Source organism: Streptomyces sp. NPDC048604, from assembly GCF_043199435.1.
Lineage (GTDB): Bacteria > Actinomycetota > Actinomycetes > Streptomycetales > Streptomycetaceae > Streptomyces.
The window spans coordinates 406,006-491,635 of record NZ_JBICVX010000004.1 but is presented as its reverse complement, the minus strand read 5'-3'; the positions used below and the strand labels follow the sequence as shown (position 1 = coordinate 491,635).

Below are 85,630 nucleotides of genomic sequence, written 5' to 3'. Positions count from 1 at the left end.
GGGGGGGCGGGGGCGCCCCGGGCGGCTTGTTCCCCGGGGGGCGGGGGGGGCGCGCCCGACCCGCACCCCCCCCGCCGTCGTACCGGGTCGGCGTTCTCGTCAGCCGAGCTTGGAGACGTCCCGGACCGCGCCCTTGTCCGCGCTGGTGGCCATCGCGGCGTACGCGCGCAGGGCCGCGGAGACCTTGCGGTCGCGGTTCTTCGGGGCGTAGACGCCGCCGAGGGCCTCGCGGCGGGCGGCCAACGTGGCTTCGTCGACGAGGAGTTCGATCGCGCGGGTCGGGATGTCGATGCGGATCCGGTCGCCGTCCTCGACCAGGGCGATCGTGCCGCCGGACGCCGCCTCCGGGGAGGCGTGGCCGATGGACAGGCCCGAAGTGCCGCCGGAGAAGCGGCCGTCGGTGACCAGGGCGCACGCCTTGCCCAGGCCTCGGCCCTTCAGGTACGAGGTCGGGTAGAGCATCTCCTGCATGCCGGGGCCGCCCTTGGGGCCCTCGTAGCGGATGACGACGACGTCGCCCTCCTTGACCTGCTGCATCAGGATCTTCTCGACGGCCTCGTCCTGCGACTCGCAGACGACGGCCGGGCCCTCGAAGGTCCAGATCGACTCGTCGACGCCGGCGGTCTTCACGACGCAGCCGTCCACCGCCAGGTTGCCCCTGAGGACCGCCAGGCCGCCGTCCTTCGAGTATGCGTGGGCCACGTCGCGGATGCAGCCGCCGGCCGCGTCCGTGTCGAGGGAGTCCCAGCGCTCGGACTGCGAGAAGGCGGTGGCGGAGCGCTTGCAGCCGGGGGCCGCGTGCCACAGCTCGACGGCCTCCTCGGACGGCGAGCCGCCGCGGACGTCCCAGGTGTCCAGCCACTCCTTGATGTCGCGCGAGTGGACCGTGTGGACGTCCTCGTTCAGCAGGCCGCCGCGGTACAGCTCGCCGAGGATCGCGGGGATGCCGCCGGCGCGGTGCACGTCCTCCATGTAGTAGGTGCCGCCGGGGGCGACGTTCGGGGCGACCTTCGCAAGGCAGGGGACGCGGCGCGAGACGGCGTCCATGTCGGCGAGGCCGTAGTCCAGCTCGGCCTCCTGCGCGGCGGCGAGCAGGTGCAGGATCGTGTTGGTGGAGCCGCCCATCGCGATGTCGAGGGCCATGGCGTTCTCGAACGCGGCGCGGGTGGCGATGTTGCGGGGCAGGACGGAGGCGTCGTCCTCGTCGTAGTACCGCTTGGTCAGCTCGACGACGGTGCGGCCGGCGTTCTCGTACAGCGCCTTGCGGGCGGTGTGCGTGGCGAGGACGGAGCCGTTGCCCGGCAGGGACAGGCCGATGGCCTCGGTCAGGCAGTTCATCGAGTTGGCGGTGAACATGCCGGAACAGGAGCCGCAGGTCGGGCAGGCGTTCTCCTCGATGCGGAGCATGTCCTCGTCGGAGACCTTGTCGTTGACGGCCTCGGACATCGCGTCGACCAGGTCGAGCGTGCGGACCGTGCCGTCGACCAGGGTGGCCTTGCCGGCCTCCATCGGGCCGCCGGAGACGAAGACCGTCGGGATGTTCAGGCGCAGCGCGGCCATCAGCATGCCGGGGGTGATCTTGTCGCAGTTGGAGATGCAGATCAGGGCGTCCGCGCAGTGCGCCTCGACCATGTACTCGACGCTGTCCGCGATCAGGTCGCGGGAGGGCAGCGAGTAGAGCATGCCGCCGTGGCCCATGGCGATGCCGTCGTCGACGGCGATGGTGTTGAACTCGCGCGGGATGCCGCCCGCCTCCGTGATCGCGTCGGAGACGATCCGGCCGACCGGCGCCAGGTGGGTGTGGCCGGGCACGAACTCGGTGAACGAGTTGGCGACGGCGATGATCGGCTTGCGGCCGATGTCCGCGCCCGGTACACCGGAGGCCCGCATAAGGGCGCGGGCGCCCGCCATGTTGCGGCCGTGGGTGACAGTGCGGGACCTCAGCTCGGGCATCGTCGCTCGCTCCTCGTGATGGGTGTGCTTGCTGTCGAGCGTACGCTCCGGCTCCAAGATCTGGACATGGTGTCCGCGATGCGGACGCGCCGTCCAGCTTCCGGTCAGGCCTCGGTGAGGTAGCGCTGGAGGGTCGGGGCGACCATCGCGACGATCTCCTCCGTGTCCGCCGTGGCCAGCGGCTCGACCTGGATCACGTACCGCAGGATCGCGATCCCGATCATGTGGGAGGCCGCGAGCTCGGCGCGGAACTTCGGGTTCGGCACGTCCAGGTCACCGGCGATCCGCTCCAGGAGCCTGCGCAGCACGAAACCCCGGAGCACCTTCGCCGCGGCCTCGTGGGTGAGCGCGGAGCGGATGATCGCGAGCAGCGGGGCGCGGGTCGCGGGGTTCTCCCACACGCCGATGAAGAACCGCGCGAGCCGTTCGCCGATGGCCTCGCGCGGGCCCTGGACGATCGCCGGGACGACCGTCGTGGGCTCGAAGGACACCTCGATCGCCGCCGCGAAGACCTCGTCCTTGGTGCCGAAGTAGTGGTGCACAAGGGCCGCGTCGACGCCCGCCGCCTTCGCGATTCCGCGCATCGACGTCTTGTCGTACCCGCGCTCGGCGAACTGCGTCCGGGCCGCCTCCAGGATCCGCTCGCGCGCCCCGGGGCCGCTGTCCTCGGCGGTACGGGAGGGGCGGCCGCGACGGCGCGGGGCCTGCTCCGTCATGAGCCGGGCGTCCGGGTGGGCCGGGACGGCGCGGAGGCGAGGTGCAGCCGGGTGAAGGCGAGGGCCTCCGCGAGGTCGGCCTCGCGTTCGGCGGCGGACATCGCGCGCCGGGTGTTGACCTCGATGACGACATGGCCGTCGAAGCCGCTCACCGCGAGGCGCTCCAGGAGTTCGGCGCAGGGCTGGGTGCCGCGGCCCGGCACCAGGTGCTCGTCCTTGGCGGAGCCGCGGCCGTCGGCGAGGTGGACGTGGCCGAGCCGGTCGCCCATGCGGTCGACCATCGCCAGGGCGTCGGTGCGGGCGGTCGCGGTGTGCGAGAGGTCGACCGTGTAGTGGCGGTAGTCGTCCTTGGTGACGTCCCACTCCGGGGCGTACGCGAGCATCTCGCGATCGCGGTACCGCCACGGGTACATGTTCTCGACGGCGAACCGTACGTCCGTCTCGTCGGCCATCCGCCAGATGCCGGTGACGAAGTCGCGCGCGTACTGGCGCTGCCAGCGGAACGGCGGGTGGACGACGACCGTGGACGCGCCGAGCTTCTCGGCCGCCGCCTGCGCGCGCCGGAGCTTGACCCACGGGTCGGTGGACCAGACGCGCTGGGTGATCAGCAGACAGGGGGCGTGCACGGCCAGGATCGGGACCTGGTGGTAGTCGGAGAGCCGGCGCAGCGCCTCGATGTCCTGGCTGACCGGATCGGTCCACACCATGACCTCGACGCCGTCGTAGCCGAGGCGCGCCGCCACCTCGAAGGCCGTCGCCGTCGACTCCGGATAGACCGAGGCGGTCGACAGGGCGACCTTCGCATCCGGGACGCGCACCGCTGGTTCTGCCACGAGGGACAGGGTACGGGGCGGTCCGGCGGACCGGGATGTGGTTCCGGCCACCGGCCGACGCCCGTACGTACCCCCGCTCCCGCTTCCGCTACGCCTCCGTCGACTGCGGGCCCATGGCCGGCAGATGGTCCAGGCGGCGGAGGATGACGCCCTCGCGCAGGGCCCAGGGGCAGATCTCCAGGGCGTCGATGCCGAACAGGTCCATCGCGCCCTCCGCGACCAGCGCGCCGGCGAGGAGCTGCGGGGCGCGGCCCTCCGAGACGCCGGGCAGGGCGGCGCGCTCGGCCGCGGTCATCGCGGCGAGGCGGGGCACCCACTCCTCCAGGGCGGCACGGCCGAGGAAGCGCTGGACGTACAGGCCCTCGCCGGAGCCGGGCGCGCCGGCGATCCGGGCGAGCTGCTTGAAGGTCTTGGAGGTGGCCACCACGTGGTCGGGCTTGCCGAAGCGGGTGAACTCGCCGACCGTACGGGCGATCTGGGCGCGTACATGACGACGCAGCGTGCGGACGTCCTCGGCCTGCGCCGGGTCGCCCGGCAGCCAGCCCGCGGTCAGCCGGCCCGCGCCCAGCGGCAGCGAGACCGCCGCGTCGGGCTCCTCGTCGATCCCGTACGCGATCTCCAGCGAGCCGCCGCCGATGTCGAGCAGCAGCAGCTGGCCGGCTGACCAGCCGAACCAGCGGCGGGCGGCCAGGAAGGTGAGCCGGGCCTCCTCGTCGCCGGTGAGGACCTGGAGGTCGATCCCGGTCGCCTCCTTGACCTGGGCGAGCACCGCGTCTGCGTTGGACGCCTCGCGCACCGCGGACGTGGCGAACGGCAGCACTTCCTCGCAGCCCTTGTCCTCTGCGGCCTGCACCGCCTCGGCGACCGTGGCGATGAGCCGCTCGACTCCGGCCGGGGCGATCGCCCCGTGCCCGTCGAGCAGCTCGGCCAGCCGCAGCTCCGCCTTGTGGGAGTGGGCGGGCAGCGGGCGGGCGCCGGGGTGGGCGTCCACCACGAGCAGATGCACTGTGTTCGAACCGACGTCGAGGACTCCGAGTCTCATGGACGGAACGCTACTGCGCCGGGCGCATACGCTTGGGGTTGTGCCAAAGACGAAAAAGGCGAAGCAGGGCAAAGACAGTGCCAAGGCCGGCGGGTCCGCGAAGAACGCGGTGGACCTGCGCGTGACGAAGGCCCCCAAGGCCCCGAAGGCCCGCGGCTCGGCTGACGACGCCGGGTCCGAGCCTGACGAGAAGGGCCTGGACTTCCCCCGCGCCTGGGTCGAGTTCCCGGACCCGGCGGACGACGAGCAGGTCTTCCGCTGCGACCTGACCTGGCTGACGTCCCGCTGGACCTGCATCTTCGGCAGCGGCTGCCAGGGCATCCAGGCGGGCCGCGCCGACGACGGCTGCTGCACGCTGGGCGCGCACTTCTCCGACGAGGACGACGAGAAGCGGGTCGCCTCGTACGTGGACCGGCTGACGCCGGAGCTGTGGCAGTTCCACGACGTGGGCGCGGAGACCGGCTGGGTGCAGCTCGACGAGGACGGCGAGCGGCAGACCCGGCGCTGGGAGGGCTCCTGCATCTTCCAGAACCGGCCCGGCTTCGCCGGCGGCGCGGGCTGCTCGCTGCACATCCTGGCGCTCAAGGAGGGCCGGGAGCCGCTGGAGACCAAGCCCGACGTCTGCTGGCAGTTGCCGGTGCGGCGCACGTACGACTGGATCGAGCGGCCCGACGACACGAAGATCCTCCAGGTGTCGATCGGCGAGTACGACCGCCGGGGCTGGGGCCCGGGCGGCCACGACCTGCACTGGTGGTGCACCTCGGCGACCTCGGCGCACGGCGCGGGCGAGCCGGTGTACGTGACGTACCGCCCGGAGCTGACGGAGCTGATGGGCAAGGAGGGGTACGAGGTGCTCGCCGGCCTGTGCGAGGCGCGGCTCGCCTCGCAGCTGCCGCTGGTGGCGCCGCACCCGGCGGACCCGGCCCGCTAGACCGGGACGGCTGGACCCGGTCGGCTGGTCCGAAACGGCTGGTCGGGGACGGTCACGAGGCCGACGGGGAACCCGGGTCGCTCGGCGTGCCCGAGCCCCCGTCGGACGGCGGCGCGTCGTCGGACGGGCCGCCGTCGGACGGCGGGGTCGTCGGGCCGGGGCCGGAGTCCGTGGGCGACGGGTCGGTCGGCGTCGGATCGGTCGGCGAGGGGTCCGTGGGGCCCGGGTCGGTCGGCGTCGGATCCGTCGGGCCGGGGTCCGGGTCCGGGCCGGGAGAGGTGGGCGGCGGCGTGGACGGGCGGGGGCCCGGGTCGCTGGGGCCGGGGTCCGTCGGACCGGGATCGGCCGCCCCGTACCCGTGGATCCGCAGTACCGCCCCGGACGGCTGGACGCCCACCCGGCCGCTCCACGCGCCGGACGGCTCGCGCGAGTGGTCGATCTTGATGTACACGGTCGCCGACTCGCCCGGCCCCAGGGTGCCGGTGGGCCGGCTCACGTACAGCCAGGACGCGTCCGTCCACAGCGACCAGTCGACCGGCGAGCCGCCCGCGTTGGTGAGCGTGAGCACCGTCGTGTCGCCCGCGGAGTGCGCGGAGACGGCGATCCGGCCGGGCCCGGCCCGACCGGGCACGGCGGGCACGGGGGGCGCGCCCGGGTCGACGATCTCGACGGAGACGTCCGGCGAGCGGCTGCCGCGGGTGAACCGGGTATCGGGGCGGGTGCTGGCGTTGCCGGCGTTCTCGTAGCGGTCGTACCCGGGGTCGCCGGGGCCGCCGCCCTTCCCGTCGTCCTCGCGCGCGCTGACCGCGTCGCCGCCGCGGCCCTCCCCCGTCAGCGGCGCCCCTCGGTACGCCGCCCACAGCGCGAGCACCGGCGCGGCGACCACCGCGGCGACGACGGTCGTGGTCATGGCGCGGGCCCGCATCCGGTCGCGCCGCGCCGCGTGGTCCTTGGGGTCCAGCGGGAAGCCGCCGGGGCCGAACCGCGGGGCCCCGGCCCGGGCACGCGGCACGTGCAGCATCGCCACGTACGCGGCCGCGCGCGGCGCCTCGACCAGGGGCAGCCGGGCCGGGGTGACGTTGGCGCCCGGCCAGGGCGCGGCCGCGCCGGCCCGCTCGGCGGCCCGGCGGCAGCGCGGACAGTCGTCGACGTGCCGGACCAGCTCGGTGCGCAGGGCCGCGGAGAGCAGCACCTGGTGGTCGTCGGTGAGCCGGGCGACGGTCGGGCAGCTGCCGGCCTCGACGACGGCGAGGGCGGCCCGGGTGCGCTCGACCTCGCAGGCGGCGGAGGCCAGCAGCTCGCGGGCGGCCAGGGCGTCCAGGCCGAGGACGGCGGCGACCTGGTCGCGGCTCAGGCCGTGCCGGACGGCGAGCTCCAGGGCCTCGCGCTGCTCGGGGGTGGTGCCGGCCGCCTCCGGCCAGGCCAGCCGGGCCAGTTCCGCGCGGCGGCGCTCGGCCGTCTCCTCGGAGACGTGGGGCTCGCGGGCCGGGACGGTGGCTGGGCGGCCGGTGTGCGCGCCCTGCCGTTTGCCGCGCTGCTCGGCGAGGCTGCGCAGGCAGGCCCAGCGGGCCAGGGCGTACAGCCAGGCCCTGCGCCCGTCCTCGTCGTCGGGGCAGCGGGCGTGCCGGCGCTCGGCCACCGCGAGGACGTCGCCGAGGACGGCGGTGGCGGTGTCGTGGTCGTGGAGCACGGAGAGGCAGTACGTGAACAGGCCGTCGAGGTACGCCTCGTAACGGGCGGGCGGGCGCTGGCCGAGCGTGCGGGGGCCGTGGTCGTCACGGCGGCGCGCCCGGTGTGCGCCGGTGGTGTGGGCGGGGGGATCCAGCCTGCTGCTCGTCACCCGGCGACCGTAGGCAGTGGGCTGTGGGTGTTCGTACCTCTTGAACGCTTTTAATCCTTACGGGTGAACGTATCCCCCGAAAGGGGACACAAGTCCGTCAGGGAGCGCCCGGCCCCGCGTTGTCGGTGCCGCCCGTTACGGTGTCGCTCATGGCTGCCCGTACGAAAACCGCCAAGGACCGGCCGTCCTACCGTTGCACCGAGTGCGGCTGGACGACCGTCAAGTGGCTCGGCCGCTGCCCCGAGTGCCAGGCCTGGGGCACGATCGAGGAGTACGGCGCGCCCGCCGTCCGCACGACCGCCGCCGGCCGGGTGTCCTCGGCCGCGCTGCCGATCGGCCAGGTCGACGGCCGGCAGGCCACGGCCCGCTCGACCGGCGTCGACGAGCTCGACCGGGTGCTCGGCGGGGGCCTGGTGCCCGGCGCGGTGGTGCTGCTCGCCGGCGAGCCCGGCGTCGGCAAGTCCACGCTGCTGCTCGACGTGGCCGCGAAGGCGGCGAGCGAGGCGCACCGCACGCTGTACGTGACGGGCGAGGAGTCCGCGAGCCAGGTCCGGCTGCGCGCCGACCGCATCGACGCCCTGAGCGAGCACCTCTATCTCGCCGCCGAGACGGACCTGTCGGCGGTGCTCGGCCATCTCGACGAGGTCAAGCCCTCGCTGCTGATCCTGGACTCGGTGCAGACGGTCGCCTCCCCGGAGATCGACGGCGCGCCGGGCGGCATGGCGCAGGTCCGCGAGGTCGCCGGGGCGCTGATCCGGGCCTCCAAGGAGCGCGGCATGTCCACGCTGCTCGTCGGCCATGTGACGAAGGACGGCGCGATCGCCGGCCCGCGGCTCCTGGAGCACCTGGTCGACGTGGTGCTGCACTTCGAGGGCGACCGGCACGCCCGGCTCCGTCTGGTGCGGGGCGTGAAGAACCGGTACGGGGCGACGGACGAGGTCGGCTGCTTCGAACTGCACGACGAGGGGATCACCGGCCTCGCCGACCCGTCGGGCCTGTTCCTGACCCGGCGCGCCGAGGCGGTGCCGGGCACCTGTCTGACCGTCACCCTGGAGGGCCGCCGTCCGCTGGTGGCGGAGGTGCAGGCGCTGACGGTGGACTCGCAGATCCCGTCGCCGCGCCGGACGACCTCGGGCCTGGAGACCTCCCGGGTCTCGATGATGCTGGCGGTCCTTGAGCAGCGCGGCCGGATCACCGCGCTCGGCAAGCGGGACATCTACTCGGCGACGGTGGGCGGCGTGAAACTCTCCGAGCCGGCCGCCGACCTGGCGATCGCGCTGGCGCTGGCCTCGGCGGCCAGCGACACCCCGCTGCCGAAGAACCTGGTCGCGATCGGCGAGGTCGGTCTGGCCGGCGAGGTCCGCCGGGTCACCGGCGTGCAGCGCCGGCTGGCCGAGGCGCACCGGCTGGGCTTCACCCATGCGCTGGTGCCGGGCGACCCGGGGAAGGTGCCGGCGGGCATGAAGGTGATCGAGGTCGCGGACATGGGCGACGCGCTGCGGGTGCTGCCGCGCAGCCGCCGCCCCCCGAAGGCCGAGGCACCTGCCGGCTAGCCGGAACGGGGCCGCGCGGGGGCCCGGTCGCGGGGCCGCCCGGGGGCTCTTTCCCGGGTCGGCCGGGGCCCTTTCCCGGGGCGGGCGGGCGTTCGAGCGGGCGTCCGTACGGGAGGGCGGGGGCATGACCGGCGTACGGCCGGGGCATGACCGCCGTACGCCCGGGGCAGGGGTTCGCGGGGGCGAATCCGCGCACCGCGAACCGGTGCGGGGCGGGGTCGCTAGACTTTGCCCTGGTCTCGCCCATCCGTACGAGCCGGAGGAGTGCAGTGGCAGCCAAGGACAACGAAGCACTGATGCGTGCCTCGCTCAGCGCCGTCGCCCCCGGCACCGCCCTGCGTGACGGCCTGGAGCGCATTCTGCGCGGCAACACAGGCGGTCTCATCGTGCTCGGCATGGACAAGACCGTCGAGTCGATGTGCACCGGCGGCTTCGTCATCGACGTCGAGTTCACCGCCACCCGGCTGCGCGAGCTGTGCAAGCTGGACGGCGCGATCGTCCTCGACAAGGACCTCAGCAAGATCCTTCGGGCGGGCGTCCAGCTCGTCCCCGACGCGTCGATCCCGACCGAGGAGACCGGCACCCGGCACCGCACCGCCGACCGGGTCTCCAAGCAGTGCGGCTTCCCGGTCGTCTCCGTCTCCCAGTCCATGCGCCTGATCGCGCTGTACGTGGACGGCGAGCGCCGGGTCCTGGAGGAGTCGGCGGCGATCCTGTCCCGCGCCAACCAGGCCCTGGCGACCCTGGAGCGGTACAAGCTCCGGCTCGACGAGGTGGCCGGCACGCTCTCCGCCCTGGAGATCGAGGACCTGGTGACCGTCCGGGACGTCACCGCGGTCGCGCAGCGCCTGGAGATGGTCCGCCGGATCGCCACCGAGATCGCCGAGTACGTGGTCGAGCTCGGCACCGACGGCCGGCTGCTCTCGCTCCAGCTGGACGAGCTGATCGCCGGCGTGGAGCCGGAGCGCGAGCTGGTCGTCCGCGACTACGTGCCCGAGCCCACGGCCAAGCGGTCCCGCACGGTCGCCGAGGCGCTGACCGAACTCGACGCGCTGACCCACGCCGAGCTGCTCGAACTCTCCAACGTGGCGCGGGCGCTGGGCTACACCGGCTCCCCCGAGACGCTCGACTCGGCCGTCTCGCCGCGCGGTTACCGGCTCCTGGCGAAGGTGCCGCGGCTGCCCGGCGCGATCATCGAGCGTCTGGTGGAGCACTTCGGCGGGCTGCAGAAGCTGCTCGCCGCCAGCGTGGACGACCTGCAGACCGTGGACGGCGTCGGCGAGGCCCGGGCGCGCAGCGTCCGCGAGGGGCTGTCCCGGCTCGCCGAGTCGTCGATCCTGGAGCGGTACGTCTGACCGCCGCGGGCCGGCCCGGAAGGTCCGGCTCCGTTTCAGTCCTTCTCAGTCCTTCGCCAGTGTGAAGGACGCCGGAAGCACCTGCGCCCCCGGGAAGACCGCCTCGACCAGGTAGGTGCCCGGGCCCGCCGCGTCGCCCTGCGGGGTCGGGCACTGCGGGTCGCTCGGCCGGCGGTCCCACTCCACCGCGTACGTCACCGACGAGCCCGCCGGCACGCCCAGCAGCACGCTCCCGGCCGGACGCGGACAGTCCTTCGAGGTCCACACCTCGTCGTCCTGCGCGTCGCTGATCGTCAGCACCGCGCTGCGCGGCCCGAAGTCGGCCTTGCACGTGGCGGACGAGGTGTTACGGGCGATCAGCTCGAAACGGGGCTTCTCGCCCTGCTCGTACGAGACTTTGGTGCTGCGCAGCGACAACTTCAGCGCCCCGGCAGCGCAGTTGGGCAGCGGTGAATCGGCGGGAAGCCGCTGGGGCGCGCCCGCGCCGCCGGCGCCTCCCGTACCTCCCGTGCCCGAACCACCGGCCGGGTCGCCGTTCTTGCCGTCGCCGTCCCCGCCACCCGCGTCCGCGCCGGTCCCGGTGTCACCGCCCGCGTCGCCCGACTCGTCGCGCCCGCCCGGCTGTTCGGAGATCGCCGGCCCGGAGGAGGACGGTCCCGGAGTGATCGAGGGCACGGGACTCGCCCCGTTGGCACCGTCGTCCGTCTTCTTGCCGACGTCGCCGCCGGTGCCGACGGCCCAGAAGGCCAGGGCCGTCAGCAGCGCGATCAGACACAGGGCGACCGCCCTCCGTCGCCAGTAGATGGAGGAGGGCAGCGGACCGACCGGGTTGCGCAGAGATCCCACGCCACGAACCTTACGAGAGTTCGGGGCCAACTCCCGCCCCCCATGCCGCCCCAGAGGCAGTTTTTGCCGATGATCACATCCCGGGCGGCGACTTGAGCGGGATGTCCCGGGCGCAGGGCCGCGGTCCTCGCCGGCAGGGCGCGGACCGCCCGCGGCCCGGCCGCGCAGGGGTGCGCGGGGCGCGGACCCCGGCAGCACGCCCCCGTGCGCCCCGGGGGCGTGCGGGCCCGGTCCCGCCGGACGTGCCAGGATCGGAATGCCATGACTTCCACCGACGCCTCCGCCCCCGCGCCCCCGTCCGCGGCGGACACCACCGCCGCGGACCCGGCCGGGACCGCCCCCGCCGCCCTGCACCTGCCCGTCCTCGCCTGGTTCGACCGGCACGCCCGGGACCTGCCCTGGCGACGGCCCGAGGCAGGCCCGTGGGGCGTCATGGTCAGCGAGTTCATGCTCCAGCAGACCCCGGTCGTCCGGGTCCTGCCGGTGTACGAGCAGTGGCTGGCCCGCTGGCCGCGCCCCGCGGACCTGGCCGCCGAGGCCCCCGGCGAGGCCGTGCGGGCCTGGGGCCGGCTCGGCTACCCGCGCCGCGCGCTGCGGCTGCACGGGGCGGCCGTCGCGATAACGGAGCGGCACGGCGGCGACGTCCCCAGCGACCACGCGCAGCTGCTCGCGCTGCCGGGGATCGGCGAGTACACCGCGGCGGCGGTGGCCTCGTTCGCGTACGGGCAGCGGTATCCGGTCCTGGACACCAACGTCCGCCGGGTCTTCGCCCGGGCCGCGACCGGCGTCCAGTACCCGCCGAACGCCACCACCGCCGCCGAGCGCCGCCTCGCGCGGGCGCTGCTCCCGGACGACGAGGGGACCGCGGCGCGCTGGGCGGCGGCCTCGATGGAGCTGGGCGCGCTGGTGTGCACGGCGAAGAACGAGGACTGCGGGCGCTGCCCGATCGCCGGCTCCTGCGCCTGGCGGCTGGCCGGCAAGCCGGCCCACGACGGGCCGCCGCGCCGCGCGCAGACGTACGCGGGCACCGACCGACAGGTGCGGGGCAAGCTGCTGGCCGTGCTGCGGGAGGCGGTCGCGCCCGTACCGCAGGAGCGGCTGGACGCGGTGTGGGACGAGCCGGTGCAGCGCGCCCGGGCCCTGGACGGGCTGGTCGCGGACGGTCTGGTGGAGCCGCTGCCGGACGGGCTGTACCGGCTGCCACTGACCTGACGGGCGCCGAAACTTTCAGCCCTACCCCCGAATCGCTGTTACAAAACCGATGGGCAGCCGTGCGTCCTCCGACGGCTCGCTCGGACAACCCCGTGACAACCGCTCCGTAGCGTCCTCGGCGTACGGAAAACGGGTGGTCACGGGGATGATCCGGGGAATGGAGGCGGTTCAGATGGCGCACGGCGAGGTGCTCGACTTCGAGGATTACGTCCGCACACGGCAGGACGCCCTGCTGCGCAGTGCCCGTCGGCTCGTCCCCGACCCGGTGGACGCGCAGGACCTGCTGCAGACCGCGCTGGTGCGCACGTACGGTCGCTGGGACGGGATCGCGGACAAGTCGCTCGCGGACGCGTACCTTCGCCGGGTGATGATCAACACGCGCACCGAGTGGTGGCGCGCCCGGAAGCTGGAGGAGGTGCCCACCGAGGTGCTGCCCGACGACGCGTCGTTCGACGACGGGACCGACCAGCACGCGGACCGGGCCCTGCTCATGGACATCCTCAAGGTCCTCGCGCCCAAGCAGCGCAGCGTCGTGGTGCTGCGGCACTGGGAACAGATGAGCACCGAGGAGACGGCCGCGGCGCTCGGCATGTCGACCGGTACGGTGAAGAGCACGCTCCACCGCGCGCTCGCGCGGCTGCGCCAGGAGCTGGAGAGCCGGTCCGCCGAGAGCGAGGCCCGGATCCCGGCCCCGCGCGCGCCGGAGCGTTCCGTCCGACGCTACGAACGGGGGCAGGAGCGGTGCGCGGCCTAGGGCCCAAGCTCTCAGTGAACGACGCGGGCAGGCCGGCGACGCCGGCCGTGCTCGCGTCCGTCGGTGTACTCACGGCCGTCGGGGTCTTCCTGACCGGCTGTTCGACCGGCGGTACCGGCTCCCGCGACGAGGGCGCCGCGCGCGCCGACTCGAGCACCCCGAGCAGTTCCGTCGCCTCCCCCGCGCCGTCCGCCGGCGCCGGGTACAGCACGGAACGGCCGGACCCGATCGCGCTGCTCAAGGCCGACCCGAAGATCGGCGCGCGGGTGAAGGAGAGCCTGAAGCCCTGCGCCGCCGACGCGTACCCGGTGGACACCTCGTACGGGAACCTGACCGGGAGCACCGCGCCCGACGTCGTGGTGAACGTGATGACCTGCGGCGACGCGGTGGGCATCGGCACGTACGTGTACCGCATGGGCAACGCGGCCAAGGGCTACGAGAACGTCTTCATGGCCGAGGACGCGGCGGTCTACGCGACGATCGACCGGGGCGACCTGATCGTCACCAAGCAGATCTACGCCAAGGGCGACCCGGTCGCGTACCCCTCGGGCGAGGACGTGCTCACGTACCGCTGGGCGGGCAACAAGTTCAGCCAGCACGACTGGGTGCACAACGAGTACAGCAAGGCGGTCGGCGACGGGGGCATCGACGGCCCGGCGACGGCCGCCCCCAGCAACTGACCCGTGCCGGCGCAGTCCGGCGCGAACCACCGAGGACCGAGGGAACGCGCGATGGCCGAGACCCATGTGCTGTTCGTCGAGGACGACGACGTCATCCGCGAGGCCACCCAGCTCGCCCTGGAGCGGGACGGCTTCCGGGTGACCGCCATGCCCGACGGGCTGGCGGGCCTGGAGGCCTTCCGGGCGCAGCAGCCGGACATCGCGCTGCTCGACGTGATGCTGCCGGGGATGGACGGGGTCAGCCTGTGCCGGCGGATCCGCGACGAGTCGACCGTCCCGGTGATCATGCTGTCGGCGCGCGCCGACTCGATCGACGTGGTGCTCGGCCTGGAGGCCGGCGCCGACGACTACGTCACCAAGCCCTTCGACGGCGCGGTGCTGATGGCCCGGATCCGCGCGGTGCTGCGTCGCTTCGGCCACGCGGGCGGCGCGGGGGCCGGCGGCTCGGCCGAAGGGGCGGACGAGGACCCCGCGGGCGGGCTGCTGGTCTTCGGCGACCTGGAGGTGGACACGGACGGCATGGAGGTCCGGCGGGCCGGCGCCGCCGTGTCCCTGACCCCGACCGAGATGCGGCTGCTGCTCGAGTTCTCGTCCGCGCCGGGCACGGTACTCTCCCGCGACAAGCTGCTGGAGCGGGTCTGGGACTACGGCTGGGGCGGCGACACCCGCGTCGTGGACGTCCATGTGCAGCGGCTGCGCACGAAGATCGGCCAGGACCGGATCGAGACGGTCCGCGGCTTCGGCTACAAGCTCAAGGCATGAGGCGGAACATATGAGGCGGAACGCATGAGCCGGTTCGCCCTGCGCACCGGGGTCCGCTGGAAGATCTCGATCGCGATCGCGGCGGTCGGCGCGCTGGTCGCCGCCGCCCTGTCGATCGTGGTGCACAACGAGGCGCGGGTGTCGATGCTCGACAACACCCGCGAGGTCATGATGGACCGGCTGCTGCTCGCCCAGCTCCAGTACGAGTCGACGCCGAAGACGCGCGGGCCGCGGCTGCGGTTCGGCGCGAAGATCAACGATCCGATGCTGCCCCGCCAGCTCGACCGGCTGATGCGGAACGAGCGGCGCGGCACCTTCGTGCAGGAGCACGCCTCGGGCGGCACGCCGGACGTGTGGGCGGCGGTGCCGCTGGCCAACGGGGACGTGCTGTCGCTGCACATGCCGTTCGCCGACCGCAGCGCCACGATCATGAAGAACCTGGACCGGACCCTGATCATCGGCTCGGTGTCGGTGGTCTTCGGCGGCTGCGCGCTCGGTGTGCTGATCGGCGGCCAGCTCTCCCGGCGGCTGCGGAAGGCGGCGGCCGCGGCGGGCAAGGTGGCCCAGGGCAACACCGAGGTACGGGTCCGGGACGCCGTCGGCGGCGTCGTACGGGACGAGACCGACGAGCTGGCGCGGGCGATCGACGCGCTCACCGACGCCCTGAACGAGCGGATCGAGGCCGAGCGCCGGGTCACCGCGGACATCGCGCACGAGCTGCGCACCCCGGTGACCGGGCTGCTCACGGCCGCGGAGCTGCTGCCGCCGGGCCGGCCGTCGGAGCTGGTGCGGGACCGGGCGCAGGCGATGCGGACGCTGGTCGAGGACGTGCTGGAGGTCGCCCGGCTCGACGGGGCGTCGGAGCGGGCGGAGCTCCAGGAGATCGCGCTGGGCGAGTTCGTGGAGCGGCGGGTGCGGGTGCTCGACCCGGACGCGGTGGTGAACGTGGTGCACGAGTCGTATGTGAGCACCGACCCGCGCCGGCTGGAGCGGATCCTCGGCAATCTGCTGGCCAACGCGGCCAAGCACGGCGGCGGGCCGGTCGAGGTCACCGTCGAGGGCCGTGTCGTACGGGTCCGGGACAACGGCCCCGGTTTCCCCGAGGAGCTGCTGCGCGAGGGTCCGAGCCGCTTCCGCACCGGTTCGAGCGACCGGGCCGGCAAGGGCCACGGCCTGGGCCTGACGATCGCGACGGGCCAGGCGCGGGTGCTGGGGGCCCGGCTGACGTTCCGCAACGCGGCGCCGGACGGCGGGGCGATCGCGGTGCTGTGGCTGCCGGACCATGCGCCGACGAACACGGGGAGCTTCCCGATACTGCGGGACGTGTAGGGCCTGTCCCGCGGATACGGGAAGGGGCCGGGGTGCGCGCTGCGCCCCGGCCCCTTCCCGTATCCCATATGCCGTATGCCGTACGGGTCAGGCGGCGGACTTCTCCGCGACCGCGGCCGGTTCCGGCTCCGGCTTCTGCTTCTGCTCCGGCTCCGGCTCCGGCTCCGGCTTCTGCGGGCCGGTGCCTCGCAGCGCGACCTCCTTGACGAAGAACGCCGCGAGGAAGGCGATCACCGCGACCGCCGAGCCGACCAGGAACGCGCCGTGCGTGCCCGAGGCCACCGCGTGCTGGTACGCCTCGCGCACCGCCTCCGGCAGCTTGGCCAGGCTCGCCGCGTCCAGCTGGGCGGACTGCGCGGTGGCCGCGCCGCCGCCGCGGGCGGCCATCTCGTCCTGCACCCGGGAGGTGAAGAGGGCGCCCATGATCGCCACGCCGAAGGACGAGCCGAGGGTGCGGAACAGGGTGGTGGCGGAGGAGGCCACGCCCATGTCCTTCATCTCGACGCTGTTCTGCGCCACGAGCATCGTGATCTGCATCAGGAAGCCCATGCCGGCGCCGAGCACCGCCATGTAGAGGCCGGAGGTGAGCCGGGAGGTGCCGGTGTCCATCTGCGCGAGCAGGAACAGACCGAGGACCATCAGGCCGCCGCCCGCGATGGGGAAGACCTTGTACTTGCCGCTGTTGGTGGTGATCCGGCCGGAGACCAGCGAGACGACCATCATGGCGAGCATCATCGGCAGGAGCAGCAGGCCCGAGTTGGTGGCGGACGCGCCCTGCACCGACTGCTGGAACAGCGGCAGGAAGAGCACCGCGCCGAACATCACGAAGCCGGTCAGGAAGCCGATCACCGACATGAGGGTGAAGTTGCGGCTGCGGAAGATGTGCAGGGGCATGATCGGGTCGGCCGCGCGGGTCTCCACCCACAGGAAGGCCGCGAGCGAGAGCACGCCGACCGCGCTCAGGCCGAGGATGGCGGCGGAGTCCCAGTCGTACTCGGTGCCGCCCCAGGTGGTGACGAGCACGATCGAGGTGATGCCGACGGTCAGCAGCGCCGCGCCGAGGAAGTCGATCCGGCTCTGCGCCGGGCGCTCCTTCTTCGGCAGGTGCAGCACGGCGGTGATCATCACGAGGGCGACGACGCCGAGCGGCAGGTTGATGTAGAAGGACCAGCGCCAGCCCCAGTGGTCGGTGATGGTGCCGCCGACCAGCGGGCCGCCGATCATGGCGAGGGCCATGACGCCGGCCATCATGCCCTGGTACTTGCCGCGCTCGCGGGGCGGGATCAGGTCGCCGATGAGGGCCATGACGCCGACGATCAGACCGCCGGCGCCCAGGCCCTGTACGGCGCGGAAGCCGATGAGCTGGCCCATGTCCTGGGCCATGCCGCTGAGCGCCGAGCCGATCAGGAAGATCACGATCGAGGCGAGGAAGACGCCCTTGCGGCCGTACATGTCGCCGAGCTTGCCCCAGATGGGGGTGGAGGCGGCGGTGACCAGGGTGTAGGCCGTGACGACCCAGGACAGGTGCGCGAGACCGCCCAGTTCGCCGACGATCGTCGGCATCGCCGTGCCGATGATCATGTTGTCCAGCATCGCGAGCAACATCGCGATCATCAGGGCGAGCAGGACCACGCGGACGCTGCGCGCCGGCTTGTCTTCCTGTGCCTGTTCTGCGGGCGTCGCCCCGGAGGGTGCCTGTTTCACGGTCTCGGTCGTCATCGTCCCCTGCTCCCCACATGCACTTACTTGCCGCCCGGCTAGTTACTACACTGGGGACGGTAGACGCGGCACTTGCCGGTCGTCAAGTAAGTAACGGTCCGAGCCGGGAGCACACCGTGGCCAGAGGCAACACACGCCAGCGCATCCAGGACGTCGCCCTCGAGCTCTTCGCCGAGCAGGGCTACGAGAAGACCTCGCTGCGCGAGATCGCGGAGCGGCTCGACGTCACGAAAGCGGCGCTCTACTACCACTTCAAGACCAAGGAGGACATCCTCGTCGGGCTCTTCCACGACCTCACCCGGCCCATGGACGAGCTGATCGTCTGGGCCCGGGAGCAGCCGCGCACGCTGGAGACCAAGCAGGAGATCCTGCGCCGCTACCAGGCCGCCCTGGCCGACGCGGCCCCGCTGTTCCGCTTCATGCAGGAGAACCAGGCGACGGTGCGCGAGCTGAGCGTCGGCCTGACCTTCAAGGAGCGGATGCTGGAGCTGTCCGGGCTCATCACGGAGCCGGACTTCCCGGTCAAGGACAAGGTCCGCTGCATCAGCGCGATGTTCACCATGCACGCGGGGATGTTCTTCATGCAGAACGTCGAGGGCGACCCCGAGGAGAAGCACGAAGCCGTCCTCGAGGTCGCCCTCGATCTGATCGCCCAGGCCCACGGGGCCTGACGTCAGGCAGGTCAGATGCTGACGCCGTGGGTGCGGAGGAAGGCCGCCGGGTTCAGCGCCGAGCCGTAGTTCGGGGTGTTGCGGATCTCGAAGTGCAGGTGCGGGCCGGACGAGTTGCCGGTGTTGCCGGACAGCGCGATCTTCTGGCCGGCACCGACCTTCTGGCCGATGTGCACGTCGATCTTCGACAGGTGGGCGTACTGCGAGTACTTGCCGTTGGCGTGCTTGACGACGATGGCGTTGCCGTACGCCGGGCCGTCACCGCCGCCGTTCGGGCCGGCCTTGACGACGGTACCGGCGCCGGCGGCCTTGACCGGGGTGCCGACCGGGACGGCGAAGTCCTGGCCGGAGTGCTTGTGGGCCCACATGGCGCCGCCCTGGTTGTAGCTGGCGGTCAGCGTGTAGCGGCTGACCGGCTTGACCCAGGCGGCCTTCTTCTTCGCGGCCTTCTTCACGACGACCGGCTTGGCGGCCTTGGCCTTCGCGACGGCCTTCTTGACGGCGGCGGCCTTCTTGACGGCGGCGGCCGTCTTGGCGGCGGCCTGCGCCTGGGCGTCGGCCTGAGCGGCGACGGCGGCGGACGCGGGAACCGCGGCGAGGGCCCGGACCGGAGCCTTGCCCTCGGCGGCGAAGGCGGACCCTGCTCCGGCCACCACAGACGCTCCCAGACCCGCGGCGGCGAGGGCGACGACGGCGGTACGGGCGGGGTTCATGACGCGCTTCGACATACGGGGGAAAACCTCCGGGAAGAACGATCCCGGCGCGTTCGCTGCGCCGGGCTGGCCATCCCTTGGTAACCCGCACCCCAGCCCATCCCAAAACGCCCCATCTACGACATCGCGTCGTAGCGATCCCGTCCACGGATCGCCTCTTGACGCCGTCGCCGGAACCTTTGGAAAACGGACAAAACCTGCCGAAAGAATTCGTTTAACCGCATGTAGGGACCGGTCGGAACCGACGAAACCGCAGGGCGGGGGCCGATCCGGGGCACCCCGGGACCAAGGTCCCGCCCGACTTGCCCGCAATGCCCTGATGAGGGGCGAAACAACACCACTATTCCGGCTAGTACCCCCGAAACCGCCTGTGCGCCTTGTCACCAGCGCACCCCCCGCATTGCGACCTGGGTCACGCAACCGACGGGTTCCGAAACCCCTCCGCCGCTACTCACCTGACGGGGTACGTTCGCGATCATGACCACGAACGACATCGAACTCGCCGACGCCATCGAATCCGTCCGTGACCAGCTCATAGCGGCCGCCTCCCGGGCCACCGGGCAGGCCGTCGCCTTCGAGGTGGGCGACATCGAGATGGAGTTCACCATCGAGCTGCGCAAGGAGGTGAAGGGCGGGGCCAAGGTGAAGGCCTGGGTCGTCGAGGCCGGGGCCGACGCGAGCCGGACCAGAGGCGAGACCCACCGGGTCTCGTTCACGCTCAAGCCGCGGAACGCGGCCACCGGTGGGGCCTGGCTCGTCGGCAACGACGACGCCGCCGACGTGTCCGGCCTCGGCGGAGGGGACGAGTCGCGGTGACCCCCGGCCGCCAGGTCTTCGCCGTACTGGGCCGGCAGCAGGGCAGCGGCGTCCTGCTCACCCCGCACCTCATCCTGACCAGCGCCCATGTCGTCGGCGCGAAGGAGTACGCCGACGTCGCCGCCGTCGGCACCGGGCAGCCGTCCGCGTTACGGGTCATCCGCTGCGACGACCGCCTCGACTTCGCCCTCCTGCACAGCGAGCAGCCCCTCGGCCCCGCCCCGAGGCTCGGCTACCTCGCCACCGACCGACCCGTCCCCGGCTGCGAGATCCTCGGCTTCCCGAAGGTCCAGCGGTACGACGGGCAGAAGCTCGACCTCGACCAGTACACCGGCACCGCCCTGCCCATGGCCGGCCTCGCGCGCCGGGCGCTCACCGTGGAGCTCGACCGCCCGCCGGCCGAGACGGCCGACGACGGCCCCTCGCCCCTCGCCGGGCTCTCCGGCGCCCCCGTCTACGCCGACGGCGGGCTCATCGGCATCGTGCGCGCCGTCCCGCGCGGCCGCGGCCATCACCGCCTGGAGTGCGTCCCGCTCGCCGCCGTCCTGGACCAGCCGGACGTCCGCCGGCTCCTGCCCCGCGACGTCGCCGCACCCGCGCCGGTCGTCCGGACCCACCCCGAGGACCAGCCGTACGAGGAGGAGTACGCGCAGGCCCTCGGCGCCGCCTACCGCCGTACCAAGATCTTCGGGCTTGACGAGCTGGACCGCCGGGCCTCCGAGTGGGACCTCGACACCGCCTATCTGTCCCTGGAGGCCGCCGCCAAGGGACGCGGCGACACCGCGTCCGTACCCCAGCGGATCGACGATCTCCTCGCCTCCCGGCCCCGCGTCCTGATCCGCGGGGACGCGGGCGCGGGCAAGACCACGCTGGTGTGGTGGCTCGCCGCGCACGCCGCCACCGGCACGCTCGGGCCGAACCTCGCCGAGCTGAACGGCCTCGTCCCCTTCGTCGTCCCCCTGCGCACCCTGCGCGCCCGGGGCGAGGGCTTCCCCGACCTGAAGGCCCTCCCCGGCGTCGCCGGACTCGTGGTCGACCCCGCGCCCCAGGGCTGGGCCGGCCGGGTGCTCGCGGCGGGGCGGGGGCTGCTGCTCGTCGACGGTCTGGACGAGGTGCCGCAGGAGGAGCGGGACGCCGCCCACGCCTGGCTGTCCGGGCTCCTCGCCCGCTACCCCCGCACCCGCTGCGTGGCGACCGTACGCCCGCTCGCGGTGGACCCGGACTGGCTGGGCGCGGAGCGGTTCGAGGAGCTGACCCTGCTGCCGATGCGGGACGCCGACATCCAGGCGTTCGTCGCCGCCTGGCACGACGCGGCCCGGTTCGACGACGCCGACCGGGCCGGTCTCGACGTCCTCGAACGGGACCTGTCCCTCCAGTTCCGCCACAACCCCGTGCTCGCCGACCTCGCCCGCACCCCCCTGCTCTGCGCGGTGATCTGCGCCCTGCACCGGCTGCGCGAGGGCTTCCTGCCGGAGAGCCGCTGGGCGCTGTACCGGTCCGCGCTGCAACTGCTGCTCGGCGACCGGGACAAGCGTCGCCGGATCGACGCCCCGGACGGCATCCGCATGTCCGTGGAGGAGCACCAGCAGCTGCTGCAGCGGATCGCGGCCTGGCTGGTACGCGGCGGGCAGACCGAGTTCACCCGGCAGCAGGCCCTGAACCAGCTCACCCGCGCCCTGCCGGGCATGCCGCGGGTCATGGAGCAGGGCTCGCCGGCGGAGATACTGACCCATCTGCTCAACCGCAGCGGGCTCCTGCAGGAACGCGCCGACGACGTCTTCCAGTTCGCCCACCGCACCTTCCAGGACTTCCTGGCCGCCAAGGAACTCGTCGAGGACGACCTGGTCTCCGAACTGCTGCGGCACGTGCGCGAACACCAGTGGCACGACGTCCTGCTGCTCGCCGCCGGACACTGCTCCCGGCGCGAACTGCCGGTCCTGGTCGAGGGAGTGCTCGAGGCCGGCTCGTCCGTCCGCGACCGGGGAAAGAAGACGACGCTGTACGTCCTCGCGGCACGGTGCGCCCAGCACGCGGCGTGGCTGTCGGAGCAGCTGCACGCCCGGGTCCGCAAGGCGGTGAAGTCCGTACTGCCGCCGCGCGACGCGACCCAGCTGTCCCAGCTCGCCGCCCTCGGCTCGTACGTGCTGCCGCTGCTGCCGTCCCCGGAGCGGACGTCCAAGGAGGCGCTGACGATGGTCGTCTCGCTGATCTGCGAGGTCGGCGGCTCGGAGGCGGTCCCGTACGCCCGGGCCTTCGCCCACGCTGACCGGTCTGTGGCGCTGACGCAGAGCTGGGCCAGGTTCCCCACCGAGGTGTACGCCCGCGAGGTGCTGTCGCAGGCGGATCTGGCGAACCAGGTGCTCAACGTGACCGAGCCCGGGCAGCTGCCGCTGCTGCGGACGCTGCCGCACGCCCGTCATCTCGCCTTCCGAGGCGACTTCGACGCGCCGGAGCTGGCCACCGTGCTCTCCGGACTCTCCGTGAACTCGGTGGTGATCGCGGAGAACGACGTCGTCACCGACCTCGGGTTCCTGCGCGCCTGCGGGGTGGAGCTGCGCCAGGTGCAGATCAATCACTGTCCGCGCGTCCGTGTCGGCACGCTCGCCGGGCTCGGCACGCTGGAGGACCTGATTCTGCTGGCACCGCAGTTGGGTGCCGGAGATCTCGAGGGCGTCGCCGAACTGCCCTTGCTCACCCGGCTCATCCTGGCGGTGCCGAAGCTGCCCGACTGCGGGCTCGACCTGACACCGCTGCACCAGGCGCCGCGCCGGCTGGAGGTGACCGTCACCGGCGTCCCCGAGCGGCGGATCACCGGCCGCGCGGCCCTCGGCTCCCGCCTGACCGTGCACAAGTAGCAGAAAAGGGGGCGGCCCCCGGAACCGGTCGGTTCCGGGGGCCGCCCCACAGGCGCTACGAGAACGCCTCACGCCTCCTTCGAGAGGTTCGGGCCGGCAGAGCCGCCCGTCGCCTGCTCGATCGGCGGGACGTCGGGCAGCGCCGACTTCTCCTCGCCTCGGAAGGTGAACGTCTTCTGCTCGCCCTCGCCCTCGGTGTCCACGACCACGATGTGACCGGGACGCAGCTCGCCGAAGAGGATCTTCTCGGAGAGCGTGTCCTCGACCTCGCGCTGGATCGTCCGGCGCAGCGGCCGGGCGCCCATGACCGGGTCGTAGCCCTTCTTCGCGAGGAGCTCCTTGGCGGACTGGGAGAGCTCGATGCCCATGTCCCGGTCCTTCAGGCGCTCGTCCACACGGCCGATCATCAGGTCGACGATCTTGAGGATGTCGTCCTGGGTCAGCTGCGGGAAGACGATGATGTCGTCCACACGGTTGAGGAACTCCGGGCGGAAGTGCTGCTTCAGCTCGTCGCTGACCTTCGCCTTCATCCGCTCGTAGTTGGACTTCGTGTCGCCCTGTGCCGCGAAGCCCAGGTTGAAGCCCTTCGAGATGTCCCTGGTCCCGAGGTTGGTCGTCATGATGATGACCGTGTTCTTGAAGTCCACGACCCGGCCCTGGGAGTCGGTCAGGCGACCGTCCTCAAGGATCTGGAGAAGGGAATTGAAGATATCGGGGTGGGCCTTCTCGACCTCGTCGAAGAGGACCACGGAGAACGGCTTGCGGCGCACCTTCTCGGTGAGCTGGCCGCCCTCTTCGTAGCCGACGTATCCCGGCGGGGAGCCGAAGAGCCGCGAGACGGTGTGCTTCTCGCTGAACTCCGACATGTCGAGGGAGATCATCGCGTCCTCGTCGCCGAAGAGGAATTCGGCGAGCGCCTTGGACAGCTCGGTCTTACCGACGCCGGACGGGCCGGCGAAGATGAACGAGCCACCGGGGCGCTTCGGGTCCTTCAGACCGGCACGGGTACGGCGGATCGCACGGGAGAGACCGATGACCGCGTCGTTCTGCCCGATGACGCGCTTGTGGAGCTCCTCCTCCATGCGGAGCAGGCGGCTCGACTCCTCCTCGGTCAGCTTGAAGACCGGAATGCCGGTGGCGGTCGCGAGGACCTCGGCGATCAGCTCGCCGTCGACCTCGGCGACGACATCCATGTCGCCGGCCTTCCACTCCTTCTCGCGCTTGGTCTTGGCGGCGAGGAGCTGCTTCTCCTTGTCACGCAGGGAGGCGGCCTTCTCGAAGTCCTGCGAGTCGATCGCGGACTCCTTGTCCCGGCGGACGGCGGCGATCTTCTCGTCGAACTCGCGGAGGTCCGGCGGCGCGGTCATCCGGCGGATGCGCATCCGGGAGCCGGCCTCGTCGATCAGGTCGATCGCCTTGTCCGGCAGGAAGCGGTCCGAGATGTACCGGTCGGCCAGGGTCGCGGCCTGGACGAGGGCCTCGTCGGTGATGGAGACCCGGTGGTGGGCCTCGTACCGGTCGCGCAGACCCTTGAGGATCTCGATCGTGTGCGGCAGCGACGGCTCGGCGACCTGGATGGGCTGGAAGCGGCGCTCGAGGGCCGCGTCCTTCTCCAGGTACTTGCGGTACTCGTCGAGCGTGGTGGCGCCGATGGTCTGCAGCTCGCCACGGGCCAGCATCGGCTTGAGGATGCTGGCGGCGTCGATGGCGCCCTCGGCGGCGCCCGCACCCACCAGGGTGTGGAGCTCGTCGATGAACAGGATGATGTCGCCGCGGGTGCGGATCTCCTTGAGGACCTTCTTCAGGCGCTCCTCGAAGTCACCGCGGTAGCGGGAGCCGGCGACCAGCGCGCCGAGGTCCAGGGTGTAGAGGTGCTTGTCCTTGAGGGTCTCGGGCACCTCGCCCTTGACGATGGCCTGCGCCAGGCCCTCGACGACGGCGGTCTTGCCGACGCCGGGCTCGCCGATGAGCACCGGGTTGTTCTTGGTGCGGCGGGACAGCACCTGCATGACCCGCTCGATCTCCTTCTCGCGCCCGATGACCGGGTCGAGCTTGGACTCGCGGGCCGCCTGGGTGAGGTTCCGGCCGAACTGGTCGAGGACCAGGGACGTCGAGGGCGTGCCCTCGGCAGGCCCGCCGGCGGTGGCGGCTTCCTTGCCCTGGTAACCGGAGAGCAGCTGGATGACCTGCTGCCGGACCCGGTTCAGATCGGCGCCCAGCTTCACGAGGACCTGGGCGGCGACGCCCTCGCCCTCGCGGATCAGGCCGAGCAGGATGTGCTCGGTGCCGATGTAGTTGTGGCCGAGCTGGAGCGCCTCGCGGAGCGAGAGCTCCAGTACCTTCTTGGCACGAGGGGTGAAGGGAATGTGACCGGACGGGGCCTGCTGGCCCTGACCGATGATCTCCTCCACCTGCTGGCGGACCGCCTCGAGCGAAATCCCGAGGCTCTCCAGGGCCTTAGCGGCGACACCCTCACCCTCATGGATAAGGCCCAGAAGGATGTGCTCGGTGCCGATGTAGTTGTGGTTGAGCATCCGGGCTTCTTCCTGAGCCAGGACGACAACCCGCCGCGCGCGGTCGGTGAACCTCTCGAACATCGTTAATCGCTCCTCAGAGCGGTCAGTCAGTTAGGGGTCGATCCCCTCCCTGTCCTTCCGCAGCTTAGTCCCGCAAGCGGGGACCGCTCATTCCAACTGCCGACACCCGTACTTGGCCTCCTGACCCCGAACGCCGACAACCGTCCTAACCCGATGGTGCGAGACGATGTTCCCGCAGGCCAGGCAGTTACCCGTGCCATCAGTACGCCGATGGCGAACGTGAGACCGCCGAAGCCCGCGTGTCGTCCCTCCCCACGTGGAATGTCTTACCCGTAAGCACTGACACTCCATGCGGCACACCCGGGTTCCCTCCGCTAAGGGCGAACATCCTTGCGCAGCCGAATGCACAGGTGCATCCCGGGTCGCATACGGTGCGTGATCGTGCGGGGACCGGGTGTCACCGGCGGCGTAACCATTCGGCAGCCGCGGGAGTTCCCCGGGCATGGCGCCGACCGTTCCGCTTCCCCGCTCGCCGTCCGAGGACGGCCTCACGCGCTGGTACGAGCACGGGCTCGGCTGGGCCACGGCCCCCGGGCCGCCGGTGCTGCTGCCGACCGGGCTCCGGTTCGACGTGCTCGAGCTGCCCGCGGCGGCGGGACACGCGGTGCTGCGACGGGTGGGCGGCACCGGCCCGGTGGCCCTCATGGGGCGCCGGATGCGGCTGCTCGTGGCCGCGGGGAGCGCGGAGGAGCTGCCGGGGCTGCTCGACTGGCTGGAGTGGGGCGGAATCGCCCTGGACCTCGCCGGACTCGGCCCCGGCGGCCGGATCACCGCTCCCGTTCCCCCAGGATGGTGCGGATCCGACCGGCCGGGCGCCGCCGTGTGGCTGCGGCCCCCCGTGCCCGGCCGCGAGGTCGAGTCGTCGCTGCCGGCACTGCCGGCGCTCGGAGGCCGCGGGGACGCCCCCGGCCTCGTACGACTGGTGGAGGCGGCGGCCACGGAGTGCCACCGGCTCCGGCTGACGCGCAGTCGTCAGCCGTTGGCCTTCTCGTAGGCCTCGCGCACCGTGGCCGGGACGCGGCCGCGGTCGTTGACCTCATAACCGTTGGCCTTGGCCCACGCGCGAATCTCCGCCGTGTCCTTGCTGCCGGCCGCGGCGACGCGGCCCTTTCCGCGTCCGGAAGCGGCACGGCCGCCCGTACGCCGCCCGCTCTTCGTGTACGGCTCGAGCAGGCCGCGGAGCTTGTCCGCATTGGCGGTGGTGAGGTCGATCTCGTAGGACTTGCCGTCCAGCGCGAACGTCACGGTCTCGTCCGCCTCGCCGCCGTCGAGGTCGTCGACAAGAAGGACCTGAACCTTCTGTGCCACCGGATTTCCTTTCATCGAAAATGCAGTACGCGGAAAGGAAACCGCTTTTCCCGGAAAAACACAAACCCCTGGCAGAGGTTCAGAAGCCCGGCAGCGCGGGAAACGTGCGCGATTCGGACATAGGGATCCGCGGACTGCTTACGATCACAGGTGCAGAAGCATCCGGCTGTTGCCCAAGGTGTTCGGCTTCACTCGTTCGAGACCGAGGAACTCGGCGACGCCCTCGTCATAGGAACGCAGGAGCTCGCTGTAGACATCTCCGTCGACCGGCGTCTCACCGATCTCGACGAAGCCGTGCTTCGCGAAGAAGTCCACTTCGAAGGTGAGACAGAAAACACGACGGATGCCGAGCCAGCGCGCCGTGTGGAGCAACTTGTCCAGTACGTGGTGACCCACGCCGGCGCCCTTGAAGTCGGGGTCGACGGCCAGAGTGCGCACTTCCGCGAGGTCTTCCCACATCACGTGCAGCGCGCCGACGCCGACGACCACTCCGTCGCTGTCGCGTTCCGCGACCCAGAACTCCTGGATGTCCTCGTAAAGCGTCACCGTCGCTTTGTCGAGCAGGATGCCGCGGCGCGCGTACGGGTCGAGGAGGCGGCGGACCGCGGCGACATCGGAGGTGCGGGCGCGGCGTACGGTGACGGCTTTCGCCGCGGTCGCGGAGGCGGAAGAGGAGGACGACGACATGGAGGGACGTTATCGCTCCGGACCTGCGGTGTCCGCGCCGCCCTGCGCGGAGCGGGCGGGGAGTCCTTCCGGGGGATTCGGGGTGTCCCGCTGGACGATCCGGACGGCGTCGTCGAGGGCTTCGCGCTGCTCGGCGGACATCATCCCGAAGAAGGCGACGAGCGCGGCGGCGGGGTTGTCGCTCTGTGCCCAGGCCTCGTTCATGAGCGCGGCGGAGTACGCGGCCCTCGTGGAGACCGCCGTATATCGATAGGCGCGGCCCTCGACTTCCCGGCGCACCCAGCCCTTCTGATGGAGATTGTCCATTACCGTCATGACGGTGGTGTAGGCGATGGACCGTTCCTGCTGGAGATCCTCCAGGACTTCCCGGACGGTCACCGGGCGGTTCCATTGCCAGACGCGGGTCATGACGGCGTCTTCGAGCTCTCCCAATTGACGGGGCACAATGCCACCTTAGTCCGCGATGCCGGAATGGCCGGTTATTGACGTAGCAAAAAGGGCGTACGCCCACGAACGTGGTCGTACGCCCTCGGTGGCGCGGTGCGGGCTGCGGCTAGCGGGCGCCGCCCTCGGCCCGGGCCTGGCGGGTCGACTCCGCGCGGGCCAGCGCGGCGTCCACGGCCGCGTCCTCCTTGGCCTTGTTCTGACCGCCCTGGCTCTTCACGATCGTCACGACGAGACACGTGAAGAAGACGGCCATCACGATGGGGGGCAGGAGCGCGGATACGTATTCCATGGCGTCCAGACTAGCTATCCGGCGACGCGTTCCTCGGGCGGGGGCGGCGGGACGGGCCGACGGCGTGGCGGGAACACCTCGGACGGCTTGGGGACCGGGCGCTCCACGGGCTTCGGCGCCGGCTTCGGCCGGGGCTTGGGCTCGTCGGCGGCGCGCCCGCCGGGCAGTGCGAGCAGCCGCGTACGGGGGGCGGGGGCGGCGACCCTCGCGAGGCGGGACAGCACCGAGCGCTCGGCGAGCTCGGCGCACCGCGCGAGGAGCGCGGCGGCGACCGGCCGGGCGCGCAGCGAGCGCAGCGCGGCGAGGTCCTCGGGGCGGGGGTCGTAGCCGGCGGCCAGGGCGTCCTGGAGCAGCTCCAGGTAGCCGGGGGCGGAGCCGGGGAGGGCGGCGCGGTAGCGGTCGAGGTCGGCGAGCAGGAAGGCGCGCAGCCGCCCGGCCTCGCGGGCGGCCTCGTCGAGTGCGTCCGCGAGCCGCAGACAGTCCTGCACGTCCTCGTCGTCGAGGGGCGCCGGGCACAGGGCGCCGGCGAGCGCGCGGCGCAGTACGCGCAGCTCGTCGGCGCCGAAGGCCAGGCCGCCGCGGGATCCGTATGGCGTGGGCATGCGGCGACGATACGCGCTAATCAGACAAACTTCGCTTATCCCACGAAACGTGGCGCGCCGACTGAATCGCCGCGCGCCGACGGACCCGCCCCCGCCCCCGCCCGCTCAGTGGCGGCTGATGTTGCGCTCGTAGACGAGGCGGAGGCCGATCAGCGTGAGCCACGGCTCGTGGACGTCTATCTCGGCCGACTCCCCGAGGACCATCGGCGCCAGACCACCGGTCGCGATCACCGTGACGTCCGACGGATCGCCCGAGCCGGCCAGCTCGCGCTTCATCCGGGTCACCACCCCGTCGACCTGGCCGGCGTAGCCGAAGACGATGCCGGACTGCATCGCCTCGACCGTGTTCTTGCCGATCACGCTGCGCGGCCGGGCCAGCTCGATCTTGCGGAGCATGGCCCCTTTCATGCCCAGCGCCTCGACGGAGATCTCGATGCCCGGCGCGATCGCCCCGCCCGCGTACTCGCCGCGCGCGGTGATCGCGTCGTACGTCGTCGCCGTGCCGAAGTCGACGACGATCGCCGGCCCCCCGTACAGCTCGACCGCCCCGACCGCGTTGATGATGCGGTCCGCGCCGACCTCCTTCGGGTTGTCCGTGAGGATCGGCACGCCCGTCTTGACGCCCGGCTCCACCAGGACCGCCGGGACGTCCCCGTAGTACCGCCGGGTCACCTCGCGCAGCTCGTGCAGCACCGACGGCACCGTCGAGCAGATCGCGATGCCCTCGATGCCCTCGCCCAGCTCCACGCCGAGCAGGGGATGCATGCCCATCAGTCCGTGCAGCAGGACCGCCAGCTCGTCGGCCGTACGCCGCGGGTCCGTGGAGATCCGCCAGTGCTCCACGATCTCCTCGCCGTCGAAGAGACCGAGGGTCGTCTGGGTGTTGCCGACGTCGATGGTGAGGAGCATCAGACAGCCGCCTCGCGCAGGTCGAGGCCGATGTCCAGGATCGGGGACGAGTGGGTGAGGCCGCCGACCGCCAGGTAGTCCACGCCGGTCGCCGCGTACGCCTTCGCGTTCTCCAGCGTCAGCCGGCCGGAGGACTCCAGAATCGCCCGGCCGGCGACCAGCGCGACCGCCTCCTCCGTCTCGGCCGGGGTGAAGTTGTCCAGCAGGATCAGGTCCACACCCGCGTCCAGGACCTCGCGGACCTGGTGCAGGGTGTCGACCTCGACCTCCACGGGCACGCCCGGGAACTGCTCGCGCACGGCCTTGAACGCCTGCGCCACGCCGCCGGCGGCGACCACGTGGTTGTCCTTGACCAGCGCCGCGTCCGACAGGGACATGCGGTGGTTGACGCCGCCGCCGCAGCGCACCGCGTACTTCTCCAGGGCGCGCATGCCCGGCGTGGTCTTGCGGGTGTCGCGGACCTCGGCCCTGGTGCCCTCCAGCGCGTCCGCCCAGCGGCGGGTGGCGGTGGCGATGCCGGAGAGGCGGCACAGGATGTTCAGCGCGCTGCGCTCGCCGGTCAGCAGGTCGCGGGTGCGGCTGGTGACGGACAGCAGCTTCTGCCCGGCCTCGACCCGCGCGCCGTCCTCGACGTGCCGCTCGACCTCGAACTCGTCGGTGCAGACGATCGACAGCACGGCCTCGGCCACCCGCAGACCGGCCACCACGCCCGCCTCGCGGGCGGTGAAGTCCGCCGTCGCCACCGCGTCCTCGGGGACGGTCGCCACGGTCGTGACGTCCACCCCGCCGTCCAGGTCCTCGGCGATCGCGAGGTGGGCGATGTCCTCCACCTGGATCGGGTCCAGGCCCGCCTCGGCCAGCAGCTGCGCGAGCGCCGGGTCGAGCCCGCACTCGTACACCTCGTCGCCGTCGGCGCAGCCGCAGCCGTCGCCGCAGCCGCCCGCGGCCTCCGCCTGGGCGTTGATGTGGATCAGGGGCACGTCGACGGGCTCCGGACGTGCTTCTTCGGGCGTGCTCACGACTGCGGCTCCCTGGTTGCTTCGGGGGTTACGGGCGGAAAGTCTGCGGTGGCGGTGGGGGTGACGGCCAGTCCCCCGGCGGTCTGCCGCACGATCAGGTGGCGTTGCCAGGTTTCGTCCTCGCGCTCGGGGAAGTCCTCGCGCCAGTGGCAGCCGCGGGTCTCCTCGCGCTCCAGGGCGACGGCGACCAGGGCCCGGGACACTTCGAGGAGGTTGGCGGTCTCCCAGGACTCGGTGCCGGGCACGGCCGGCTTCTCCCCCAGGAACGCCATGGTCGCGTCGATGCCGAGCGTCTCCAGCTCGCCGGCCGCCGTACGCAGGCTCTCCGCGGAGCGCAGCACCCCGGCGTACGTGCTCATGATCCGCTGGATCTCCGCGCGCCGGGCCGGGTCGACCGCCGGCATCACGTGCGGGCAATGCGGGGCCACGACCGGCGCGCCCTCCCCGTACGGGGCGTGCGCCGCGATGTCGTCGGCGATCCGCTCGGCGAAGACCAGGCCCTCCAGGAGCGAGTTCGACGCCAGCCGGTTCGCGCCGTGCACGCCCGTGCAGGCCACCTCGCCGCAGGCGTACAGGCCCGGCACGGTCGTCCGGCCGCGCAGGTCGGTGCGGACGCCGCCGGAGGCGTAGTGCGCGGCCGGGGCGACCGGGATCGGCTCGGTCACCGGGTCGATGCCGTGCGCCCGGCAGGCGGCCAGGATCGTCGGGAAGCGCCGCGCCCACATCTCCGCGCCGAAGTGCCGGCCGTCGAGGTACATGTGCAGCGCGCCCTGCTCCTGCATCCGGCGCATGATCGCCTTGGCGACGATGTCCCGGGGCGCGAGCTCGGCCAGCTCGTGCTGCCCCAGCATGAAGCGGACACCGTCCGCGTCGACCAGGTGGGCGCCCTCGCCGCGCACCGCCTCGGAGACCAGCGGCTGCTGGCCCTGCGAGTCCGCGCCGAGGAACAGCACGGTCGGGTGGAACTGGACGAACTCCAGGTCGGACAGCTCGGCCCCGGCGCGCAGCGCGAGGGCGACGCCGTCGCCGGTGGAGACGGCCGGGTTGGTGGTGGCGGAGAAGACCTGGCCCATGCCGCCGGTGGCGAGGACCACGGCCGGGGCGTGGACGGCGCCGACGCCGTCGTGCTGCCCCTCGCCCATGACGTGCAGGGTGACGCCGGCCGTCCGGCCCTCGGCGTCGGTGAGCAGGTCCAGGACCAGGGCGTGCTCGACGGTGCGCACGCCCCGCTCGCGTATCGCCTCGACCAGCGCCCGGGAGATCTCCGCGCCGGTGGCGTCGCCGCCGGCGTGCGCGATCCGGCGGCGGTGGTGGCCGCCCTCGCGGGTCAGCGCGATCGTGCCGTCGGCGGCCCGGTCGAAGTCCGCGCCGGTGGCCATGAGCCGGCGGACGGCGTCCGGGCCCTCGGTGACGAGGGCGCGCACGGCCTGCTCGTCGCAGAGACCGGCGCCGGCGACCAGGGTGTCGTCGAGGTGCTGCTCGGGGGTGTCGCCCTCGCCGAGCGCGGCGGCGATGCCGCCCTGCGCCCAGCGGGTGGAGCCGTCGTCCAGGTTGGCCTTGGTGACGACGACCGTACGCAAACCGGCGGCGGTGCAGCGCAGCGCGGCGGTCAGGCCGGCGACGCCGGAGCCGACGACCACGACGTCGGCCTCGACGGCCCAGCCGGGGGCCGGGGCGTCGAGGCGTATGCCGGACACGTGCTCCGCGGACGGGTGACTTCCGGTCACTGGGTGGCTCCGAAGTTCAGGGGGACGTTGTCGATCAGCCGCGTCGTCCCCACACGCGCGGCGACGGCGAGGATCGCCTCGCCGTCGTGGTCGTCGGCCACCTCGGTGAAGTCGGCCGGGTCGACGAGGGCCAGGTAGTCCAGGGTCAGCGGCGGGTGCGCGCCGGCCGCCTCGTCCAGGACGGCGCGGGCCGCGGCCCGTACGGCGTCGGCGCCGCCGCCCTCGCCGGCCTGCGCGACGGCGTGCGCGTCGGCGGCGGCGCGGGCCTCGCCGATCTGCGACAGCGCCTCGGCACGGGTCTCGGAGGCGGGCAGGGACGCGGCGCGGGCGCGCAGCGCGTGCTGGGCGCCGAGCCGGTCGCGGGCGGCGAACAGGGCGCGGGACAGGGCGAGCGCGGTGCGCCGCTCGGCGGGCGAGAGGTAGCGGTTGCGGCTGGACAGGGCCAGGCCGTCGGGCTCGCGGACGGTCGGCACGCCGACGATCTCGACCGGGAAGTTCAGGTCGCGGGCCATCCGGCGGATCACGGCCAGCTGCTGGGCGTCCTTCTGGCCGAAGAACGCCACGTCCGGGCGGGTGAGGTGGAGCAGCTTGGCGACGACGGTGAGCACGCCGTCGAAGTGCCCGGGCCGGGACGCGCCCTCCAAGAGCTCGCCCATGGGACCGGCGGTGATCCGCACCTGCGGCTCCCCGCCGGGGTAGACCTCGTCGACGGACGGGGCGAACACGGCGTCCGCGCCGGCCTCCTCGGCGATCTTCAGATCGGCGTCGAGGGTCCGCGGGTAGCGGTCGAGGTCCTCGCCCGCGCCGAACTGGAGCGGGTTGACGAAGACGGTGACGGTGACATGGCCCTCGGGGCCGACGTGGGCGCGGGCGTCGCGGACCAGCCTCGCGTGGCCCTCGTGCAGCGCGCCCATGGTCATGACGACGGCCCGGGGACCGGCGGCCCCCCGCGTGCTCAGCTCGGCGGCCGTGCGGACCGGGACGAGGCTCATCGGTCGTCTCCCTGGGACGTCGTGGGGCGCTCGGCGAGGACGCCCAGCAGGTCCTCGGCCAGTTCGGGCTTGAGCAGGCCGTGGGCGAGGGCCCGGTCGGCGGTGGCGCGGGCCATGGCCAGATAGCCGGCGACCGCGCCGGGGGCGTGCCGGCGCAGCTCCGTGATGTGCGCGGCGACCGTGCCGGCGTCGCCGCGCGCGACCGGGCCGGTCAGGGCGGCGTCGCCGGAGCGCAGCGCGTTGTCGAGCGCGGCGCCGAGGAGGGGCCCGAGCATCCGGTCGGGGGCGGCGACGCCGGCGGTGCGGAGCAGGTCCATCGACTGGGCGACCAGGGTGACCAGGTGGTTCGCGCCGAGAGCGAGGGCCGCGTGGTACAGCGCGCGGTTCTCCTCGGCGATCCACTCGGGCTCGCCGCCCATCTCGATCACCAGGGCCTCGGCGGCCAGCCGCAGCTCCTCGGGCGCGGTCACCCCGAAGGAGCAGCCGGCCAGCCGCTGGACGTCGACCGGGGTGCCGGTGAACGTCATGGCGGGGTGCAGGGCGAGCGGCAGCGCGCCGGCCCTGCGCGCGGGGTCGAGGACCTGGACCCCGTACCGCCCGGAGGTGTGCGCGAGCAGCTGCCCGGGCCGTACGGCGCCGGTCTCGGCGAGGCCCTGGACCAGGCCCGGCAGGGCGTCGTCGGGCACGGTCAGCAGGACCAGTTCGGCGCGGGCCAGCACCTCGGCGGGCGGCACCAGCGGCACGTCGGGCAGGAGCGCGGCGGCCCGCCGGCGGGAGGCGTCGGAGACGCCGGAGGCGGCGACCGGGCGGTGTCCGGCGAGCTGGAGGGACGCCGCGAGCGCGGGTCCGACGCGGCCGGCGCCGACGACGCCGACGGTGAGCCGGGCGGGGCGGTCCTCGGCTCGGGTCTCGGGTGGTGCGTTCACGCTGACGGCGGCCTTCCGTTCCAGTCCTCGGCGGGTACCGGACGATTTCTGGCCATGCTACGCCAGCGTTTCACCCCGTCTCGCGACCCTCCACAGACCGTGAGCGGCAGTGTGATGATCAGCTCATGGGAGATGTGGAAGACGTGGAAGACGCGGAGCAGGAAGCACGGCGCCGGCGGGCCACGGCCTGGCACGACGCCGAACGGGCGCTGTGGCGCAGCCCGGCGGAGGCCTCGGTCGGCGAACGGCTGACCGAGCTGCGAGAGCTGCTGGACGTCGCTCACCGGCTCATGGACCCGTACGAGCTGATCGACACGTACGGCGGCGGCCCGGTCGCCGAGGTGGAGCAGCGGGTGGCGGAGCTGCTGGGCTTCCCGGCGGCCGTGTACTTCCCGACCGGGACGATGGCCCAGCAGGTGGCGCTGCGCTGCTGGGCGGGGCGGACCGGCAGCGACGTCGTCGCGCTGCATCCGCTCGCCCATCCGGAGGTCCACGAGGACGGGGCGCTGGGCGCGGTGAGCGGCCTGCGCACGGTCCATCCGACGACCGAGCCCCGGCTGCCGACGGCCGAGGAGGTCCGCGACTGCCCGGAGCCGTTCGGCACGCTGATGCTGGAGCTGCCGCTGCGGGACGCCGGCTTCGTGCTGCCGACGTGGGACGAGCTGGTCGACACGGTCGACGCGGCCCGGGAGCGGGACGCGGTGGTCCACTTCGACGGGGCGCGGCTGTGGGAGTGCGGCCCGCACTTCGACGGCCGGGACCTGCGGGAGATCGCGGGGCTCGCGGACAGCGTGTACGTGTCGTTCTACAAGTCGCTCGGCGGGATGTCGGGGGCCGCGCTGGCGGGGCCCGAGGACGTGATGGCGGAGGCACGGGTGTGGCTCCACCGGTACGGCGGGCTGCTCTTCCAGCAGTACCCGGCCGCCCTGTCGGCGCTGCGCGGCCTGAAGGAGGAGCTGCCGCGCCTGCCGTCGTACGTCGCGCATGCGCGCATGGTGGCAGCGGCGCTGCGGGAGGCGTTCGCGGAGGCGGGGGTCCCTTGGTTCCGCGTCCACCCCGAAACCCCGCACACCCACCAGTTCCAGGTCTGGCTCCCGTACGACCCGGAGGACCTGACGGCCGCCTCGCTCCGGCTCACCGAGGAGACGGGCACCGTTCTGTTCCGCCGCTGGTTCCGGGCCCCGGCCGGCGGCCCCCCGGGCGTCGCGGCGACGGAGGTGACGGTCTCGGCCCCGGGCCTGGAGTGGAATGCCGAGGACGTCCGGGAGGCGGCTCGGGGGTTCCTGGAGGTACTGGACTGACCGGGGCGGACCGCGGCCGCCGGACCGATCCGGCGGCCGGGCGGTCAGGCCGCGCCGCCGCCCGCCCGGACCAGGCCCGTCTCGTAGGCGAGGACCACGACCTGGACGCGGTCGCGCAGGGCCAGCTTGGTCAGGATGCGGCCGACGTGGGTCTTGACCGTGGCCTCCGAGAGCACCAGGCGGGCGGCGATCTCGCCGTTCGACAGGCCCTGGGCGACCAGCATCATCACCTCGCGCTCGCGCTCGGTCAGCTTCTCCAGCTCCTTGTGCTGCGGCTCCCTGCCGGAGGACGGGAGCATCGGCGAGAAGCGGTCCAGGAGGCGGCGGGTGGTCGACGGGGCGACCACCGCGTCGCCGCTGTGCACGGCGCGGATGGCGCCGAGCAGCTCGGCCGGCGGCACGTCCTTGAGCATGAAGCCGCTCGCGCCCGCCTTCAGGCCGGAGAACGCGTACTCGTCCAGGTCGAAGGTGGTCAGGATGATCACCTTGGGAGGGTTCTCGCCGCCGCAGATCCGCCGGGTCGCCTCCACCCCGTCGAGCTTCGGCATGCGGACGTCCATCAGCACCACGTCCACCTCCGCCGTGCCGAGGATCTGGATCGCCTCCACGCCGTCGCCCGCCTCGGCGACCACGTCCATGTCCGGCTGGGCGGCCAGGACCATGCGGAAGCCGGTGCGCAGCAGCACCTGGTCGTCGACGAGCATCACGCGGATGGACATGGGGTTCCTTCGGGTTTCTGGTGGGCGGGTACGTGTCACGCGGGTTTCAGCGGGAGCAGGGCACTGATCCTGAAGCCGCCTCCCGGCCGCGGCCCCGCGTCCAGGGTGCCGCCGACCATGCCGACCCGCTCGCGCATGCCGATCAGGCCGTGGCCGCGGCCGTCGGCGCCCCCGTCCTCGTACATCTCCTGCGTCGCGCCCCGGCCGTCGTCCTCGACGAGCAGGCCGAGGCCGTCGTCGAAGTAGACCAGCCGGACGCTGGCCCCGGCCTCGGGGCCGCCGTGCTTGCGGGTGTTGGTGAGCGCTTCCTGCACGATCCGGTAGGCGGTGAGCTCCACACCGCTCGGCAGCGGCCGCGGCGAGCCCTCGATCCGGAAGTCGACGGTCAGTCCGGCCTGCCGGACCTGCTCCACCAGGTCCTCGATCTGCTCGACGTCCGGCTGCGGCACGTACTCGCCGGCCTCCTGGTGCTCCCCGGTGCGCAGCACGCCCAGCAGCCGCCGCATCTCGGCGAGCGCCTGCCGCCCGGTGCCGGCGATGGTCTCCAGGGCTTGGCGGGCCTGGTCCGGCGAGCTGTCCAGGACGTACGCGGCGCCGTCCGCCTGGACGACCATCACGGACACGTTGTGCGCCACCACGTCGTGCAGCTCGCGTGCGATCCGGGCCCGCTCCGCCGCGACGGCCACCTTCGCCTGCGCCTCGCGCTCCGTCTCCAGCCGGGACGCCCGCTCCTCCAGCTGCGCGAAGTACGCGCGCCGGGTGCGCAGCGAGTCGCCGAGCACCCACGCGAGCGCGAACGGCACCGTCATGATCACCGTGAAGAAGACATGCGCCCCCGTCGAACCGGGGCCCTCCGCCGGCCACCTGAGCTGGGCCAGCGTCGCCGCGCTCAGGCCGCCGGCCAGCGCCAGCCGGGACGCCCAGCGCGGCCCGTCGTGCGCGGCGACCGTGTAGATGATCACCAGCATCGCGAAGTCGGCGAAGAACGGCATCAGGCCGAACACGAGCTGCACCACGCCCAGCGCGATGGAGAGCAGCAGCATCCGCTCCGGCATCCGCCGCCGCAGCGCCACGACGGCCGAGAACAGCGCACCGACCACCCCGTACGCGAGGGGTGTCTCCACCGACGGGTAGCTGGTGGCCACCCACAGCACGGAGAACCCGAAGAGGACGACGGCCCAGAAGCCGTCGACGCCCGTCGGGTGTCTGCGGAGGAAGTCGTAGACGCGCTGCACGTGCCCCAGCGTAGGGAAGGGGGACAGGTGCAGGGGTCAACCGGAGGGCCGATCCTTGCCGTGAGCACCGTACTCCGCAAGGTGGAGACTGGGCGCGTGACGGATGAGACGTGTCAGTGGTGCGGTTGGCGGGACGCCACCGAGCGGGCGCTGTACGGGCCCGGCGGCTTCTACCTGCGGCCGGAGGGGCCGGCCGGGCACTTCCGTACGTCGGTGCACGCCTCGCCGCTGTTCGCGGGCGCGGTGGCCCGGCTGCTGGCCGAGGTCGCGGACCGGCTCGGGACGGACGAGGTCGACTTCGTCGACGTCGGCGCGGGGCGGGGCGAGCTGCTGACCGGCGTGCTCGCGGCGGTCCCGGAGGGGCTCGCGGTACGCGCGTACGGCGTGGAGCGCGCGGCCCGGCCGGCCGGGCTCGACGCGCGCATCACGTGGACGGACCGGGTGCCGGAGGGCGTGCGCGGGCTGCTGTTCGCGAACGAGTGGCTGGACAACGTGCCGGTGGACGTGGCCCGGGCGGACGGGACGGGGACCGTCCGCTACGTGGAGGTGCGGACGGCGGACGGCGAGGAGCGGCCCGGCGGGGAGGTGTCGGGCGCGGACGCGGAGTGGCTGGCGCGGTGGTGGCCGACGGGGTCGCCGGAGGAGCGGGCGGAGATCGGGCGGCCGCGGGACGAGGCGTGGGCGGCGGCGGTCGCGTGCGTCGCCGCCGGGACGGCGGTGGCGGTGGACTACGGGCATGTACGCGACACCCGGCCGCCCTTCGGGACGCTGACCGGGTTCCGGGACGGGCGGGAGGTGACGGCGGTGCCGGACGGGTCGTGCGATGTGACGGCGCATGTGGCGATGGACGCGTGTGGCGCCGCCGCCGGGGAGGGCGGTGCGCTGCTGACGCAGCGGGAGGCGCTGCGGGGGCTGGGGGTGTCCGGGGAGCGGCCGCCGTTGTCGCTGGCGTCGGCGGATCCGGGGGCGTATGTGCGGGCGCTGGCCTCCGCGGGGGAGGCGGCGGAGCTCACCGCGCGGGGCGGTCTCGGGGACTTTCTGTGGTTGCGGCACGACGTGTGACGTCCCTGGGGTGAACGGCCCTGACAAGGCACCGCGCTCCCGTGCCGGACCATTGCCCACAACGCGGAACACGTGCCCACAACAGGTCACCCGGCGGGGATACTGGTCCCATGACGGAGACGACCATCGGTATCGGCGGGGCGGCGGAGAGCACCGACATGGTGCTGAACATCGGGCCGCAGCACCCCTCCACGCACGGTGTGCTCCGTCTTCGGCTGGTCCTCGACGGCGAGGTCGTGCGGCACGCCGAGCCGGTCGTCGGGTACATGCACCGCGGCGCGGAGAAGCTGTTCGAGGCGCGCGACTACCGGCAGATCGTGATGCTGGCCAACCGCCACGACTGGCTCTCCGCGTTCTCCAACGAGCTGGGCGTCGTCATGGCCGTCGAGCGGATGCTCGGCATGGAGGTGCCCGAGCGCGCGGTGTGGATGCGCACGCTGCTCGCCGAGCTGAACCGGGTGCTCAACCATCTGATGTTCCTCGGCTCGTACCCGCTCGAACTCGGCGGGATCACGCCGATCTTCCACGCCTTCCGAGAGCGGGAGGAGCTGCAGGCCGTCATGGAGGAGATCTCCGGCGGCCGGATGCACTACATGTTCAACCGGGTCGGCGGCCTCAAGGAGGACCTGCCGGCCGGCTGGCTCGGCCGGGCCCGCACCGCGATCGCCGACGCGCAGGCACGGATGGACGTCTACGACCGCCTCGTGCTCGGCAACGAGATCTTCCGCGGCCGGACCCGCGGCGTCGGGACGCTGTCGGCGCAGGCCGTGCACTCCTTCGGCGTGACGGGGCCGATCGCCCGCGCCTCCGGGGTCGACTTCGATCTGCGGCGCGACGAGCCGTACCTCGCGTACGGGGAGCTGCAGGACACGCTGCGGGTCGTCACCCGCGGGGAGGGCGACTGCCTGGCCCGCTTCGAGTGCCTCCTGGAGCAGACGCACAACTCGCTGGAGCTGGCCGACGCCTGTCTGGACCGGCTGGACGAGCTGCCGGCGGGGCCGATCAACCAGCGGCTGCCGAAGGTCCTGAAGGCCCCCGAGGGCCACACGTACGCCTGGACCGAGAACCCGCTCGGCGTGAACGGCTACTACCTGGTCTCCAAGGGCGAGAAGACCCCGTACCGGCTCAAGCTCCGCTCGGCCTCGTACAACAACATCCAGGCCCTGACGGTGCTGCTGCCGGGGACGCTGGTCGCCGACATGGTGGCGATCCTCGGCTCGCTGTTCTTCGTCGTCGGCGACATCGACAAGTAGCGGCAGCCCCGCACAGCAGAAAGCCGCCGGTCCGCTGCTTGCGGATCCGGCGGCTTTTCCGTCGGTCAGGAGTTGACGGCGCCGCGGAGCTCGGCCACGTCGAGCTGCTCGGTCTCGTCGTGTGCGGTCAGGTCGATGACCTGGCCGATGGCCCGCGGGACCGGACGCGGGGCGGTCGCGGTCGCGGTCGCCGTCGCCTCGGCGAGGGCCTCCTCGCCCACCACGTCGGCGAGGTCCTCGTGCTGCACGGCCTCGATCGCGGCGACGGCCTTCTTCTGACCGCTCTGCAGGGCCTTGGCGCTCTGGCCGGGCGGCAGCGGCTTCGCGGCCGCCGGCAGGGCCGCGGCGGCGGCCTGCGTGCCGAAGAAGTCGAAGCTGCCCTCGGGCCGCGGGGCGGGCCGGCGGGCGTGGTACGGAACGACGGCGGCCGCGGCCGGGACGGTACGGACGGCCGGGGCGGCCGGCGCCGCGGGCAGCGCGGCGGCCGTACGAGCATGCTGCTCGGTCCCGGCGGCGGCCGCGTGCTTCCCCTGCGGCTCCTCCTCCCGGGACCGCTCGGCCAGGTCGCGGCTGCGGGCGGCCTCGACGGTGCGCCGGGCCTCCTGGGCGGCGGCGTTGCGGGCGAGGTTCCGCAGGGCCTCGGCGGCCTGCCGGTACGTCTCCGGGGTCGGCGTGGACCCGGCGGCGGGCAGCTCCTTGGCGGGGACGGACGCTTCGAGGGCGAGCCGGCGGCGGCCCTCCAGGGCGCTGGCGCGGGCGGTCTCGGCGGTGGCGTACCGGCGCAGCAGCTCCGCGTGCTCGTTGCGCAGGCCCGCCAGTTCGACGCGCTTGGCGCGCAGCTTGGTCTCCAGGCGGGCCCGCAGCTCGCGGGACTCCTCCAGGTCGGACTCCAGCTCGGCGATCCGCTCCTCGGACTTCCACTGGTCGGCGGTGCGGGCGCGGCCCAGCTCGGCGACCCTGCGACCGGCGCTCCGGTCCCAGCTGCGCATGATGACGGAGCCGGTGACCGCGGCGGCGGCCGCGGCCGCCACGAGCAGCCGCAGGACCAGCGGATCCGCGAACAGCCAGGCGCCTACCGCACAGACAGCGGAAGCGCCGGCGACCGCGGAGGGCGGCAGGAGCTTGTGCAACGGCGGGGAATGGCGGTGGCGTCCACGTGGCATGGCCTGAAATTTACCGTGCGTAGGCGGCCCGTGGGGGGCCGCCCCCGCAATCTCTTCGGCCATCTCGTGCAGGCCTGTCGGAATGACCGATTCCCTTTGCTCCGCCGTTACTTCCCGAGCAGGCCCTTCGACTCCAGATAGGCCTTCGCGACGTCCTCCGGCTTGGCCCGCTCGGCGTCCACCTTGCGGTTCAGCTCGGCGAGATCGGCGGTGGTCAGCACCCTGGTGATCTTGTCGAGCGCGGCCGCGATCTCCGGCGCCCCGGCATCCTGCGCATTGAGCACCGGCAGCACATTGTCGGCGTTCTGCAGCTTCTTGTCGTCGGCGAGGAAGACCAGCCCGAACGACTCGATCGTGGCGTCCGTGGTGGTCGTCAGGACCACCTGGTCCACCCCGTCCTTCACGGCCTGCTTGGCCTGCGGGGTGCCCACGCCCTTGGGGTCGATCCCGGCGACGTCGATGCCGTACGCGGCCTTCAGCCCCGGTGCGCAGAACGGCCGTACCGCGCATTCGTCGCCCGCCGCGATCTTCACCTTCAGCTTCGCCCGGCCCAGATCGGAAAGGCTGGTCAGCTTGTTCTTCTCGGCGAATTCCCGGCTCACCGCGAAGGCGTTCTGGTCGACCGCGTCGCCATGCGCCCCGACCTTCAGTCCGCGCGGCTCGGCGAGCTTCCGCAGCGCCGCCACCGTCGCCGCCGCGTCGCTCGACGCGACCGGCTTCTCCTCCGGCGCCTTCGGGCCGTTCACCTTGGCGTTCAGGAATTCCGCAAGCGTCGCCGCGTATTCCGGCACGATGTCGATCTCGCCCTTCTCCAGGGCGGGTTCGTACAGTTCGCGGTTCTTCACGGTGGTGACGGAGGCGTCGTAGCCGGCGTCGTCCAGGAGCTGCGCGTACAGCTCCGCCAGCACCTTCGACTCGGTGAAGGCGGCGGCGCCGACGACCAGCGTGCCCTTCTTCCCGCCGCCGGCCGCTCCGGCACCGCCCGCCTTCTCCAGGCTGTCGCCGCCGCAGGCGGTCAGCCCGCCGGTCAGCGCCGCGACGGCGAGCACCGCTCCTGCGACGCGCGAGGTCCTGCTCACGAGTTCACCCTTCTCCGTTGTCATGCTTTCCGTTCGGGCCGGCCCAGCAGCCGGTCCGTGCCCACCAGGGCCGCCTCCGCCAGCAGGGCGAGCAGCGCGACCAGCAGCGCGCCCGCCACCACCTGAGCGGTGTCGTACGTGGCGAAGCCGGCCGTGATGATCCGGCCCAGGCCGCCCTGGCCGACCATCGCGGCGATCGTCGCCGTGGCGATCACCTGCACGGTCGCCGAGCGCAGGCCCGTCATCAGCTGCGGCCGTGCCAGCGGGAGTTCGACCCGCCGGAACAGCTGCCCGCCCGACATCCCCATCCCGCGCGCCGCCTCCACCACGGCCCGGTCCACCTCCCGCACCCCCACATAGGCGTGGGTGAGCAGCGGCGGCACCGCGAACAGCACCAGCGCCGTCACGGTCGGCACATAGCCGGCGTTGCGCAGCGGCGACACCATGAACAGGGCGAGCACCGCGAACACCGGCACCGCCCGGCCCACGTTGGACACGTTGATCGCGACCGTGCCGCCCCGGCCCAGATGCCCCAGCCACAGCCCGAGGGGCAGCGCCAGTGCGCAGGCGACGAGCAGCGCGAGCCCGCTCACGTACAGATGCTCGGCGAGCCGCTGCCGGACGCCGTCCGCCCCGGCCCAGTTGGCGCCGTCGGCGAGCCAGGCCCAGGCGCCGGACACCGCGTTCACGCGACCGCCCCCCGGGCCGTGCGTATCCGCGTCCACGGCGTCAGCAGCCGCTGGACGCCGAGCAGCGCCAGGTCCGCCGTCACGGCGAGCAGCACGCACAGCACCGACGCGGCCAGCACCTGCGCCTTGAAGAACGTGGGCAGCGCGTCCTCGATCAGATTGCCCAGACCGCCCCGGCCCACGATCGAGCCGACCGTCGTCAGGGCGATCGTCGAGACCGTCGCCATCCGCACCCCGGCCATCACCGCCGGGAGCGCCAGCGGCAGTTCGACCTCCCACAGCAGCCGGCCCGCGCCGTACCCCATGCCGCGCGCGGCCTCCCGCGTATCGGCGGGCACCGCATCCAGGCCTGCCAGGATGTTCCGCACCAGGATCGTCAGCGAGTACAGCACCAGGCCGGTGACGACCAGCGACGCGGACAGCCCGAAGACCGGCAGCAGCAGCGAGAACATCGCGAGCGACGGGACCGTGTACAGCAGCGTGGTCAGCCCCAGGACCGGCGCGGCCAGCCGCGGCCGGGCCCGTACGAGCAGGGCGAGCGGGAAGGCGACGAGGAGGCCGAGCAGCACGGAGGCGGTGGTGATGCCGATGTGCTGCAGCGTCGCCTCGGTCAACTCGCCGCTGCGGGTGCGCAGATACTCGCCGCAGATCCAGTCGTTGGTCACCAGGCAGTTCGCCGTGCTCATGCGCCTCCCCCCGGTCGCGTCGGCCTTCCGAACGTCTGTGCAAAGTCCGGTGCTGCGACCCTAACCCCCGCCGCCGACAATCGCCGAGGACCGCCACGATGCGGCAACACGCCCTTCACACGCGCCCGACGGCGACCGGCCACAATGGGGCGCATGATCCGGTTCGAGCACGTGACCAAGCGGTACGCGGACGGCACCACGGCCGTCGACGATCTCTCCTTCGAGGTCACCGAGGGCGAACTGGTCACCCTGGTGGGCCCGTCCGGCTGCGGCAAGACGACCACCATGAAGATGGTGAACCGGCTGATCGAGCCCACCGAGGGCCGGATCCTGCTGGACGGCGCGGACGTCGCCGGCATCGACCCGGTCAAGCTCCGTCGCCGCATCGGCTACGTCATCCAGCAGGTCGGCCTCTTCCCGCACCGCACCGTCCTGGACAACACGGCGACCGTCCCCGCCCTGCTCGGCTGGAAGAAGAACCACGCCCGGGAACGCGCCGCCGAACTCCTCGACCTGGTCGGCCTCGACCCCGGGACCTTCGGCCACCGCTACCCCGAGCAGCTCTCCGGCGGCCAGCGCCAGCGCGTCGGCGTGGCCCGCGCGCTCGCCGCCGACCCGCCGGTGCTGCTGATGGACGAGCCGTTCGGCGCGGTCGACCCGGTGGTCCGCGAGCGGCTGCAGAACGAGTTCCTGAACCTCCAGGCCACCGTCCGCAAGACGGTCCTGCTCGTCACGCACGACCTGGAGGAGGCGGTCCGCCTCGGCGACCGCATCGCCGTCTACGGGCAGGGCCGCATCGAGCAGTTCGACACCCCCGCCGCCGTGCTCGCCGCGCCCGCCACCGCGTACGTCGCCGACTTCGTCGGCCAGGACCGCGGCCTCAAGCGGCTCGCGGTCACCCCGATCACCCGTCAGGACCTCGAAGAACGCCCGGGGCTCACCAAGGACGCCCCGCCCGCCGCCGTCCCTCTCGGCGCCCCGCTCAAGGACGCCCTGTCCGCGCTGCTGCTGCACGACGCGGACCACGTCCCGGTCACCGACCCGCAGCAGGACGGCCGTACCGTCGGGGTGCTCACGGCGGCCGCGCTGCACCGGGCCCTGCGAAGGTCCGTCAGCTCGCGCTGAGCCGGCCGCTCATCCAGACCAGGGCCGGCGGGATCTCCCGGTTCCACGTGTTGAAGTTGTGGCCGCCGCTGTCCAGCATGATCGAGGAGACGCGGGCCGGGGCCTTCACCTTCTTGATGAACTCCAGCGTCCCCTTCAGGTTCCCCTCGCCCTCCCTCGACGAGGTGACCAGGAACGACGACCGGCCCTGCGGCCGGTGGTCCAGGCTCCACAGCAGGTTGGCCCGCTTGCGCGCCCGGTTGTCGCCGCGGAACAGATCGCCCGTCGTGACGTCCTCGGCCGCCTTGTAGTACGCCGACAGGCCGGCGCCGGCCGCGTACCGCTCCGGGTGGTGCAGGGCGATCTTCAGCGCGCAGTAGCCGCCGGTCGAGTTGCCGATGAAGCCCCAGTTCCGCGCCTTGGAGCCGACCCGGTAGGTCTCCGAGACCGCGGCCGGCAGGTCCTGCGCGAAGAAGGTCTCGGTCTTCGGGCCGCCCTTGACGTCCACGCACTCGGTGTCCCGCGGCGGGGCGACGGTGGGCCGCAGCATCACCAGGATCATCGGCCGCATCTTCCCGTCCTTCACCTGCTGGAAGGCGGTCCGCGGGTACTTCAGGCCCTTCAGCAGGTTCTCCGCCGTGCCCGGGTACCCGGTCAGCACCACCGAGGCCGGAAACGTGGACTTCGCGTACGCCGGCTGGAAGTACTCCGGAGGCAGGTACACGTACGCCGGGCTGGTGATGCCCGACCGGACGCCCGCGACCACGATCTTCTGGATCTGCCCGCCGACCGACGGCCGCTGACCGCCCGGCACGTCCAGACGCTGCGTGCCGACCACCTTCACGCCGCTCTTCCCGGCCGAGTGGTCGACGACGACCCCGAGCTCCTGCTCCTGGCCGAACAGGTCCGCCCAGGACCCGTAGAACAGGAACGACTTGTTGGCCGCGAGCCCGACCGAGGCGAACAGCACGAGCTGGGTCGCCAGCATCAGGCCGATCCGGCCGGACACGGCGCGCCAGTTCCGGCCCGACAGGCGCGGCCACAGCCAGACCGTGGCGACGAAACACACCACGGCCAGCGTGACGGCCAGCGCCAGAACCTTGTTACTGGTGAGACCCATGAGGCGATTGAACTTTCTTCGTGGAGAATTTCCTGTGAGCGAGTGAACCCGCCCCCCGGAAGCGCCGTCCTAGAGGGCGCAACTCCTCCGGCAGGGCCCGCTGGCCGCCGGAGCCAGAATCTCTCGCGGAGCCACGGGAAGCGATGTCTGTCACGGTAGATGGGGACAAATCACGATCGGTTCCGCTTTGGGTGCGACGGATCCTCAGCGGACCGCGCCCCGAAGCGGTACCGGCCCTCGTCGGCACGGCCTGCACGGTCATCGGCCTGATCGACGTCGCCGCGGGAATCTTCCCGCGCTTCCGGGCCAGCCGCATGCACGCCCTCGCCGAGGTCCTCCCCGGCACCCTGGGCCCGCTGTCCGCCGCCCTCTCCCTCAGCGCCGGCGTCCTGCTGCTGCTCCTCGCCCACGGCCTCAAGCGCCACAAGCGCCGCGCCTGGCGCGCCGCCGTGGTCCTGCTACCGCTCGGCGCCGCCGCCCAGTTCACCTGGCGGCACTCCGTCCTCGGCGCACTGCTCTCCCTCGTGCTGCTCACCCTGCTGCTGCGCCACCGCGACCAGTTCGCCGCCCTGCCCGACCCGCGCAGCCGCTGGCGAGCACTCGCCAACTTCGTCCTCATGGGCGCCGGCTCCATCGCCCTCGGCCTCGTCGTCGTCAGCGCCCACCCGCGCCGCATCATCGGCAGCCCCGGCCTCACCGACCGCCTCGAACACGTCCTGTACGGACTCGTCGGCGTCGAAGGCCCCATCGGCTACACCGGCAACGCCGACTGGGTCGTCGGCTACTCGCTCGGCGCGCTCGGCATGCTCACCGCCCTCACCACCATCTACTTCGCCTTCCGGCCCGAACACCCGGCCGCCCGGCTCACCGAGGACGACGAGACCCGGCTGCGCGCCCTGCTCGCCAAGCACGGCGGCCGCGACTCCCTCGGCCACTTCGCGCTCCGCCGCGACAAGGGCGTCGTCTTCTCCCCCAGCGGCAAGGCCGCCGTCTGCTACCGCGTCGTCTCCGGCGTGATGCTCGCCAGCGGCGACCCCATCGGCGACGTCGAAGCCTGGCCCGGCGCCATCGAACGCTTCATGGACGAGGCCAAGGCCCACTCCTGGACCCCCGCCGTCATGGGCTGCTCCGAGACCGGCGGCGAGGTCTGGACCCGCGAGACCGGCCTCGACGCGCTCGAACTCGGCGACGAGGCGGTGGTGGACGTCAAGGATTTCTCCCTGTCCGGACGGGCCATGCGCAACGTCCGGCAGATGGTGAAGCGCATCGAGCGGAACGGTTACACCACCCGCGTCCGCCGCGCCCGTGACCTCGACCAGGACGAACTGGACCGCATCCGCCTCGCCGCCGCCGACTGGCGCGGCACCGACAACGAGCGCGGCTTCTCCATGGCCCTCGGCCGCATCGGCGACCCCGCCGACGGCGACGCCGTGATCGCCACCGCCCACAGGGCGGACGCCGCCACGGAAACGGACTCCCCGTACGGAGACCTCAAGGCGATCATCCACTTCGTGCCCTGGGGCGAGGACGGCATGTCCCTCGAACTCATGCGCCGCGACCGCTCCGCCGACCCCGGCATGAACGAACTCCTCATCGTCGCCGCCCTCCAGGACTCCCCCCGCCTCGGCATCGAACGGGTCTCCCTCAACTTCGCCATGTTCCGCGCCGCCCTCGCCCGCGGCGAGAAGATCGGCGCCGGCCCCGTGCTCCGCATCTGGCGCGGCCTGCTCGTCTTCCTCTCCCGCTGGTTCCAGATCGAGTCGCTGTACAAGTTCAACGCCAAGTTCCAGCCCCGCTGGGAACCCCGCTTCGTCGTCTACCGCAAGAGCCGCGACCTGCCCCGCATCGGCTTCGCCGCCATGCAGGCCGAAGGCTTCGTCGACCTCGCCCTGCCCCGCCCCTTCGCCCGCCGCCGCCCCGCCCGCGCGCCCCGGCCCTGCGCCCACATCGACCGCGTCGGCGGCGAGCACGGCCCGGCCATGGCCGAGCACGAGGTCCGCGCCGCGTGACCGTACGCCCGGTCGGGGGGCCGGGCGTACCCCCCGCCCGGAGGAGCGCCACAGCCGCCGGGCCCTACGCTGGACGTATGAGTACGTTGCACGGACGGGGCACGGCCTGGGGCCTGCCGGAGTGGGACCGCTGTGCGGTCATGGGCGTCGTCAACGTGACGCCGGACTCCTTCTCCGACGGCGGCCGCTGGTTCGACACCACGGCGGCCGTCAAGCGGGGCCTGGACCTCGTCGCCGAAGGCGCCGACCTGATCGACGTCGGCGGCGAGTCCACCCGCCCCGGCGCCACCCGCGTCGACGAGGAGGAGGAACTCCGCCGCGTCGTCCCCGTCGTCCGCGGACTCGCCGCGGAAGGAGTCACGGTCTCCGTCGACACCATGCGCGCCACCGTCGCCGCCCGCGCCGTCGCGGCGGGCGCCGCACTCGTCAACGACGTCAGCGGCGGCCTCGCCGACCCGCAGATGATCCCCGCCGTCGCCGCCGCCGAAGTCCCCTTCGTCGTCATGCACTGGCGTGGCTTCAGCGCCGACATGAACAGCCTCGCCGTGTACGACGACGTCGTCGGCGAAGTCCTCGCCGAACTGCGCACCCGCATGGACGCCGTCGTCGACGGCGGCATCGCCCCCGAACGCCTCGTCCTCGACCCCGGCCTCGGCTTCGCGAAGCTCGCCCCGCACGACCTGGCCCTCGTCGCCCACCTCGCCGAGTTCCGAGCCCTCGGCCGGCCCCTGCTCGTCGCCGCCTCCCGCAAGCGGTTCCTCGGCGCCGTCCTCGCCGGCACCGACGGCGCCCCGCCGCCGGCCCGCGAACGCGACGCGGCCACCGCCGCCGTGTCCGCCATAGCCGCCCACGAAGGCGCCTGGGCCGTCCGCGTCCACGAGGTCCGCGCCACCGCCGACGCCGTACGGGTCGCCAGAGCCGTCGAAGGAGCCCGGTGACCCACGAGAGCGACACCCAGGCGGTCGCGGCCGCCAACACCGCCTTCTACGAGGCGATGGAACGGGGCGACTTCGACACGGTCTCCACCCTCTGGATCTCCGACGCCGACGGACCCCCCTACTCCGGGATCTCCTGCGTCCACCCCGGCTGGCCCCTGCTCTTCGGCCGCGGCCAGGTGCTCCGCTCCTACGCCGTGATCATGGCCAACACCGAGTACATCCAGTTCTTCCTCACCGACGTCCGCGTCTCCCTCGCCGGCGACGTCGCCGTGGTCACCTGCACCGAGAACATCCTCAGCGGCGGCCCCGCAGAGGACGAGGGCGAGCTCGGCCCCCTCGTGGGACAGCTCGTCGTCGCCACCAATGTGTTCCGCCGCACATCCGACGGCTGGAAACTCTGGTCCCACCACGCCTCCCCGGTACTCACCGAGGACGAGGAGGAAACTCCCGCCGAAGGCGGCTCCTGACCAGGTCGGCGAGCCATCCGGCGCAATCCGGAGGGTTGGAATCCCAGGCACGGGGTAGGCGCGACCACCAACCCCTGCGGCCGCCTCCGCCACGCCCCCATGGAACAACGCTGTCGGACCCCGCAGGTAGATTCGAAGAGGACACCCGGCCGTCCGCACCCGGCTGGCGTGTGCACCGAACTACGACAGCAGGAGTGATTCGCGTGGATCGTGTCGCGCTGCGCGGCCTCAAGGCCCGAGGGCACCACGGCGTCTTCCCCAAGGAACGCGAGGAAGGCCAGACCTTCATCGTGGACCTCGTCCTCGGCCTGGACACCCGCCCCGCCGCCGCCGACGACGACCTCACCAAGACGGTGCACTACGGCGTCGTCGCCGAAGAGGTCGTCGACGTGGTGGAGGGCGAGCCGGTCGACCTGATCGAGACGCTCGCCGAACGAATCGCCCAGAAGTGCCTCAAGCACGACCTCGTCCAGGAGGTGGAGGTCGTCGTGCACAAGCCGGACGCACCGATCACCGTCCCCTTCGACGACGTCACCGTCACCATCACCCGGAGCCGCGTATGAACGCCACGCACAGCGACCCGACCGTGCAGCCCGTGCCGGCCTCCGTCGTCGAGACGGTAGACGCCGCGGACGTCACCCTGTCCAACCCGAAACGGGCGGTCATCGCCCTCGGCGCCAACCTCGGCAACCGCCTGGAGACCCTCCAGGGCGCCGTGGACGCGCTGGAGGACACCCCCGGCGTCCGGGTCAAGGCCGTCTCCCCCGTGTACGAGACCGAGCCGTGGGGCGTCGAGCCCGGCAGCCAGCCCTCGTACCTCAACGCCGTCGTCGTCGTGAAGACGACGCTGCCACCCTCCTCCCTCCTGGAGCGCGCCCACGCCGTCGAGGAGGCCTTCCACCGCGTCCGCGAGGAGCGCTGGGGCTCCCGCACCATCGACGTCGACATCGTGGCGTACGCGGACGTCGTCTCCGACGACCCCGTCCTGACCCTGCCGCACCCCCGCGCCCACCAGCGCGCCTTCGTCCTCGCCCCCTGGCACGACGTCGAACCCGAGGCCCGGCTCACCGGCCACGGCCCCGTCGCCGAGCTGCTCGCCACCGTCGGCCGCACCGGTGTCGAAGCCCGCCCCGACCTGGAACTCCGACTGCCCGAGTAGCCGTTACTCTCAGCGAGAGCTGAGCGACGACCGATCACGAAGGGCACCCGGTGAAACAACTACGGCTGAAGGTCCTCGCCGGGCTGTTCCTCGGGGCCGGAGTCCTCTCCTGGGGCGCGGCCCGCCTGTGGGACGCCGTCGGCACCCTGCCGAGCGTCCCGCTCGCGGCCCCCATCGTCCTGGCCGCCATCGCCGTGGTCCTGGCGGCCACGGCCCTGTCCCTCCGCGCCCGCCTGAAGGCCCAGCGCGACCGCCGCCCCGGCGCGAAGGGCGTCGAGCCGCTGATGGCCGCCCGCGCGGTGGTCTTCGGTCAGGCCAGCGCCCTGGTGGCCGCCGTCGTCTCCGGCATGTACGGCGGCGCCGGCGTCTTCCTGCTCGGCTCCCTGGACATGCCGGCCCGCCGCGAGCAGGCCGTCTACGCCGCCTTCTCGGTGGTCGCCGGCATCGCGGTCATCGCCGCCGCCCTCTTCCTGGAACGCGTCTGCCGCCTCCCGGATGACGAGAACGGGACGGGGGCGGCCGGCACGGCCAAATGAGCCGTACCGACCGCCCCCGTACTCCCGGACGGCTCAGTGCGCCATGATCAGGCTCATCGCCTCGGCGCGGGTCGCGGAGTCGCGCAGCTGGCCGCGGACGGCCGAGGTGATGGTCTTCGCACCCGGCTTGCGGATGCCGCGCATCGACATGCACATGTGCTCGCACTCGACGACCACGATCACCCCGCGCGGCTCCAGGATCTCCATGAGGGAGTCCGCCACCTGCGTGGTGAGTCGTTCCTGCACCTGCGGCCGGCGGGCATAGACGTCGACCAGGCGGGCCAGCTTCGACAGCCCGGTGATCTTGCCGGACGTCGACGGGATGTAGCCGACGTGCGCCACGCCCCGGAACGGGACGAGGTGATGCTCACAGGTCGAGTACACCTCGATGTCCTTGACCAGCACCATCTCGTCGTGGCCGAGGTCGAACGTCGTCGTCAGCACGTCCTCGGGCTGCTGCCAGAGGCCCGCGAATATCTCCTGGTACGCCCGCGCCACCCGCGCCGGCGTCTCCCGCAGCCCCTCCCGGTCGGGGTCCTCGCCGACCGCGATGAGGAGCTCTCGTACGGCGTTCTCGGCGCGCTTCTCGTCGAACTCGCCGATCGTGCCCTCGCCGTCCAGCGTCACCGGGTCGGTCATGTGTGCCTCGTTCCGTCTGACTGATGGGCGCGGAAACAACCCGCGCCCCCACAGGCTAGAACCTGTGAGGGCGCGGCTTCCATTCCGGGTCCGGGGGCTAGGCCTCCGGGGTTTCCTCCGGGGCGACCTCGATCGCCTTGGTGGTGTCCACCGTCGACGCGGGGGTCGCGCCGTTGGTCAGGGCCAGCTCCTTGGGGGAGAGGACCGGCGGCCGGGTGGACGGGGTGCGGCGGGCCGAGCCGGTCCACGCCGGGCGGGCCGGGCGCTTCACGATCGGGGCGAAGATCTCGGCGATCTCCTCCTTGCCGAGGGTCTCCTTCTCGAGGAGCGCGAGGACGAGGTTGTCGAGCAGGTCGCGGTTCTCGACCAGGATCTCCCAGGCCTCGTTGTGCGCGGTCTCGATGAGCTTCTTGACCTCTTCGTCGACGAGCGCGGCGACCTCTTCCGAGTAGTCGCGCTGGTGCGCCATCTCCCGGCCGAGGAACGGCTCGGTGTTGTCGCCGCCGAACTTGATCGCGCCGAGACGCTCGGTCATGCCGTACTGGGTGACCATCGCGCGGGCCGTGGTGGTGGCCTTCTCGATGTCGTTCGCGGCGCCCGTGGTCGGGTCGTGGAAGACCAGTTCCTCGGCCGCCCGGCCGCCCAGCATGTAGGCCAGCTGGTCGAGCATCTCGTTGCGGGTGGTCGAGTACTTGTCCTCGTCCGGGAGCACCATCGTGTAGCCGAGGGCCCGGCCGCGGGACAGGATGGTGATCTTGTGGACCGGGTCGGAGTTCGGCGAGGCCGCCGCGACCAGGGCGTGACCGCCCTCGTGGTACGCGGTGATCTTCTTCTCCTTGTCCGACATGATCCGGGTCCGCTTCTGCGGGCCCGCGACCACGCGGTCGATCGCCTCGTCCAGCGCCTTGTTGTCGATCAGCTTCTGATCGCCGCGGGCGGTGAGCAGCGCCGCCTCGTTGAGCACGTTGGACAGGTCCGCACCGGTGAAGCCGGGGGTGCGGCGGGCGACCGCGCCCAGGTCGACGTCCGGGGCGACGGGCTTGCCCTTCTGGTGGACCTTGAGGATCTCCAGACGGCCCTGCATGTCCGGGCGGTCGACGGCGATCTGCCGGTCGAAGCGGCCGGGGCGCAGGAGCGCGGGGTCGAGGATGTCGGGCCGGTTGGTGGCGGCGATCAGGATGACGCCGCCCTTCACGTCGAAGCCGTCCATCTCGACGAGCAGCTGGTTGAGGGTCTGCTCGCGCTCGTCGTGGCCGCCGCCGAGGCCGGCGCCGCGGTGCCGGCCGACGGCGTCGATCTCGTCGACGAAGACGATGGCGGGGGCGTTGGCCTTGGCCTGCTCGAACAGGTCGCGGACCCGGGACGCGCCGACGCCGACGAACATCTCGACGAAGTCGGAGCCGGAGATCGAGTAGAAGGGCACGCCGGCCTCGCCGGCGACGGCGCGCGCGAGGAGCGTCTTGCCGGTGCCGGGCGGGCCGTACAGCAGCACGCCCTTGGGGATCTTGGCGCCGACGGCCTGGAACTTGGCCGGCTCCTGGAGGAACTCCTTGATCTCCTGGAGTTCCTCGACGGCCTCGTCGGAGCCCGCCACGTCGGCGAAGGTGGTCTTCGGGGTGTCCTTGGTGATGAGCTTGGCCTTGGACTTGCCGAAGTTCATGACCCGGGAGCCGCCGCCCTGCATCTGATTCATCAGGAACAGGAAGACGACCACGATGAGGACGAAGGGCAGCAGCGAGAGCAGCACCGAGACGAACGGCGACTGCTTGGAGGGCGAGACGGTGTAGCCGTTCTCGATCTCACCGGCCGCGTACTTCTTCTGCAGGGTGGAGGCGAGGTCGGCGCCCTGGGTGCCGATGTAGCTCGCCTGGATCTTGTCGCTGCCGCCGTACTTGTTCTTGTCGGCGCCGTTCTTGAGCTCGACCTTGATGATCTGATCGTCGCCGGTGGTCAGCTTGACCTGGTCGACCTGGTTGTCGTCGATCGCCTGGACGACCTTGGCGGTGTCCACCGTCTTGTAGCCGCCGGACGAGCCGACGACCTGCATCAACACGACCACGGCGAGGACGGCCAGCACGATCCACATGACCGGCCCACGGAAGTATCGCTTCACGTCCATCCATACGGAGCGAGAACGCCCCGTCCCTCCTGCCCGTAGGTAAATGCTGCTATGAGAAAAAGCTGTTCTTCGGACGGTACCTCAGCATCGGGGGCCCCGACCGCCTTCCCATGGTTCAACGGCGGGAGGGCGGTGCGGGTTCCCGGGCGGTGTCCGGTTGGGGGCAGTGTGCCTCAGCCGCCGTAGACGTGCGGGGCGAGCGTGCCGACAAAGGGGAGATTGCGGTACTTCTCGGCGTAGTCGAGGCCGTATCCCACGACGAATTCGTTGGGGATGTCGAAACCGATCCACTTGACGTCGATCGCGACCTTCGCGGCGTCCGGCTTGCGCAGCAGGGTGCAGACCTCGAGGGAGGCCGGCTCGCGCGAGCCGAGGTTCGACAGCAGCCACGACAGGGTCAGGCCGGAGTCGATGATGTCCTCGACGATCAGGACGTGCCTGCCCTTGATGTCGGTGTCGAGGTCCTTGAGGATGCGGACCACGCCGGAGGACTGGGTGCCCGCGCCGTACGACGAGACGGCCATCCAGTCCATGGTGACGGGGGTGGACAGCGCGCGCGCCAGGTCCGCCATCACCATCACGGCGCCCTTGAGGACACCGACGATGAGCAGGTCCTTGCCCGCGTACTCCGCGTCGATCTTCGCGGCCAGCTCGGCCAGCTTCGCGTCGATCTCTTCCTTGGTGATGAGCACCGACTGGAGGTCGGTGCTCATGTCCTTCTCGTTCACCCGGGTCACTTTCGTTGCAGCTTGCGTCAGCCTTGCCGGATGACCAGTCTGCCACCCTGACGCCGTGCCTCGACGCGTCCGGGCAGATTGATGGCGCCCTGGCCGCGCCATCCGGTGATCAGCCGGTCGACTTCTTCGATGTGCCGGGCGAACAGCGAGCCGGCGGGAGCGCCCTCGGCGATGACGGCGCGGCGCAGGACGCGGCGGCGTACCGCGGGGGGCAGGCCGAAGAGTTTCGCGCACTCGAGCACCCCGGTCTCGTCCCGTACGGCGGCCTCGGCGTCGGCGGCCCAGGTGTCGAGGGCGTCGGCGTCGTCGCGGGAGAGTTGGGCCGTCCGGGCGAGGGCTTCGACGACGCCTTTGCCCAGGGCCTTCTCCAGGGCGGGGAGGCCCTCGTGGCGGAGCCGGGAGCGGGTGTAGGCGGGGTCGGCGTTGTGGGGGTCGTCCCAGACCGCGAGTTCCTGGGCGACGCAGGCCTTGCGGACGGTCTGCCGGTCGAGCTGCAGGAAGGGGCGGCGGTAGCGGCGGGTGGCTCCGCTGACGGCGGCCATGCCGGACAGGGAGCGGATGCCGGAGCCGCGGGCGAGGCCGAGGAGGACGGTCTCGGCCTGGTCGTCGCGGGTGTGGCCGAGGAGGACGGCGGCGGCGCCGTGCTTTTCGGCGGTGGCGTCGAGGGCGGCGTAGCGGGCGTCGCGGGCGGCGGCCTCGGGACCTCCCTCGCGGCCGACGGTGACGGCGACGGTCTCGACGGGGTCGAGGCCCAGCGCGGTCATGCGGACGCAGACCTCGGCCGCGCGCAGCGCGGAGCCGTCCTGGAGGCCGTGGTCGACGGTGATGCCGCCGGCGCGGACGGCCAGCTTGCGGGACTCGAACGCGAGCGCGGAGGCGAGCGCCATGGAGTCGGCGCCTCCGGAGCAGGCGACGAGCACGAGCGGGGTGTGCGGGGCGTCGGCGGCCCGGTGTTCGTTGATGACGTCGTGGAGTACGCGGCGGACCGCCAGGCGTATCGCCGCGACCGCAGGATGGGGACCCATGTCCGGTGCCCTTCGTGGAGAGGGAGGGAGTGGCTCGGTTCGGAGTCTTAACGGTCGGAAGAGGGGGTTCGGTCACTCAGAGTGCGTCGATGGTGACAGAACTCGGCCGTTACCCGAGCATTGCACGCCTACCCCTCGCCTACGGTCCCTCGGATGGGTGATGGGCGGGGCTTTCTTCCGTCATCGGCACCACCAGACTCAGGAGTCTGCTTTACGGTGCACCCTCGCCACCCAGTCCGCGGGTTCGGCGATCTCCGCCTTGGTGGGCAGGGTGTTGGGGGAGGTCCAGATCCGGTTGAAGCCGTCCATGCCGACCTGGTCGACGACGGCGCGGACGAAGCGCTCGCCGTCGCGGTACTGGCGGAGCTTGGCGTCGAGGCCGAGCAGTTTGCGCAGGGCGAGGTCGAGGCGGGACGCGCCGCGGGCCCGGCGCTGCTGGAACTTCTCGCGGATCTCCTGGACGGACGGCACGACCTGGGGTCCGACGCCGTCCATCACGTAGTCGGCGTGGCCTTCGAGCAGGGACATCACGGCGGTGAGCCGGCCGAGGATCTCGCGCTGCTCGGGGGTCTGGACCAGTTCGACGAGCGACTGGCTCGGCTCGCCCTCCTCGCCCTCGGGCCGGCCGCCGACGAAGGCCTGGGTGGCCTGGCGGAGCCGTTCGAGGACGGTGGCGGGGTCGACGTCGGTGGCGGCGAGGAAGGACTGGATCTCGCCCTGGAGGTGGTCGCGCAGCCAGGGCACGGCGGTGAACTGGGTGCGGTGGGTCTCCTCGTGGAGGCAGACCCAGAGCCGGAAGTCGTGCGGGGCGACGGCCAGTTCGCGTTCGACGTGGACGATGTTGGGGGCGACCAGGAGCAGTCGGCCGCCGCCGTCGGAGGCGGGCAGTTCGCGGGAGGCGGGGGCGAAGGTCTCGTACTGGCCGAGGACGCGGGAGGCGAGGAAGGACAGGAGCATTCCGAGCTCCACGCCGGTGACCTTGCCGCCGACCGCGCCGAGCACGGTGCCGCCGGGGGTGCCGGCGCGGCGTTCCTGCATCTTGCCGAGGAGCGGGGAGAGCAGTTCGCGGAAGCCGGCGACGTTGGCGCGGATCCAGCCGGCCCGGTCGACGACGAGGACGGGCGTGTCCTCCGGCTCGTGGCCCTCGGGGATCATGCGCGTGAAGGCGCGCACGTGTTCCTCGGACGCCTTGGCGTGCCGGCGGAGTTCGGCGACGACCTCGCGGGCCTCGTCGCGGCTCACCTCCGGCCCGGGGCGCACCAGTCGGGTCGCGGTCGCGACCGCGAGGTTCCAGTCGACCATCTCGGCACCACTGATGCTCGTCATGCGTCAACCGTACGTTCTCGAGGCGCGATCGGTGAGGGTTCCGGCCGGTCAGCCGTTCGGGGCGAGTGCGGCGGAGAGCCGGTCGAGGGCGGGCTGTGCGGTGTACGGGGAGGGGGTGCGGCCGGCGAGGAACGCGAAGGCGAGCAGCCGGCCGTCGGCGGTGACGACGGTGCCGGCGAGGGTGTTCACGCCGGTGAGGGTGCCGGTCTTCGCGCGCACCGCTCCGGCGCCTGGGGTGGTGGCGGGGTCGGTGTACCGGCCGGCGAGGGTGCCGGTGAAGCCGCCGACGGGCAGTCCGGTGAGGACGGGCCGCAGTTCGGGGCGGTCCGGGTCGGCCGCGCGGGTGAGGATCGCGGTGAGGGCGGCGGCGGAGAGCCGGTCGGTGCGGTCGAGGCCGCTGCCGTCGGCGAGGCGGGCCCCGGCGAGGGGGACGCCGAGGGTCTTGAGGCGGTCGCGGACGGCCTGCTCGGCGCCGGCGAAGCTCGCGGGCTTCTTGGCCTTCAGCGCGGTCTGGCGGGCGAGTGCCTCGGCGAGGTCGTTGTCGCTGTTCGTGAGCATGCGCTCGACGAGGGCGGCGAGCGGCCGGGAGTACGTGCGGGCGACGACGGCCGAACCGGCGGGCGCGCGGCCGGCGACGGGGGCGCCCTGCACGGTGATCCCGGCCTGGCCGAGCAGTTCGGCGAACGCGGCGGCGGCGTCGCGGGCGGGGTCGGCGCTGCGGGGTGCGGGGCCGCTGGTGGAGCCGTCGGTGCGGCCCTCGTCGAGCATGAGGGCACTGACCGGGGCGATGTTGTCGTTGGGGCCGATGCGGTGGACGGCGGGGCCGGTGTAGCGGGAGGCGTCGTACGTGAGGGTCGCCTTGGTCGCGCCGCGGTCGCGCAGGGCGCGGGCGGCGCCGGCGGCGAGGGCGCGCAGTCCGGCGCGGTCGAGGGTGGGGTCGCCGCCGCCGGCGAGGGTGACGCGGCGGCCGTCGGGGGTCGCGGCGACGGCGGTGGGGATGCGGTGGCCGGGGCCGAGCGCGGTGAGCGCGGCGGCCGCGGTGGCGATCTTGATGGTGGAGGCGGGTGTCATCGGGGTGGCGGCGCCCTGCCCGTACAGCTGCTTTCCGGTGGCGACGTCGACGACGGAGGCGGTGCGCAGCGGGCCGAGGCCGGGGTCGCCGAGGAGCGGGACGAGCGCGGCGGCGAGGTCCTTGGGGCGGCCCGCGGAGCGTCCGGCGGCCGCCGGGGCGGGGTCGCCGGGGCCGAGCGGGCCGAGGACGGCCGGGGCGCTGGGGGCGGGCTCCGGAGCCGGCGGCAGGCCCTCGGCGGCGCGGGCGGCGGCGTGATGTGCGCCACCTGTCCGTTCCGCGGCGACCGCCCTGCTCCGCTCGGCTTTACGCTGACCGTTGTCCCAGGGACCGGCCGCGGCCACCGCTGACGCGGCCAGGACGAGCCCGAGGACGGCCGAGCCGGCCGTGAGCTGCCACAGTCTCGGCTCCGGCATGGCTGACCAGCCCCTTTCGCGATCACACACCTGCGTGAGGGACACTTAATCACCGCGCGCCGTCGCGAGCATTGACATGTGTTGATTCAGGAGGAGCCACCCGTGGAGTTCGACGTTCTCATCGAGATCCCCAAGGGGTCGCGCAACAAGTACGAGGTCGACCACGAGACGGGTCGCATCCGCCTGGACCGCCGCCTCTTCACGTCGACCGCCTACCCGGCGGACTACGGGTACATCGAGAACACCCTCGGCGAGGACGGCGACCCGCTGGACGCGCTGGTCATCCTCGACGAGCCGACGTTCCCGGGCTGTCTGATCAAGTGCCGCGCGATCGGCATGTTCCGCATGACGGACGAGGCCGGCGGCGACGACAAGCTGCTGTGCGTCCCGGCGACGGACCCGCGCGTGGAGCACCTGCGTGACATCCACCACGTGTCGGAGTTCGACCGCCTGGAGATCCAGCACTTCTTCGAGGTCTACAAGGACCTGGAGCCGGGCAAGTCGGTCGAGGGCGCCGACTGGGTCGGCCGCACCGAGGCCGAGGCCGAGGTCGAGAAGTCGTACAAGCGCTTCCAGGAGCAGGGCGGCCACTGAGCCCTCTCCCTTCCGCTGTCCGTGACGGGCGGCGCACCCGCGTCGGGTGCGCCGCCCGTCGCGCGTTCATACTGGGACCGACCGAGGGCCGGGCGGTGACGGGCGCCGGGCAGGGAGCGAAGGCGGAGCGAGTGGTGGCGAGCCCGGAGGGCCCGGAAGGCCCGGACGAGGCTGCGGAGGACCGCAAGCCGCGGTCGGACGAGGCGCACAGCGCGTTCACGCCGCCCGCCGGGGTCGAGCAGCCGGCCGCGCCGGAGGAGGATCATCCGACCTCCGAGTTCGCGATTCCGGAGGGCGTGGCGGGCCCGGAGCCGTCGGCGGAGCAGGAGGGTTCGGCGTTCACGACGCCGTCGGCGTACTCGGCGGCGACCTCGCCGCCGGCGTTCACGCCCGCGTTCGGCGTGCCGATGGTGCGGTTGTCGAAGGACGCGCCGTGGCAGGACCGGATGCGGACGATGCTGCGGCTGCCGGCCGCGGAGCGCCCCGTGCCGGAGCAGCCCGTGCCGGAGGGCGCGGCCGGGCCGAACGTGCCGCGGGTGCTCGACCTGACGCTGCGCATCGGCGAGCTGCTGCTGGCCGGCGGCGAGGGCGCGGAGGACGTCGAGGCGGCGATGCTGGCGATCTGCCGCGGCTATGGCCTGGACCGCTGCGAGCCGGGCGTGACGTTCACGCTGCTGTCGATCACGTACCAGCCGTCGCTGGTGGACGCGCCGGTCACGGCGAACCGCACGGTGCGCCGGCGCGGCACGGACTACACCCGCCTGGAGGCGGTGTACCAGCTGCTCGCCGACATCAACGCGGAGGACCACGACGTCTCGCCGGAGGAGGCGTATCGGCGGCTCGCGTTGATCCGCCGCAACCGGCACCCGTACCCGGGCTGGGTGCTGACCCTGGCGGCGGGCGTGCTGGCGGGGGCGGCGTCGGTGCTGCTGGGCGGCGATCTGACGGTGTTCTTCGTGGCGGCGCTCGGCGCGGTGCTCGGCGACCGGCTGGCGTGGCTGTGCGCGGGGCGCGGGCTGCCGGAGTTCTACCAGTTCCTGGTGGCGGCGATGCCGCCGGCGACGCTGGGGGCGCTGCTGACGCTGCTGCACGCGGATCTGCGGCCGTCGGCGGTGATCACCGGCGGTCTGTTCGCGCTGATCCCGGGGCGGGCGCTGGTCTCGGCGGTGCAGGACGGCCTGACCGGCTTCTACATCACGGCCTCGGCCCGGCTCCTGGAGGTCGGGTACTTCTTCGTGGCGATCGTGGTCGGCGTGCTGTCCGTGCTGTACGTGGCGGTGCAGTTCGACGCCAATCTGAACCCGGACGGGACGCTGCAGCCGGTCGAGCGGCCGGTGGTGCAGATCGTGGCGGCGATGGTGCTGTGCCTGACGTTCGCGGTGCTGCTGCAGCAGAGCCGGGCGACGGTGTGGATCGCGACCCTGAACGGGGGCGTGGCCTGGGTGGTGTACGCGTCGATCGCCGTGACGGCGGACGGCTCGTCGGTGATGGCGACGGCGGTGGCGGCCGGTCTGGTGGGTCTGTTCGGCCAGCTGATCGCCCGGTACGAGCACACGTCGTCGCTGCCGTACGTGACGGCGGCGATCGGGCCGCTGCTGCCGGGTTCCGCGACGTACTTCGGGGTCCTGGCGATCGCCCAGAACAACCTCGACGAGGGGTTCGCCTCGCTGGCGAAGGCGGCGGCGCTGGCCCTGGCGATCGCGATCGGGGTGAACCTGGGAGGCGAGCTGGCCCGCATGTTCATGCGGGCCCCCGGCGTCGGGGCGCTGCGCCGCGCGGCCAAGCGCACGCGGGGCTTCTAGGCGGCTTCCCGGCTCGTACCTGCTACCGCTTGGCGTGGCGGCCGCGGCCCTGGCCCTGGGCGGGCGGGTTGGTCTCGTCGGCGGCCTGGGCCTTCTCCTTCTTGGCGTGCGAGCGGGCCCTCAGGAACTCGATGACGATCGGCAGCACGGAGATCAGCACGATGAGGATGAGGATCGCCTCGATGTGCTTGTGCACGAAGTCGATCTTGCCGAGGGAGGCGCCGAGCAGCGTCACGCCGGCGCCCCACAGGACGCCGCCGATGATGTTGAACGTGATGAACGAGCGGTAGTTCATCCGGCTCACACCGGCGATGATCGGCGTGAACGTGCGCACGATCGGCACGAAGCGGGCCAGGATCAGCGACTTCGGGCCGTGCTTCTCGAAGAAGACGTGGGCCTTCTCCACGTTCTCCTGCTTGAACAGCTTGGAGTCCGGGCGCTTGAACAGCGCGGGGCCGACCTTGCGGCCGAAGAGGTACCCCACCTGGTCGCCGATGATGGCGGCGGCGACCACCAACGTGCAGACCAGCCACAGCGGGGAGTCCAGCTTGCCGGTGGTGACCAGCAGGCCGGTGGTGAACAGCAGCGAGTCGCCGGGCAGGAAGAAGCCGATGAGGAGTCCGGACTCGGCGAAGACGATGACCAGGACACCGATCAGACCGAAGGTCTGGATCAGATAGTCCGGGTCCAGCCAGCTCGGGCCGAGGGCAAGCGTGTTCACGGGTTGCGGGCTCCAGGGTCGCGTGCGGGGGCAGGGCGGCCGCGGGGCGGCCGCCCAAAGGTACCAACGCTTCCTGAACAGCCCGGGTTCCACGGGTGCACCCCCGGTGCCCGCACCATCGCGCACAGGATGCGGCGGCCACGCTCCGGGGTGAGCCTGTCGCCATGAGTATCGACGAGTACGGCGGCGGACAGGGCCCGCACCCCGACGTCCTGGTGGTCACGACCAACGACCTGCCCGGGTACGAGGTCCAGCAGGTGATCGGCGAGGTCTTCGGCCTGACGGTGCGCTCCCGGCACCTCGGCAGCCAGATCGGCGCGGGCCTGAAGTCCATGGTCGGCGGCGAGCTGAAGGGTCTGACGAAGACCCTGGTGGAGACCCGCAACCAGGCGATGGACCGCCTCGTGGAGCAGGCCCGGGCGCGCGGCGCCAACGCGGTCCTGATGTTCCGCTTCGACGTGACGGCCGCGGCGGACGTGGGCACGGAGGTGTGCGCGTACGGCACGGCGGTGGTGGTCGCGCCGAAGGTCTGAGCCGAGGCCTGAGCGGAGCCGGCAGCCGTACGGGGGACGGGGCCCCACCCCCCGTACGGTCTAGGCGGCGTCCGGGGTGTGGCCGTGGCGCCGCGCGTTCGCGTGGATCGCGTCGCGCAGGTGCGCGGCCATGCCGGGGCGGATGGCGTCGTAGAACGCCGTGAAGCGCTCGTCCGCGACGTACATGTCGCCCAGGCAGGTGTGCATCTTGTAGCCGCAGTCGTAGAACCAGCCGTTGATGTGCTGCCGGTGCTCCTCGGCCAGGTCCATGGCGCGCTCGCCGTCCGCGGGCTCGCCCTCGGCCATCACGGCGTCGTAGCGGCGGCCCCAGTCGGCGTTCTCGTCCTGCATGCGCTGCCAGTCCGCCTTGGTGTAGCGGGCCGTGCGGCGCTGCGACTCCTTGTACGCCTCGGTGTCGCCCCAGCGGTTCTCGGTCTCGTCGGCGTACTGCTCCGGGTCGTTGTCCCCGAAGACCTCGAACCGCTCCTCGGGTGTGAGGTTGATGCCCATCTTCTTCGCCTCCATGGCGTGTTCGACGGCCTCGGCCATCTTCTGGAGCTCGGCGATCCGGGCGGTGAGCAGCTCGTGCTGGCGCCGCAGGTGTGCCTGCGGGTCCGCCTCGGGGTCGTCGAGCAGGGACGCGACCTGTTCCAGCGGGAAACCGAGTTCCCGGTAGAACAGGATCTGCTGCAGCCGGTCGAGGTCACCGTCGTCGTAGCGCCGGTGTCCCGCGTGGCTGCGAGCGCTCGGGGAGAGCAGTCCGATCTCGTCGTAGTGGTGCAGGGTGCGCACCGTGACGCCGGCGAAACCGGCGACCTGCCCCACGGAATAGCTCACCGTCTCCGCTCCCTTCGTGCGTTCGAGGACCAGCGTGCCGCCTCACGCGGCGTGAGGTTCAAGCGGCTTCGGCCCGGATTCTCGGGATGTTGTGTCGCTTTTGCCCCTTTATGGTGGGGCGGTGGCCCCTGACAGCCCCTCAGCAGACCCGGCCGGCGCACCCGCGCCGGCCGAACCGTCCGCCCCGGCCCCGCCGGTGGCGACGCCCGCGCGCCAGTTGCTGAAGCTGGTCGTGCCCGCGGTCGTGGTCGGGGCGCTGGCGAGCCTGCTCTTCCTGACGATCAGCGGTCTCGCCGAGAACCTCCAGGACGTGCTGTGGGAGACCGTGCCCGACGCGCTCGGCATCGGCCGGTACTCCTCTCTGTGGATCATCGTGATGCTCACGGCGACCGGGATCGCCGTCGGCCTGGTCGTCTGGCTGGTGTACGGGCACGCCGGCAACGACCCGGCCGCCGCCGGCCTCGGCGGGGCCCCCGTACCCCCGAGCACCGTCCCCGGCCTGCTCGTCGCGACCGTGCTGGCGCTGGCCGGCGGGGTCAGCCTGGGCCCCGAGTACCCGATCATCGCCGCCAACATCGCGCTCGCGTACTGGCTGGGCCGCCGCGTCGCCCCCTCCGCTCCCGGGGCGCTGTGGGTGTCGCTGGCCTCGGCCGCCACCATCGGCGCCCTGTTCGGCACCCCGGTCGCGGCCGCCCTGGTGATCTCCGAGGCGCTCACCCGGCAGCCGGGGACGGCCTCCCTGTGGGACCGGCTCTTCGCGCCGCTGGCCGCCGCCGGGGTCGGCGCGATGACCACCACGCTCGTCGCGCACCCCACCTTCGACATGGACCTGCCCGTGCTCACCCACCCGGGCTGGGGCGACGTGCTGGCCGCCATGATCGTCGCCACGCTCGCCGCGCTCGTCGGCCTGATCGCCTGCTACGCCTTCCCGCCGCTCCACACGGCCTTCCACCGGCTGCGGCACCCGATGGTGATGCTTCCCGTCGGCGGGCTGCTGCTGGGCCTGCTGGGGGCCCTGGGCGGCCCGCTGACGCTCTTCAAGGGTCTGGAGGAGGTCAAGGAGCTCACCTCGGACATCGGCGGCTGGTCGTCCGGGGAGCTCGCGAAGTTCACCGTGATCAAGATCGTCGCCCTGCTCGTCGCCGCCGCCTCCGGCTTCCGGGGCGGCCGGATCTTCCCCGCCGTCTTCATCGGCGCCGCGTTCGGCCTGCTCGTCCATGCCCTCGTTCCCGAGGTGGACCCCTCGGTCGCGGTGGCGTCCAGTGTCCTCGGCGTGCTCCTCGCGACCACCCGGCAGGGCTGGGTGAGCCTGTTCACCGCCGCCGTGCTCGCCGCCTCCCCCGCCATGCTCGCGCTGCTCTGCCTGGCCTCCCTGCCGGCCTGGCTGGTCGTCACCGGACGGCCGCAGCTCGAACTCGACGACGCGGGGCACAGCCTGCACTGATCCCGATCGTTCGCCCCACCAGGAAATACAGAGGAGTTCCCATGCCGCTGCACAAGGGCTCGCCCGAGCCGGACCGCCGCCTGGCCGCCGTCAACCCGTTCTTCGGCGAGGCCAACCCCGTCGGCGGCATGACCGAGGCGCCGCCCCAGCACCGCCTGCCCGACGGCCCGCTGCCGCCCATGAGCGCGTACCAGCTCGTCCACGACGAGCTGATGCTGGACGGCAACGCGCGGCTCAACCTCGCCACTTTCGTCACCACCTGGATGGAGCCCCAGGCCGGGGTGCTGATGGCCGAGTGCCGCGACAAGAACATGATCGACAAGGACGAGTACCCGCGCACCGCCGAACTGGAGCGCCGCTGCGTCGCCATGCTGGCCGACCTCTGGCACGCCCCCGACCCGTCCGCCGGCGTCGGCTGCTCCACCACCGGCTCCAGCGAGGCCTGCATGCTCGCCGGCATGGCCCTCAAGCGCCGCTGGGCCGTCCGCAACAAGGACCGCTATCCCGGCAGCGCCCGGCCCAACATGGTCATGGGCGTCAACGTGCAGGTCTGCTGGGAGAAGTTCTGCAACTTCTGGGAGGTCGAGGCCCGCCTGGTGCCGATGGAGGGCGAGCGCTTCCACCTGGACCCGCAGGCCGCGGCCGACCTCTGCGACGAGAACACCATCGGCGTCGTCGCCGTGCTCGGCTCCACCTTCGACGGCTCGTACGAGCCCGTCGCCGAGCTCTGCGCCGCCCTGGACGCCCTCCAGGAGCGGACCGGGCTCGACATCCCCGTCCACGTCGACGGGGCCTCCGGCGCCATGGTCGCCCCGTTCCTCGACGAGGACCTGGTCTGGGACTTCCGGCTCCCCCGGGTCTCCTCGATCAACACCTCCGGCCACAAGTACGGCCTGGTCTACCCGGGCGTCGGCTGGGCGCTGTGGCGCTCGGCCGCGGAGCTGCCGGAGGACCTGGTGTTCCGGGTGAACTACCTCGGCGGCGACATGCCGACCTTCGCGCTGAACTTCTCCCGGCCCGGCGCCCAGGTCGTCGCGCAGTACTACACGTTCCTCCGGCTCGGCCGGGCCGGCTACCGCGTGGTCCAGCAGACCTCCAGAGACGTCGCCATGGGCCTCGCCGAACAGTTCGAGGCCCTGGGCGACTTCCGGCTGCTGACCCGCGGCAACGAACTGCCGGTGTTCGCCGTCACCACGGCGGACCACGTCACTGCGTACGACGTCTTCGACGTCTCGCGCCGGCTGCGCGAGAACGGCTGGCTGGTGCCCGCGTACACCTTCCCCGCCAACCGGGAGGACCTCTCCGTGCTCCGGGTGGTCTGCCGCAGCGGCTTCTCGGAAGACCTGGCGGGGCTGCTGATGGACGACCTGAACCGGCTGCTGCCGGAACTGCGCCGCCAGCCGCATCCGTTCACCGCGGACCGGCAGGCGGCGACGTCGTTCCACCATTAGCTGTAAGGCAGTTCGGCGGTACGGCGGGGCTACCGGCTCAAGTTGGCGAACCGCCGTACCGCCAGCGGGAAGAACACCGCGAGCAGCGCCAGCGGCCACAGCACCGCCGCGACCGTCCAGCCCGGCTCCCCGCCGGGGTTGCCGAACAGCTCCCGCACCGCGGTGGCCGTCGCCGACATCGGGTTCCACTCCACGACCGCGCCCAGCCAGTCCGGCATCGTCTCGGGCAGGGCGATCGCGTTGGACAGGAACCCGACCGGCCAGACCAGGATCTGCACGGTCTGCACCAGCTCCGGCCGCCCCGCGACCAGTCCCAGCCAGATCCCGATCCACAGCATCGCGAACCGCAGCAGGAGCAGCAGGCCCACCGCGCCCAGGAAGGCGGCGGGGCCGCCGGTCGCCCGCCAGCCCATCGCCGCCCCGACTCCGATCATCAGCAGCAGCCCCACCGCGGACTGCAGCATGTCGGCGGCCGACCGCCCGACCAGGACCGCCCCGTCCGCCATCGGCATCGCGCGGAAGCGGTCCACCACGCCCTTGTTGAGGTCCTGCGTGACCGCCGTCAGCGTGCCCTCCAGGCCGAACACCATGGTCAGCGTGAACATCCCGGGCACCAGGAAGTCCACGTACGCGCCGTCGACGCCCCGGCCGCCGCCGATCAGATAGCCGAACATCAGCAGCGTCATCACCGGGAACACCAGCCCGACCACGACCTGCACCGGCTGCCGCGCCCAGCGCGCGAGCTCGCGCCGGGTCATCGTCCAGCAGTCGCTCACCACGTACGCCGTGCTCATGCGGCCACCCCGCTCTCCTCGTCCGCGCGCTTCTCCCCGGTCAGCCTCAGAAAGACCTCGTCGAGCGTCGGCCGCCGCAGGGCGAGGTCCTCCGCCTCGATCCCGGCCGTCTCCAGGGCCCGTACGGTCTCGGCGAGCGAGGCCATCCGGTCGGTCACGGGCGCGCTGACGCGCCGCCGGTCCGGGTCCACGGCCACGTCCTCGGGCCGGGCCGGCAGCAGCCCGGCCGCCTCGGCGAGCCGGCCCGCGTCCCGTACGACCACGTCGATCCGGTCCTGTCCGGCCCGCGACTTCAGCTCGTCCGGGGTGCCGTCGGCGACCACCCGGCCGCGGTCCACGACCGCGATCCGGTCGGCCAGCTGATCCGCCTCCTCCAGGTACTGCGTGGTCAGCAGCACCGTCGTGCCCCCGCCGACCAGGGAGCGCACCGACTCCCACACCTCCGCCCGGCCGCGCGGGTCGAGCCCGGTGGTCGGCTCGTCCAGGAACAGCACCTCGGGTTCCGTGATCAGCGAGGCCGCCAGGTCGAGCCGACGCCGCATGCCGCCGCTGTACTGCCCGACGGCCTTGCGCCCGGTGTCCGCGAGCCCGAAGTGCTCCAGGAGCTCGTCGGCCCGCTGCCCGGCGCGCCGGGAGCCCAGGTGGTACAGCCGGCCGAACATCTCCAGGTTCTGCCGGCCGCCCAGCTCCTCGTCGAGGGCCGCGTGCTGGCCGAGCAGCCCGATCCGCCGCCGTACCTCGTCGGCCTGCGTCCGCACGTCGAGGCCCGCCACCCGCACCACACCCTCGTCGTGGCGCAGCAGCGTGGCCAGGATCCGCACCATGGTGGTCTTGCCCGCGCCGTTGGGGCCGAGCACCCCGTGGACCGTGCCGCGCCGCACGGCCAGGTCGAGTCCGTCGAGTGCCTGCTTGTCCCCGTACCGCTTCCGCGCGCCCTCGACGAGGATCGCGTCCGTTGTCATCCCGCACACCTCCACACCTGGTAGTCAAATTTGACCACCGAGGGAAGGTAATGCCCCGGATCGGATTGGTCAAACTTGATTAGCTAGTCTTCCTCGCCGGTTCCGTCGTCGCCGGTTCCGTCGTCGTCGGCTCCGCCGCCCGTCGCGTACGGGTTCTCCTGGCCCTCGGCGAGCACCCCGATGAACGGCTCACCCTCGTCGGCGAAGACGTACGACCCGCCCTCGACCCGCTCGATCAGGCCCAGCGTCCACGCCTTGCCCGCGTCGGCCGTGGCGACCCAGTAATGCATGATCTCGCCGATGTGCCCGAGCTGCTCCGGGCCGCCCTCCGGGGTGTAGTACTCGGTCACCGCGGCGCGCCAGTCGTCGAGCGCCCGCAACCGCCGGCGCAGCAGCTCCACGACCTCGGCCCGCGGCAGGTCGACGATGAAGCCGATGCCGGCCGACAGGACGTCCATCTTCTGGTCGTAGGTGGTCAGCGCCTCGCGCAGCAGCGCGAAGTACTCCTCCCTGCCCTGCTCGGTGAGCTCGTACTCGACGCGCGGCGGGCCGCCCGCCGTGCTCGGCGCGATCTCGTACGCGTGCAACAGTCCCTGCTTGGCCATCTGCTTGAGCGCGTGATAGATCGAGCCGGGCTTGGCGTTGGACCACTCGTGCGCGCCCCAGTACTCCAGGTCGTTGCGGACCTGGTAGCCGTGCGCCCGTCCGTGCTGCTTGACCGCGCCCAGGACGAGGAGCCGGATCGCCGACATACCTGCCACCTCCTAATCAACTTTGACTAGGGTAGAGGCACGGGCTCGGGCCGGCACGACTCAGGCCGGCACGACTCAGGCCTGCTGCTCCCTGGCGACCAGCTCGAACGAGGTGGCGCCGTCGAGCGACTCCCGCACGATGTCCGCGTGCCCGGCGTGCCGGCCCAGCTCCTGGACCAGGTGCAGCAGCATCCAGCGGACGGTGACCCGGCCGTCCTTCGGGAACCAGGGCGCGGGCGGCAGCGGAAAGGTCTCGTCCAGGCTCGGCACGGCCCGCACGAACTCCTCGGTCTGCTTGGCCACGTCGTCCCAGAACGCCAGCACCTCGGGCATCGTCTCTCCGTCGACCAGCCGGAACCCCTCGCCCCAGGTCTCCTGGGTGCGCTGCTTCTCGTTCCGCTTCTGCTGCGCGAGCCGCAGCCAGTTCAGCTCAACCTCGGCGACATGTTTGATCAGCCCGGACAGACTGAGTTCGGAGGCGCTGGGGCGGCTCGCCGCCTGCTCCTCGGTGAGGCCGAGGGCGGCGCGGCGCAGGGCCGCACGCTGGGCCTCCACGAAGTTCAGGAACGCGCCGCGCTCGTCGCCGGGGGTCTCTGCGGGAACAAGGGCAACCATGGGATCCGCCTTCCGTACTGCGTGTGGGGGAGGGCCTGCGCGCCCTCCCTCTCGACACCCCTCACAGTAGGAACCCTTGCGGACAGCCACGGTCCGCAAGTCCGCAAAGGTCCCAGGGCTCTTGGCGAACGGGATCAGAACGGGAAGCGGCTGCGGCCGTACTGCACCGAGATCCACTTCTGCGTGGTGAACGCCTCCACCATCGCCTCGCCGTTCAGCCGGCCGACGCCCGAGTGCTTCTCGCCGCCGAACGGCACGATCGGCTCGTCGTGCACGGTGCCGTCGTTGATGTGGATCATGCCGGTGTGGATGCGCTTGGCGATCCGTACGCCCCGCTCCACGTCGCCGGTGTGCACCGCGCCGCTGAGCCCGTACGGGGTGTCGTTGGCGATCCGTACGGCCTCGTCCTCGCCGTCGAACGGCAGGATCAGCGCGACCGGGCCGAAGATCTCCTGGCCCAGGATCGGCGCGTCGGCGGGGATGGCGGTCAGCACGGACGGGGAGACCACGTTGCCGTCGGCCGAGCCGTGCACCAGCGCCGTCGCGCCGGCCGCCACGGCCTGCTCGACGGCCGCGGAGACCGCCGCCGCCTGCTGGGAGTTGATCAGCGGGCCGATGTGCGTCGCGGGGTCGTCCGGGTCGCCGACCCGCAGCGCGCCCACCCGGGCCACGAACTTCTCGGTGAACTCCGCCTCCAGCGTGCGGTCCACGAGTATCCGGTTGGCCGCCATGCAGACCTGGCCCTGGTGCACGAAGCGGCTGAAGACCGCCGCGTCCACGGCGTAGTCCACGTCGGCGTCGTCCAGCACGATCAGGGCGTTGTTGCCGCCGAGTTCGAGGATCGCGTGCTTGAAGTTCGCCGCGCAGACCGTGGCCACGTGCTTGCCGACGCGGTCGGAACCGGTGAAGGAGATGACCTTCGGGACCGGGTGCTCGATCAGCGCGTCGCCGATCTCGGCGATGTCGGTCACGACCACGTTGAGCAGACCGGCCGGCAGACCCGCGTCCTCGAAGATCTTCGCCACCAGCGTGCCGCCGGTGATCGGCGTGTTCTGGTGCGGCTTGAGGACGACGGCATTGCCGAGCGCGAGCGCCGGCGCGACGGACTTCAGCGACAGCAGGAAGGGCACGTTGAACGGGCTGATCACACCCACGACGCCGACCGGCACCCGGTAGACCCGGTTCTCCTTGCCGTCCACCGGCGACGGAAGGATCCGCCCCTCGGGACGCAGCGCCAGCTGGATCGCCTCGCGCAGGAACTCCTTCGCCAGGTGCAGCTCGAAGGCGGCCTTCAGACGCGTGCCGCCCTGCTCCGCCACCATCGTCGCGGCGATCTGCTCCTCGCGCTCCTCGACGATCCGCAGCGCCCGCTCGAACACCGCCCGGCGCGCGTACGGGTTGGTCTCGGCCCACGCGACCTGGGCGCGCTCGGCCGCCCGGTACGCCCGGTCGACCTCCTCGACGGTGGCGATGGTGATCGAGGCGAGCTTCTCCCCGTCGTACGGGTTGAAGTCGATGATGTCCCAGGAGCCGCTGCCGGGCTTCCACTCCCCGTCGATGTACTGGAGCGCCAGATCGGTGAAGTAGGACATACGGCGGGACCCCCTGACCGCGGTGGCGGACATCGGAAACACGACTGCACTGATGTCACGTCATCGTACTTACGTATCAGGAGAGTTGAAGGAGACCTCGGAGAAGATCGCGCGAACCCTCGGGGTCCGGACTGTCCTTCTGCAGCCGCTCCATCACCCGCTGGTACTGGGCGACCTCCTCGCGTTTGTCCAGGTAGAGCGCGCCGGTCAGCTGCTCCAGATAGACCACGTCCGGCAGGTCCGACTCGGGGAAGCTCAGCATCGTGAACGCGCCGCTCTCGCCGGAATGCCCGCCGAAGCTGAACGGCATCACCTGGAGCGTCACGTTGGGGTGCTCGGAGATCTCGATCAGATGCCGCAACTGGCCCTGCATGACGGTCCGGTCGCCGTACGGGCGGCGCAGCGACGCCTCGTCGAGCACCGCGTGGAAGTGCGGGGTGTTCTCCGAGACCAGCACCTTCTGCCGCTCCAGGCGGAGCGCGACCCGGCGCTCGATCTCGGCGCGCGGGGCGTCGGGCATGCCGCGGGCCACGACGGCGTGCGCGTACGCCTCGGTCTGCAACAGGCCGTGGACGAACTGGACTTCGTAGATCCGGATGAGCGAGGCGGCGCCCTCCAGACCGATGTACGTCTGGAACCAGCCGGGCAGCACGTCGCCGAAGCTGTGCCACCAGCCGGCCACGTTGGCCTCGCGGGCGAGCCCGAGCAGCGCGCCCCGTTCGAGCTCGTCGCTGACTCCGTACAGGGTGAGGAGGTCCTCGATGTCCCTGGCCTTGAAGCTCACCCTTCCCAACTCCATACGACTGATCTTCGATTCGGATGCGCGGATCGTGTAGCCGGCCGCCTCACGTGTGATGCCGCGCGACTCGCGCAGCCTCCTGAGCTGTGATCCCAGCAGGATGCGTCGCACGACGCTCCCGCTCGTCCCGCCGGTTTCGCCTGCGGTCACGGCTCCGGCCTCCCCTTCACGTCGGTTGGTGTTCTCTGGCGGGAGCACCCCCGAGCTCTCCGAGTCCCGGATTCTGCCACCAAAACGCTTCAGCCCGTACACATTCGATTACGGAAAGAGGGCGTCTTCGGCCGACGCACGAAAGTGGACGGCAGAAGATATGCACAACAAACGGCACGGGGACGGACAGGTCCGGCGCGTGCACGTGCATCTGCCCTTGCATCCGTAGGTCGCATTCGGAACCATGGTCCTCGCGCACCTGCGTGCTCGTTCGTGTTGTAGCACCACAGCCGCGATTCCCGGGAGTGCCTCGCATGGGGACGAATGGATCGACCATGCTCGAGCCGTTACGGCAGGGGCTTCCGCCGATCGATCCCGCGGCCGTCTCCAGCTCCGCCTCCTGCGCCCTCCCGCCCCGCTACGAAGCGGTCCGCGGGGCCCGGAGGTTCACGCAGTCGACGCTCACCCAATGGGATCTCCACGACCGCTTCGACGACGTCTCCCTGGTCGTCTCCGAACTCGTCACCAACGCGCTGCGGCACGCACTCCCGGCCGACGCCCCGCACGAGGACGGCCAGGCCACGGCGGTCCGGCTGCATCTGATGCACTGGACGAGCAGGCTGGTCTGCGCGGTGCGCGACCCCAGCCGGCAGAGCCCGGAAGCCCGTACCGGGGGCGAGGACTTCGCCGCCGAGTCGGGCCGCGGACTGTTCCTGGTGGACTCGTTCAGCGACAGCTGGGGCTGGCACCCGCTGGCGGGGACACTGCACGGCAAGGTGGTCTGGGCGCTGTTCCGGCTCGGCCCGGAGTAGGCCGGTACTCGCCGTCGGCGTGCGGCGCATATGTCAGGTACGGCAGGAAGGGCCTCGGTGACCACGGTCACCGGGGCCTGTTTCGTACGCGCGGAGGGGCAGGCGGAGGGGCGGGCGTGCACGTGCATCTGGCATGTGCACGAGCCGAGTCGCCCAGGGAGCCTTGTCCGGCAGTCACCCCCGGATTCACACCAGGTGGTCGAACTCCCCGTCCTTGACGCCGAGCAGCATCGCCTCGATCTCCGCCCGCGTGTACACGAGCGCGGGCCCGTCGGGGTGTCGCGAGTTGCGCACGGCGACGTTTCCGCCCGGCAGCTTGGCGAACTCCACGCAGGAGCCCTGGGAGTTGCTGTGCCGGCTCTTCTGCCAGACGACGCCCTGCAGCTCGGTGGCCGCCATGCCGTTGTACGCGTGGTGCGCGTGATGCACTGGAAGCTCCCCGAGACGTTTGATGCAGGTGTCAACTGTCTCGGATCATAGCCCCGTTCACAGGGCCGTGCATGAGCAGACGCACGGGCAGATGCACGTGCACGAGGGGTGGTGTGTCGACTACACCACCCTCCGCTCGTATAGGGACGCGGCCGGAGTCCGGCAGGTTCCTGCAGGTCGCGGCTCCGCGTACCCAGAGGTGCGTTTGCGGGGTGTGTGAACGTCCTCGGAAGGTCCCCCTGCACGCGGCTACTCCTTGGTAGCTTGGCGCGATGTCGACGACGTACCGGAGCACGGTCGCGGTGGGCGTGGCCGCCGCGGCGCTCGTCCTGACGGGTTGCAGCGGGGAGGGGAAGCCCGCGGCCGAGGGGACGAAGGCCCCCACCGCGCCGACGTCCCCCGTCCCCCTCTCCCCCACCCCCACGCCCTCGGCCCCGCCCGGGCTGGAGGGCTCCTGGGCCGGGATCACCGACGGCAAGCCCGTCGGCCTGTCGATCGGGAAGCGGCACGCGGTGGTCATCGCGGGCGCGCAGATCTGCCAGGGCAAGCTGGCCGATCCGGTCACCCTCCGCCTGAGCTGCACCGACGCCACGACCAAGCGGACCGAGGGGACCATCGAGTCGAACGACGGGAAGACGCTCGTCGTGGCCTGGAAAGGCGGCCCGAAGGACACCCTGAAGGAGGCCGACCCGGGCCCCGGGCCGTCGGCGAGCGGGGCGGTCCGGCTGCCGTAGCGGTCCGGCTGCCGTAGCGGTCAGCCCCGGCGCGGCGGCACCTCGGGGCGGCGCGGGTGCAGCGCGGCGGCGTCCGCGGCGGAGGTGCCGTGCGACCAGCCCGCCTCGTCCCAGGCGGCGCGCACCCGGGTCGCACGGGTCTCCGGGAACATCGCGTCGGCCCGCTCGGTCACCGCGACCTCGCGCGAGGCGAGGGCCGGCAGCAGAGTGGGCTCGGCGGCGGCGACCCGGCGCGAGGTCGCGGCGAGCCGGGCGCCGAGGCGGTTCGCGTACGCCAGCAGGAACGACTGGCGGAACGACTTGGTGCGCTTGCGCCCGCCGGCCCGCTGCTCGGCCTCGGCGCGGGTCATGGCCGCGGTGCCCTGCACGAGCAGGGAGGTGTAGAGGAGTTCGACCGGTTCGAGGTCGGCCTCGAAGCCGACGACCGTGGAGAAGCCGTACGCCTCGTTCCACACGGCCCGGCAGCGGTTGGCGCCGGACACCGCGTCCAGCAAGATCGCCTTGGCGGTCTCGTACGGGGCGTCCACCCCGATCCGCACCGCGCCCGGCGCCTCGCGCGCGGCCTCCGGACTGCGGGCGGCGAGCGCCGCCCCGTCCAGGCTGTGCCGGGCCATCAGCTCCTGGGCCTTGGCGGTCAACGCCTCGGCCTCCTCCGGGAAGTTCGTCGCCTCGGCCTTGGCGAGCAGCGCGCGCACCCGGGTGAGCGTGCGGGACTCGCCGGCGGCGGGCGGCGGAAGGAGCGAGTCCCCGGGAACGGGCCCGACGGGCTCCAGGGCGGGCAGCCGCACGAGGAGCCGGTACAGCTCCAGGACGGCCGTCGCGTACGAGAACCGGTCGGCCCGCCAGGGCGAGGCGGCGAGCTCGGCCGGCTCGGCGAGCTGCGCGTCCCAGCGGGGCGGCAGCACGGAGTACCGGCGCGTCTCGGCGACGACGAGCCCGGCGAGCAGCCGCAGGTGGTGCGGCTCGGCCGCCTCGCGCCGTACGAACCGCGCGAGATCGGCGGGCTGCCACCCCCGCTCCCACGCCTTGCGCACGAACTCCTCGCCGCGCCGCGCGAGTTCCGCGTCGGCGCCGGGGTCGGCGGCGAGCAGCGAGGCCGCCGCGTCGAGGGCGGCGTCACCCTCGGCGTACAGGGCCTCAAAGGCCTTCTGAACCGTGCTGCTCACGTCACCCCTCGGTAGTGGAAACCCCTTTCATGGTCTCGCAGCGCGGCTGTTACTGTCGCGCGCACCTGTAGGAGGGGGAGGAACATCTCTTTGAAGCACAACAGAAGAATCGTCACAGCGGCCCTGATCCCGACGCTGGCCCTGGGGGGAATCAGCCTCGGAACCGCCGCGACGACCGTCCTGGCGACGGCGAGTGTGGCGACGGCGGCCCAGCCGGGACCGTGGAGCACGCCGACGGCGCTGACCGGGACGACCGACGGCAAGACCGTCGTCGACGTGGCGACCACGACGGACGGCACTGCCGTAGCCGCCTGGTACCGCTGGCCCGAGGGAACGCTCGACGCCGAACTGAGCATCGCGGTCCGCCCCGCGACCAGCACGGCCTGGGCCCCGGCCAAGGTGCTGGGCATCACGAAGGACGGAGCGGAGAGCGTGGTGCTGACGCCGGCCTCCGACGGCTCCATGGTCGTGACCTGGGTCGCGGACCTCGGCAGCACCGAAGTGCTGCGGACGTCCACCCTGGCCAAGGGATCGACCGCCTGGTCCGCGCCGACCACGATCGCCACGCGCGCCTCCATCGGCGAGATGGCGTTCGCGCACGACGCCGCCACCGGCAAGAGCATGGCGGTCTGGCACGAGAGCGGGTCCGGTCAGACCAGCGTTCTGTACGTGTCGGAGCGCACGGGCGCCGGCGCGTGGTCGGCGCCCAAGGTCCTGGGCGGCACGTCGGCCTACCGGCCCCAGGTCGCGTTCGCGCCGGACGGCGCCGTCATGGTCGTGTGGGACGAGCAGGCCGAGCTCGGTCAGACCGTGACGAGCATCGAGCGGCCCGCGGGTGCCACCGAGTGGACCGCCCCGAAGCCGGTCTCGGCCCTCTACGGCGGCGGCGCCGCGCACCTGAGCACGGGCCCGGACGGCACGGCCGCCCTGGCCTGGGTGAAGTACACCGAGGGCACGGACACGATGTCCGCGGCCATCGTCACCGCGGTCCGGTCCGCCGGCAGCGGGGGCTGGACGGCCGACGAACCGCGCCCGGTGTCCGAGTTCAGCGCGATCCAGGCTCCGCTCGTCGGTCCGACGGGTGAGGTCACCCTCGTCTGGACCGAGGGAGTCGGCACCGGCGAGGACAACGTCATCGGCGTCCGTACCGCCTCGCGGAACCCGGACGGCGCCTGGACGGAGGCGAAGACCCTCTCCACCGGGTATGTGCCCGAGCAGTTCGACGCGGCCGTCGGCACCGACGGGACCGTGCAGGTCGGCTGGGCCCAGAACGGCACCGGCGACGCCGACCGGCGCTTCTACACCTCGGCCCGCATCAGCGGGGTGTGGACGGCGCCCAAGCAGCTCAGCAGCGCCGGCTCCATGTACGCCGAGGGCCACGTCGCCGTGGCGCCCGACGGTGACGCGACCGCCGTCTGGGCCCACGAGAATCAGCTCTGGGCCGCCGGCACCGGTCTCACCGCTCCGCCTCTGCCCCCGGCACCCGCCAAGCACCGCGACTACGTCGGCAAGGACGGGTTCCCGGACCTGTACGCGCAGACGGCGTCCGGGGCGCTGTACGTGTACCGGGGCAACGCCGGCGGGACCGTGTCCGCGCGGGTCGACGGGGGAACCTGGCCGACCACCTCCACGTTGGTCCCCTTCGGGGACCTCGACGGGGACGGCTGCAACGACACCCTCGTCCGTACGTCCGTCGGCGAGCTGTACCGCTACACCCCGGCCTGCGGAACGGCGGTCACCCCGACCGCGCCCCGCACCCGGATCGGCGCCAGCGGCTGGAACGCGTTCGACGCGTTCACGTACTCCGGCGACTTTAACGGGGACAAGCTGCCGGACCTGATCGCCCGGCAGATCTCCACCGGGGACCTGTACCTGTTCGCCGGGACGAAGTCCGGCGGCATCGTCCGCGTCGGCAAGGTCGGCAGCGGCTGGAAGTCGCTCACCATCATCGGCACCGGCGACCTCAACGGCGACCGGCACGGCGATCTCGTCGCGCGCACGTCGACCGGCTACCTGTACCGCTACCTCGGTACCGGCCGCGGCACCATCGGCTCCGGCGTGAAGATCGGCTCCGGCTGGGGCGGCATGGTCAACATGATCGGCATCGGCGACCTCACCGGCGACGGGAAGAACGACATCGTCGGCCGCACCACCGCCGGCGACCTCTACCGCTACGCGGGCACCGGCACCGGAACCATCGGCTCCGGCGCGAAGATCGGCACCGGCTGGAAGTCCTTCACCAGCATCAAGTAGCGCGGCGGGGAGCCTGGGAGTAGGGCCCGCCCTACCCCCAGGACACCCTCCAGCGGTCGTGATCGGGGGCGCCGGAAACGGTTGCCTTGAGGCATGACCTCAGCAGCCGCAGACGCAGACGCCAACGCAGCCACAGGCGCAGCCAGAGACGCCGTCGGAGCCACAGACACAGACGGAGCCGTACCCGCGGCCGCCGTACGTCTCACCGGACTCCGCCGCTACTACGGCGACGTACGCGCCCTCGACGGCGTCGATCTCGCGCTCCCCGCCGGGTCCTTCACCGCCGTCATGGGGCCGTCCGGCTCCGGCAAGTCCACGCTGCTCCAGTGCGCCGCCGGGCTCGACCGGCCCACCGCCGGGCGGGTCGAGGTGGGCGGGACCGCCCTGGAGGGGCTGAGCGAGCGGCGGCTGACGCTGCTGCGCCGGGACCGGATCGGCTTCGTCTTCCAGTCCTTCAACCTGCTGCCGTCGCTGACGGCCGCCCAGAACGTCGCGCTCCCGCTGCGGCTCGCGGGCCGGCGGCCCTCGCGCGCCGAGGTGCGGGGTGCGCTGGAGCGGGTCGGCCTGGGCGCGCGGGCAGGGCACCGGCCCGGGGAGCTGTCCGGCGGCCAGCAGCAGCGGGTGGCGATCGCGCGGGCGCTGATCACCGGCCCCGCCGTCCTGTTCGGCGACGAGCCGACGGGCGCGCTGGACACGGCGACCAGCAGGGACGTCCTGGCGATGCTGCGCGAACTGGTCGACCGCGACGGCCAGACGATCGTCATGGTCACCCACGACCCGGTCGCCGCTTCGTACGCGGACCGCGTCGTCTTCCTCGTCGACGGCCGCGTCCACGGCGCCTTGACGTCGCCGACGGCACAACAGGTCGCCACGCGGATGGCGACGCTGGAGACGGAGGCCGTCGGTGCTGAGGCAGGGGGCCTCGCATGCTGATCGTCGCGCTCGCCGGACTCCGGACCCGCTGGGCCGGGTTCGTCGGAAGCTTCGTCGCGCTGGCGCTGGGCGTAGGGCTGCTCGCCACGATGGGGCTCGGGCTCGCGTCCACGCTCCATGCGCCCGAGCGGCAGCCGGAACGGTTCGCCGCCGCGCCCGTCGTCGTCCGGGGGCAGGACGCCGTCGTGGTCGACGTACGCCGGGGGCCGGACACCGTACAGGTCGGCAAGCGGCTCGACCGTCCACACCCTGTGGACACCGCACTCCTGAACGAACTGCGCACCCGCTGGCGGGTGACGGTCACCGGCGGCCCGGACGCCGTCGGCGTCCACGGGCCCGCCGACGAGGTCGGCGCCCTGGTCGGCGACCGCGCCACCGTCCTCACCGGCGGCGACCGGCGGCTCGCCGACCCCGACCCCGAGCGCGACGCCCAGGCGCTGGTCGCGCTCAACGCGCTGCTCGGAACGACCGGCGGCGTCACGTCCTTCGTGTCCGTCTTCGTCGTCGCCTCGACCTTCGCCTTCGCGGTCGCGCTGCGGCGCCGCGAGTTCGGGCTGCTGCGCACCGCCGGCGCGACCCCCGGCCAGGTCCGCCGACTGCTGCTGGCGGAAGCCGCGGGCGTCGGCGTCCTCGCGTCCGCCGCGGGCTGCGCGCTGGGCGCGTGGGCCGCCCCGCACCTCGCCCGGCTGCTCGTCGAGCAGGGTCTCGCACCCGGGTGGTTCGCGATCGGCGACGCCCGCTGGCCGTTCCACGCCGCGTTCTGGACGGGCGTGACGGTCGCCGTCGCCGGCGCGGTCGCCGCGTCCCGCCGGGCCGGCCGTATCGGGCCGGCCGCGGCGCTGCGCGAGGCCGACGTCGACAGCGGCGTCCTGCCGCTCGGCCGCCGCCTGCTCGGCGCGGCGCTGCTGCTGGCGGGGGCCGCGCTGCTCGTGCGGACGTACGTGGACGACCCGTACGCGCTGCTGAAGCGCAAGACGTACACGACGCAGCCGATGCTCCTGATCACCGGCGTCGCGCTGCTCGCCCCGCTCCTCGTGCGGCCGGTCGCGCGGCTGCTGCCGCTGCCCGGCGTCACGGGGCTGCTGGTGCGCGCGAACACCGCCGCCGCCCTGCGCCGTACGTCGGCCGTGGCCGCGCCGGTCCTGGTGACGGTCGCGCTGGCCGGCTCGCTGTTCGGCTCCGCCGTCACCGTGGCGACGGCGAAGGGCGCGGAGGCGCGGCAGCAGACGGTGGCGCGGTACGTGATCACGGGTGACGGGGGCGGGGGTAAGGGCGGGGGCGGGGGCGAGGGCGGGCTGGACGCGGGCCCGTTGCGCTCGTTGGGCTCGACGAGGGGCGCGACCGTGTCGGCGACCGCCGCGACCTCGGTGTTCGTACGTGACGGCGACTCCGCGCTGGTGAAGTACGGGGCCCGGGCCGTCGCCGATCCGGCCGCCTTCGCGGACCTCGCCCGGCTGCCGGTGCTGGCCGGGGACGTCCGGGACCTCGACGACCGCTCGATCGTCGTGAACGAGGAGTGGGAGCGGCGGCGGATCGGGGACCGGGTGCAGGTGTGGCTGGCGGACGGGCGGACGACGACGCTCCGGGTCGTGGCCGTCCTGGCGCCCGGGACCGGGGACAACGGGCCGTACGTGACCATGGCGAACGCACCGGGCGCGGGCCGGCCGGACCGCATCGACGTCGGGACCGGGGGCGGGGCCGGGGGCGAGGGCCGGGAGCCGGGCGCGGGGCTCGACAGGGCCATGGCGGCCACGGGCGGCACCGTGCGGACCGCCGACGCGTGGGCAGCCGAGACGCATCCGCCGGTCAGCCGTACGACGCGCCTCGGACTGCTGCTCGTGCTCGGCATCGCCGTGGTCTACACGGTGATCGCGCTGGCGAACACGCTGGTCATGGCGACGTCCGTGCGCGGTGCGGAGCTGGGCTCGCTGCGCCTGGCGGGGGCGACGCGGGCGCAGGTCCTGCGGGTGGTGGCGGGCGAGGCGCTGCTCTCGGTGGGGATCGGCTCGCTGCTGGGGGCGGCGGTGACGGCCGTGTGCCTGGGCGGGCTCGCGGCGGCGCTGGCGGCGCTGTCCGCGCCGGTGGTGGTGGCGGTGCCGTGGGGCGCGGTCGGGGCGGCGGCGGGGACGTGCGCGGTCGTCGCGGTGGTGGCGTCGGTGCTTCCCGCGTGGCGGCTGACGCGCTGAGCGGGGATGGTGGACGGAACGGGGCGGGGGCCGGGGTCGGAGCCGGGCCCCCGCCCCGCCTGGATCCGGTCCATCGATCCGATCCCTGGATCCGATCCCTGGATCCGACGCCTGGATCCGACGCCTCGATTATTCGTACAAATGTCCACTACTCGCCACGGGTGCGTACGGCTGTGCGGGCCCCGGGTAGATCCCGGACGACGAACCGCACAGGCTGGTCGTCGAGGGACCCGGGGAGGGGTTGAACGATGGGCGAGAACAAGCGGCGGATGCTGGCCGGCGAGTGGTACGTGCCGGACGATCCCGAGCTGGCCGCGGAGTCGGCGCGCGCGGTCACGCTCTGCGCGGCGTACAACGCGACGGGGGACGCGGTCCCGGATGCCGCGGGGCGGGCCAAGCTCCTGGCGGAGCTGCTGGGTTCGGTGGGCGAGGGAGTGAGGATCCGGGCACCGTTCCACTGCGACTTCGGGAGCTACATCAGCATCGGCGACGGCACGTTCGTGAACTTCAACGCGGTGTTCCTCGACATCGCGCCCATCACGATCGGCATGGACGTCCAGATCGGGCCCAACGTCCAACTCCTCACTCCGACGCATGAGCTGGACGCGGCACGGCGCAGGGAAGGCTGGGAGAAGGGCATACCGATCACGATCGGGGACAACGTGTGGCTGGGCGGCGGTGTGATCGTCTGCCCCGGCGTGACCATCGGCGCGAACACGGTGGTCGGCGCGGGCTCGGTCGTCGTCAAGGACCTGCCGGAGGGCGTCCTGGCGGTCGGCAACCCGGCCCGGGTGGTACGCGAACTGGAGTGAGGGGGCAGGGGCTCCGGCGGGCCGCCGCCGCGCCCGGGGCCCGCCCCCTCCTCTCCAGGGCCGGAGCAGGCGGCGTCACAGCCGGATGACGAGCTTGCCCTTGGCGTGGCCCGCCTGGCTCAGTTCCTGGGCCTTGGCGGCGAGGGCCAGGGGCAGGACCTGGTCGACGCGGACGTCGAGGCGGCCTTCGGCGGCGAGGCGGGCGTGTTCGGTGAGGCCCGCGCGGACGGTCTCCGGCGGGGTGCCGCCGGAGGAGAAGTGCACGCCGTACTGCTCCGCGTCATTGGCCGCGATGGTGACGATCCGCTCGGTCGAGCCGCCCGTCAGCTCGAGCGAGACCGGCAGGGTGTCGTGTCCGGCAGCGTCGAAGACCGCGTCGACGCCCTGCGGTGCAGCGGCCCGTACGCGGGCGGCGAGCCCGTCGCCGTACGTCACCGGGATCGCGCCGAGCGAGCGCAGGTAGTCGTGGTTGCGCTCGGACGCGGTGCCGACGACGGTGACGCCGGCGGCCACGGCGAGCTGCACCGCGATCGCCCCGACCGCGCCCGCCGCGCCGTGCAGCAGCAGGGTCTCGCCCCGCCGCACGCCGAGGCGGTCGAGGACGCGCTGCGCGGTCTCCCCGGCGACGGGGAGGCTCGCCGCCCGCTCCCAGGACAGCTCGGCGGGCTTGCGGACGATGTCCCCGGCCAGCGCGTACTCGGCGTAGGCGCCGGTCTTCGTCCAGCCCAGCACCTCGTCGCCGGGCGCGACCTCGGTGACGCCCTCGCCGACCGCGTCCACGGTGCCGGCGAACTCCAGGCCGGGGACGGCCGGGAAGGTCGTCGGGTAGAACTGCTCGACCCAGCCCTCGCGGCGCTTGTAGTCGAGCGGGTTGACCCCGACCGCGGCCACCCTGACCCGTACCTCGCCGGGGCCGGGCTCGGGCACGGGCGCCCCGGTCGTGTGGCGCAGTACCTCGGGGCCGCCGAACTCCTCGTACACGATCGCTTCCATGACGGACCGTCTCCATTCATCACAGTTCCGGCCGTTGGGACCCGGCCGGTCGGTTGGCATGACTCAACCTTCGGCGGGAGGCGACCCCGACCCGGCCCGTCCATCGACCAGTTCGACCTACCCGAAAGGCCAGCCCGTGTTCCTGTCCGATTGCCTAGGCTTGCGGCATGGACCTGATCCGAGTCGTGCCGCCCGCCGCCGAAGACCCCGGTCCCGACCCGGCACCGTCACCGGCGCCGACGTCCGCGCCCGTGCTCTCCGCGCACGACCCGGCAGCCGCGACGGCCGCGCTGGCGGCGGCGCACGACATCGTGCGGCGGCCGCTCGGGACGGTGCTGCCGCGGGTCTCCGAGGTCCTCGCCCCGCTGATCCCGCACCGGGCGGCCGCGGAGCTCTCCACACACTGCGCCCATTCGCCGTTCAAGTCCCACGGGGAGGAGGGGGCGCCGGCCGGGCTGCCGACCGCCGCCGACCTGGCCCCGTACCTGACGTCCGGCGCGGCAGGCCGGCCGTGGCAGGGCGTCGCCACCGTGGGCGGCGCGGCGCGCGAGGTCGTGGTCGTACGGAGCGACGCCACACCGCGCGGCGCGGTGCTCGTCCTCGTACGGGAGGACGGCGCGGCCCCCGTCGGCGCGGAGGCGCTCGCGGTCGCCCAGGCGCTGTGGGACCTGGTGACGGCGCACTTCGACCGCTTCGCGGCCGAGGCGCTGCCCGGCGCGCTGGCCCGCTCGCGGGCGGCCGCCGACACCCGGGCCCGGGTGATCGCCGAGCTGACCGGCGCGCACACGGCGACGCTGTCCGCGCTGCTCGGGGTGCTCCGCAGCCGGGCCCTGGACGACGCGGCGGCGCGGGCGACGGCGACCGAGCTGTCGGTGTCCGCGCTGGTGGAGCTGCGCGCGGCCTCGGAGATGGACCGCTCGCTGGCCGAGGAACGCGCCGACGAGGCGTTCGCCCGGCTTGCGGACGGGCTGCGCCCGCTGCTGCGGCACAGCACGGTCCGCCTCGAACTGGGCCCGCCCGACGCGACGCACCGCATCGCCGCGGACGTGGCGCACAGCGCGCGGGCGATCGTCCGTGCCCTGGTGCTGATCGTCCTGGAGCAGGACGCGGTCTCCCGGGTCCACGTCGGCTGGCAGTTCACCGAGCACGAACTGCGGGCGACGGTGCGCGACGACGGACCGGGCACGATCCAGTCGTGCCGGATCGGCGCGGGCACCATCGCGGACCGGCTGGAGGTCCTGGGCGGCCGGATGCACGTGGACGCGGTGCCCGGCTGGGGCACCACGCTCACGGCCGCGATCCCGCTGGCCACTCCGGACGCCCCCACGGGCGCCGCCGACCCGCTCACCGCCCTGGGCGCGCGGGAGCTGGAGGTCCTCAAGCATCTGGCGCTCGGTCACCGCAACCGGGTGATCGCGCAGGAGCTGCACATCAGTGAGTCGACGGTGAAGTTCCACGTGGCGAACATCCTGACCAAGCTCGGCGTCGGCTCGCGCGGCGAGGCCGCCGCGCTCTTCCACGCCGCCGCCTGACACGACGGGTCCCAGGCCGACCTGACCCGCCCCGGCCTGCCTCCGGTCCGGCCTCCTCCGCTCTGTCAGTGCCGGATGCCAGACTCGCACCCATGAACGAACGGTGGGCGCTCGCGCCGGAGGCGGAGGGGGACGGCGCGCGGCTCGTCCCGCTCGGCCCCGACGGCACGCCCGCCGGCGAGGTGCGGCGCGAGCCGGACCTCGTGGCGGCCGTCCGCGCCCGGCCGGAGGTCGCCCGCTGGGTGTGGCGGTCCACCGGGGAGGTCTACCCCCGGCTCCTGGCCGCCGGGGTGCGGGTCGAGCGCTGCTACGACGTCGAGGACGCCGAACTGCTGCTGCTCGGCCACGAGGGGCGCCTCGGCGAGCCCCGGTCCGCGGCCGCCGCCTGGGCCCGGCTGCACCACGCCCCCGTACCGCCGGACCCGCTCGCCCGCGCCGCCGAACCGGGCTCGCAGGACTCGCTGTTCGAGCCGCGCCCCGCCTCGGCCCCGCTGGCGTTCGAGGGCCTCCTGGAGGTGTACGCGGAACAGCAGCGCCGGCACGACGCGGCGGAGCACCCGGGCCGGATGCGGCTGCTCACGGCCGCCGAGTCGGCGGGCCTGCTCGTCGCGGCGGAGATGCACCGCGCCGGGCTGCCGTGGCGGGCCGACGTGCACCGCGAGCTGCTGCGGGAGCTGCTGGGCGAGCGGTACGCGGGCGGCGGCGAGCCGCGCCGTCTGGCCGAGCTCGCGGACGAGGTGTCCGCCGCGTTCGGCCGCCGGGTCCGCCCCGACCTGCCCGCCGACGTGATCCGCGCCTTCGCCCAGGCGGGGATCCGGCTGCGGTCCACCCGCCGCTGGGAGCTGGCCGAGCTGGACCACCCGGCGGTGGAGCCGCTGCTCGCGTACAAGAAGCTGTACCGGATCTGGACCGCGCACGGCTGGAGCTGGCTCCAGGACTGGGTGCGGGACGGCCGGTTCCGGCCCGAGTACCTGCCCGGCGGCACGGTCAGCGGCCGCTGGACGACCAACGGCGGCGGCGCGCTGCAGATCCCGAAGGTGATCCGGCAGGCCGTCGTCGCCGACGAGGGCTGGCGGCTGGTCGTCGCCGACGCCGACCAGATGGAGCCGCGGGTGCTCGCCGCGATCTCCCGCGACCCCGGACTGATGGAGGTCGCCGGCCACCACGACGACCTGTACACCCGGCTCTCCGACCGGGCCTTCTCCGGCGACCGGGAGCACGCCAAGCTGGCGCTGCTCGGCGCGATCTACGGTCAGACCAGCGGCGACGGCCTGAAGAACCTGGCAGCCCTGCGGCGCCGCTTCCCCCGCGCCGTGGCCTACGTCGACGACGCGGCGAAGGCCGGCGAGGAGGGGCGGCTGGTCCGCACCTGGCTCGGCCGCACCAGCCCGCGCGCCGCGGGCGCGGCGGACGCCGACGAGGCGGGCATCCCGCAGGAGCCGGAGGCCGGCACCGGCCCGGCGGGCGGCGACGGCGGCGGGTTCGTCCCCGGGTACGCCTCCGGCGACGCCCGGGCCCGGGGCCGCTTCACCAGGAACTTCGTGGTCCAGGGCAGCGCCGCCGACTGGGCGCTGCTGATGCTCGCCGCGCTGCGCCGGGCGACCGCGGGGATGCGGGCCGAGCTGGTCTTCTTCCAGCACGACGAGGTGATCGTGCACTGCCCGGCCGAGGAGGCCGAGGCGGTGGCGGAGGCGATCCGTGCGGCCGGGAACGAGGCGGGCCGGATCGCCTTCGGCGAGACCCCGGTCCGCTTCCCGTTCACCATCGCCACGGTGGAGCGGTACTCGGACGCGAAGTGAGCCCGGCGGCATACGGCGGACCGGGCGCGAGTACGGACCCCGCCTGCGCAGGTCGAACGGCGCAGGTCGAACCGGTCCCCGACGGCGCCGCCGCGCCGCCGGGGACCGGTGTCATGGGGTGCCTACCGCTGTGCGGTCCCCGGCAGGGCCTGCCACTTCGGGCTGAGCGCGATGGCCTTCAGCTGCTCCATGGTCAGCGCCGGCTCCTTCCGCGTGGCCGGCTCGTGCTGCGCGCCCGTGTTGAACGCGGAGATCACGACCCGGAACCCGTCCGGACGCATGGTGTCGGCCGTCCACCAGACGACGTTCTTGCCACCCTTCTCGCCCGGCTTCTTCTCCAGCTTGACCAGCGTCCCGTCGGGCAGCGTCTCCACGCCGCTGCCGCTGAACAGGTCGTCCATCACGTCCCGCATGTTCGGCTGCACGTTGATCCCGACGAGGCTGTTGCCCTTGCCGTCGTCGACGACCAGGGACCCGTACCCGTCCTGACCGTGGTCGCTGACGACCCCCAGCCCCTTGGGCAGCAGCGAGCGCAGCGTCGCCTGGATGTCCGCCGAGGACGGCTCCGCGGGCGGCTGGGCGTGACCGGGGCCGGTGTCGTCGGGCTTCGGCAGGGCCGGCAGTTGCTTCAGCAGCGGTACCCAGCCCGCGGCGGTGACCAGGGTCTTCAGCTGCGCCGGCGAGAACGGCGGCTTCGAACGGCTGACCTCGGCGCCCTTCTGGGCGGGGGCGTTCCACTCGCTCGCGTCGATGAGGAAGCCGTCCCGGGTGAGCAGCACCGCCCGCCAGTTCTTCGTCTCCTCGCGCCGGTCGGGGTACTCGTAGCCCTGGAACACCATCAGCCGGGCTCCGCCGGCCACCGTGGTGGAGGTGCAGTCGTCGTACTCGACGGCCGTCTCGTCAGGGCAGGTGACCTGGTCGCGCCCGGACTCGCCGGTGTCGCCGGCCCGGTACAGGCCGACGGATACGGCCGCCTTGCCCTTGCCGTCGTCGTACACGCC

The 85,630-nt window shown here is 72.7% G+C and carries 79 protein-coding genes (1 of these 79 cut by a window edge); 35 read left to right on the top strand and 44 right to left on the bottom strand.

Going from position 1 to position 85,630, the window contains the following annotated elements; all coding sequences use genetic code 11:
- Positions 1–99 precede the first annotated feature (99 nt).
- The 4 genes from ilvD to ACGFMM_RS11640 form a co-directional block, all read right to left on the bottom strand.
- Positions 100–1,953: a dihydroxy-acid dehydratase gene (gene ilvD, locus ACGFMM_RS11655; RefSeq protein WP_393645481.1), complete on the bottom strand. Its 1,854-nt coding sequence runs from the start codon at positions 1,951–1,953 to the stop codon at positions 100–102.
- Positions 1,954–2,057: 104 nt separating this feature from the next.
- Positions 2,058–2,669, bottom strand: coding sequence for a TetR family transcriptional regulator (locus ACGFMM_RS11650; RefSeq protein WP_393645480.1), 612 nt, complete (start codon positions 2,667–2,669; stop codon positions 2,058–2,060).
- Positions 2,666–3,502: a sugar phosphate isomerase/epimerase family protein gene (locus ACGFMM_RS11645; RefSeq protein WP_393645479.1), complete on the bottom strand. Its 837-nt coding sequence runs from the start codon at positions 3,500–3,502 to the stop codon at positions 2,666–2,668. The genes ACGFMM_RS11650 and ACGFMM_RS11645 overlap by 4 nt, the downstream gene beginning before the upstream one ends.
- Positions 3,503–3,590: 88 nt before the next feature.
- Positions 3,591–4,544 (bottom strand): Ppx/GppA family phosphatase, encoded by a 954-nt coding sequence (locus tag ACGFMM_RS11640; protein WP_393645477.1) that lies wholly within the window; start codon positions 4,542–4,544, stop codon positions 3,591–3,593.
- Positions 4,545–4,584: 40 nt separating this feature from the next.
- Here ACGFMM_RS11640 and ACGFMM_RS11635 point away from each other — a divergent pair, with 40 nt between their 5' ends.
- Positions 4,585–5,475, top strand: a complete 891-nt coding sequence (locus ACGFMM_RS11635) for a hypothetical protein (RefSeq protein WP_393645475.1) — start codon at positions 4,585–4,587, stop codon at positions 5,473–5,475.
- Between the two features lie 52 nt (positions 5,476–5,527).
- Here ACGFMM_RS11635 and ACGFMM_RS11630 read toward each other — a convergent pair whose 3' ends face one another.
- Positions 5,528–7,315: a hypothetical protein gene (locus tag ACGFMM_RS11630; protein WP_393645473.1), complete on the bottom strand. Its 1,788-nt coding sequence runs from the start codon at positions 7,313–7,315 to the stop codon at positions 5,528–5,530.
- 149 nt (positions 7,316–7,464) lie between these two features.
- Here ACGFMM_RS11630 and radA point away from each other — a divergent pair, with 149 nt between their 5' ends.
- Entirely contained in the window at positions 7,465–8,868 is a 1,404-nt protein-coding gene (gene radA / locus ACGFMM_RS11625; protein WP_393645472.1) for a DNA repair protein RadA, read from the top strand.
- 296 nt (positions 8,869–9,164) lie between these two features.
- Complete coding sequence (gene disA / locus ACGFMM_RS11620; RefSeq protein ID WP_393645534.1) at positions 9,165–10,223, top strand: DNA integrity scanning diadenylate cyclase DisA; 1,059 nt, start codon at positions 9,165–9,167, stop codon at positions 10,221–10,223.
- Between the two features lie 45 nt (positions 10,224–10,268).
- Here the strand turns inward: disA and ACGFMM_RS11615 are convergent, their stop codons facing one another.
- Positions 10,269–11,069 carry a hypothetical protein gene (locus tag ACGFMM_RS11615; protein ID WP_393645470.1) on the bottom strand — a complete coding sequence of 267 codons (801 nt, stop codon included), beginning with the start codon at positions 11,067–11,069 and terminating at the stop codon, positions 10,269–10,271.
- Positions 11,070–11,330: 261 nt separating this feature from the next.
- Here ACGFMM_RS11615 and ACGFMM_RS11610 point away from each other — a divergent pair, with 261 nt between their 5' ends.
- The 5 genes from ACGFMM_RS11610 (at position 11,331) to cseC (ending at position 15,806) form a co-directional block, all read left to right on the top strand.
- Positions 11,331–12,281: an A/G-specific adenine glycosylase gene (locus ACGFMM_RS11610; protein WP_393645469.1), complete on the top strand. Its 951-nt coding sequence runs from the start codon at positions 11,331–11,333 to the stop codon at positions 12,279–12,281.
- 172 nt (positions 12,282–12,453) lie between these two features.
- Positions 12,454–13,035: a SigE family RNA polymerase sigma factor gene (locus ACGFMM_RS11605; RefSeq protein WP_393645532.1), complete on the top strand. Its 582-nt coding sequence runs from the start codon at positions 12,454–12,456 to the stop codon at positions 13,033–13,035.
- A gap of 14 nt (positions 13,036–13,049) precedes the next feature.
- Positions 13,050–13,715, top strand: a complete 666-nt coding sequence (locus ACGFMM_RS11600; RefSeq protein ID WP_393645468.1) for a hypothetical protein — start codon at positions 13,050–13,052, stop codon at positions 13,713–13,715.
- Between the two features lie 51 nt (positions 13,716–13,766).
- Positions 13,767–14,477, top strand: coding sequence for a two-component system response regulator CseB (gene cseB, locus ACGFMM_RS11595; protein ID WP_393645467.1), 711 nt, complete (start codon positions 13,767–13,769; stop codon positions 14,475–14,477).
- 24 nt (positions 14,478–14,501) lie between these two features.
- Positions 14,502–15,806 carry a two-component system sensor histidine kinase CseC gene (gene cseC, locus ACGFMM_RS11590; RefSeq protein WP_393645466.1) on the top strand — a complete coding sequence of 435 codons (1,305 nt, stop codon included), beginning with the start codon at positions 14,502–14,504 and terminating at the stop codon, positions 15,804–15,806.
- Positions 15,807–15,893: 87 nt separating this feature from the next.
- Here cseC and ACGFMM_RS11585 read toward each other — a convergent pair whose 3' ends face one another.
- Positions 15,894–17,525, bottom strand: coding sequence for an MDR family MFS transporter (locus tag ACGFMM_RS11585; protein ID WP_393645465.1), 1,632 nt, complete (start codon positions 17,523–17,525; stop codon positions 15,894–15,896).
- Between the two features lie 116 nt (positions 17,526–17,641).
- Here ACGFMM_RS11585 and ACGFMM_RS11580 point away from each other — a divergent pair, with 116 nt between their 5' ends.
- Positions 17,642–18,196 carry a TetR/AcrR family transcriptional regulator gene (locus ACGFMM_RS11580; RefSeq protein WP_393645463.1) on the top strand — a complete coding sequence of 185 codons (555 nt, stop codon included), beginning with the start codon at positions 17,642–17,644 and terminating at the stop codon, positions 18,194–18,196.
- Positions 18,197–18,207: 11 nt separating this feature from the next.
- Here ACGFMM_RS11580 and ACGFMM_RS11575 read toward each other — a convergent pair whose 3' ends face one another.
- Positions 18,208–18,924 (bottom strand): M23 family metallopeptidase, encoded by a 717-nt coding sequence (locus ACGFMM_RS11575; RefSeq protein ID WP_393645462.1) that lies wholly within the window; start codon positions 18,922–18,924, stop codon positions 18,208–18,210.
- Positions 18,925–19,386: 462 nt separating this feature from the next.
- Here ACGFMM_RS11575 and ACGFMM_RS11570 point away from each other — a divergent pair, with 462 nt between their 5' ends.
- Together ACGFMM_RS11570 and ACGFMM_RS11565 are read left to right on the top strand one after the other, a co-directional pair.
- Positions 19,387–19,725, top strand: a complete 339-nt coding sequence (locus ACGFMM_RS11570; protein WP_393645461.1) for a trypco2 family protein — start codon at positions 19,387–19,389, stop codon at positions 19,723–19,725.
- Positions 19,722–22,580, top strand: coding sequence for an NACHT domain-containing protein (locus ACGFMM_RS11565; protein ID WP_393645459.1), 2,859 nt, complete (start codon positions 19,722–19,724; stop codon positions 22,578–22,580). Before ACGFMM_RS11570 ends, ACGFMM_RS11565 begins: the two co-directional genes overlap by 4 nt.
- 68 nt (positions 22,581–22,648) lie before the next feature.
- Here the strand turns inward: ACGFMM_RS11565 and ACGFMM_RS11560 are convergent, their stop codons facing one another.
- Positions 22,649–25,177, bottom strand: a complete 2,529-nt coding sequence (locus tag ACGFMM_RS11560) for an ATP-dependent Clp protease ATP-binding subunit (RefSeq protein WP_393645457.1) — start codon at positions 25,175–25,177, stop codon at positions 22,649–22,651.
- Between the two features lie 442 nt (positions 25,178–25,619).
- Between ACGFMM_RS11560 and ACGFMM_RS11555 the strand changes: the two genes are divergently transcribed.
- Positions 25,620–26,171, top strand: a complete 552-nt coding sequence (locus ACGFMM_RS11555; RefSeq protein WP_393645456.1) for an SCO3374 family protein — start codon at positions 25,620–25,622, stop codon at positions 26,169–26,171.
- Here ACGFMM_RS11555 and ACGFMM_RS11550 read toward each other — a convergent pair.
- From ACGFMM_RS11550 to ACGFMM_RS11505, 10 genes are all read right to left on the bottom strand, one after another.
- Positions 26,150–26,485 carry an Lsr2 family protein gene (locus tag ACGFMM_RS11550; protein ID WP_393645454.1) on the bottom strand — a complete coding sequence of 112 codons (336 nt, stop codon included), beginning with the start codon at positions 26,483–26,485 and terminating at the stop codon, positions 26,150–26,152. The two genes, ACGFMM_RS11555 and ACGFMM_RS11550, sit on opposite strands and share 22 nt — an antisense overlap.
- Positions 26,486–26,629: 144 nt before the next feature.
- Positions 26,630–27,172 (bottom strand): amino-acid N-acetyltransferase, encoded by a 543-nt coding sequence (locus ACGFMM_RS11545; protein WP_393645452.1) that lies wholly within the window; start codon positions 27,170–27,172, stop codon positions 26,630–26,632.
- Between the two features lie 9 nt (positions 27,173–27,181).
- Complete coding sequence (locus ACGFMM_RS11540; protein ID WP_393645450.1) at positions 27,182–27,616, bottom strand: BlaI/MecI/CopY family transcriptional regulator; 435 nt, start codon at positions 27,614–27,616, stop codon at positions 27,182–27,184.
- A gap of 109 nt (positions 27,617–27,725) precedes the next feature.
- Positions 27,726–27,908: a hypothetical protein gene (locus ACGFMM_RS11535; protein WP_393645448.1), complete on the bottom strand. Its 183-nt coding sequence runs from the start codon at positions 27,906–27,908 to the stop codon at positions 27,726–27,728.
- Positions 27,909–27,922: 14 nt separating this feature from the next.
- Complete coding sequence (locus tag ACGFMM_RS11530) at positions 27,923–28,480, bottom strand: hypothetical protein (RefSeq protein ID WP_393645530.1); 558 nt, start codon at positions 28,478–28,480, stop codon at positions 27,923–27,925.
- Between the two features lie 135 nt (positions 28,481–28,615).
- Positions 28,616–29,419, bottom strand: coding sequence for a type III pantothenate kinase (locus ACGFMM_RS11525; protein WP_393645447.1), 804 nt, complete (start codon positions 29,417–29,419; stop codon positions 28,616–28,618).
- Positions 29,419–30,438, bottom strand: coding sequence for a carboxylating nicotinate-nucleotide diphosphorylase (nadC, locus tag ACGFMM_RS11520; RefSeq protein WP_393645446.1), 1,020 nt, complete (start codon positions 30,436–30,438; stop codon positions 29,419–29,421). The genes ACGFMM_RS11525 and nadC overlap by 1 nt, the downstream gene beginning before the upstream one ends.
- The gene (locus ACGFMM_RS11515) at positions 30,435–32,135 is read right to left on the bottom strand and encodes an L-aspartate oxidase (RefSeq protein WP_393645528.1); all 1,701 of its coding nucleotides are present in this window, start codon (positions 32,133–32,135) and stop codon (positions 30,435–30,437) included. Before ACGFMM_RS11515 ends, nadC begins: the two co-directional genes overlap by 4 nt.
- Positions 32,136–32,161: 26 nt before the next feature.
- Complete coding sequence (gene panC / locus ACGFMM_RS11510) at positions 32,162–33,157, bottom strand: pantoate--beta-alanine ligase (protein WP_393645444.1); 996 nt, start codon at positions 33,155–33,157, stop codon at positions 32,162–32,164.
- Positions 33,154–34,083, bottom strand: a complete 930-nt coding sequence (locus tag ACGFMM_RS11505) for a Rossmann-like and DUF2520 domain-containing protein (RefSeq protein ID WP_393645442.1) — start codon at positions 34,081–34,083, stop codon at positions 33,154–33,156. The genes panC and ACGFMM_RS11505 overlap by 4 nt, the downstream gene beginning before the upstream one ends.
- A 125-nt stretch (positions 34,084–34,208) precedes the next feature.
- Between ACGFMM_RS11505 and ACGFMM_RS11500 the strand changes: the two genes are divergently transcribed.
- Positions 34,209–35,384 carry a threonine aldolase family protein gene (locus ACGFMM_RS11500; RefSeq protein WP_393645441.1) on the top strand — a complete coding sequence of 392 codons (1,176 nt, stop codon included), beginning with the start codon at positions 34,209–34,211 and terminating at the stop codon, positions 35,382–35,384.
- A 44-nt stretch (positions 35,385–35,428) separates the two neighbouring features.
- Here ACGFMM_RS11500 and ACGFMM_RS11495 read toward each other — a convergent pair whose 3' ends face one another.
- Positions 35,429–36,103 carry a response regulator gene (locus ACGFMM_RS11495; RefSeq protein WP_393645440.1) on the bottom strand — a complete coding sequence of 225 codons (675 nt, stop codon included), beginning with the start codon at positions 36,101–36,103 and terminating at the stop codon, positions 35,429–35,431.
- 35 nt (positions 36,104–36,138) lie between these two features.
- Positions 36,139–37,338 (bottom strand): sensor histidine kinase, encoded by a 1,200-nt coding sequence (locus tag ACGFMM_RS11490; RefSeq protein WP_393645439.1) that lies wholly within the window; start codon positions 37,336–37,338, stop codon positions 36,139–36,141.
- A 96-nt stretch (positions 37,339–37,434) separates the two neighbouring features.
- On the opposite strand from ACGFMM_RS11490, the gene ACGFMM_RS11485 reads away from it, so the two are divergent.
- Both ACGFMM_RS11485 and ACGFMM_RS11480 read left to right on the top strand, forming a co-directional pair.
- Entirely contained in the window at positions 37,435–38,400 is a 966-nt protein-coding gene (locus tag ACGFMM_RS11485; RefSeq protein WP_393645438.1) for an SAM-dependent methyltransferase, read from the top strand.
- Between the two features lie 110 nt (positions 38,401–38,510).
- A complete protein-coding gene (locus ACGFMM_RS11480; protein ID WP_393645437.1) occupies positions 38,511–39,653 on the top strand; it encodes an NADH-quinone oxidoreductase subunit D in 1,143 nt (380 codons plus the stop codon).
- Positions 39,654–39,718: 65 nt separating this feature from the next.
- On the opposite strand, the gene ACGFMM_RS11475 is transcribed toward ACGFMM_RS11480, so the two are convergent.
- The 4 genes from ACGFMM_RS11475 to ACGFMM_RS11460 all read right to left on the bottom strand — a co-directional run bounded on the left by ACGFMM_RS11475 (position 39,719) and on the right by ACGFMM_RS11460 (position 43,270).
- A complete protein-coding gene (locus ACGFMM_RS11475; RefSeq protein ID WP_393645436.1) occupies positions 39,719–40,816 on the bottom strand; it encodes a hypothetical protein in 1,098 nt (365 codons plus the stop codon).
- Positions 40,817–40,923: 107 nt separating this feature from the next.
- The gene (locus ACGFMM_RS11470; protein ID WP_393645434.1) at positions 40,924–41,919 is read right to left on the bottom strand and encodes an ABC transporter substrate-binding protein; all 996 of its coding nucleotides are present in this window, start codon (positions 41,917–41,919) and stop codon (positions 40,924–40,926) included.
- Positions 41,916–42,584 carry an ABC transporter permease gene (locus ACGFMM_RS11465; RefSeq protein ID WP_393645432.1) on the bottom strand — a complete coding sequence of 223 codons (669 nt, stop codon included), beginning with the start codon at positions 42,582–42,584 and terminating at the stop codon, positions 41,916–41,918. Before ACGFMM_RS11465 ends, ACGFMM_RS11470 begins: the two co-directional genes overlap by 4 nt.
- A complete protein-coding gene (locus tag ACGFMM_RS11460; RefSeq protein WP_393645431.1) occupies positions 42,581–43,270 on the bottom strand; it encodes an ABC transporter permease in 690 nt (229 codons plus the stop codon). The genes ACGFMM_RS11465 and ACGFMM_RS11460 overlap by 4 nt, the downstream gene beginning before the upstream one ends.
- A 153-nt stretch (positions 43,271–43,423) precedes the next feature.
- On the opposite strand from ACGFMM_RS11460, the gene ACGFMM_RS11455 reads away from it, so the two are divergent.
- Positions 43,424–44,395: an ABC transporter ATP-binding protein gene (locus ACGFMM_RS11455; protein WP_393645429.1), complete on the top strand. Its 972-nt coding sequence runs from the start codon at positions 43,424–43,426 to the stop codon at positions 44,393–44,395.
- Here the strand turns inward: ACGFMM_RS11455 and ACGFMM_RS11450 are convergent.
- Positions 44,382–45,494, bottom strand: a complete 1,113-nt coding sequence (locus ACGFMM_RS11450) for an alpha/beta hydrolase (RefSeq protein ID WP_393645427.1) — start codon at positions 45,492–45,494, stop codon at positions 44,382–44,384. The two genes, ACGFMM_RS11455 and ACGFMM_RS11450, sit on opposite strands and share 14 nt — an antisense overlap.
- 143 nt (positions 45,495–45,637) lie before the next feature.
- Between ACGFMM_RS11450 and ACGFMM_RS11445 the strand changes: the two genes are divergently transcribed.
- From ACGFMM_RS11445 to ACGFMM_RS11420, 6 genes are all read left to right on the top strand, one after another.
- Entirely contained in the window at positions 45,638–47,503 is a 1,866-nt protein-coding gene (locus ACGFMM_RS11445; RefSeq protein ID WP_393645426.1) for a phosphatidylglycerol lysyltransferase domain-containing protein, read from the top strand.
- A 77-nt stretch (positions 47,504–47,580) separates the two neighbouring features.
- A complete protein-coding gene (folP, locus tag ACGFMM_RS11440) occupies positions 47,581–48,441 on the top strand; it encodes a dihydropteroate synthase (protein ID WP_393645424.1) in 861 nt (286 codons plus the stop codon).
- Positions 48,438–48,908 carry a nuclear transport factor 2 family protein gene (locus tag ACGFMM_RS11435; protein ID WP_393645423.1) on the top strand — a complete coding sequence of 157 codons (471 nt, stop codon included), beginning with the start codon at positions 48,438–48,440 and terminating at the stop codon, positions 48,906–48,908. The genes folP and ACGFMM_RS11435 overlap by 4 nt, the downstream gene beginning before the upstream one ends.
- Before the next feature lie 194 nt (positions 48,909–49,102).
- A complete protein-coding gene (gene folB / locus ACGFMM_RS11430) occupies positions 49,103–49,471 on the top strand; it encodes a dihydroneopterin aldolase (RefSeq protein WP_393645421.1) in 369 nt (122 codons plus the stop codon).
- The gene (gene folK, locus ACGFMM_RS11425) at positions 49,468–50,067 is read left to right on the top strand and encodes a 2-amino-4-hydroxy-6-hydroxymethyldihydropteridine diphosphokinase (protein ID WP_393645419.1); all 600 of its coding nucleotides are present in this window, start codon (positions 49,468–49,470) and stop codon (positions 50,065–50,067) included. The genes folB and folK overlap by 4 nt, the downstream gene beginning before the upstream one ends.
- Before the next feature lie 50 nt (positions 50,068–50,117).
- A complete protein-coding gene (locus ACGFMM_RS11420) occupies positions 50,118–50,603 on the top strand; it encodes a DUF3180 domain-containing protein (protein WP_393645418.1) in 486 nt (161 codons plus the stop codon).
- A 33-nt stretch (positions 50,604–50,636) separates the two neighbouring features.
- Here the strand turns inward: ACGFMM_RS11420 and folE are convergent, their stop codons facing one another.
- The 6 genes from folE to dacB form a co-directional block, all read right to left on the bottom strand.
- Complete coding sequence (gene folE, locus ACGFMM_RS11415; protein WP_393645416.1) at positions 50,637–51,242, bottom strand: GTP cyclohydrolase I FolE; 606 nt, start codon at positions 51,240–51,242, stop codon at positions 50,637–50,639.
- A 97-nt stretch (positions 51,243–51,339) separates the two neighbouring features.
- Entirely contained in the window at positions 51,340–53,361 is a 2,022-nt protein-coding gene (gene ftsH / locus ACGFMM_RS11410; RefSeq protein WP_393645414.1) for an ATP-dependent zinc metalloprotease FtsH, read from the bottom strand.
- Between the two features lie 173 nt (positions 53,362–53,534).
- Entirely contained in the window at positions 53,535–54,074 is a 540-nt protein-coding gene (gene hpt / locus ACGFMM_RS11405) for a hypoxanthine phosphoribosyltransferase (protein WP_393645413.1), read from the bottom strand.
- A gap of 41 nt (positions 54,075–54,115) precedes the next feature.
- A complete protein-coding gene (gene tilS, locus ACGFMM_RS11400; RefSeq protein WP_393645411.1) occupies positions 54,116–55,123 on the bottom strand; it encodes a tRNA lysidine(34) synthetase TilS in 1,008 nt (335 codons plus the stop codon).
- 198 nt (positions 55,124–55,321) lie between these two features.
- Positions 55,322–56,449, bottom strand: coding sequence for a zinc-dependent metalloprotease (locus ACGFMM_RS11395; protein ID WP_393645410.1), 1,128 nt, complete (start codon positions 56,447–56,449; stop codon positions 55,322–55,324).
- Between the two features lie 48 nt (positions 56,450–56,497).
- Positions 56,498–57,934, bottom strand: coding sequence for a D-alanyl-D-alanine carboxypeptidase/D-alanyl-D-alanine-endopeptidase (gene dacB / locus ACGFMM_RS11390; protein WP_393645408.1), 1,437 nt, complete (start codon positions 57,932–57,934; stop codon positions 56,498–56,500).
- Positions 57,935–58,036: 102 nt separating this feature from the next.
- On the opposite strand from dacB, the gene ACGFMM_RS11385 reads away from it, so the two are divergent.
- Complete coding sequence (locus ACGFMM_RS11385; RefSeq protein WP_331919872.1) at positions 58,037–58,528, top strand: inorganic diphosphatase; 492 nt, start codon at positions 58,037–58,039, stop codon at positions 58,526–58,528.
- Positions 58,529–58,659: 131 nt separating this feature from the next.
- The gene (locus ACGFMM_RS11380) at positions 58,660–60,330 is read left to right on the top strand and encodes a threonine/serine exporter family protein (RefSeq protein WP_393645407.1); all 1,671 of its coding nucleotides are present in this window, start codon (positions 58,660–58,662) and stop codon (positions 60,328–60,330) included.
- A 22-nt stretch (positions 60,331–60,352) separates the two neighbouring features.
- Here ACGFMM_RS11380 and ACGFMM_RS11375 read toward each other — a convergent pair whose 3' ends face one another.
- Positions 60,353–61,051, bottom strand: a complete 699-nt coding sequence (locus ACGFMM_RS11375; RefSeq protein WP_393645406.1) for a DedA family protein — start codon at positions 61,049–61,051, stop codon at positions 60,353–60,355.
- A 164-nt stretch (positions 61,052–61,215) separates the two neighbouring features.
- On the opposite strand from ACGFMM_RS11375, the gene ACGFMM_RS11370 reads away from it, so the two are divergent.
- Entirely contained in the window at positions 61,216–61,584 is a 369-nt protein-coding gene (locus ACGFMM_RS11370; RefSeq protein WP_393645404.1) for a YbjQ family protein, read from the top strand.
- A 60-nt stretch (positions 61,585–61,644) separates the two neighbouring features.
- On the opposite strand, the gene ACGFMM_RS11365 is transcribed toward ACGFMM_RS11370, so the two are convergent.
- Positions 61,645–62,421, bottom strand: a complete 777-nt coding sequence (locus ACGFMM_RS11365; protein ID WP_393645403.1) for a MerR family transcriptional regulator — start codon at positions 62,419–62,421, stop codon at positions 61,645–61,647.
- Positions 62,422–62,542: 121 nt separating this feature from the next.
- Here ACGFMM_RS11365 and ACGFMM_RS11360 point away from each other — a divergent pair, with 121 nt between their 5' ends.
- Positions 62,543–63,865, top strand: a complete 1,323-nt coding sequence (locus ACGFMM_RS11360) for an ion channel protein (protein ID WP_393645402.1) — start codon at positions 62,543–62,545, stop codon at positions 63,863–63,865.
- A 41-nt stretch (positions 63,866–63,906) separates the two neighbouring features.
- Positions 63,907–65,316, top strand: a complete 1,410-nt coding sequence (locus ACGFMM_RS11355) for a glutamate decarboxylase (protein WP_393645400.1) — start codon at positions 63,907–63,909, stop codon at positions 65,314–65,316.
- A 29-nt stretch (positions 65,317–65,345) separates the two neighbouring features.
- On the opposite strand, the gene ACGFMM_RS11350 is transcribed toward ACGFMM_RS11355, so the two are convergent.
- The 6 genes from ACGFMM_RS11350 to ACGFMM_RS11325 all read right to left on the bottom strand — a co-directional run bounded on the left by ACGFMM_RS11350 (position 65,346) and on the right by ACGFMM_RS11325 (position 70,980).
- The gene (locus tag ACGFMM_RS11350; RefSeq protein WP_393645399.1) at positions 65,346–66,110 is read right to left on the bottom strand and encodes an ABC transporter permease; all 765 of its coding nucleotides are present in this window, start codon (positions 66,108–66,110) and stop codon (positions 65,346–65,348) included.
- The gene (locus tag ACGFMM_RS11345) at positions 66,107–67,072 is read right to left on the bottom strand and encodes an ATP-binding cassette domain-containing protein (RefSeq protein ID WP_393645397.1); all 966 of its coding nucleotides are present in this window, start codon (positions 67,070–67,072) and stop codon (positions 66,107–66,109) included. The genes ACGFMM_RS11350 and ACGFMM_RS11345 overlap by 4 nt, the downstream gene beginning before the upstream one ends.
- Before the next feature lie 83 nt (positions 67,073–67,155).
- Positions 67,156–67,824 carry a PadR family transcriptional regulator gene (locus ACGFMM_RS11340; RefSeq protein ID WP_393645396.1) on the bottom strand — a complete coding sequence of 223 codons (669 nt, stop codon included), beginning with the start codon at positions 67,822–67,824 and terminating at the stop codon, positions 67,156–67,158.
- Positions 67,825–67,899: 75 nt separating this feature from the next.
- Positions 67,900–68,439, bottom strand: coding sequence for a DinB family protein (locus ACGFMM_RS11335; protein WP_393645394.1), 540 nt, complete (start codon positions 68,437–68,439; stop codon positions 67,900–67,902).
- 134 nt (positions 68,440–68,573) lie between these two features.
- The gene (locus ACGFMM_RS11330) at positions 68,574–70,031 is read right to left on the bottom strand and encodes an aldehyde dehydrogenase family protein (RefSeq protein ID WP_393645392.1); all 1,458 of its coding nucleotides are present in this window, start codon (positions 70,029–70,031) and stop codon (positions 68,574–68,576) included.
- Positions 70,032–70,107: 76 nt separating this feature from the next.
- Positions 70,108–70,980, bottom strand: coding sequence for a helix-turn-helix domain-containing protein (locus ACGFMM_RS11325; RefSeq protein WP_393645391.1), 873 nt, complete (start codon positions 70,978–70,980; stop codon positions 70,108–70,110).
- Between the two features lie 314 nt (positions 70,981–71,294).
- Here ACGFMM_RS11325 and ACGFMM_RS11320 point away from each other — a divergent pair, with 314 nt between their 5' ends.
- Complete coding sequence (locus tag ACGFMM_RS11320) at positions 71,295–71,792, top strand: ATP-binding protein (protein ID WP_393645389.1); 498 nt, start codon at positions 71,295–71,297, stop codon at positions 71,790–71,792.
- Positions 71,793–71,978: 186 nt separating this feature from the next.
- On the opposite strand, the gene ACGFMM_RS11315 is transcribed toward ACGFMM_RS11320, so the two are convergent.
- A complete protein-coding gene (locus ACGFMM_RS11315) occupies positions 71,979–72,191 on the bottom strand; it encodes a DUF397 domain-containing protein (RefSeq protein ID WP_393645526.1) in 213 nt (70 codons plus the stop codon).
- Between the two features lie 302 nt (positions 72,192–72,493).
- Here ACGFMM_RS11315 and ACGFMM_RS11310 point away from each other — a divergent pair, with 302 nt between their 5' ends.
- A complete protein-coding gene (locus ACGFMM_RS11310) occupies positions 72,494–72,955 on the top strand; it encodes a hypothetical protein (RefSeq protein ID WP_393645387.1) in 462 nt (153 codons plus the stop codon).
- Between the two features lie 20 nt (positions 72,956–72,975).
- On the opposite strand, the gene ACGFMM_RS11305 is transcribed toward ACGFMM_RS11310, so the two are convergent.
- On the bottom strand, positions 72,976–74,121 hold the full coding sequence (locus ACGFMM_RS11305) for a DUF2786 domain-containing protein (protein ID WP_393645385.1): 1,146 nt from the start codon (positions 74,119–74,121) through the stop codon (positions 72,976–72,978).
- Between the two features lie 90 nt (positions 74,122–74,211).
- Here ACGFMM_RS11305 and ACGFMM_RS11300 point away from each other — a divergent pair, with 90 nt between their 5' ends.
- From ACGFMM_RS11300 to ACGFMM_RS11285, 4 genes are all read left to right on the top strand, one after another.
- Positions 74,212–76,374, top strand: coding sequence for an FG-GAP repeat domain-containing protein (locus tag ACGFMM_RS11300; RefSeq protein ID WP_393645384.1), 2,163 nt, complete (start codon positions 74,212–74,214; stop codon positions 76,372–76,374).
- 93 nt (positions 76,375–76,467) lie between these two features.
- A complete protein-coding gene (locus tag ACGFMM_RS11295; RefSeq protein WP_393645382.1) occupies positions 76,468–77,307 on the top strand; it encodes an ABC transporter ATP-binding protein in 840 nt (279 codons plus the stop codon).
- Positions 77,301–79,493 carry an FtsX-like permease family protein gene (locus ACGFMM_RS11290; protein WP_393645381.1) on the top strand — a complete coding sequence of 731 codons (2,193 nt, stop codon included), beginning with the start codon at positions 77,301–77,303 and terminating at the stop codon, positions 79,491–79,493. The genes ACGFMM_RS11295 and ACGFMM_RS11290 overlap by 7 nt, the downstream gene beginning before the upstream one ends.
- Positions 79,494–79,741: 248 nt before the next feature.
- The gene (locus ACGFMM_RS11285) at positions 79,742–80,305 is read left to right on the top strand and encodes a sugar O-acetyltransferase (RefSeq protein ID WP_393645379.1); all 564 of its coding nucleotides are present in this window, start codon (positions 79,742–79,744) and stop codon (positions 80,303–80,305) included.
- Positions 80,306–80,380: 75 nt separating this feature from the next.
- Here the strand turns inward: ACGFMM_RS11285 and ACGFMM_RS11280 are convergent, their stop codons facing one another.
- Positions 80,381–81,298, bottom strand: coding sequence for an NADP-dependent oxidoreductase (locus ACGFMM_RS11280; protein WP_393645377.1), 918 nt, complete (start codon positions 81,296–81,298; stop codon positions 80,381–80,383).
- A 167-nt stretch (positions 81,299–81,465) separates the two neighbouring features.
- Here ACGFMM_RS11280 and ACGFMM_RS11275 point away from each other — a divergent pair, with 167 nt between their 5' ends.
- Entirely contained in the window at positions 81,466–82,830 is a 1,365-nt protein-coding gene (locus ACGFMM_RS11275; RefSeq protein ID WP_393645375.1) for a LuxR C-terminal-related transcriptional regulator, read from the top strand.
- A gap of 92 nt (positions 82,831–82,922) precedes the next feature.
- Positions 82,923–84,629, top strand: coding sequence for a bifunctional 3'-5' exonuclease/DNA polymerase (locus ACGFMM_RS11270; protein WP_393645373.1), 1,707 nt, complete (start codon positions 82,923–82,925; stop codon positions 84,627–84,629).
- 122 nt (positions 84,630–84,751) lie between these two features.
- Here the strand turns inward: ACGFMM_RS11270 and ACGFMM_RS11265 are convergent, their stop codons facing one another.
- Positions 84,752–85,630: the 3' portion of a hypothetical protein gene (locus ACGFMM_RS11265; RefSeq protein ID WP_393645372.1), read on the bottom strand. The gene runs 408 nt beyond the window's last position; only the last 879 of its 1,287 coding nucleotides appear in the window; its start codon lies off the right edge, out of view; its stop codon occupies positions 84,752–84,754.

Coding starts and splice junctions, on each gene's coding strand:
- ACGFMM_RS11445 (WP_393645426.1), top strand. CDS start 45,638: ATGTCTGTCACGGTAGATGGGGACAAATCACGATCGGTTCCGCTTTGG.
- folE (WP_393645416.1), bottom strand. CDS start 51,242: ATGACCGACCCGGTGACGCTGGACGGCGAGGGCACGATCGGCGAGTTC.
- tilS (WP_393645411.1), bottom strand. CDS start 55,123: ATGGGTCCCCATCCTGCGGTCGCGGCGATACGCCTGGCGGTCCGCCGC.
- radA (WP_393645472.1), top strand. CDS start 7,465: ATGGCTGCCCGTACGAAAACCGCCAAGGACCGGCCGTCCTACCGTTGC.
- ACGFMM_RS11270 (WP_393645373.1), top strand. CDS start 82,923: ATGAACGAACGGTGGGCGCTCGCGCCGGAGGCGGAGGGGGACGGCGCG.
- cseC (WP_393645466.1), top strand. CDS start 14,502: ATGAGCCGGTTCGCCCTGCGCACCGGGGTCCGCTGGAAGATCTCGATC.
- folK (WP_393645419.1), top strand. CDS start 49,468: ATGAACGCCACGCACAGCGACCCGACCGTGCAGCCCGTGCCGGCCTCC.
- ACGFMM_RS11450 (WP_393645427.1), bottom strand. CDS start 45,494: ATGGGTCTCACCAGTAACAAGGTTCTGGCGCTGGCCGTCACGCTGGCC.
- ACGFMM_RS11395 (WP_393645410.1), bottom strand. CDS start 56,449: ATGACGAGCATCAGTGGTGCCGAGATGGTCGACTGGAACCTCGCGGTC.
- ACGFMM_RS11275 (WP_393645375.1), top strand. CDS start 81,466: ATGGACCTGATCCGAGTCGTGCCGCCCGCCGCCGAAGACCCCGGTCCC.
- ACGFMM_RS11575 (WP_393645462.1), bottom strand. CDS start 18,924: ATGTCGAAGCGCGTCATGAACCCCGCCCGTACCGCCGTCGTCGCCCTC.
- ACGFMM_RS11535 (WP_393645448.1), bottom strand. CDS start 27,908: ATGGAATACGTATCCGCGCTCCTGCCCCCCATCGTGATGGCCGTCTTC.
- folP (WP_393645424.1), top strand. CDS start 47,581: ATGAGTACGTTGCACGGACGGGGCACGGCCTGGGGCCTGCCGGAGTGG.
- ACGFMM_RS11500 (WP_393645441.1), top strand. CDS start 34,209: ATGGGAGATGTGGAAGACGTGGAAGACGCGGAGCAGGAAGCACGGCGC.
- ACGFMM_RS11480 (WP_393645437.1), top strand. CDS start 38,511: ATGACGGAGACGACCATCGGTATCGGCGGGGCGGCGGAGAGCACCGAC.
- ACGFMM_RS11345 (WP_393645397.1), bottom strand. CDS start 67,072: ATGACAACGGACGCGATCCTCGTCGAGGGCGCGCGGAAGCGGTACGGG.
- cseB (WP_393645467.1), top strand. CDS start 13,767: ATGGCCGAGACCCATGTGCTGTTCGTCGAGGACGACGACGTCATCCGC.
- ACGFMM_RS11330 (WP_393645392.1), bottom strand. CDS start 70,031: ATGTCCTACTTCACCGATCTGGCGCTCCAGTACATCGACGGGGAGTGG.
- ACGFMM_RS11295 (WP_393645382.1), top strand. CDS start 76,468: ATGACCTCAGCAGCCGCAGACGCAGACGCCAACGCAGCCACAGGCGCA.
- ACGFMM_RS11335 (WP_393645394.1), bottom strand. CDS start 68,439: ATGGTTGCCCTTGTTCCCGCAGAGACCCCCGGCGACGAGCGCGGCGCG.
- ACGFMM_RS11290 (WP_393645381.1), top strand. CDS start 77,301: ATGCTGATCGTCGCGCTCGCCGGACTCCGGACCCGCTGGGCCGGGTTC.
- ACGFMM_RS11320 (WP_393645389.1), top strand. CDS start 71,295: ATGGGGACGAATGGATCGACCATGCTCGAGCCGTTACGGCAGGGGCTT.
- ACGFMM_RS11525 (WP_393645447.1), bottom strand. CDS start 29,419: ATGCTCCTCACCATCGACGTCGGCAACACCCAGACGACCCTCGGTCTC.
- ACGFMM_RS11310 (WP_393645387.1), top strand. CDS start 72,494: ATGTCGACGACGTACCGGAGCACGGTCGCGGTGGGCGTGGCCGCCGCG.
- ACGFMM_RS11470 (WP_393645434.1), bottom strand. CDS start 41,919: ATGACAACGGAGAAGGGTGAACTCGTGAGCAGGACCTCGCGCGTCGCA.
- ACGFMM_RS11545 (WP_393645452.1), bottom strand. CDS start 27,172: ATGTCGTCGTCCTCCTCTTCCGCCTCCGCGACCGCGGCGAAAGCCGTC.
- ACGFMM_RS11605 (WP_393645532.1), top strand. CDS start 12,454: ATGGCGCACGGCGAGGTGCTCGACTTCGAGGATTACGTCCGCACACGG.
- ACGFMM_RS11285 (WP_393645379.1), top strand. CDS start 79,742: ATGGGCGAGAACAAGCGGCGGATGCTGGCCGGCGAGTGGTACGTGCCG.
- ACGFMM_RS11585 (WP_393645465.1), bottom strand. CDS start 17,525: ATGACGACCGAGACCGTGAAACAGGCACCCTCCGGGGCGACGCCCGCA.
- panC (WP_393645444.1), bottom strand. CDS start 33,157: ATGAGCCTCGTCCCGGTCCGCACGGCCGCCGAGCTGAGCACGCGGGGG.
- ACGFMM_RS11355 (WP_393645400.1), top strand. CDS start 63,907: ATGCCGCTGCACAAGGGCTCGCCCGAGCCGGACCGCCGCCTGGCCGCC.
- ACGFMM_RS11650 (WP_393645480.1), bottom strand. CDS start 2,669: ATGACGGAGCAGGCCCCGCGCCGTCGCGGCCGCCCCTCCCGTACCGCC.
- ACGFMM_RS11280 (WP_393645377.1), bottom strand. CDS start 81,298: ATGGAAGCGATCGTGTACGAGGAGTTCGGCGGCCCCGAGGTACTGCGC.
- ACGFMM_RS11370 (WP_393645404.1), top strand. CDS start 61,216: ATGAGTATCGACGAGTACGGCGGCGGACAGGGCCCGCACCCCGACGTC.
- dacB (WP_393645408.1), bottom strand. CDS start 57,934: ATGCCGGAGCCGAGACTGTGGCAGCTCACGGCCGGCTCGGCCGTCCTC.
- ACGFMM_RS11340 (WP_393645396.1), bottom strand. CDS start 67,824: ATGTCGGCGATCCGGCTCCTCGTCCTGGGCGCGGTCAAGCAGCACGGA.
- disA (WP_393645534.1), top strand. CDS start 9,165: ATGCGTGCCTCGCTCAGCGCCGTCGCCCCCGGCACCGCCCTGCGTGAC.
- ilvD (WP_393645481.1), bottom strand. CDS start 1,953: ATGCCCGAGCTGAGGTCCCGCACTGTCACCCACGGCCGCAACATGGCG.
- ftsH (WP_393645414.1), bottom strand. CDS start 53,361: ATGGACGTGAAGCGATACTTCCGTGGGCCGGTCATGTGGATCGTGCTG.
- ACGFMM_RS11640 (WP_393645477.1), bottom strand. CDS start 4,544: ATGAGACTCGGAGTCCTCGACGTCGGTTCGAACACAGTGCATCTGCTC.
- ACGFMM_RS11555 (WP_393645456.1), top strand. CDS start 25,620: ATGGCGCCGACCGTTCCGCTTCCCCGCTCGCCGTCCGAGGACGGCCTC.
- ACGFMM_RS11610 (WP_393645469.1), top strand. CDS start 11,331: ATGACTTCCACCGACGCCTCCGCCCCCGCGCCCCCGTCCGCGGCGGAC.
- hpt (WP_393645413.1), bottom strand. CDS start 54,074: ATGAGCACCGACCTCCAGTCGGTGCTCATCACCAAGGAAGAGATCGAC.
- ACGFMM_RS11495 (WP_393645440.1), bottom strand. CDS start 36,103: ATGTCCATCCGCGTGATGCTCGTCGACGACCAGGTGCTGCTGCGCACC.
- ACGFMM_RS11570 (WP_393645461.1), top strand. CDS start 19,387: ATGACCACGAACGACATCGAACTCGCCGACGCCATCGAATCCGTCCGT.
- ACGFMM_RS11455 (WP_393645429.1), top strand. CDS start 43,424: ATGATCCGGTTCGAGCACGTGACCAAGCGGTACGCGGACGGCACCACG.
- ACGFMM_RS11315 (WP_393645526.1), bottom strand. CDS start 72,191: ATGGCGGCCACCGAGCTGCAGGGCGTCGTCTGGCAGAAGAGCCGGCAC.
- ACGFMM_RS11560 (WP_393645457.1), bottom strand. CDS start 25,177: ATGTTCGAGAGGTTCACCGACCGCGCGCGGCGGGTTGTCGTCCTGGCT.
- ACGFMM_RS11460 (WP_393645431.1), bottom strand. CDS start 43,270: ATGAGCACGGCGAACTGCCTGGTGACCAACGACTGGATCTGCGGCGAG.
- ACGFMM_RS11350 (WP_393645399.1), bottom strand. CDS start 66,110: ATGAGCACGGCGTACGTGGTGAGCGACTGCTGGACGATGACCCGGCGC.
- ACGFMM_RS11475 (WP_393645436.1), bottom strand. CDS start 40,816: ATGCCACGTGGACGCCACCGCCATTCCCCGCCGTTGCACAAGCTCCTG.